Source organism: Sinomonas cellulolyticus (assembly GCF_014656475.1).
GTDB classification, from domain to species: domain Bacteria; phylum Actinomycetota; class Actinomycetes; order Actinomycetales; family Micrococcaceae; genus Sinomonas; species Sinomonas cellulolyticus.
Map to the genome: position 1 here is coordinate 112,113 of NZ_BNCM01000006.1, position 112,542 is coordinate 224,654.

General features: G+C 71.2%; 108 protein-coding genes and 1 tRNA gene (2 of these 109 running past the window's edge). 60 read left to right on the forward strand and 49 right to left on the reverse strand.

Annotated elements, in window-relative coordinates; all coding sequences use genetic code 11:
• Both IE231_RS09435 and IE231_RS09440 read left to right on the forward strand, forming a co-directional pair.
• Positions 1–526 carry the 3' portion of a TetR/AcrR family transcriptional regulator gene (locus IE231_RS09435; protein WP_189693705.1) on the forward strand. Its footprint begins 167 nt before the window's first position, so the window shows 526 of its 693 coding nt (coding positions 168–693); its start codon lies off the left edge, out of view; the stop codon is at positions 524–526.
• Positions 527–674: 148 nt separating this feature from the next.
• A complete protein-coding gene (locus tag IE231_RS09440; protein WP_189693706.1) occupies positions 675–2,072 on the forward strand; it encodes a flavin monoamine oxidase family protein in 1,398 nt (465 codons plus the stop codon).
• 131 nt (positions 2,073–2,203) lie between these two features.
• Here IE231_RS09440 and IE231_RS09445 read toward each other — a convergent pair whose 3' ends face one another.
• Both IE231_RS09445 and IE231_RS09450 read right to left on the reverse strand, forming a co-directional pair.
• The gene (locus tag IE231_RS09445) at positions 2,204–2,536 is read right to left on the reverse strand and encodes a DUF2853 family protein (protein WP_189693707.1); all 333 of its coding nucleotides are present in this window, start codon (positions 2,534–2,536) and stop codon (positions 2,204–2,206) included.
• 55 nt (positions 2,537–2,591) lie between these two features.
• Positions 2,592–3,359 (reverse strand): methyltransferase domain-containing protein, encoded by a 768-nt coding sequence (locus IE231_RS09450; RefSeq protein WP_189693708.1) that lies wholly within the window; start codon positions 3,357–3,359, stop codon positions 2,592–2,594.
• Between the two features lie 71 nt (positions 3,360–3,430).
• Here IE231_RS09450 and IE231_RS09455 point away from each other — a divergent pair, with 71 nt between their 5' ends.
• On the forward strand, positions 3,431–5,098 hold the full coding sequence (locus IE231_RS09455; protein WP_201896969.1) for an FAD-binding dehydrogenase: 1,668 nt from the start codon (positions 3,431–3,433) through the stop codon (positions 5,096–5,098).
• Positions 5,099–5,156: 58 nt separating this feature from the next.
• Here IE231_RS09455 and IE231_RS09460 read toward each other — a convergent pair.
• Positions 5,157–5,233 (reverse strand) — tRNA-Met (locus IE231_RS09460).
• A 120-nt stretch (positions 5,234–5,353) separates the two neighbouring features.
• Between IE231_RS09460 and IE231_RS09465 the strand changes: the two genes are divergently transcribed.
• Entirely contained in the window at positions 5,354–6,412 is a 1,059-nt protein-coding gene (locus IE231_RS09465) for a YihY/virulence factor BrkB family protein (RefSeq protein WP_189693709.1), read from the forward strand.
• 58 nt (positions 6,413–6,470) lie between these two features.
• Here IE231_RS09465 and purB read toward each other — a convergent pair whose 3' ends face one another.
• Complete coding sequence (gene purB / locus IE231_RS09470) at positions 6,471–7,904, reverse strand: adenylosuccinate lyase (protein WP_189693710.1); 1,434 nt, start codon at positions 7,902–7,904, stop codon at positions 6,471–6,473.
• Between the two features lie 197 nt (positions 7,905–8,101).
• Between purB and IE231_RS09475 the strand changes: the two genes are divergently transcribed.
• Positions 8,102–8,599 (forward strand): hypothetical protein, encoded by a 498-nt coding sequence (locus IE231_RS09475; RefSeq protein ID WP_189693711.1) that lies wholly within the window; start codon positions 8,102–8,104, stop codon positions 8,597–8,599.
• The gene (locus IE231_RS09480) at positions 8,596–9,981 is read left to right on the forward strand and encodes an acetate and sugar kinases/Hsc70/actin family protein (protein ID WP_189693712.1); all 1,386 of its coding nucleotides are present in this window, start codon (positions 8,596–8,598) and stop codon (positions 9,979–9,981) included. The genes IE231_RS09475 and IE231_RS09480 overlap by 4 nt, the downstream gene beginning before the upstream one ends.
• On the opposite strand, the gene IE231_RS09485 is transcribed toward IE231_RS09480, so the two are convergent.
• Positions 9,947–10,372 carry a phage holin family protein gene (locus IE231_RS09485; RefSeq protein WP_189693713.1) on the reverse strand — a complete coding sequence of 142 codons (426 nt, stop codon included), beginning with the start codon at positions 10,370–10,372 and terminating at the stop codon, positions 9,947–9,949. The genes IE231_RS09480 and IE231_RS09485 overlap by 35 nt on opposite strands.
• Positions 10,373–10,404: 32 nt before the next feature.
• On the opposite strand from IE231_RS09485, the gene IE231_RS09490 reads away from it, so the two are divergent.
• The 6 genes from IE231_RS09490 to IE231_RS09515 all read left to right on the forward strand — a co-directional run bounded on the left by IE231_RS09490 (position 10,405) and on the right by IE231_RS09515 (position 17,609).
• Positions 10,405–11,568 carry a histidinol-phosphate transaminase gene (locus IE231_RS09490; protein ID WP_511090702.1) on the forward strand — a complete coding sequence of 388 codons (1,164 nt, stop codon included), beginning with the start codon at positions 10,405–10,407 and terminating at the stop codon, positions 11,566–11,568.
• Between the two features lie 168 nt (positions 11,569–11,736).
• The gene (gene pdhA / locus IE231_RS09495; RefSeq protein WP_189693714.1) at positions 11,737–13,026 is read left to right on the forward strand and encodes a pyruvate dehydrogenase (acetyl-transferring) E1 component subunit alpha; all 1,290 of its coding nucleotides are present in this window, start codon (positions 11,737–11,739) and stop codon (positions 13,024–13,026) included.
• A complete protein-coding gene (locus IE231_RS09500) occupies positions 13,026–14,006 on the forward strand; it encodes an alpha-ketoacid dehydrogenase subunit beta (RefSeq protein WP_189693715.1) in 981 nt (326 codons plus the stop codon). The genes pdhA and IE231_RS09500 overlap by 1 nt, the downstream gene beginning before the upstream one ends.
• Positions 14,007–14,015: 9 nt before the next feature.
• Positions 14,016–15,560, forward strand: coding sequence for a dihydrolipoamide acetyltransferase family protein (locus tag IE231_RS09505; protein WP_189693716.1), 1,545 nt, complete (start codon positions 14,016–14,018; stop codon positions 15,558–15,560).
• Positions 15,561–15,653: 93 nt separating this feature from the next.
• Complete coding sequence (locus tag IE231_RS09510; RefSeq protein ID WP_189693717.1) at positions 15,654–16,046, forward strand: VOC family protein; 393 nt, start codon at positions 15,654–15,656, stop codon at positions 16,044–16,046.
• A 108-nt stretch (positions 16,047–16,154) separates the two neighbouring features.
• Complete coding sequence (locus IE231_RS09515; protein WP_201896970.1) at positions 16,155–17,609, forward strand: MFS transporter; 1,455 nt, start codon at positions 16,155–16,157, stop codon at positions 17,607–17,609.
• Positions 17,610–17,702: 93 nt separating this feature from the next.
• Here the strand turns inward: IE231_RS09515 and IE231_RS09520 are convergent, their stop codons facing one another.
• The gene (locus IE231_RS09520) at positions 17,703–18,425 is read right to left on the reverse strand and encodes an ester cyclase (RefSeq protein ID WP_189693718.1); all 723 of its coding nucleotides are present in this window, start codon (positions 18,423–18,425) and stop codon (positions 17,703–17,705) included.
• Between IE231_RS09520 and IE231_RS09525 the strand changes: the two genes are divergently transcribed.
• The 4 genes from IE231_RS09525 (at position 18,397) to catC (ending at position 21,425) form a co-directional block, all read left to right on the forward strand.
• Positions 18,397–18,957 (forward strand): phosphatase PAP2 family protein, encoded by a 561-nt coding sequence (locus IE231_RS09525; RefSeq protein WP_189693861.1) that lies wholly within the window; start codon positions 18,397–18,399, stop codon positions 18,955–18,957. The two genes, IE231_RS09520 and IE231_RS09525, sit on opposite strands and share 29 nt — an antisense overlap.
• 75 nt (positions 18,958–19,032) lie before the next feature.
• Positions 19,033–19,959 carry a LysR substrate-binding domain-containing protein gene (locus IE231_RS09530; RefSeq protein WP_189693719.1) on the forward strand — a complete coding sequence of 309 codons (927 nt, stop codon included), beginning with the start codon at positions 19,033–19,035 and terminating at the stop codon, positions 19,957–19,959.
• Between the two features lie 39 nt (positions 19,960–19,998).
• The gene (locus tag IE231_RS09535) at positions 19,999–21,102 is read left to right on the forward strand and encodes a mandelate racemase/muconate lactonizing enzyme family protein (RefSeq protein WP_189693720.1); all 1,104 of its coding nucleotides are present in this window, start codon (positions 19,999–20,001) and stop codon (positions 21,100–21,102) included.
• A 44-nt stretch (positions 21,103–21,146) separates the two neighbouring features.
• Positions 21,147–21,425 (forward strand): muconolactone Delta-isomerase, encoded by a 279-nt coding sequence (catC, locus tag IE231_RS09540; protein ID WP_189693721.1) that lies wholly within the window; start codon positions 21,147–21,149, stop codon positions 21,423–21,425.
• Between the two features lie 33 nt (positions 21,426–21,458).
• Here catC and IE231_RS09545 read toward each other — a convergent pair whose 3' ends face one another.
• Both IE231_RS09545 and IE231_RS09550 read right to left on the reverse strand, forming a co-directional pair.
• Entirely contained in the window at positions 21,459–22,598 is a 1,140-nt protein-coding gene (locus tag IE231_RS09545) for an AI-2E family transporter (RefSeq protein ID WP_189693722.1), read from the reverse strand.
• A gap of 59 nt (positions 22,599–22,657) precedes the next feature.
• A complete protein-coding gene (locus IE231_RS09550; protein WP_189693723.1) occupies positions 22,658–23,278 on the reverse strand; it encodes a TetR/AcrR family transcriptional regulator in 621 nt (206 codons plus the stop codon).
• 82 nt (positions 23,279–23,360) lie between these two features.
• On the opposite strand from IE231_RS09550, the gene IE231_RS09555 reads away from it, so the two are divergent.
• Entirely contained in the window at positions 23,361–24,584 is a 1,224-nt protein-coding gene (locus IE231_RS09555; protein ID WP_229866612.1) for a beta-ketoacyl-[acyl-carrier-protein] synthase family protein, read from the forward strand.
• A 54-nt stretch (positions 24,585–24,638) separates the two neighbouring features.
• On the opposite strand, the gene IE231_RS09560 is transcribed toward IE231_RS09555, so the two are convergent.
• A complete protein-coding gene (locus tag IE231_RS09560) occupies positions 24,639–24,941 on the reverse strand; it encodes a hypothetical protein (RefSeq protein ID WP_189693724.1) in 303 nt (100 codons plus the stop codon).
• Between the two features lie 95 nt (positions 24,942–25,036).
• Here IE231_RS09560 and IE231_RS09565 point away from each other — a divergent pair, with 95 nt between their 5' ends.
• From IE231_RS09565 to IE231_RS09575, 3 genes are all read left to right on the forward strand, one after another.
• Entirely contained in the window at positions 25,037–25,993 is a 957-nt protein-coding gene (locus IE231_RS09565) for a helix-turn-helix transcriptional regulator (protein WP_189693725.1), read from the forward strand.
• Between the two features lie 140 nt (positions 25,994–26,133).
• Positions 26,134–27,756, forward strand: a complete 1,623-nt coding sequence (locus IE231_RS09570) for an AMP-binding protein (protein ID WP_189693726.1) — start codon at positions 26,134–26,136, stop codon at positions 27,754–27,756.
• 96 nt (positions 27,757–27,852) lie between these two features.
• Positions 27,853–28,893: an NAD(P)-dependent alcohol dehydrogenase gene (locus tag IE231_RS09575; protein WP_189693727.1), complete on the forward strand. Its 1,041-nt coding sequence runs from the start codon at positions 27,853–27,855 to the stop codon at positions 28,891–28,893.
• Between the two features lie 51 nt (positions 28,894–28,944).
• On the opposite strand, the gene IE231_RS09580 is transcribed toward IE231_RS09575, so the two are convergent.
• Positions 28,945–29,220 (reverse strand): YciI family protein, encoded by a 276-nt coding sequence (locus tag IE231_RS09580; protein WP_189693728.1) that lies wholly within the window; start codon positions 29,218–29,220, stop codon positions 28,945–28,947.
• Between the two features lie 82 nt (positions 29,221–29,302).
• Complete coding sequence (locus IE231_RS09585) at positions 29,303–29,440, reverse strand: hypothetical protein (RefSeq protein WP_189693729.1); 138 nt, start codon at positions 29,438–29,440, stop codon at positions 29,303–29,305.
• Between the two features lie 300 nt (positions 29,441–29,740).
• Between IE231_RS09585 and IE231_RS09590 the strand changes: the two genes are divergently transcribed.
• Positions 29,741–30,475 carry an NADPH-dependent F420 reductase gene (locus IE231_RS09590; RefSeq protein ID WP_255430043.1) on the forward strand — a complete coding sequence of 245 codons (735 nt, stop codon included), beginning with the start codon at positions 29,741–29,743 and terminating at the stop codon, positions 30,473–30,475.
• Positions 30,476–30,497: 22 nt separating this feature from the next.
• On the opposite strand, the gene IE231_RS09595 is transcribed toward IE231_RS09590, so the two are convergent.
• Both IE231_RS09595 and IE231_RS09600 read right to left on the reverse strand, forming a co-directional pair.
• Positions 30,498–31,436, reverse strand: coding sequence for an alpha/beta hydrolase (locus IE231_RS09595; RefSeq protein ID WP_189693731.1), 939 nt, complete (start codon positions 31,434–31,436; stop codon positions 30,498–30,500).
• A 122-nt stretch (positions 31,437–31,558) separates the two neighbouring features.
• Positions 31,559–32,089 (reverse strand): 2'-5' RNA ligase family protein, encoded by a 531-nt coding sequence (locus tag IE231_RS09600; RefSeq protein ID WP_189693732.1) that lies wholly within the window; start codon positions 32,087–32,089, stop codon positions 31,559–31,561.
• Positions 32,090–32,165: 76 nt separating this feature from the next.
• Here IE231_RS09600 and IE231_RS09605 point away from each other — a divergent pair, with 76 nt between their 5' ends.
• The 3 genes from IE231_RS09605 to IE231_RS09615 all read left to right on the forward strand — a co-directional run bounded on the left by IE231_RS09605 (position 32,166) and on the right by IE231_RS09615 (position 35,895).
• Positions 32,166–33,134, forward strand: coding sequence for a ribokinase (locus IE231_RS09605; RefSeq protein ID WP_189693733.1), 969 nt, complete (start codon positions 32,166–32,168; stop codon positions 33,132–33,134).
• Entirely contained in the window at positions 33,131–34,075 is a 945-nt protein-coding gene (locus tag IE231_RS09610; RefSeq protein ID WP_189693734.1) for an NAD(P)-dependent oxidoreductase, read from the forward strand. The genes IE231_RS09605 and IE231_RS09610 overlap by 4 nt, the downstream gene beginning before the upstream one ends.
• A 104-nt stretch (positions 34,076–34,179) precedes the next feature.
• Positions 34,180–35,895: an APC family permease gene (locus IE231_RS09615; protein WP_201896973.1), complete on the forward strand. Its 1,716-nt coding sequence runs from the start codon at positions 34,180–34,182 to the stop codon at positions 35,893–35,895.
• A gap of 76 nt (positions 35,896–35,971) precedes the next feature.
• On the opposite strand, the gene IE231_RS09620 is transcribed toward IE231_RS09615, so the two are convergent.
• Positions 35,972–37,474: a multicopper oxidase family protein gene (locus IE231_RS09620; protein WP_189693735.1), complete on the reverse strand. Its 1,503-nt coding sequence runs from the start codon at positions 37,472–37,474 to the stop codon at positions 35,972–35,974.
• Positions 37,475–37,531: 57 nt separating this feature from the next.
• Between IE231_RS09620 and IE231_RS09625 the strand changes: the two genes are divergently transcribed.
• Positions 37,532–38,275 carry an NUDIX hydrolase gene (locus tag IE231_RS09625; RefSeq protein ID WP_189693736.1) on the forward strand — a complete coding sequence of 248 codons (744 nt, stop codon included), beginning with the start codon at positions 37,532–37,534 and terminating at the stop codon, positions 38,273–38,275.
• Between the two features lie 169 nt (positions 38,276–38,444).
• Positions 38,445–39,968, forward strand: coding sequence for a S8 family serine peptidase (locus IE231_RS09630; RefSeq protein ID WP_189693737.1), 1,524 nt, complete (start codon positions 38,445–38,447; stop codon positions 39,966–39,968).
• Between the two features lie 110 nt (positions 39,969–40,078).
• On the opposite strand, the gene IE231_RS09635 is transcribed toward IE231_RS09630, so the two are convergent.
• Positions 40,079–41,401 (reverse strand): aminotransferase-like domain-containing protein, encoded by a 1,323-nt coding sequence (locus IE231_RS09635; protein ID WP_189693738.1) that lies wholly within the window; start codon positions 41,399–41,401, stop codon positions 40,079–40,081.
• 152 nt (positions 41,402–41,553) lie between these two features.
• Complete coding sequence (locus IE231_RS09640) at positions 41,554–41,739, reverse strand: CsbD family protein (RefSeq protein WP_189693739.1); 186 nt, start codon at positions 41,737–41,739, stop codon at positions 41,554–41,556.
• 971 nt (positions 41,740–42,710) lie between these two features.
• Between IE231_RS09640 and IE231_RS09645 the strand changes: the two genes are divergently transcribed.
• Positions 42,711–42,869: a hypothetical protein gene (locus tag IE231_RS09645; RefSeq protein ID WP_189693740.1), complete on the forward strand. Its 159-nt coding sequence runs from the start codon at positions 42,711–42,713 to the stop codon at positions 42,867–42,869.
• 94 nt (positions 42,870–42,963) lie between these two features.
• Positions 42,964–43,437, forward strand: coding sequence for an SRPBCC family protein (locus IE231_RS09650; RefSeq protein WP_189693741.1), 474 nt, complete (start codon positions 42,964–42,966; stop codon positions 43,435–43,437).
• Between the two features lie 68 nt (positions 43,438–43,505).
• Here IE231_RS09650 and IE231_RS18435 read toward each other — a convergent pair whose 3' ends face one another.
• The 4 genes from IE231_RS18435 to ald all read right to left on the reverse strand — a co-directional run bounded on the left by IE231_RS18435 (position 43,506) and on the right by ald (position 47,062).
• Positions 43,506–43,637 carry a hypothetical protein gene (locus IE231_RS18435; protein WP_255430046.1) on the reverse strand — a complete coding sequence of 44 codons (132 nt, stop codon included), beginning with the start codon at positions 43,635–43,637 and terminating at the stop codon, positions 43,506–43,508.
• Positions 43,638–43,686: 49 nt separating this feature from the next.
• The gene (locus tag IE231_RS18235) at positions 43,687–44,427 is read right to left on the reverse strand and encodes a hypothetical protein (RefSeq protein ID WP_229866613.1); all 741 of its coding nucleotides are present in this window, start codon (positions 44,425–44,427) and stop codon (positions 43,687–43,689) included.
• 23 nt (positions 44,428–44,450) lie between these two features.
• Positions 44,451–45,854, reverse strand: coding sequence for an MBL fold metallo-hydrolase RNA specificity domain-containing protein (locus IE231_RS09660; RefSeq protein WP_189693742.1), 1,404 nt, complete (start codon positions 45,852–45,854; stop codon positions 44,451–44,453).
• A gap of 89 nt (positions 45,855–45,943) precedes the next feature.
• Positions 45,944–47,062: an alanine dehydrogenase gene (gene ald, locus IE231_RS09665; protein WP_189693743.1), complete on the reverse strand. Its 1,119-nt coding sequence runs from the start codon at positions 47,060–47,062 to the stop codon at positions 45,944–45,946.
• Positions 47,063–47,285: 223 nt separating this feature from the next.
• On the opposite strand from ald, the gene IE231_RS09670 reads away from it, so the two are divergent.
• Positions 47,286–48,482, forward strand: a complete 1,197-nt coding sequence (locus IE231_RS09670; protein WP_189693744.1) for a PucR family transcriptional regulator — start codon at positions 47,286–47,288, stop codon at positions 48,480–48,482.
• Here the strand turns inward: IE231_RS09670 and IE231_RS09675 are convergent.
• The gene (locus IE231_RS09675; protein ID WP_189693745.1) at positions 48,479–48,877 is read right to left on the reverse strand and encodes an excisionase family DNA-binding protein; all 399 of its coding nucleotides are present in this window, start codon (positions 48,875–48,877) and stop codon (positions 48,479–48,481) included. The two genes, IE231_RS09670 and IE231_RS09675, sit on opposite strands and share 4 nt — an antisense overlap.
• A gap of 89 nt (positions 48,878–48,966) precedes the next feature.
• Positions 48,967–50,433, reverse strand: coding sequence for an amino acid permease (locus tag IE231_RS09680; RefSeq protein WP_189693746.1), 1,467 nt, complete (start codon positions 50,431–50,433; stop codon positions 48,967–48,969).
• A gap of 241 nt (positions 50,434–50,674) precedes the next feature.
• Between IE231_RS09680 and IE231_RS09685 the strand changes: the two genes are divergently transcribed.
• The gene (locus IE231_RS09685) at positions 50,675–50,893 is read left to right on the forward strand and encodes a hypothetical protein (RefSeq protein WP_189693747.1); all 219 of its coding nucleotides are present in this window, start codon (positions 50,675–50,677) and stop codon (positions 50,891–50,893) included.
• Between the two features lie 58 nt (positions 50,894–50,951).
• Here IE231_RS09685 and IE231_RS09690 read toward each other — a convergent pair whose 3' ends face one another.
• The 5 genes from IE231_RS09690 to IE231_RS09710 all read right to left on the reverse strand — a co-directional run bounded on the left by IE231_RS09690 (position 50,952) and on the right by IE231_RS09710 (position 58,125).
• A complete protein-coding gene (locus tag IE231_RS09690) occupies positions 50,952–52,427 on the reverse strand; it encodes a sugar porter family MFS transporter (protein ID WP_229866614.1) in 1,476 nt (491 codons plus the stop codon).
• Complete coding sequence (locus tag IE231_RS09695) at positions 52,420–54,507, reverse strand: 4-alpha-glucanotransferase (protein ID WP_189693748.1); 2,088 nt, start codon at positions 54,505–54,507, stop codon at positions 52,420–52,422. Before IE231_RS09695 ends, IE231_RS09690 begins: the two co-directional genes overlap by 8 nt.
• A gap of 61 nt (positions 54,508–54,568) precedes the next feature.
• On the reverse strand, positions 54,569–55,033 hold the full coding sequence (locus IE231_RS09700; protein ID WP_189693749.1) for a DUF3237 domain-containing protein: 465 nt from the start codon (positions 55,031–55,033) through the stop codon (positions 54,569–54,571).
• Positions 55,034–55,035: 2 nt separating this feature from the next.
• Positions 55,036–56,778 carry a CocE/NonD family hydrolase gene (locus IE231_RS09705; protein WP_189693750.1) on the reverse strand — a complete coding sequence of 581 codons (1,743 nt, stop codon included), beginning with the start codon at positions 56,776–56,778 and terminating at the stop codon, positions 55,036–55,038.
• Positions 56,779–56,781: 3 nt separating this feature from the next.
• Positions 56,782–58,125, reverse strand: a complete 1,344-nt coding sequence (locus IE231_RS09710) for an MFS transporter (RefSeq protein ID WP_189693751.1) — start codon at positions 58,123–58,125, stop codon at positions 56,782–56,784.
• 126 nt (positions 58,126–58,251) lie between these two features.
• Here IE231_RS09710 and IE231_RS09715 point away from each other — a divergent pair, with 126 nt between their 5' ends.
• The 10 genes from IE231_RS09715 to IE231_RS09760 all read left to right on the forward strand — a co-directional run bounded on the left by IE231_RS09715 (position 58,252) and on the right by IE231_RS09760 (position 67,396).
• The gene (locus IE231_RS09715; protein ID WP_189693752.1) at positions 58,252–59,157 is read left to right on the forward strand and encodes a PaaX family transcriptional regulator; all 906 of its coding nucleotides are present in this window, start codon (positions 58,252–58,254) and stop codon (positions 59,155–59,157) included.
• A gap of 28 nt (positions 59,158–59,185) precedes the next feature.
• Positions 59,186–61,432 (forward strand): heavy metal translocating P-type ATPase, encoded by a 2,247-nt coding sequence (locus IE231_RS09720; RefSeq protein ID WP_374189432.1) that lies wholly within the window; start codon positions 59,186–59,188, stop codon positions 61,430–61,432.
• Positions 61,433–61,444: 12 nt separating this feature from the next.
• Positions 61,445–61,996, forward strand: a complete 552-nt coding sequence (locus IE231_RS09725; protein ID WP_189693753.1) for a hypothetical protein — start codon at positions 61,445–61,447, stop codon at positions 61,994–61,996.
• A gap of 49 nt (positions 61,997–62,045) precedes the next feature.
• The gene (locus tag IE231_RS09730; RefSeq protein ID WP_189693754.1) at positions 62,046–62,936 is read left to right on the forward strand and encodes a F510_1955 family glycosylhydrolase; all 891 of its coding nucleotides are present in this window, start codon (positions 62,046–62,048) and stop codon (positions 62,934–62,936) included.
• Positions 62,933–64,471 carry a multicopper oxidase family protein gene (locus IE231_RS09735; RefSeq protein WP_189693755.1) on the forward strand — a complete coding sequence of 513 codons (1,539 nt, stop codon included), beginning with the start codon at positions 62,933–62,935 and terminating at the stop codon, positions 64,469–64,471. Before IE231_RS09730 ends, IE231_RS09735 begins: the two co-directional genes overlap by 4 nt.
• A 70-nt stretch (positions 64,472–64,541) precedes the next feature.
• Positions 64,542–64,952: a DUF302 domain-containing protein gene (locus tag IE231_RS09740; protein WP_189693756.1), complete on the forward strand. Its 411-nt coding sequence runs from the start codon at positions 64,542–64,544 to the stop codon at positions 64,950–64,952.
• A gap of 85 nt (positions 64,953–65,037) precedes the next feature.
• Entirely contained in the window at positions 65,038–65,406 is a 369-nt protein-coding gene (locus IE231_RS09745) for an ArsR/SmtB family transcription factor (RefSeq protein ID WP_189693843.1), read from the forward strand.
• Positions 65,403–66,497: a cation diffusion facilitator family transporter gene (locus tag IE231_RS09750; RefSeq protein WP_189693757.1), complete on the forward strand. Its 1,095-nt coding sequence runs from the start codon at positions 65,403–65,405 to the stop codon at positions 66,495–66,497. Before IE231_RS09745 ends, IE231_RS09750 begins: the two co-directional genes overlap by 4 nt.
• A gap of 66 nt (positions 66,498–66,563) precedes the next feature.
• On the forward strand, positions 66,564–66,845 hold the full coding sequence (locus tag IE231_RS09755; RefSeq protein ID WP_229866615.1) for an SHOCT domain-containing protein: 282 nt from the start codon (positions 66,564–66,566) through the stop codon (positions 66,843–66,845).
• Positions 66,842–67,396 (forward strand): sulfocyanin-like copper-binding protein, encoded by a 555-nt coding sequence (locus IE231_RS09760; RefSeq protein WP_229866616.1) that lies wholly within the window; start codon positions 66,842–66,844, stop codon positions 67,394–67,396. Before IE231_RS09755 ends, IE231_RS09760 begins: the two co-directional genes overlap by 4 nt.
• 9 nt (positions 67,397–67,405) lie before the next feature.
• Here the strand turns inward: IE231_RS09760 and IE231_RS09765 are convergent, their stop codons facing one another.
• Complete coding sequence (locus tag IE231_RS09765; RefSeq protein ID WP_189693758.1) at positions 67,406–69,097, reverse strand: ABC1 kinase family protein; 1,692 nt, start codon at positions 69,095–69,097, stop codon at positions 67,406–67,408.
• 21 nt (positions 69,098–69,118) lie between these two features.
• Complete coding sequence (locus IE231_RS09770) at positions 69,119–69,775, reverse strand: GntR family transcriptional regulator (protein WP_189693759.1); 657 nt, start codon at positions 69,773–69,775, stop codon at positions 69,119–69,121.
• Between the two features lie 132 nt (positions 69,776–69,907).
• Here IE231_RS09770 and IE231_RS09775 point away from each other — a divergent pair, with 132 nt between their 5' ends.
• Entirely contained in the window at positions 69,908–71,200 is a 1,293-nt protein-coding gene (locus IE231_RS09775) for an MFS transporter (protein ID WP_189693846.1), read from the forward strand.
• Between the two features lie 65 nt (positions 71,201–71,265).
• On the opposite strand, the gene IE231_RS09780 is transcribed toward IE231_RS09775, so the two are convergent.
• Positions 71,266–71,847 (reverse strand): TetR/AcrR family transcriptional regulator, encoded by a 582-nt coding sequence (locus IE231_RS09780; protein ID WP_189693760.1) that lies wholly within the window; start codon positions 71,845–71,847, stop codon positions 71,266–71,268.
• A gap of 173 nt (positions 71,848–72,020) precedes the next feature.
• On the opposite strand from IE231_RS09780, the gene ggh reads away from it, so the two are divergent.
• From ggh to IE231_RS09800, 4 genes are all read left to right on the forward strand, one after another.
• Entirely contained in the window at positions 72,021–73,340 is a 1,320-nt protein-coding gene (ggh, locus tag IE231_RS09785) for a glucosylglycerate hydrolase (protein ID WP_189693761.1), read from the forward strand.
• 278 nt (positions 73,341–73,618) lie between these two features.
• The gene (locus tag IE231_RS09790) at positions 73,619–74,809 is read left to right on the forward strand and encodes an NAD(P)-dependent malic enzyme (protein WP_229866617.1); all 1,191 of its coding nucleotides are present in this window, start codon (positions 73,619–73,621) and stop codon (positions 74,807–74,809) included.
• A gap of 57 nt (positions 74,810–74,866) precedes the next feature.
• On the forward strand, positions 74,867–75,370 hold the full coding sequence (locus tag IE231_RS09795) for a DUF456 domain-containing protein (RefSeq protein WP_189693763.1): 504 nt from the start codon (positions 74,867–74,869) through the stop codon (positions 75,368–75,370).
• Positions 75,371–75,420: 50 nt separating this feature from the next.
• Entirely contained in the window at positions 75,421–76,392 is a 972-nt protein-coding gene (locus IE231_RS09800; RefSeq protein WP_189693764.1) for a hypothetical protein, read from the forward strand.
• A 50-nt stretch (positions 76,393–76,442) separates the two neighbouring features.
• Here the strand turns inward: IE231_RS09800 and IE231_RS09805 are convergent, their stop codons facing one another.
• Positions 76,443–76,946 carry an Lrp/AsnC family transcriptional regulator gene (locus tag IE231_RS09805; protein ID WP_229866618.1) on the reverse strand — a complete coding sequence of 168 codons (504 nt, stop codon included), beginning with the start codon at positions 76,944–76,946 and terminating at the stop codon, positions 76,443–76,445.
• Between the two features lie 294 nt (positions 76,947–77,240).
• Complete coding sequence (locus IE231_RS09810) at positions 77,241–77,762, reverse strand: hypothetical protein (protein ID WP_189693862.1); 522 nt, start codon at positions 77,760–77,762, stop codon at positions 77,241–77,243.
• Positions 77,763–77,961: 199 nt separating this feature from the next.
• Between IE231_RS09810 and IE231_RS09815 the strand changes: the two genes are divergently transcribed.
• Entirely contained in the window at positions 77,962–79,041 is a 1,080-nt protein-coding gene (locus IE231_RS09815; protein WP_229866619.1) for an LLM class flavin-dependent oxidoreductase, read from the forward strand.
• Between the two features lie 16 nt (positions 79,042–79,057).
• Here IE231_RS09815 and IE231_RS09820 read toward each other — a convergent pair whose 3' ends face one another.
• The 6 genes from IE231_RS09820 to IE231_RS09845 all read right to left on the reverse strand — a co-directional run bounded on the left by IE231_RS09820 (position 79,058) and on the right by IE231_RS09845 (position 85,954).
• Positions 79,058–79,954 carry an HAD family hydrolase gene (locus IE231_RS09820; RefSeq protein ID WP_201896976.1) on the reverse strand — a complete coding sequence of 299 codons (897 nt, stop codon included), beginning with the start codon at positions 79,952–79,954 and terminating at the stop codon, positions 79,058–79,060.
• Positions 79,947–82,757 carry a phosphoribosyltransferase domain-containing protein gene (locus tag IE231_RS09825; protein WP_229866627.1) on the reverse strand — a complete coding sequence of 937 codons (2,811 nt, stop codon included), beginning with the start codon at positions 82,755–82,757 and terminating at the stop codon, positions 79,947–79,949. The genes IE231_RS09820 and IE231_RS09825 overlap by 8 nt, the downstream gene beginning before the upstream one ends.
• Complete coding sequence (locus tag IE231_RS09830) at positions 82,754–83,962, reverse strand: HpcH/HpaI aldolase/citrate lyase family protein (protein WP_189693767.1); 1,209 nt, start codon at positions 83,960–83,962, stop codon at positions 82,754–82,756. Before IE231_RS09830 ends, IE231_RS09825 begins: the two co-directional genes overlap by 4 nt.
• Positions 83,963–84,048: 86 nt before the next feature.
• The gene (locus IE231_RS09835) at positions 84,049–84,711 is read right to left on the reverse strand and encodes a hypothetical protein (protein ID WP_189693768.1); all 663 of its coding nucleotides are present in this window, start codon (positions 84,709–84,711) and stop codon (positions 84,049–84,051) included.
• A 125-nt stretch (positions 84,712–84,836) separates the two neighbouring features.
• The gene (locus tag IE231_RS09840) at positions 84,837–85,424 is read right to left on the reverse strand and encodes a TerD family protein (RefSeq protein WP_189693769.1); all 588 of its coding nucleotides are present in this window, start codon (positions 85,422–85,424) and stop codon (positions 84,837–84,839) included.
• Positions 85,424–85,954 (reverse strand): hypothetical protein, encoded by a 531-nt coding sequence (locus IE231_RS09845; protein ID WP_189693770.1) that lies wholly within the window; start codon positions 85,952–85,954, stop codon positions 85,424–85,426. Before IE231_RS09845 ends, IE231_RS09840 begins: the two co-directional genes overlap by 1 nt.
• A 91-nt stretch (positions 85,955–86,045) precedes the next feature.
• Here IE231_RS09845 and IE231_RS09850 point away from each other — a divergent pair, with 91 nt between their 5' ends.
• Positions 86,046–87,308 (forward strand): hypothetical protein, encoded by a 1,263-nt coding sequence (locus IE231_RS09850; RefSeq protein WP_189693771.1) that lies wholly within the window; start codon positions 86,046–86,048, stop codon positions 87,306–87,308.
• A gap of 15 nt (positions 87,309–87,323) precedes the next feature.
• Here IE231_RS09850 and IE231_RS09855 read toward each other — a convergent pair whose 3' ends face one another.
• The 5 genes from IE231_RS09855 to IE231_RS09875 form a co-directional block, all read right to left on the reverse strand.
• Positions 87,324–88,520, reverse strand: a complete 1,197-nt coding sequence (locus tag IE231_RS09855) for a toxic anion resistance protein (protein WP_189693772.1) — start codon at positions 88,518–88,520, stop codon at positions 87,324–87,326.
• Between the two features lie 69 nt (positions 88,521–88,589).
• Complete coding sequence (locus IE231_RS09860) at positions 88,590–89,171, reverse strand: TerD family protein (protein ID WP_189693773.1); 582 nt, start codon at positions 89,169–89,171, stop codon at positions 88,590–88,592.
• Positions 89,172–89,204: 33 nt separating this feature from the next.
• The gene (locus IE231_RS09865; protein ID WP_189693774.1) at positions 89,205–89,786 is read right to left on the reverse strand and encodes a TerD family protein; all 582 of its coding nucleotides are present in this window, start codon (positions 89,784–89,786) and stop codon (positions 89,205–89,207) included.
• A 24-nt stretch (positions 89,787–89,810) separates the two neighbouring features.
• Positions 89,811–90,410, reverse strand: coding sequence for a TerD family protein (locus IE231_RS09870; RefSeq protein WP_189693775.1), 600 nt, complete (start codon positions 90,408–90,410; stop codon positions 89,811–89,813).
• A 61-nt stretch (positions 90,411–90,471) separates the two neighbouring features.
• The gene (locus tag IE231_RS09875) at positions 90,472–91,653 is read right to left on the reverse strand and encodes a DUF475 domain-containing protein (RefSeq protein ID WP_306341564.1); all 1,182 of its coding nucleotides are present in this window, start codon (positions 91,651–91,653) and stop codon (positions 90,472–90,474) included.
• 188 nt (positions 91,654–91,841) lie between these two features.
• On the opposite strand from IE231_RS09875, the gene IE231_RS09880 reads away from it, so the two are divergent.
• The 7 genes from IE231_RS09880 (at position 91,842) to IE231_RS09910 (ending at position 101,699) form a co-directional block, all read left to right on the forward strand.
• Positions 91,842–92,027 carry a DUF8730 family Cys-rich protein gene (locus IE231_RS09880; RefSeq protein WP_189693777.1) on the forward strand — a complete coding sequence of 62 codons (186 nt, stop codon included), beginning with the start codon at positions 91,842–91,844 and terminating at the stop codon, positions 92,025–92,027.
• Positions 92,028–92,198: 171 nt separating this feature from the next.
• Complete coding sequence (locus tag IE231_RS09885; RefSeq protein ID WP_374189433.1) at positions 92,199–93,716, forward strand: DUF3375 family protein; 1,518 nt, start codon at positions 92,199–92,201, stop codon at positions 93,714–93,716.
• Positions 93,716–94,519, forward strand: a complete 804-nt coding sequence (locus tag IE231_RS09890) for a DUF4194 domain-containing protein (RefSeq protein ID WP_374189434.1) — start codon at positions 93,716–93,718, stop codon at positions 94,517–94,519. The genes IE231_RS09885 and IE231_RS09890 overlap by 1 nt, the downstream gene beginning before the upstream one ends.
• Positions 94,516–97,998: an ATP-binding protein gene (locus tag IE231_RS09895; RefSeq protein WP_189693778.1), complete on the forward strand. Its 3,483-nt coding sequence runs from the start codon at positions 94,516–94,518 to the stop codon at positions 97,996–97,998. Before IE231_RS09890 ends, IE231_RS09895 begins: the two co-directional genes overlap by 4 nt.
• A gap of 139 nt (positions 97,999–98,137) precedes the next feature.
• On the forward strand, positions 98,138–99,478 hold the full coding sequence (locus IE231_RS09900) for an LCP family protein (RefSeq protein ID WP_189693779.1): 1,341 nt from the start codon (positions 98,138–98,140) through the stop codon (positions 99,476–99,478).
• Positions 99,479–99,552: 74 nt separating this feature from the next.
• Entirely contained in the window at positions 99,553–100,419 is an 867-nt protein-coding gene (locus IE231_RS09905; protein ID WP_229866642.1) for an SGNH/GDSL hydrolase family protein, read from the forward strand.
• A gap of 80 nt (positions 100,420–100,499) precedes the next feature.
• Positions 100,500–101,699, forward strand: coding sequence for a multidrug effflux MFS transporter (locus IE231_RS09910; protein WP_189693780.1), 1,200 nt, complete (start codon positions 100,500–100,502; stop codon positions 101,697–101,699).
• Between the two features lie 210 nt (positions 101,700–101,909).
• Here IE231_RS09910 and IE231_RS09915 read toward each other — a convergent pair whose 3' ends face one another.
• Together IE231_RS09915 and IE231_RS09920 are read right to left on the reverse strand one after the other, a co-directional pair.
• Positions 101,910–102,299: a DUF1304 family protein gene (locus IE231_RS09915; protein ID WP_189693781.1), complete on the reverse strand. Its 390-nt coding sequence runs from the start codon at positions 102,297–102,299 to the stop codon at positions 101,910–101,912.
• Between the two features lie 26 nt (positions 102,300–102,325).
• A complete protein-coding gene (locus tag IE231_RS09920) occupies positions 102,326–102,943 on the reverse strand; it encodes a maleylpyruvate isomerase family mycothiol-dependent enzyme (protein ID WP_189693782.1) in 618 nt (205 codons plus the stop codon).
• A 68-nt stretch (positions 102,944–103,011) separates the two neighbouring features.
• On the opposite strand from IE231_RS09920, the gene IE231_RS09925 reads away from it, so the two are divergent.
• Positions 103,012–103,434 (forward strand): MarR family winged helix-turn-helix transcriptional regulator, encoded by a 423-nt coding sequence (locus IE231_RS09925; RefSeq protein ID WP_229866650.1) that lies wholly within the window; start codon positions 103,012–103,014, stop codon positions 103,432–103,434.
• A gap of 214 nt (positions 103,435–103,648) precedes the next feature.
• On the opposite strand, the gene IE231_RS18500 is transcribed toward IE231_RS09925, so the two are convergent.
• On the reverse strand, positions 103,649–104,065 hold the full coding sequence (locus IE231_RS18500; protein ID WP_189693783.1) for an antibiotic biosynthesis monooxygenase family protein: 417 nt from the start codon (positions 104,063–104,065) through the stop codon (positions 103,649–103,651).
• 136 nt (positions 104,066–104,201) lie between these two features.
• Between IE231_RS18500 and IE231_RS09935 the strand changes: the two genes are divergently transcribed.
• The 5 genes from IE231_RS09935 (at position 104,202) to IE231_RS09955 (ending at position 110,063) form a co-directional block, all read left to right on the forward strand.
• On the forward strand, positions 104,202–104,972 hold the full coding sequence (locus IE231_RS09935; RefSeq protein ID WP_229866684.1) for a nuclease-related domain-containing protein: 771 nt from the start codon (positions 104,202–104,204) through the stop codon (positions 104,970–104,972).
• A gap of 85 nt (positions 104,973–105,057) precedes the next feature.
• The gene (locus IE231_RS09940; protein WP_189693785.1) at positions 105,058–106,389 is read left to right on the forward strand and encodes an ATP-binding protein; all 1,332 of its coding nucleotides are present in this window, start codon (positions 105,058–105,060) and stop codon (positions 106,387–106,389) included.
• Between the two features lie 53 nt (positions 106,390–106,442).
• Entirely contained in the window at positions 106,443–107,558 is a 1,116-nt protein-coding gene (locus IE231_RS09945) for an App1 family protein phosphatidate phosphatase (protein WP_189693786.1), read from the forward strand.
• 89 nt (positions 107,559–107,647) lie between these two features.
• Positions 107,648–108,865, forward strand: coding sequence for a type III polyketide synthase (locus tag IE231_RS09950; RefSeq protein WP_189693787.1), 1,218 nt, complete (start codon positions 107,648–107,650; stop codon positions 108,863–108,865).
• A gap of 7 nt (positions 108,866–108,872) precedes the next feature.
• Positions 108,873–110,063, forward strand: coding sequence for an FAD-dependent oxidoreductase (locus IE231_RS09955; protein WP_189693788.1), 1,191 nt, complete (start codon positions 108,873–108,875; stop codon positions 110,061–110,063).
• Here IE231_RS09955 and gluQRS read toward each other — a convergent pair.
• The 3 genes from gluQRS to IE231_RS09970 all read right to left on the reverse strand — a co-directional run.
• The gene (gluQRS, locus tag IE231_RS09960) at positions 110,047–111,072 is read right to left on the reverse strand and encodes a tRNA glutamyl-Q(34) synthetase GluQRS (RefSeq protein ID WP_189693789.1); all 1,026 of its coding nucleotides are present in this window, start codon (positions 111,070–111,072) and stop codon (positions 110,047–110,049) included. The two genes, IE231_RS09955 and gluQRS, sit on opposite strands and share 17 nt — an antisense overlap.
• Positions 111,073–111,091: 19 nt before the next feature.
• Entirely contained in the window at positions 111,092–112,132 is a 1,041-nt protein-coding gene (locus IE231_RS09965) for an LLM class flavin-dependent oxidoreductase (RefSeq protein WP_189693790.1), read from the reverse strand.
• Positions 112,133–112,229: 97 nt separating this feature from the next.
• Positions 112,230–112,542, reverse strand: the 3' portion of a protein-coding gene (locus IE231_RS09970) for a hypothetical protein (protein WP_189693791.1). Its footprint extends 191 nt past the window's final position; the window shows 313 of its 504 coding nt (coding positions 192–504); its start codon lies beyond the right edge, outside the window — the gene reads right to left on this strand; the stop codon is at positions 112,230–112,232.

Here is a 112,542-nt window from a genome sequence, read left to right on the forward strand (position 1 = left end):
GACCGCGCCGTCAGCCCTCTACAACCACGTCGAATCGAAGGACGAGGTCCTGAACTGGGTCCAGGACGACGTCTGCGAGACCATCGACACGACCGGCTTCGGCGTCGATCCGTGGGACCTCGCGATCACCCGGTGGGCGCATTCGTACCGCGCGGCCTTCGCGCCGCACCTGCCGCTCATCCCCATCATCGCGGTGTTCCCCGTGGCCGGCGCCCCCCACACCCTGGCCATGTACGAGCGGGTCGCGGATGGACTCCGCGCCGGCGGATGGCCGGTGGACATGGTGGTGGACGTCATCGTGGCCGTGGAGTCGTTCGTTCTGGGCTCCGCCATGGACGTCTCGGCGCCGGAGGGGATCTTCGACGTCGGTGACCGCCACGACCTCGCGCCCACGTTCGCCGACGCCGTCGCCGCCCGGCCTGCGAGGGGCGCCGCCTCGGCCGACGCGGCGTTCGGTCTCGGGCTCAACGCCCTCGTCGCCGGGCTTCGGGGCACCCTTGCGGCCGTCCGCGCCACCCGCGGGTGAGCCTCAGTGCGGGGACATGACCCCTCAACGGGGACCTGACCCCTCAATGTGGCGGGGGGGGAATTGGGGAAGAGGGCTTGCCGAGCCCTCGATAATGAATTAGATTCATTTAGAGACCTCCCCCACATCCCTTCCTGAAGGAGCCATCATGTCCCACACCCCCACCCGCGATGCCGATGTCGTCGTCGTCGGTGCCGGTCCCGCCGGCCTCATGGCCGCCCGCACGCTGAGCAAGGCGGGCCAGCGCGTCGTCGTGCTCGAGGCCCGCGACCGCGTTGGCGGCCGCACATGGAGCGACACGATCGACGGCGCGTTCCTCGAGATCGGCGGCCAGTGGATCAGCCCGGACCAGACCGAACTGCTGGGCCTCGTCGACGAGCTCGGCAAGCAGACGTTCGAGAGGTACCGCGAGGGCGCCAGTGTCTACATCGCGCCCGACGGCGCGCGCACCGTCTACTCGGGCGACGACTTCCCCGTCAGCCCGGGCACCCTGGCCGAATTCGAGCGCCTCACCGCGCTCCTCGACCAGCTCGCCGCCGACCTCGGCGCCGAGGAGCCGTGGGCGCACCCGAAGGCCCGCGAGCTGGACACCGTGAGCTTCCACCACTGGCTCCGCGCGCAGTCGGCAGACGAGGAGGCGTGCAACCTGATCGGCCTGTTCATAGCCGGCGGCATGCTGACCAAGCCGACCCACGCCTTCTCAGCCCTTCAGGCTGTGCTCATGGCCGCCTCGGCGGGCTCGTTCAGCAACCTCCTCGACGAGGACTTCATCCTGGACAAGCGCGTGGTGGGCGGCATGCAGTCAGTGAGCGAGGCCATGGCCGCCGAGCTCGGCGACGCCGTGGTGCTCGGGGCGCCGGTGCGCACCATCGCCTGGGGCGAGGAGGGGAACGGTGGTGTGACCGTCACGGCCGACGGCGGCGCCTCGGGCCGCGTCACGGTCACCGGCCGCCGGGCGATCCTCGCAGTCCCCCCGACCCTCTACTCCCGCATCTCCTACGTCCCGGCCCTGCCGAGGCGCCAGCACCAGCTGCACCAGCACCTCTCGATGGGCCTCGTCATCAAGGTCCACGCCGTCTACGGGCGCCCGTTCTGGCGCGAGGTGGGCCTCTCGGGCACCTGCTTCGGCGCGGGCCAGCTCGTCCAGGAAATCTACGACAACACCAACCATGGCGACTCCCGCGGCACCCTCGTCGGGTTCGTCTCCGACGAGAAGGCCGACCGCCTGTTCGCGCTCAGTGCCGAGGAGCGCAAGGCCGCGATCCTGGCCTCCATGGCCGAGTACCTCGGCGATGAGGCGCTCATGCCGGAGGTCTACTACGAGTCCGACTGGGGCTCGGAGGAGTGGACCCGCGGGGCGTACGCCGCGAGCTTCGACCTGGGCGGCCTGTCGCGGTACGGCGCGGACCAGCGCACGCCGGTCGGGCCGATCCACTTCGCCTGCTCGGACATCGCGGGCGAGGGCTACCAGCACGTGGACGGGGCCCTTCGGATGGGGCGCCGGGCCGCGGAGGAGACGATCGCGGCGCTCGCCCCGGCGCTCTGAACGCGCGCCGCCGCACGCCCTTCCCCGGCACTTGGCGCAAATGGTGGGTTGAGCAGGGTCAGCGGGCTTCGCACCCTGCTCAACCCACCATTTCGCGGGGGTGATGAGACGCGCGACGGTCGGCGCGGCGGCTACTTGCTCTTCTTGCGGAAGTCGTCGAGCTGGTCGAAGTGTTCGGCGAGCAGGTAGTAGACCGTGGGACGCTGCCGGCGGTTGATGCCCTTGAACTTCTGCCCCACGGACTGGATCGCGGCGTCGAGGGTGGCGTCGTCCTCGGTGCGGCCCAGCTTCTTCTTGAGGAAGCCGTCGCGGACGCGGTCCGTCTCGGTCTTGTCGCCGAACGAGACGAGCGAGGCGTCAGCGCTCTGCAGCGCAATGCCGCAGTGGCGGATGACGCCCGCGACGACCTCGTCGTCCGCGTTCGGTGCCAGCTTCTTGATCTGCTCTGCCCAATCGACAGCCATGACAGCTCCTTCAGGTCCCCGGATGCGAGCCCAGCGTGGTCTCGTGGGCGCCAGATTACCCACGAGGCGCGCACTCCGGTAGGTGTGGCGTGCGACATATCTCGACTCTCGTGGCGCTTCCCCCGGCTAGATCTGGCGAGACGGCCCGAACCGCCCCCGTGACGGTCCACACACCGCTCCTCTTCCGGTACACCGGCTCGAGCCCGTGCCGGCGAACGACCTCCACCATCGCGGCCGGATCGTGTGCGAACCCCCGGAAGGATCGGCCGGTGAGCCGCAGCATGGCGTTGCCGAAGCGCAGACCCAGCCGCGCGAGCGGCCCCGCTGGTGGGTAGCTGAACGCGATGGCCTTCCGCGCGTGGTCGGCCGCCGCGCCCAGGAGCTTCTCGTAGTCCGGGTAGCAGCAGACCACGCGGTGGAGGACGACGACGTCCGCCGGCTCCACGGCGTCGGGCGTCACGGCGAGGTCCACGCCGAGGCGACGCTCCACGCGGCCGGCCATCCCGGCGCGGGCGATCAGCCGTGCCGAATCGGCCTCGTACGCGTCGGAGAGCTCGAGGTTGGTGGAGCGCGCGGCCCCGCGGGCGAGGAGCTCGAGCTGGATCTCGCCGGCCCCGCCGCCCACCTCCAGCACGGTCGCTCCCTCAAGCCCGCGCGCGGCAAGGAAGTCCACGATCCGTTGCTCGGCGGACCGCAGCCCTTTCCTCTCGTATCGCCGGGCGATGCTCCGCGAGAACTGTGCGTTGAAGACGGAGCGGTAGCGTTCCGGGTCGCCGCCGTCCTGCCCGCGCTCAGGGGGCAGGGGTCCGCAGCAGGCAGCCATGGCACCAGTATGGGCCACCCGTCCGCCGGCCGCCCGTTGACGCCCGCGTGCCCGACCGGAAGGGTGGGGGCATGGCTGATGCTGTGACGACGGACGTGTGCGTGGTCGGTGCGGGCCTCGCGGGCCTTGTCGCGGCGGTCGAGGCCGCCGATGCCGGCCGCGACGTGGTGGTCCTCGACCAGGAGCCACCGCAGTCGCTCGGCGGGCAGGCACACTGGTCCCTCGGCGGCCTGTTCCTCGTGGGCTCGCCCGAGCAGCGGCGCATGGGCGTGCGGGACTCCCTCGCGCTCGCGCGGCAGGACTGGTTCGGCTCCGCGCAGTTCGACCGAGCCGAGGACTTCTGGCCGCGACAGTGGGCCGAGGCCTACCTGGACTTCGCGGCCGGCGAGAAGCGCGCGTGGCTCCACGGGATGGGGGTGCGGTTCTTTCCGGTGGTCGGGTGGGCCGAGCGGGGGGACGGCCGCGCCGACGGGCACGGCAACTCCGTCCCGCGCTTCCACCTTGTGTGGGGGACCGGGCCCGGCGTCCTCGCGCCGTTTATCCGCCGCGCCCGCGCGCACGCCGACGCCGCGCGGATCCGCTTCCTGTTCCGGCACCGCGTCGACGAGGTCCTCACGCACGACGGCGCCGCGACCGGCGTGCGCGGAAGCCTCCTCGCGCCGTCGCCGGCACCGCGGGGGAAGGCGACAAGCCGCGAGGCGGTGGGGGAGTTCGCCGTGGAGGCGGGCGCCGTCGTGATCGCCTCCGGCGGGATCGGCGGGAACTCGGAGCTCGTGCGGCGGATGTGGCCCGCGCGGCTCGGCTCCGCGCCGGCAACGATGGTGGCCGGCGTGCCCGCGCACGTGGACGGGAGGATGCTCGGCATCGCGGAGGCGGCGGGGGCGCGGGTGATCAACGGCGACCGGATGTGGCACTACACGGAGGGCCTCCGGAACTGGGACCCGATCTGGGAGGACCACGGGATCCGGATCCTGCCGGGGCCGTCGTCCGTGTGGCTCGACGCGCTCGGCCGTCGGCTGCCTGCGCCCCTCTTCCCCGGGTTCGACACCCTCGGGGCGCTCAGGTACCTGCGCGGAACGGGCTACGACTACTCGTGGTTCGTGCTGACGCAGTCGATCATCGAGAAGGAGTTCGCGCTCTCCGGCTCCGAGCAGAACCCGGACCTCACAGGGAAGGACCTGCGGCTGCTGGCTTCGAGGGTGCGGGGCGGCGCGCCGGGCCCGGTCGAGGCGTTCAAGGAGCACGGCGCGGACTTCGTGGTGGCGGACTCGCTGGGCGAGCTCGTGGACGGGATGAATCGGGTGGGGGAGCCGGGGCTCCTGTCCGAGGCTGCCGTCCGGTCCGTGCTCGAGGCGCGGGACGCCGAGATCGAGAACGCGTTCGGCAAGGACGCGCAGATCACGTTCCTCCGCGCGCACCGGCGCTACCTCGGGGACCGGCTCATCCGCACTGCTGCGCCGCACCGGATCCTCGACCCGAAGCACGGCCCGCTCATCGCCGTACGCTTGAACATTCTTACGCGCAAGACGCTCGGGGGCCTCGAGACGGACCTGTCCGGGCGCTGCCTGTCCTCCGCGGACCCTGCCCGCGGCGCGGTCATTCCCGGGCTGTTCGCCGCCGGCGAGGCCGCGGGGTTCGGAGGCGGCGGCATGATGGGCTACAACGCGCTCGAGGGGACGTTCCTGGGCGGGTGCCTGTTCTCGGGCCGCGTCGCCGGGAGAGCCGCAGCCAGCCGCTGAGCCTGAGCCACGGCGGAACAGCAGAAGGCCCCGATCCGTCTGGATCGGGGCCTTCACGTGGTTGCGGGGGCAGGATTTGAACCTACGACCTCTGGGTTATGAGCCCAGCGAGCTACCGAACTGCTCCACCCCGCGGCGCTTGATCAACTGTACACGATTCCCGCCGCGCCGCCGAATCGGAGCCCGCGGACCGCGGCCCTGCGCGGTGGGGGACTGTTCGATTGCCGCGGCGTGGTCTGGGGTAACAGTGGGCGCATGAGCCAGCAACGAGGTGAGTCAGCAACCGAACGCAAGGTCGAGGCCCCTGCGCCGGACGACCCGCAGAAGCCGGACCGGATCCGTGACCTCAAGAAGCCGTCCTGGATGTACGTGGGGCGCAAGGCGGTCCGCGAGTTCGGGAACGACGCCTGTACGGACCTCGCTGCGGCCCTGACCTACTATTCGGTCCTCTCGCTCTTCCCGGCGCTGCTGGCCCTCGTGTCCCTGCTCGGGCTCTTCGGCCAGGCTGACAAGACCGCCAGCGGCATGTTGGACATCGTGCAGTCCGTCGCCCCCGGCTCCTCTGTCGATGCAGTGCGCGGGGTGGTCGAGGAACTCGTGAACAGTCCGGCCGCCGGCCTCGCTCTCGTCGGTGGCGTCGTCGGTGCTCTCTGGACCGCCTCGGGATATGTCGGCGCGTTCGGCCGCGCGATGAACCGGATCTACGAGGTCGAGGAGGGGCGCGGATTCGTCAAGCTGCGGGGCACCATGCTGGCCTTGACCGTCGCTGCCGTCATCATCGTCGCCATCATCTCGGCCATGCTGGTCCTGAGCGGGCCGGTGGCGTCGGCGGTGGGTTCGGTGATCGGTCTGGGCCCGACCGCCGTCATCGCGTGGGACATCGCGAAGTGGCCCGTCGCACTGATCCTCGTGATCGTCCTCATCGCGCTCCTGTACTACTTCACCCCCAATGTGAAGCAGCCCAAGTTCCGGTGGATAACGCTCGGATCGTTCATCGCGCTCCTGGTGCTCGCCGTCACCACCCTCGGCTTCGGCTTCTACGTGGCCAACTTCGGCCACTACAACAAGACCTACGGCACGCTCGGCGGCGTGGTGATCCTGCTCCTGTGGCTGTGGCTCGTGAACATCTCGCTCCTGTTCGGCGCCGAGTTCGACGCGGAGATGGAGCGGGCCCGCGAGCTCCAGGCCGGGATCGGGGCCGAAGAGACGATCCAGCTCCCGCCGCGCGCCACCGAGAAGGTCGAGAAGAAGCGCAAGACCGAGGAGGAGGACCTGCGCCGCGCCCGGGAGCTGCGGCACGGCGCCAGCCGCTGAGAGCACTCCGCCGCCCGGCGCCGTCGTACTCCGGCGGTGCCGGGCACAGCCGAGCGGCTCAGCCGAGGTGGTCGACCAGCTTGCCCGCGATCCCGTTGTACGTCGCGGGCGTGAGGGCGAGAAGGCGCGCCTCGGCGTCGGCGGAGAGGCCCAGACCGGAGACGAACTCCTTCATGCGGTCCGCGTCGACGCGGTGGCCGCGGGTCAGCTCCTTGAGCCGCTCGTACGGGTTGTCCATCCCCGGGACGCCGGCGACGGCTTCGGCGCGCATGACCATCTGGATCGCCTCGGCGAGGACCTCCCAGTTCGCGTCGAGGTCCTCGGCGAGCACATCGCTGGCCACGTCGAGCCGCTCGAGGCCCTTCGCCACGTTCGAGATGGCGAGGAGGGAGTGGCCGAACGCGACGCCGATGTTGCGCTGCGACGACGAATCGGTCAGGTCGCGCTGCCACCGGGAGGTCACGAGGGTTGCGCCCAGTGTGTCGAGGAGGGCCGATGAGATCTCGAGGTTGGCCTCGGCATTCTCGAAGCGGATCGGGTTGACCTTGTGGGGCATCGTCGAGGAGCCGGTGGCCCCGGCGACGGGCACCTGCTTGAAGTAGCCGATCGAGATGTAGCTCCAGATGTCCGTGCACACGTTGTGCAGGATCCGGTTGAACCGCGCCATGTCCGCGTAGAGCTCGGCCTGCCAGTCGTGGCTCTCGATCTGCGTGGTGAGAGGGTTCCACGTGAGGCCGAGGCCCTCGACGAAGGACTCCGACACCTTCTCCCAGTCAGCGCTGGGAACGGAGGCGACGTGCGCCGCGTAGTCGCCTGTGGCGCCGTTGATCTTCCCGAGGTACTCGGTCTTCGCGATGCGGTCGAGCTGCCGGCCGAGGCGGTGCGCCATGACGGCCAGCTCCTTGCCCAGGCTCGTGGGAGTCGCCGGCTGGCCGTGCGTGCGGGAGAGCATCGGCTCGTCGCGGTTGGCGCGCGCCATCTCGGCGATCTGCTCCACGAGGGCCCGGGCGTCGGGCAGCCAGACGTTCTCGACGGCACCCTTGATGCCGAGCGCGTAGGAGAGGTTGTTGATGTCCTCGGAGGTGCAGCCGAAGTGGACGAGTGCCGTGAGGCGCGTCAGGCCGAGGCCCTCGAGCCGACGCCCGATGTAGTACTCCACGGCCTTGACGTCGTGGACGGTGACGGCCTCGATCTCGGCGAGCTCGGCCACGGAGTCGGCGTCGAATTCGGTCACGATGCGCCGCAGGCCGGCCGCCTGCGACTCGGTGAGTGAGCCGACGTCCGGCAGGACGGAGTTCTTGACGAGGTGGATGAACCACTCGACCTCCACGGCGACCCGGTCGCGGTTCAGCGCTGCCTCGGACAGGTAGTCGACGAGGGGTGCGACCGTGGGCCGGTAGCGGCCGTCGAGCGGTCCGAGCGCGATGGGCCTGCCCTCGCTGGCGGCAAGGGAGAGTCGACCGGAGGGGATGCGCGAGGGGGAGTCAGCCATGGCCTCCATTCTTCCATGACCTCCGCCGCGCCCGGCTGGCCCGGGAATGGGGAGCCGACGCGGGCGACCTTTGTCCTCCACAGGCAGCCGCAGGGCGTGTCCTCCACATACGACGGCGCCCTCCCCCGTGCGCCCGCGGGCGCCCCTAGCGTCGGGGGAGAGGCCGTGCCGGAGGGCGCGGGGGAAGGCGGGAGACGATGACCGGGACGGATGCACTGGGAGCCGGTGCCCTCATGGGGGCGGGGACTTCCTCCCAATCCGGGGTCTACTGCGGTCACGACGAAGCCGAGCTCCGGCGCGCCGCGGGAGAGCTCGAGGGAGCCCGGACGGACGTGCAGCATGCGATGGCGGCCATCGCCCGGGCCGAAGCGGCGGCATGGGTCGGGCCGGCAGCCGAGGGGTTCAGGCGGTCCACTGCAGGACTCGGGGCGAGGCTCGCTGCCCTCGCGGCGGCGCTGGGAGCCCTGGCCCTCGTCGTGGCAGCGCTGCAGTCCGAGGCGGCGGCCTGCCCCGGCGTGCCGGCAGGTCCCAGCTCTCCTGCCTCCGCAGCTGGCCCCGGTCTCGTGGTGGAGGGCAGGTCGGGGCCGCTCCTGCCCGTTGCCTCCCGCCAGCCGCCCCTCCACCTCGCTGCTCCCTCTGCCCCGGTCTTTGCCCGCGGGTACGGGAGTGCGGCCCCCGGGGAAGTGTGCCGGTGAGTGCCGATCTGGGGGCTGGCCCGGGGGACCGCGACGCCTCGGCGTTTGTCGTGACCGGCGGGGAGGCATTCCGTGTGGACACAGAGGCGCTGCAGGGCGCGGCCGTGGCGCTGGCCTCGGCTGGCGAGACGGCTGACGCCGTGGCTGGCCGTCTCGAAGCCGCGCGCGCAGCGGTGTGGCGGGGAGCCTGCGCGGGCAGCGACGCTGCAGCCTCCTTCGAGGCCGCGGCTTCCCGGCTTGTGACTGAGTCCGCGCAGCTTGCGGCAGATGTCCGCGCGGACGCCCGGTCGGCACTGCGCGCGGCCGGGGCCTACGCGGACACGGAGGCACGGACCGCGGCTGCCGCGGGGGCGCGCCAGAGAGCCCTGCGGAATGCCGTGTGGGGCGCTGTGCCAGCCTTCCTCGGATGGTCAGTTGCGTGGCCCGGCGGCGACGGCCGGGGCCCTGTCCGGCTGGCGGCTGGCGGCCTTCGCGCCCTCACAGGCGCGGCCGGCGCCGTCGCGCCGCTCACACCGTGGGTCCCGGCCGGCGGCCCGGGGGATCCGATCAGCGTGGTCCGTACCCGGACCGCTCCCGGCCTCGAGGACGCCTCGACCTTCGGCTATGCCGCGAGGAGCCTGCAGCAGGCACAGGGCATCTCCGCGCTCGACGACGGGTCCGCCGTGCCGCCGTCCTCGATCCTCGTCGAACGGCTCGAGCGCCCTGACGGGAGTACGGCCGTGATGCTCACTGTGCCGGGCACCCAGACCTGGTCGCTCGACGACCCGGGAGGAGGAGTGTTCGATGCGGAGGGCAATCTGGACGCGATGGCAGGCCGGGAGAGCCATGCCCGCCAGCTCATCGAGCGGGCGCTGGCGGACCAGCAGCTGGCTGCGGGAGACGAGGTGGTGTTCAACGTGCACAGCCAAGGGTCCCTGCACGTGTTCGGCCTGCTGGAGGACGAGGCGTTCCGCTCCCGCTATCCCGTGGCTGCCGTGACGGTGCTCGGCGGGGTGCCGACGGCCTTCCGGGTCCCTGACGATGTCGCGGTGCTCAGCATCGCGAACTGCGACGACGCAGTCCCGGGACTCTCGGGCCTTCCTCCCCTCCCTCGGCCCAATGTGGTGGACGTCCGGACGCCGTCCCATCCCGGCGTCGGTGGGCAGGGACTCGTGAAGGACCTCGTCGCGGCCCACGACCTCGACCGGTACGCCGCCGACGCCCGGGCCCTCGACCTCTCGGGCGATCCTTCCGTCCGGGGCTACGCGGCGGTCCTCGGCGCCGTCGTCGGGACCGGGATTGCCGGCGCCGCCGTGCTGCCGCGCCGCGAGCGGTTCGTGTACACGGGCCGGGATACGGTGACGCCCCTCAGCGCCTCCGGATCCCGAGCGCCCAGCCGGTGACAGCGGAGACGATCGCGATGATGATCGCGCCGATGAATGCCGTCAGGAAGGAATCGAGGGTCAGATGGACCGGCGTGTACCCGGAGATCCACGCGGTGAGGCCGAGCATCGCCGCGTTGATGACGAGGGCGAAGAGGCCGAGCGTGAGGCACGTGATGGGAATGGACAGGAAGCTCACGATGGGCCGCACGACGGCGTTGACGAGGCCGAAGATGAGCCCGATGAACAGGTACGCCAGGACGATGCCGACTCCGGCGCTTGCATCGCCGGCCCCGGCCTTCGCGGCGACGCCGGCCGTCGGGGACGTCGTGATGTCCATCCCCGGGAGTACCCATGCAGCCACCCACAGAGCGAGGGCGCTGACGATGACCTGCAGCACGAAGCGCATCATGGCCCTATGCTCGCACGGCTACGCTGTATGGCATGACTTCACCGCTGAATGATCACGACGGGGGCGCACACGCCAGCGCCGACGCCGTCCCAGCCGCCACCGCGGGCGTCACCCCTCGTCCCGTGATGAACAGGCTCCCCAAGTACGCCGCGGGCCGACCCCCGGCGCCCGTGGAAGGCCTCACGAGCTACAAGCTGTCCTCGAACGAGAACCCGCTGGCACCGCTGCCTGCCGTCACCGAGGCAATCGTCCGGGAATCAGGCATCAACCGCTACCCGGACGCAGTCGCCACGCGGCTGCGCACCGCCCTCGGCACGTTCCTCGATGTTCCCGCCGACGACATCGTCACGGGCGGGGGCAGCCTCGGCGCGCTCAACCAGATCCTCGCGGCGTTCGCCGGCCAGCAGGACGACGGCACCCAGGACGAGGTCGTCTACGCGTGGCGCTCCTTCGAGGCGTACCCGATCTCGGTGGGCCTCTCCGGCGCTAGGAGTGTCCAGATCCCGGTCCTCGCGGATGGACGCCACGACCTCGACGCCATGGCCGCCGCCGTCAACGAGCGCACCAGGGTCGTGCTGCTCTGCACCCCGAACAACCCCACGGGCCCCGCGCTGCGCCGCGAGGAGACCGAGCGCTTCATCCAGTCGGTTCCGGGCCATGTGCTCGTGGTCATCGACGAGGCCTACCAGGAGTTCGTCCGGAACCCCGAGGCCGTGGACGGCATCGAGATGTACCGGAAGTACCCCAACGTCGCGGTGCTGCGGACATTCTCGAAGGCCCACGGCCTTGCCAACCTCCGCGTCGGCTACTCCATCTCGCATCCTGACGTGACCCAGTACTTGCGCATCGCCGCCGTGCCCTTTGCCGTCTCCACGGTTGCGGAAAGCGCGGCCATCGCCTCTCTCGAGAACTTCCATCAGGTTGTAGGAAGGGTACAAACGCTCGTCGATGAGCGCGATCGCGTCGTGGCGGGACTGCGGGAGCTCGGCTGGGAGATTCCCGACGCGCAGGGCAACTTCGTCTGGCTCGCCCTGGGCGACTCGACACCGGAGTTTGCCGCCGAAGCGGCGGCAAGGGCCCTGTCCGTGCGGGCCTTCGGGACGGAGGGCGTGCGGGTCAGCATCGGCGAAGCAGAGGCGAACTCCCGGTTCCTGGAACTCTGTAGGTCCTTCACAAAGGTCCCGCAGGCTTCCTAGCAGGATCCGACTTCGCGGCGGCTCAGCTTCACTCTGTAGAGTGACAGCTGGGCCGCCGAGTCTATTCCACAGACGGAATGTGATCCTCCCGGGGAATACTCACGGAGACGCGGCGGGCCCCGCCCGGCGCCCCCGGGTTGGTCATCCGACGGCAGGCGAGGAGGCGGTATGGGAGTCGAACTGCCCACGACCGAGTTCAGCGACATCCCCGACGAGCTCTGGCTTGAGCTCGAGGCCGATGCCCATGAGGACCCTGAGCGGCCCGGGGCAATGGTCCAGCTCCTCGACGAGGAAGGGCGCTTCAGGTCCGACTCCCGGCTCGCCGAGTCGATTGCCAGCCTGAGCAAAGATTCCCTTCGCGGCATGTACCGCGACATGGCGATGATCCGCCGCTTCGACGCTGAAGCGACCGCCCTCCAGCGCCAGGGCCAGCTTGCCCTGTGGGTCCCCCTGCGGGGCCAGGAGGCCGCCCAGATCGGATCCGCCCACGCCACCCGCCCCGAGGACTACGTCTTCCCCACCTACCGCGAGCACGGTGTGGCCCTCGTCCGCGGTGTTGACCTCGCAGAGCTCCTGCGCCTGTTCCGCGGCATCTCGAACGGGGGCTGGGACCCCCGGGGCACGGGCTTCCACCTCTACACGATGGTCCTCGCGGCCCAGGTCCCGCACGCCGTCGGCTACGCGATGGGCATGCAGCGTGATGCGGCCCGCGCCGCCTCAGGGGCTGCCGCGTCCACAGCGCCCGCGGCAGGCGCGTCGGCCCCCGGAACGGCGGGAGCCCCGGCGGGCGCCGAGACGGGCGCGGTCGTGGCCTACTTCGGGGACGGGGCAAGCTCGGAGGGCGACGTCCACGAGTCCATGGTCTTCGCCTCGAGCTTCAAGGCCCCGGTGGTCTTCTTCTGCCAGAACAACCAGTGGGCCATTTCCGTCCCCACCAAGGTCCAGTCCAGGATCCCCCTGTTCAACCGCGCCCGGGGCTACGGCTTCCCCGGTGTCCGCGTGGACGGCAATGACGTCCTCGCGGTCCACGCCGTGACCCAGTGGGCGCTCGCCCGAGCTCGCAGCGGCAAGGGCCCCGTGCTCATCGAGGCCTACACCTACCGCCTCGGCGCCCACACGACCGCGGACGATCCGACCAAGTACCGCCTCAGCGACGAGGAGAAGGCCTGGGCGGCGCGGGATCCCCTCGCCCGCTTCGAGAAGTACCTCCGCGCCGAGGGCATCGCGGACGACGCGTTCTTCCACCAGGTCGCCTCTGCAGGCGACGAGCTCGCCACCAAGGCCCGCGCCGACGTCCTCGAGTTCGCATCCCCGACCATCGAGGACGCGTTCGCGCACGTCTACGCCGAGCCCCATCCGCTCGTCGCGGAGGAGCTCGAGTGGCAGCGCCAGTACGAGGCGGGCTTCACGGACCAGGACCAGGACCCGGACGGCACCACCCAGGAAGGCGCGCGCTGATGCCCACGATGACGATCGCGAAGGCGATCAACGCCGGCCTCCGGGCCGCCCTCGGCCAGGACGAGTCCGTGATGCTCATGGGCGAGGACATCGGCACGCTCGGCGGCGTCTACCGCGTGACCGAGGGCCTCAAGGCCGACTTCGGCGGCGACCGCGTCATCGACAGCCCCCTCGCAGAGGCAGGAATCATCGGCACGAGCATCGGCCTCGCACTGCGCGGCTACCGGCCCGTCGCCGAGATCCAGTTCGACGGCTTCGTCTTCCCCGGCTTCAACCAGATCACCACGCAGCTGGCCAAGCTGCACGCCCGCAGCAGCGGCCAGCTCACGGTCCCCGTGACCATCCGCATCCCGTACGGCGGGGGCATCGGCTCGGTGGAGCACCACTCCGAATCGCCCGAGGCCCTCTTCGCGCACACCGCCGGCCTGCGCATCATCACCCCGTCCAACGCCCACGACGCGTACTGGATGACCCAGCAGGCCATCGCCTCGGAGGATCCGGTCATCGTCTTCGAGCCGAAGCGCCGCTACTGGCTCAAGGGCGACGTCGACACTGAAGACCCCGGGGCGAGCGCCGACCCCTTCCGCGCCCATATAGTCCGCGAGGGCACTGACGCGACCGTGGTCGCCTACGGGCCCCTCGTGCCCGTCGCCCTCGCAGCGGCGGAGGCGTCCGCTGAGGACGGACGCAGCATCGAGGTCATCGACCTCCGCTCGATCTCGCCGATCGACTTCGACGCCGTCACCGCCTCCGTCACGAAGACCGGCCGCCTCATCGTCGCCCACGAGGCCCCCACCTTCGGCGGAATCGGCGGCGAGATCGCCTCCCGGGTCTCCGAGCGCGCGTTCCTGGCCCTCGAGGCGCCCGTGATCCGCGTGGGGGGCTTCCACATGCCCTACCCGGTGGCCAAGGTCGAGGAGCACTACCTCCCCGACATCGACCGGATCCTCGAAGCCCTCGACCGCGCCTTCGCGTACTAGGAGCAGCCCGTGACGCAGCAGATCTTCAGCCTTCCCGACGTCGGCGAGGGCCTCACCGAGGCCGAGATCGTCTCGTGGAAGGTCAAGCCCGGCGACGCCGTGGCCATCAACGACGTCCTGTGCGAGATCGAGACGGCCAAGAGCCTCGTCGAGCTCCCCAGCCCGTACGCTGGCACGGTCGTGGACCTGCTCGCCCCGGAGCACCAGACCATTGAGGTGGGGACTCCGATCATCGCCATCGGTGACAGCGCCGAGCAGACGGTGGCGAACGACGGCGGGGGCGCGCCTTCGGGCGCTTCCGGCGGGGGCGGATTCCCGCCCCAGGATGCCCACGGATCCCCGGAGTCCGCCCCCGAGTCCAGTGCCGGGCGTTCCGCCTCCACGGCCGTTTCCTCGCCTTCTGCCCCCGTCGCCGCAGATGCTGCCTCACCGGTGCCGGTGATCCAGGAGCCCGGTGTCGAGAGTGGGCCGCTCGTCGGGTCTGGTCCGAAGGCCGACGCCGTCAAGCGCCGCCCCCGGAAGGCGGTCTCCGCCACGGTGCCACCGGTGTCCCCGTCCACCCAGAAGGCGACCCCGGCGCCCCAGCCGGCCACCCATCCTGAGGCAACAGCGGAGACGGCCCGAACAGCGCAGCCGGGGAACGGCGTCGTCGGGCTTCTGGCACGCGTCCTCGCCAAGCCGCCGGTGCGGCGGATTGCGAAGGAACTCGGCATCAACCTTGCCGACGTCCCCGCGACCGGTGCACGCGGCGAGGTGACGCGCGCGGACCTCGAGTCGTACCAGGCCCAGCGCGAGCGCGAGCACGACGCCGCGCCGACCTTCTGGGACCACCACCGCACCGCCCAGGACCACCGGGTCGAGGTCATCCCGGTCCGCGGCGTGCGGAAGGCGACCGCGAAGGCCATGGTCGACTCGGCCTTCAGCGCCCCCCACGTGAGCATCTTCGTGGACGTCGATGCCTCGCGGACGATGGAGTTCGTGCAGCGGCTCAAGAAGTCGCGCGACTTCGAGGGCGTGAAGGTCTCGCCTCTGCTCATCCTGGCCAAGGCCGTGATCTGGGCTGCCGCGCGGAATCCGAGCGTGAACTCGGAGTGGGTCACCACGGAGTCGGGGGCGGATGAGATCCACATCAAGCACTACATGAATCTCGGCATCGCCGCCGCGACACCGCGTGGCCTCCTGGTGCCGAACATCAAGGACGCGCAGGACCTCTCCCTCAAGGAACTCGCCGTCGCGCTCAACGACCTCGCCACGACGGCCCGGGCCGGGAAGAGCAAGCCCGCGGACATGACGGGCGGCACCATGACGATCACGAACATCGGTGCCCTCGGCATCGACATCGGGACCCCGATCATCAATCCGGGCGAGGTGGCGATCGTGGCGTTCGGCACGATCAAGCAGAAGCCCTGGGTCGTCTCCGGAGAGGTCATCCCGCGGTGGATCACCACGCTCGGCGGCTCGTTCGACCACCGAGTGGTGGACGGCGACCTGTCGGCCCGCTTCATGGCCGACGTCGCGGCGATCATGGAGGAGCCGGCCCTCCTTCTCGACTGACGGGTGCGGCCGGTCGTGTCCGATTCCGTAGGTACGGCCGGCCGGGACTGCCGCGCTGTTCCGGGACGCCTCCACCGCGTACCGTGGGGCATCATGGAGATGCGCCTTGAGGTCGTCCAGGTACCCGTCGCCGATGTCGACCGGTCGAAGTCGTTCTACACCGAGAAGCTCGGCTTTGCCCTCGATCACGACGTGGAGCACATCCCCGGAATGAGGGTGGTCCAGATGACGCCGCCGGGATCTGCCACATCGATCGTCATCGGCACAGGGATGACCTCCATGCTGCCGGGCAGCCTCGAGGGCCTGCAGCTCGTGGTGCCTGATCTGGCGGACGTCCGCTCGGAGCTCCAGGGCCGCGGCGCCGAGATCAGCGAGATCCAGGACATGGGCGGTGTCCTCTTCGCCTTCTTCGACGACCCAGACGGCAACCGCTGGACGCTCCAGGGCGAGACTCCTCCCGACGTCAGGACCGCACACCTTTCGTGATCGCGAGGGAGTGACAGCACGTCTGCCCAAGGCGCACCATGGGAGGCGGCAGTCAGGGCAGGTTCTGGCGCAGAGGCACCACCCCGTGGCTGCGGGAGGCTGATCGACGTGGCTGCATCCATGGACTCGGGGTCCGTGAGCGCCGCTCCCACCGGTGCCGCGATCATCGCGAGGCTCGAACGACTGGAGGTCTGGAGCCTGTCCTATCTCTTCATCGGGATCATCGGGCTCGGGTTCCTGTTCACGTTCTACGACATCTTCGACATCAACGTCTCCTTCATCCAGACGTGCATCGAACTGAACAAGGGCTGCACCCCGGAGACGGCGCTCGAGGCGCTGCCGCTGCCGGTGCTGCTCAATCTGGCCGGCTATGTGCTCGGCACCCTGATCCTGAGCCCGATTGCCGACCGGATCGGCCGGCGGAACATGCTGATGATCACCATGCTCCTCACGGGCCTGGGCTCGCTGTACAACGCGTTCGTGGGCGACTACGCGAACTTCAACATCGCGCGCACCGTCACCGGTATCGGGATCGGTGCCGACCTCGCGATCGTGAACACGTACATCAACGAGATGGCGCCGCGCCACGCACGCGCACGCTTCACCACCATCATCTTCATCATGTCCGCGCTCGGCGCGTTCGTGGGCATCTGGCTCGGCCTCATCCTCACGACGCCGGCCACCCCTTGGCCGCTCGGCCTGCCGTTCGCGATGGCGGGGCCCGGGTTCGAGAGCGGGTGGCGGTGGATGTATGGGGTCGGGGCCATCCTGGCTGCGGTAGCGGTGCTGCTGAGGTTCGAGCTCCCGGAGTCGCCGCGGTGGCTCATCGGCCAGGGCCGGTTCGCGGAGGCGGACCTCGTGGTGCGCGAGATGGAGGTCCGCGCGGCGAAGCACGGCCCGCTTTCCGAGCCGGTGGTGACTCCCGTGCAGGGGGCGACCGTCCCGCCGTCGCCTGTGCCCTACCGCGATCTGTTCGGCAATCCGCTGTACGTCAAGCGCATGATCCTGCTGTTCTTCGTGTGGTTCATCGGCTACATCACCGTGTACTCATTCGCTGCGGGCTTCACCGTGGTGCTCGCGGCCCTGCACTACCCGCCGCCCGAGGCCGGCGTGATCGCCGCCGTGGGGACCATCGGGTTCGTCGCGGAGGCCGCGATCATGAGCGCGATCGTCGAGAAGCTCGAACGGCGCTACTGGCTGCCCGTCGGCGCGGCCGTGACCATCATCGGCTCGCTCGTGGTCGCGGCGGCCGGGACCAACGTGGGCATCGCGTTCATCGGCTCGATCCTTATCTTCGCCGGCTTCAACCTCTGGGTGTCCCCGACCTATGCGCTCACGGCGGAGTCGTTCCCCACACGCGCGAGGACCACGGGCTTCGCGATCGTGGACGGCGCCGGGCACATCGGCGGCGGCATCGGCGTCATGGTGATCACCCCGCTCCTGCCGGTGCTTCCGGTCATCGGCGCGCTGGGCCTCATCTCGGTGTTCCTGGTGATCGCCGCGATCCTCGTGCAGTTCACCCCGCACACCCGCAACCGGCACCTGGACCACATCTCGCCGTAGGGCCTCCTCGGAGAGCGGTGAGGCACGACGACGGCGACGCCCCCCGCGCGGGGGCCTCGCCGCCGTCGTGCTCGTCTCAGCGGCTGCGGAGGCTCACATCAGCCCGATCTGCTGGTAGAAGGTGAGGTTGTCCCAGAACAGGAACTCCTCGTTCATGGTGCCCTGCCGGTTCCAGATGCCCACGGTGGCCATGTTGATCGCGTAGGCCTTGCCCGTCGGCGCGATGAAGCCGCCTTGGCCGTTGGGCATGGGCTTGGTGAAGGTCCCGCGCATCACGCCGGTGACCGAAGTGAAGAAGTCCTGCGCAATCCGGATGGGGTGGACTTCGATCCGGGTGTCCGGCGCCCACACGAATAGGTTCGCGAGGTCCTCGATGTGCTTCTGGATGCCGTCTGTGTGGTGGCCGTCGGGCCAGTGCACTCGGACGTTGTCCGCGTGGCTCTCGTGCAGGCGGGCCCAGTCGGCGTGCGAGAAGACCTGGAAGTCGAGGGTGTCGAACGTGGTGAGGTGGTCGCGCTCCATGTCGGTCAGGTGCATGGGGAACGGCGGGGTGGTGACGCCGCCGGCGGCCGGGTCGCCCATGAGCGGGCCGGGCCCGGGCTGGGCGGCCTGCGCGGCGCCGGAGGAGACGGCGGTGAGCGCGAGGGCGCCGAAGGCTGCGGCGCTGCCCGTGGTGAGGAGCTCGGCGTTCCGGGGACCACCGTGGAAGACTGGAACGGTGCTGAGCAGGCCCCACTCCGCCGCCGCGGCCGCGCCACTCGAGGGGCGCGCCGTCGCCGTGGCGCGCGTGCTCAGCGAGGTCTTCCAACCGCCCATCACTGTCGGCGCCGCACTGCTCCTGAGCCCCGCAGGGAGCCCGGGCTGGCCCCATACGTGGTGGTACGGTGCGATCGCCGCCCTGTTCACGTGCGTGCTGCCGTTCGCCATCCTCATCGCCCTCGTGCGCTCCGGCAGGGTCGTGGACCACCATGTGAGCGAGCGGTCGCAGCGCACGCCCGTGCTCGCGATGTCGGTCGTCTGCGTGCTCGCGGGGTTCGCGCTGCTGTGGTTCCTCCGTGCGCCGGCGTCGGTGCTGGCGATGGTGGCTGCGTTCATCGCCGGGATCGCGGTGCTCGCCGTCGTGAGCCTGGGGTGGAAGATCAGCGGGCATGCCTCGGCTGCATCCTCGGCCGCGGTGGCGGTCCCGCTGCTCTTCGGCCCGCCATGGTGGCCGCTGCTGCTCGTGGTCCCGGCCGTGTGCTGGGCGCGGGTGGTGCTCAGGGCGCACACGCTCGCACAGGTGGTCGCGGGCGCCGTCTTCGGCCCCGTGGTGATCGTGGGACTCTGGCAGGCCTTCCTCGCGCTCTGATAAAGATGCAGAAGATCCGAATAGGCCTCGAATAGATATTTCCGCAACCTAATCGCCCGGCTTACGCTGGTCAGCATGGAGACACGGCACCTGCGATACTTCGTCGCGGTCGCGGAGGAGCGGCACTTCGGCCGCGCCGCCCAGCGCCTCCACATGGCCCAGCCCCCGCTCTCACAGCAGATCAAGCAGCTCGAGGAGCAGCTCGGCACCCCCCTCTTCGAGCGCACCACCCGCAAGGTCGAGCTCACGCCCGCGGGGGAGCTCCTCCTCGAGCGCGGCCGCCGCATCCTCGCCGACCTCGAGGAACTCGAGTCCGACGTGGTCCAGGTGGGCAGAGGAGCCGCGGGCGTGCTCCGCGTGGGCCTCGCGGGCTCCGCCACCTACCGCCTCCTGCCCCCGCTGGTCCAGCGGGCCCGCACCGAGATGCCCGGCCTCAGGCTCACCGTCCGCGGCGAGATGCTGACTCCCCAGATGGTCGGCGATCTCGAGGAGGGCAGGCTCGACGTCGCCGTCCTCCGCCCGCCGGTCGACTCGCCGGAGGTGGAGCTCCACTACCTCGAGCACGACGAACTCGTCGCCGCGCTCCCGGCCGACTCGCCCTGGGCGCAGCGCGACGCCTTGGAGCTCGCCGAACTCGCGGGAGAGCCGTTCGTTGGCTACCCGGCCCCCTCGGTGGTCACCAGGATCTTCCGCGAGGCCTGCCGCCGCGAGGGCTTCATCCCCCGCGTGGTCCAGGAGGCCGCGGAGACCTCGACCCTCCTGGCCCTCGTCGCCGCGGGCATGGGAATCGCCCTCGTGCCCATCACCACGAGCGGCTTCGCGCTCCAGGGCATCGTCTTCCGCCCTGTGCGCGAGGCACCCTCGGTGGACCTCGCCGTCGCCTGGCGCCGCGGCGGCAAGACCCCCTTGGTCCAGCGCTTCGTCAGGCTCGTGGACACGGTTCCGCTGCCCCCGGAGGCGACTCCCGCCGTCGTCCCTTCCCCGCCCTCCCCGCACCCCTGAACCCGCATCCCTGAACCAGCACCCTGAAGGAGCCCGCCCATGAAGATCGAGCGCATCGAGGCGATCCCCTACTCCATCCCCTACACGCACCCGCTCCGCTTCGCCAGCGGCGAGGTCCATGCCGCCGAGCACGTGCTCATCCGCATCACCACCGATGACGGGCTCGTGGGCATCGCGGACACTCCGCCGCGGCCGTACACCTACGGCGAGACCCAGGCATCGATCATGGCCGTGGTGCGGGACATCTTCGCGCCGGCGCTGACGGGGCTGGATCCGCTCGACCGCGAGAAGGCCCAGCGGATCATGGCGCGCACCGTCCACAACGACACGGCCAAGGGCGCAGTGGACATCGCGCTGTGGGACCTCATCGGCAAGTCCCTCGGCACCCCGGTGCACAAGCTGCTCGGCGGCTATGCGGACAGCATGCGGGTCTCGCACATGCTCGGCTTCAAGCCTGCCCAGGAACTGCTCGAGGAGGCGCAGCGCTTCGGCGAGGAGTACGGGATCACCACGTTCAAGCTCAAGACCGGGCGCCGGCCCCTCAGCCTCGACGTCGAGGCTGTGCACGTCCTGCGCGAGGGGCTGGGCGACGGCGTGGAGATCTACCTCGACGCCAACCGCGGCTGGACCGCGAACGAGGCCATGGAGGTGCTGCGGCGGACGGACGGCCTCGGCCTCACGGCCCTCGAGGAGCCGTGCGACGCCTCCGAGGCCATGGGCCGGCGGCGGCTCGTGCAGCACTCGGCCATCCCGATCACGGGCGATGAGTCCGTCCCCACCCCGGGGGACGTCTCGCGCGAGCTCCTCTCCGGCGGCTGCAACGCGATCTGCATCAAGACCGCGCGGAGCGGCTTCACGCAGGCCACCGAGATCCTGGGCCTGTGCACCGGGCTCGGCGTGGACGTGACCATGGGCAACCAGATCGACACGCAGATAGGCTCCCTCGCAACCGTCACATTCGGCGCCGCCCACGAGGCGAGCCAGCGGCGTGCCGGCGAGCTCTCCAACTTCCTCGACATGGCCGACGACCTGCTCGCCGAGCCCCTCGAGATCCACGACGGCGCGATCCGCGTCCGCGAGGTCCCCGGCGTGGGTGCCGAGATCGACGAGGACAAGCTCGCCCGCTACCGTCAAGACGCGTGACACCGCCGAAAGACGCCTGACCCCGCTGACCCGAGGAGACCCGCATGCTGTTCATGACGCGCATGGACGTGACCTTCCCGCCGCACCTGACCCCCGAGCAGGTTGCCGACTTCCAGGCCCGTGAGAAGGAGTACTCGGGGTCTCTCCAGCGCTCCGGCAAGATGGCGGGGATCTGGCGGATCGTGGGGGAGTACGCCAACCACTCGCTCTTCGACGTGGACTCCAACGACGAGCTGCACGAGATCCTCTCCGGCTTCCCCATGTACCCCTACATGAAGATCAAGGTCACCCCCCTCGCGAAGCACCCCAACTCGATCCGCTGAGGCCGCAGGCGGGTCCGCGCGCAGGCGGGTCGGTCAGTCGTTCGGCGGAGGGGCCACCGTCAGCTCGGTGGCCGCTGTCTCGTGGGTCCCGGGCTCCCCGGCCGCTGCGCCCCGGCCCGTCCAGGTCTTGACCACGGACCAGCCCACGGCGGTGATCGGCACGGCAAGCAGCGCACCGATGATGCCCGCGAGCACCGTCCCGGTCGCGAGCGCGAGCAGGATCGCGAGACCGTGGATCGAGAGCACGCGGCCCATGAGGAGGGGCTGGAGGAGGTGGTGCTCGATCTGGTTCGCGACGAGCACGAGGATCAGCACGATGAGCGCCTCCACGGGGCCGTTGGAGAGCAGGGCGATGCCCACGGCCAGCAGGCCCGCGAGGGTTGCGCCGAGGATCGGGATGAACCCGCCGATGAACACGAACACGGCCAGCGGCAGCGCGAGGGGCACGCGCAGCACGGCCAGCCCCACGCCCACGATCACGGCGTCTGCCATGGCGACGAGCAGGGTGCCGCGCACGTAGCCGCCCAGCACGAGCGCGCTGCGCTCCGCGGAAAGGCGCGCCTTCCCCCGCAGCGACTCCGGGACGAACCACAGGAGGAACTCCAGGATCTGCCGGCCGTCCTTGAGGAAGAAGAACAGGATCACGGCCATGAGGATCATCGAGGTAATGATCTCGCCCGCCGTCCTGGCGCCGGTGAGCGCCTCGGCGCCGATGCTGCCCGAGGTGAAGAAGCGCTGGAGGGATTCCTGCGCCTGGGTGATCTGCTGGTCGGTGATGCGCGCGGGGCCGTTGTTGAGGAACGTGTGCAGCTGCTCGATGCCGGCCGTGAACCGGTCCGCCAGCTCGTGGGCCTGGGCCCTGATGAGGAAGACGATTCCTGTGATGATCCCGCCGAAGACTGCGAGGATCGCCACGAACGAGGCCAGCACGGCGAGGGCGCGCGGCCACTTGTGGGCGTAGAGCCAGCGCACGAGGGGCGCGATGGCGCACGCGAGGATGGCGGCGATGACGAGGGGGATGACCACGAGCGGGATCCTCAGCAGCACCCACACTGCGGCCCACACGAGGGCTCCCACTGCGAGGGTCTGGACCGCGCGGATGCTGGCCCGGCCGAGGCCGTCGGTGAACAGGCCGGCGAGCTGTCGGCGGGAATCTGCGGGATCTTCGGACATGGAGTCCTCGTTTCCGAGTCGGTGGGCAGAGCCTGCTCAGGCTATCGCTGAACTCCCGGTCATGCGGGCTCACGGATGGTGAGTGTCCCGGCGAGGTCCAGGTCCGCCTGGGTGCCGGGGTAGCCGGATTCGGCGATGAGGATGGCCCCGAAGGCTGCGGCCCAGAAGGTCTTGACTTCCTGGCGGGGGCTGCGGTCGATGACCCAGCCGCGCCCGCTGAGGATGTTCTCGAGGTGGTGCTCGGAGATGCGGAACAGCAGGCTCAGGTGTCCCTTGACGACGGGACTCAGCTTGGGCTTGGCCCGGGCGAGGGCCAGCGCGCTGATCACCACGGGCAGGGACGGGGTGACGAGCACGGTCCGGGAGACCGCGCGCCGGAAGGCCTCTGCCGTGGAAAGCCTGGCGCCCACGCCCTCGATGCGGCCGGCGTCGCGCAGGAGCAGGGCGAACGCCGCATGGACGAACAGGGAGTCCTTCGAGCCGAAGTGGTAGGTGATCTGGTTCGGGAAGACCCGCGCGGCGGCGGCGATCTGGCTCACGGTGACGGAATCGGCTGGACGGGACGCAAACAGGGCGGCCGCCGCGTCGATGATGCGGTGCCGCGTCGCTACCCCGCGGCCCTTCCGTGGGGCAAGGAGGCGCCGGGCGGTGGCGGCGGCGCGTGTCTCGACTGGGCCCATACCTGAATTGTATGCTGTACAAGAAATTTGGCTTTTTGTATCGCATACAAGCGAGCCTCAGGGCTGCGACCTAAGGACTGACGTGGGGAAGACCCAGATCGTGATCACCGGGATGGGTGCGACGACGCCCCTCGGCGGCACCGTGCCCGAGCTCTGGGACGGCATGCTCTCAATGCGCTCGGGGGTGCGCGCGCTCGAGGGCGAGGGCTTCGACGCCACCCTGCCGGTCCGCATCGCCGGCACGCTCGCCGTCGAGCCCGAGCAGGCCATGCCCCCGGTCCAGGCCCGGCGCCTCGACCGCTCCCAGCAGGCCGCCGTGATCGCGGCACGCGAGGCTTGGGCCGACGCGGGTGCGCCGGACGTCGACGGCGACCGGCTCGCCGTCGTGATCGGCACCGGCATCGGCGGGGTGCAGACGCTCCTGGCCCAGGACGACATCCTCGAGTCCGCCGGCTCCCGCCGGGTGTCCCCGCGCACCGTGCCGATGCTCATGGCCAACGCCGCCGCGGCCCAGCTGAGCATCGAATTCGGCGCCCGGGCCGGCGCAATGGCGCCCGCCTCCGCCTGCGCCTCCGGGGCGGAGGCGATCGTCCACGCCGCGCGGCTCATCGAGTGCGACGAGGCGGACATCGTGATCGCGGGCGGCGCCGAGGCCGCCATCACGCCCCTCACGATTGCCGGCTTCGCCCAGATCGGCGCCCTCTCGAAGGACCAGGGCGACCCCCAGTGCGCCTCACGCCCCTTCGACGTCAACCGCACGGGCTTTGTGCTCGGGGAGGGGGCCGGCGTCGTGATCCTCGAGCGCGCCGACCACGCCCGCGCCCGCGCAGCGCGCGCCCGTGCCGCCCTCTCCGGCTACGGCATCACCGCGGACGCCTTCCACATCACCGGCACCGACCCCGAGGGCGTGGGCCAGATCAAGGCCATCCGCAAGGCCCTGCGCAGGGCCGACCTCGCCCCCGCAGACGTCCAGCACGTCAACGCGCACGCGACCGCGACGAGCGTCGGCGATGTGAGCGAGGCGTTCGCCGTCCGCGAGGCACTCGGCGGCCACGTGGCCGTGACGGCGCCGAAGGGCGCCCTCGGCCATCTTGTCGGGGCGGCCGGAGCGGTGGAGGCCATCATCACCGCGCTCACAATCGAGTCCGGCCTCATCCCGCCGACCCGAAACCTCGACCAGCTGGACCCCGAGATCGACCTCGACGTCGTCACGCACGCGCCCCGCGAGGCCGACGTCAGCGCCGCCGTCTCGAACTCGTTCGGGTTCGGCGGCCACAACGTGAGCCTGCTGCTCACCCGGGCGTAGGCGGGAGAGTCCCGCCGGCGGGAGGCCCACGCAGTGCGGCGATCAGCGCAGCGGTCACCAGAGCCGCGGCTGGTCCGCCAGGAGCTGGCGGCGCACCTCGTCGCGCTCGGCGTCGAGGCCTGCCTCGCGGTCGGCGGCCTCGCGCCACCAGCGCACGACGGCGTCCACCGCCCGCCGCGCCCAGCCCGCCGCGGCCTCGGGCCGGGAGGGAGAGGCCGGAGCGTCGGGGCGAGGGCGGAGGGTCCCGCCGAACCCGGCGATTCTGCGCTCGACCGCCTCCTCGAGGGAGTCGAGCTGGGCGCCCGTCAGCCGGGGCGTGTGGAGGCCTGTTCCCGCAGGCCGTGTTGCCGTGCTCATGGTGTGCCGTCCTGTCTTCCGTTCCGCTGTCCCACCTCCAGTGTCCCGACCGATCAGGACAGCTCCTGTCCGCTGTTTGCGGTCATGATGGAGGCATGAACGACACCACCCAGCGGGTCCTCAGCCTCCTGAGCCTGCTGCAGTCGCGCCCGGTGTGGACCGGGGCGGAGCTGGCCGAGCGGCTCGGCGTGACGACGCGCAGCATCAGGCGGGATGTGGACCGCCTGCGGGAGCTGGGGTACCCGGTGCGTGCCGAGCACGGTACCGGCGGCGGGTACCAGCTCGGCGCGGGGAAGGCCCTCCCGCCGCTCCTGCTGGACGACGAGGAAGCCGTCGCCGTGGCGGTGAGCCTGCGGCTCGCGGCGGGCGGCACGGTCGCCGGCCTCGGGGAGGCGGCCGTGCGCTCCCTCGCCAAGCTCGACCAGGTGCTCCCCGCGCGCCTGCGCGCCGAGGTGAAGGGGGTCATCGACGCGACCGTGAGCCTGGACGGGCCCGTGACCTCGGTGGATGCCGACGTCCTCGTGGCCCTCGCCCGTGCGATCCGCACGCCCGAGCGGGCCACGTTCGACTACACGAAGCCCGGCGGCGAGCGCTCGGAGCGCCGGGTGGAGCCGTACCGCCTCGTCGCCGCGGCGCGCCGCTGGTACCTCATGGCGTGGGACCTCGACCGGGAGGACTGGCGCACGTTCCGCCTCGACCGCATGGCCGCGGCCCGCGGGACCGGCTGGCGGTTCAAGCCGCGGGAGGCGCCGGACGCCGTCGAGTACGTCCAGGCATCCATCACCCAGGCGCCCTACCAGTTCGTCGCGAAGATCCGTGTCCACGCGCCCGCGAGCGAGGTCGCGCAGCGCGTCCCTACGACCATGGCCGTTGTGGAGCCAGATCCCGCCCACGGCGGCGAGGCCTCGATCCTCACCGCCGGCGCCGACGACCTCGACTACGTGGCGTACCACGTGGTCCGGCTCGGGTGGCCCGTGACGGTCCTCGAGCCGCCGGAGCTGCGGGATGCGATGCGGGAGCTGGCCGGGAGGCTGGCCGCCGCGGGAGAGTAACCCTGCGGACGCCCAGCCGTCCGTTACCCATCGGTAACATTTTCCCTTTCCCTCTTGCCCCGGGCCCGCGCGGACCGTGACGATGGGCACACACGCGGTGAGCACCCGCCGTCGTGCGCTGCTGCCACCAAAGGAGAGCCATGTTCACGAGCCCCTACCCCGATGTCGAGATCCCGGAGACGTCCCTGTACGAGTACCTCTTCGGCGGGATCGCCGAGGAGGACCTGGACCGTGTGGCGATCGTGGACGGCACGAGCGGGGCGACCACCACCTACCGCGAGCTCGTGGGCCGGATCGACGCGCTCGCCGGCTGGCTGGCGGGGCAGGGCGTCGGCCCCGGCACCGTGGTCGGCATCCTGTGCCCGAACGTCCCCGCGTTCCCGGTCGTGTTCCACGGGATCCTGCGCGCGGGCGCAGTCGCGACCACGGTCAACTCGCTCTATACGGCGGAGGAGGTCTCGAGGCAGCTCACCGATGCGGGCGCCACGTGGCTGTTCACCATCTCGCCGTTCCTGGACCGGGCCGAGCCGGCTGCGGCTGAAGCAGGCATCGCGGCGGAGCACCTCGTAGTGCTCGACGGCGGCCCATCGCCCTCCGGCGCGGCGCACCCCTCGCTGGGCGAGGCGCTCGCGGCGGGGCTGCCGGCCCCGGACGTGAGGGTGGACCCGCACGCGGTGGCGGTGCTGCCCTACTCCTCCGGGACGTCCGGCACGCCCAAGGGCGTCATGCTCAGCCAGTACAACCTCGTGGCCAACGTGGCCCAGGGGAAGCCCCTGCTCGAGGTGACCGACCAGGACGTCCTCCTGGCCGTCCTGCCGTTCTTCCACATCTACGGCCTCACGATGCTCGTCAACGGCGCGTTCCTGTCACGGGCCCGGCTTGTGACCATGCCCAAGTTCGATCTGGCGGAGTTCCTCCGCATCGTCCAGGACGAGCGCTGCACGTACCTGTTCGTGGCCCCGCCCATCGCCGTCGCACTCGCGAAGCACCCGCTCGTCGACCAGTTCGACCTCTCGAGCGTGCGCGTCGTGTTCTCCGGCGCCGCCCCGCTGGACGAGGGGCTCGGCCAGGCCGTGGCCGCCCGCCTGGGCTGCATCATGACGCAGGGCTATGGCATGACCGAGATGAGCCCCGCCTCCCACATCATGCCCCCGGCCCTGGCCGGGCAGCTGCCCACGAGCTCGGTGGGATTCACCGTTCCGAACACGGAGTGCAAGCTCCTCGATCCCGCCACGGACGAGGAGATCCCCGTGCCGGCCCCGGGCGAGGGTACCGGCGTGAGCGCCCCGGGCCAGCTCCTCGTGCGCGGCCCGCAGAACATGATCGGCTACCTCAATCGGCCGGACGCGACGGCCGCGACCGTGGACCCCGACGGCTTCCTCCGCACCGGGGACATCGCCACGGTGACCTCCGAGGGCGTCGTCACGGTTGTGGACCGGCTCAAGGAGCTCATCAAGTACAAGGGCTACCAGATCGCCCCCGCCGAGCTCGAGGCCGTGCTCCTCGCGCACCCGCAGATCGCGGACGCGGCGGTGATCGGCGTCCGTGCGGACGACGGCGAGGAGGTCCCCAAGGCGTTCGTCGTGCCGCAGCCGGGCGTCGTCGTGGGCGAAGGGCTCAGCGCGGAGGACGTCATGGAGTTCGTCGCCGAGCACGTGGCGCCCTTCAAGAAGGTCCGCGTGGTGGAGTTCGTCGAGGCCATCCCCAAGTCCTCCTCCGGGAAGATCCTGCGGCGGGAGCTCCGAGCGGCGGAGCGGGCCTGAGGGCTGGAGGAGGCGAACGTACTGCTCGGTAGCGTAGGATGCAGGGCGATGTTTGCCGCATCAAGCAGACTCACCACCCAACGGATTGGAGTCACCATGCCCACCGTCAACGCTTACGCAGCACCGGGCGCCGCTGAGCCGCTCGTCAAGACCACGATCGAGCGCCGCGAGGTCGGCCCGCACGACGTCCTCATCGAGATCAAGTACGCCGGCATCTGCCACTCTGACATCCACACGGTCCGCGGGGACTGGGGCCCCCAGCAGTACCCGCTCACCCCCGGGCATGAGATTGCGGGCATCGTGGCCGAGGTCGGCAGCGAGGTGACCAAGCACTCCGTCGGCGACCGCGTCGGCGTGGGCTGCATGGTCAACTCGTGCGGCCACTGTGAGAACTGCGAGAAGGGCAACGAGCAGTACTGCCTCGAGGGCAACGTCGGCACCTACGGCGCCGTGGACCGCGACGGCACCATCACCCAGGGCGGCTACTCGACCCACGTGGTGGTGACCGAGGACTTCGTGCTGCGGATCCCGGACGGCCTCGAGCTCGACGTCGCGACCCCGCTCCTGTGCGCGGGCATCACCACCTACTCGCCGCTGAAGCGCTGGGGCGCGGGCCCGGGCAAGAAGGTGGCCGTGGTGGGTCTGGGCGGCCTCGGCCACATGGGCGTCAAGATCGCGCACGCCATGGGCGCCGAGGTCACCGTGCTCTCGCAGTCGCTGAGGAAGAAGGAGGACGGGCAGCGGCTCGGCGCCGACCACTACCACGCGACGTCCGATCCCGAGACGTTTGAGAAGCTCGCGGGCACCTTCGACGTCATCCTCAACACGGTGAGCGCGCCAATCGACCTCAACGCCTACCTCGGCCTCCTCGCAGCGGGCGGCGCCATGGTCAGCGTCGGCGCCCCGCCGGAGTCCCTCGCGGTCAACGCCTTCAGCCTGATCGGCGGCGGCAAGACCCTCGCCGGGTCGATGATCGGCGGCATCCGCGAGACCCAGGAGATGCTGGACTTCTGCGCCGAGCACGGCTTCGGCGCGGACATCGAGCTGATCCCCGCGGACCAGATCAACCAGGCCTACGAGCGCGTGCTCGCCTCGGACGTCCGCTACCGGTTCGTCATCGACGCCGCGACGTTCTGACGCCCACGTCCAGGACGGGCTGACGCCCGGGTCCTGGACGGGCGAGGGCCGCTAGCCGAACCGCACGGGGTCCCAGTCGAGCACGTGCGGTTCGGCGAGGCCTTCGACCACGAACGGGTCGGAGGCCACGAAGCGCTCCGCGTCCTCGCGGCTCGCGAAGAGGCCCATCGACCCGGCGACCGGGTTCGGCGGGAACGGTCCGAGCGCGAGGAGGCCGCCGCCGTCGGCCTTGAACTGCTCGTAGTACGCCTTGTGGCGCGGGTAGACGGCCATGACCTGGGCGCGGTCCACGCCCTCGCGCATGCGGTACAGGACAACGGACTCCATGCCGGGATCGTAGCCCTGCAGGGAGTCCGTGGGGACTATGCGTCCCTCATGTGCCTATGCGTCCCTCATGTGCGCCGAGGTGTCATGCGGCGCTGCGGCGCGATTCCTGCTTCCCGCTCCCGTTGTCGGTCGCTTCCTCGTCCTGGTCCGAGGGCTCCTCGTCCTCGTGCCTGCGGATCCATTCCAGCCGGTGCTCGTGCACGGCGGTTCGCCGCTTCACTGTCCTGTCCTTCCTCAGACTGCGGTTTCGATACGTACTCCTCTACCCGCGCGGTGCTGTGCCAATCGCCGGTCAGTGCGGAAGGGGCGGCGCGGAGGAGGCACTGCGGACGAGAGCCGTCATGGCGGCAGTCGGCCAGCTCGCCCAGCATGTGGCTGAGGCGCCCCACCGGGCCGGCGATCTGGGAGACGGCGTTCCGGGCCTCCTCGGGGAGGTCCTCGCGGGTGTGCTCTGGAATGCGCGCCATGTCGCCAGCATTCCACGCCTCGCCTCCGGCCAGCAGGGACCTAGGACCCGCCGATGCAGGGGGCCGGGAATGCTGCGGCGGCAGTGCACGTTGAACCCTCCGGTATAGTTGACGAATCAACTGAAAGGTCAGGCATGGAGGAGCGCATCAGGACCGTCGGGATCCTCGGGGCGGGACGTGTGGGCACCGCGGTGGCCCGAGAGGCGATCAAGGCTGGGTACGAGGTCCGCATCGCCACGTCCAAGCCGGTCGAGGACATTGCTCTCATTGTCGAGATCATCACTCCCGGCGCCGTTGCCGTCACCGCCGCGCAGGCTGCGCAGTCCGACCTCGTGGTCCTCGCCCTCCCGCTGCACAAGTTCCGCACGGTCGACCCGGCCGCGCTCGCCGGGCGTGTGGTCATCGACGCGATGAACTACTGGGAGCCCACGGACGGCGCGATGCCCGAGATGCATGCCGGGCGCGGCACCTCCGAGGTGGTCCAGGACTTCCTCGCCGCCTCCCGCGTGGTCAAGACCCTGAACCACATCGGCTACCACGAGCTCGAGACGGACGGGCGCCCCGCCGGTGCTCAGGACCGCCGCGCGCTCGCCGCAGCCGGCGATGATGAGGCCGCGCGCGCCGTCGTGCTCGCCTTCATCGCCTCGCTCGGCTACGACGCCGTGGACGCCGGTCCCCTCGCCGCCGGCCGCGCCCTCGAGCCCGGCACCGAGGTCTTCGCGGGAGCGCACGACGCCGCCGGGCTGGGCGAGGCGCTCGAGCGCGCGTGCGCCGGGGCGTACGCGTGAGCGTCTCCGGCCCCGAAGCGCTTTAGGCTGTCCGGGCCGCGAGGAACCCGAGCAGCCGGTCGCGGAAGACCTGCGCCGGCTCGGTGTCGAGGTCGAACTGGTACTCGTGGTCCAGGGCGGGGACGTAGTCCGGCCAGAACACCGCCTCCGCCTCAAGGCCTGCGGCCCGCATCGCCTCGTAGAGACGCTCGGTGTGCGCCCGCAGGAGATCCGCGTTGCCCGTGGTCAGGAGCGTGGGCGGGAACGCCGGGGTCAGGTAGTCCGGGACCGAGAGGGAGGCGAAGGTGCCGTCCCGGGCGAAGTTCCGGCGACCGGAGTAGGACCACCCCGCCGCCCGCACGAGGATGGCCTCGGCGACGCCGCTGACCCCCTGCGTCAGCGCGAGGTCGAATGCCCCGCAGGCCAGCACGAGCCCCCGGACCTGTCCGGCCGTGACAGTGGGACGGATCCCCACGAGGCCCGCATACCCGGGAGTCGTGGCGAGGGCGCTGACCTGTGCGGCGATATGGGCGCCCGCGGAGTTGCCGGCCAGGACGATCCTCTCGGGATCGAGCCGGAAGGCAGCGCGCTGGGCCTGCAGGAACTCGAGGGCCTGCATGACCTGCCGCAGCGGCATCGGGTAGCGGTGCCGCGGGGCGAGCGAATACTGCGGCGCGGCGACAGTGTAGCCGTGCGCCGCGATCATCTGGAGGTAGCCCGCGATCTCCTCCTTCGAGCCGCCCACGAACCCGCCGCCGTGCACCCAGACCAGCAGCGGGTAGGGGCCGCTGCCCGCGGTGTCCGCGCCGTCGGCCGGACGGAAGAGGTCGAGCAGCATGTCCGGACCAGGCCCGTAGCGGAGGTCCCTGTGGACCTCGACGCCGGCCGGGGCGTGCCGCATCAGCGAGGCGGCCATCTGCAGGCCGGACCGACGGAAGGTCTCCCGGATCAGGAACGCCGCGAGGCGGGGAGTGACCAGCATGCTGGCCCGGACTCCGGCGCCCGCCGCCCCCAGGGCCCCCCTCCTGACAGCGGCTCTGACCGCCGCCCCGAGGGCGGGGTTGAGCGTGGGTCTGTGCGCCGGAACGGTCGCCATGGCATACCCTACCGCCGGAGATCAGGAGCCGACCATGGGCCGTTCGGCTCAACCTCGCGCGCGCCCTCGCCGAGTGCCGCGACCGCCACCACCATCGGCCGGCCCTGGCCCGGCTCAGGCTGCATGTCGACGAGCGCGAGCTGGGTGAGTTCCAGCGATTGACCCTCCTCGGCAGCGCCGCGCTTCGTGGCCGTGACGTGCGCCCGGAACCCCTCGCCGGCGAAGTCGGGGCGGCGGAAGGTGGGGACGTGGATGTCGAGTTCCTCGACGAACGCCTTGTGCAGGGCGCGGATCTCGTCGGAGTCCACGAGGGCGACGGGAGTATCGTGCTTGGGCCCGAACAGCTCGCCGGGGCCGGCCACGGCGGAGATCGGGGCGGTGCGGGAGGCGACCTCGCCCATGCTCGCCGCGAGCTGTGCCGCGTTGGACCAGGTCGCGAAAACCGGCATCACGGTGATGTGCAGCGGCCAGTCCCGCACGGCGTAGCGCTCGCCCACGGCCATGGGCTGGAGGGGCAGGACGATCGCGTAGCGGTGCACGTGTCGATCCTAGGCGTGAAGGGGCTGGCCGCCGCTGTGCGGTGGGCGCCCGGGCCCGTGGGGCAGAATCAGGACCGTGACCACCCAGCAGCCGCAGCGAGCGGCGGGGCGCGTCGTCGTCCTCGGCTCAGCGAACGTCGACACGACCTTCCGCGTGCAGTCCCTCCCCGCTCCGGGCGAGACCGTCCTCGCCACCGCCGAGGAGTCGGGCCTCGGGGGCAAAGGCGCGAACCAGGCGGTTGCGGCGGCCCTCCTCGGCGCCCGCGTGGACTTCATCGGGGCCGTCGGAGGCGGCGGCCACGGCCGGCTGGTGCAGGATGAGCTCACGGCGTCCGGCGTGGACACCTCAGGCGTCCTGGTCATCGAGTCTGCCCCGACGGGCACCGCGTACATCACGGTGGACAGGTCCGGGGAGAACACCATTGTGGTCGTGCCCGGGGCGAACGCGCTGCTCACGCCCGAGATCCTCGCGAGGACGGGGGTGCGCGAGAGGCTGGGCGGCTCGGCCTCCGGGCGGTCCGTGGGGCTCTCGCAGGGCGAGGTGCCGCCGGGCACCACCGACGCGTTCGCGGCCCTCTGCCACGACGTCGGAGCCGGGTTCGTGCTCAACCTCGCTCCGGCCGTGCCGGTCTCCGCGCGGACGCTCGAGCTGGCCGACCCGCTGGTCGTCAACGAGGGCGAGGCCGCGCAGCTCCTGGGGATCTCTGGGGCCGGTCCCGGGGAGCCTCTCGCCGTCGCCGCCCGGCTCGCGCGGGACGTGGCCCGCAGCGCCGTCGTCACCCTCGGGGCGGGCGGTGCCGTGGCCTCGGACGGCCGGAGCGCGTGGTACGCGAAGGCCCCGCGCGTCGTCGACGTCGTGGACACCACAGGTGCGGGTGATGCGTTCGTCGGCGCGCTTGCCGCGGTGCTCGCGCGAGGAGCGGGCCTTGCGGAGGCGGTGCGCGTGGGCGTCGAGGCAGGCTCGGCCGCCGTGCGTCACCGAGGCACGACGGCGGCCTACCGCGCCGTCCTGCCGCACCTCACCGCCGCTAGGCTGGCTCCATGACCACCTCGCCGCTGCACTCCGGCACCCCTGTCCGCGTCGCCATCCACGGCGAGCCGCTCCCCTTCCTGACCGGTGCGATCGCGGCCGGAGGGGGCGCCGTCGTGGGCCTCGGCGAACAGCCCGAAGTGCTCGTCCTCGACCACGGCAACCCCAAGCCCGAGCTGAGGGCCGTCCTCGACTCCACCCCGTCGATCCGCTGGGTCCAACTCCCCAGCGCGGGAATTGAGGCGTACGCGGGCGCGCTCGCCGCTCACCCGGAGAAGGTGTGGACCAGTGCCAAGGGCGCATACGCGAAGCCCGTCGCCGAGCACGCGCTCACCCTCTCACTCGCGCTCCTGAGGCATCTGCCCGAGCGCGCCCGCGCCCGCTCGTGGGGCGCCCCGAGCGGCACGTCGCTGCACGGCCTGCGCGGCCTCGTGATCGGCGCCGGCGGCGTGGGGCTGGAGATCCTGCGGCTGTTCCGCTGCTTCGACATGGAGGTCGACGTGGTGCGCCGCACCCCTGCCGCGGTTCCCGGCGCGAGGCGCACGACGACGCCGGCGCACCTCGCCGAGCTGCTGCCGGAGGCGGACGTCGTGGTCGTCGCCGCGGCGCTCACGCCTGACACGTCCAAGCTCATCGGAGCCCCCGAGCTCGCGCTCATGAAGCCATCCGCGATCCTGGTCAACATCGCCCGCGGCGGCCTCGTGGACACCGACGCCGTCGTGCAGGCCCTCAGGGCCGGGACGATCGCCGGCGCCGCCCTCGATGTGACGGATCCCGAGCCGCTCCCCGACGGGCATCCCCTGTGGGACGAGCCGCACGCCCTCATCACCCCGCATACGGCGGACACGCTCGAGATGATCCGCCCGCTCCTCGGCGAACGGGTGACCGAGAACCTCAGGCGCTTCGCCGCCGGGAAGGACCTCGAGGGCCTCGTGGACGCCGCTGCGGGGTACTGACCCTCCGGGCCCTTCCGCTCCCGTGGCCCACACGCTATCTTCGAGAGGTCATCGGGGGCGGGCCTTCGGCCCGGGAGATGAGCACCCATTAGGGAGCAGTCGCGATGGCCCACGACCTGGCAACCCCGACCCATGGCGGGCGACCCCTCAAGCGCGTAGTCGGCTTCTGGGGCCTCATGTTCGTCTCTCTCGGCTCGATCATCGGCTCGGGCTGGCTCCTCGGCGCCCTCGGCGCGGCCAAGTCCGCCGGCCCGGCGTCGATCGTCTCGTGGATCCTCGCGGCGATCATGCTGATCGTGCTCGCGCTCGTCCACGCGGACCTCGGCGCAGCCTACCCGGTGGCCGGCGGCACCGCGAGGTACCCGCACTACGCCTTCGGCGCGCTCGCCGGCTTCACCGCGGGCTGGGTCGGCTACCTGCAGGCCGTGACCATCGCGCCGATCGAGGTCGAGGGCGCCATCACGTACCTCGAGTCCGCGCCGTGGGCCAAGGGCATCGACCTCGTCAACCCCGACTCGACCCTGACCCCGATCGGCCTCGTCATCGCCGCCTTCGCCCTCGCGCTGTTCACGGTGATCAACCTCCTGGGTGCGAAGTGGCTCTCGGACAGCAACATCGCCGTGGTGGTCTGGAAGACGCTGGTCCCGCTGCTCACCATCGTCGTGATCATCGCGCTTACCTTCCACCCGGGGAACTTCACCCAGGCCGGGGGCGGATTCGCCCCCAACGGGTTCCACGGGATCTTCGCTGCACTGCCGCTCGGCGTCGTGTTCGCACTCCAGGGCTTCGAGCAGGCCGCGCAGATGGCCGGCGAGGCGCGGAACCCGAAGAGGGACGTCTCCCGCGCCATCATCACCGCCATGCTCATCGGCGCGGTGATCTACATCCTGCTCGAGGTCACGTTCATCGGCGCTATCGACCCGGCCAACATCGTCAAGAACTGGGAGAACCCGCTCGGCGCCGGGGCGTACGGCCCGTACTACGATCTCGCCCTCGCGGCCGGGGTGGGCTGGCTCGCCACGGTGCTTCTCATCGACGCTGTGATCTCGCCGATGGGCACCGGCCTGGTCTACATCGGAACGTCGGCGCGCATCTCGTATGCCCTCGGTGAGGACGACGCCCTCCCGCCGTGGCTCACCACTGTCAGCAAGCGCGGCGTGCCGTTCGGCTCAATCCTCCTCGCGTTCGTCGTGGGCCTCATCGCCCTCCTGCCGTTCCCGAGCTGGCAGTCCCTCGTGGGCCTCGTGACTGACGCGACGGCGATCATGTATGCGTTCGCACCCGTCTCCCTCGAGGCACTCATCCGCCAGCACGCCGGCCGCCGGCACCCGTACCGGGTGCCGTGGCCCCAGGTCCTCACTCCCGCCGGGTTCGTCTTCGCGAACCTCATCATCTACTGGTCCGGGTTCGAGGCGATCTGGAAGATCCTCACCGCGATCCTCATCGGCCGGGTGATCTTCGAGATCGCACTCCACCGCTCCAAGTCCCTGCGGTTCCGCCGCGACCTCGACTGGCGCGCGGCCTCCTGGATCTGGCCCTGGCTGATCGGGCTTGTGGTGCTGGGCCTTCTCGGACGGTACGGCAACGGCTCGCTGAGCATCCTGCCGGAATGGGTCGACATCCTGTTCGTCGTCGCGTTCGCGCTCGTGATCTTCTACTACGCTGTGAGCCTGGCGATGACGCCCGAGGACATCGCGCTCGCCGTCGGCGAGGACGAGTTCGAGTTCGAGGCCGTCGATGCGCCCGAGGCCGACGCCGTCGCCGGTCCCGCGGCCCACACCCGGCCGGAGCGGGCGGCGGGGGATCAACCGAACGGCTGACGCCGCCGTCGTGCATCATCCGCAGCTGAGACCGGCCCCGTAGGGGCCACATCGGCTCTGTGCAGTTCCGAACGCCTCAGCCGTGCTGGTGCGGGCTCGGCGTCCCTGACCCCGCCGGCCCGGCCGCTCCCGCCTCCGCAACCAGGAACTGCCCCATCATGCCCTCGTCCTCGTGCGTGAGGAGGTGGCAGTGGTACATGTACGGGTGCTCGGAGTCCGCGTACTTCGGCATGCGGAACGCGATCCGGTTCTGCTCCCGCGGCAGGAGCGGGATCGTGTCCTTCCACCCTGCCCGCTCGGGCGGCGGCTGCTTTCCGTCGATGTCCACGAGCCTGAACTGGACTCCGTGGACATGCACGTTGTGCTGGTACGCGCTGACGTTGTCCACGAACCACACCTCCGCCTCGCCCGGCGCTGCGGTGAAGTCGATCCGGTTCATGTCCATGGTCTTGTTGTTGATGCTGCGGCCGTTGAACGTGAACGAGCGCGAGACCGCCGTCGTGGTCCCCTCGGGTGCTGGCAGCGCGGCGAACGCTGCCGGGAGGGCGGCCGACGGCGCGAGGCTGGCCGCGGCGTCGAGCCTCACCACGTCGAACTCCTTGCCGCCTCCGAACGCATCGGGCGGGTTGACCCGGCCGAGGTCCGGGGCGAACGAGCGCAGCATCACGGACTCGCCGGGCTTCAGCTCCACGACGATCTCGGCCCGCTCGGCAGGGGAGAGCTGCACCGACGTGAGCTCGAGGGGGGCGGCGAGCAGGCCGCCGTCGGACGCGACCATGTGGAAGGGGCGGTGGTCGGCGAGGCCGAACTTGAACCAGCGGCCGTTGCTCGCGTTGAGGATGCGGAGGCGAACGCGCTGGGTGGTGACGGACAGGACCGCGCCGAGCGTGCCGTTGGCCGCGATCGAGTTGCCGAGGGTGCCGAGGGAGTTGCCGGCCGGGTCGAACGTGATCTTTCCGTCGGCATCGAGGCGGCGGTCCTGGACGATGAGGGGGATGTCGTCCACGCCGTAGGTGTGGGGGAGCGCGGCCGCCTCGTTGGTCCCGGGCTCGTCCAGGATGAACAGCCCCGCGAGGCCGTACCCCACCTGCTTCTCGGTGCTGCCATGCGGGTGCGGGTGGTACCAGAGGGTCGCGGCGGGCTGGTCGATGGTCCATTCGGGGTTCGTCGAGGCGCCCGGGTTGATCATGGCGTGCGGGCCGCCGTCCGCCGCGGCCGGCAGCACCATGCCGTGGAAGTGGACCGTGGTGGCCTCAGTGAGCCGGTTCTCGACAGCCACCCGGACGCGCTCTCCCCGCGCGGCACGCAGGGTGGGCCCGAGGTAGGCGCCGTTGTAGCCCATGGTCTGCGCCGGCTTGCCGGGCACGAACTCGTGCGTCCCGGCCTGCGGCGCGAGGCGGAAGGTGCGGGTCCCGCCGTCCAGCGTGCCCTCGTCGAGCGGGGGGATGGGGAGCCGCGCGCCGAACTGCGTCTCAGGGACCACCTCGCCGGGCGCACAGCCCGTCACGGCAGGCACGAGGGGAGCGAGGACTGCGGCCGCTGCGGTGGCGCGGAGGAGCTGTCGGCGGGTCAGGGACACGCTTCCAAGGGTAGGCCGGGCGGCACCCCTGCCGGGCACCCGGCTACATTGGGCGGTATGGCAGCGCATGTGAATCCGGCTTCTACGCCGCCCGTGGACGGGGAGGCCGCGACGGTGGTGGTGCTCCGGGACGGCGCCGCGGGGCTCGAGGTCCTGCTCCTCGAGCGCCTCTCGACGGGCTCGTTCGGCGGTGCGTGGGCGTTCCCCGGGGGCCGCGTGGACCCCGAGGACTCGCTGCCGGGCGATCCCGAGGACGGGGCGAACGACGGCGGCTCCTCCACGGGTGCGGCGGTCTCCGCTCCTGCGCGCGTGCGGCGTGCGGCCGTCCGCGAGACGCGCGAGGAGACCGGGCTTGTGCTGAACGACTCCGGACTCGTGGCGTTCTCGCGGTGGGTCCCGCCGGCACAGGTGCCCAAGCGGCTCGTGACGTGGTTCTTCCTCGCGGCGGATCCCGGCGGAGAGCTCCTCATCAGCGCGCACGAGCATGTCGACTCCGTCTGGATGGAGCCCGCAGCTGCGCTCGACCGCCACGCCACCGGCACACTCACCCTGTTCCCGCCGACGTGGATCACACTGAACGCGCTGCGGGGCGCCTCCTCGGTGGGCGCCGCGCTCGCCTCGGCGCCGCAGCCGCCGGCCCTCTTCTCGAGCGTCCAGCTGCGCGATGAGGGCGGCAGGATGACGGCCGTCCTCTGGGAGGGCGACGCCCAGTACGGCGATCCGGAGGCGCCCGGAACGGCGCGCCATCGCCTGACGACGGCGCGCCTGCCGTGGGTGTACGAGCAGCCGAAACGTGAGTGACAAGTCCTGAAAGGCCTCTTCCATCGTGTGACATGGGCCACTAACCTCTTGACTCGTCGGAGGACCGCGCAGCCCAGTCTGTGCGCACCTCGACCCGCCACGGCGACCGCCTCGGTGGAGTTCAGGCCGGGGGCCGCCGCCCGGATCCCGGCGGGATGGAAGGCGCACGATGCGATCACGCTCACTTGCCAGACCCCTGCTCTGCGCTGGCCTCGCCGTAGGGATTGCCGCGGCCAGCGCCGTACCCGCGGCGATCGCGGAGACACCGACCGGCGCAGCCCCGACCGTCCAGGGGCAGCAGGCCCAGAACTACCTCGTGCTCTACAGGTCCGGGGGGAAGGCCGCGGGTGCGTCCCTCTCGGCGATCCAGGCCTCGGGGGGATCGGTGGTCGCTGACTACAGCGCCATCGGCGTCGCCGTGGTGAGCTCGTCGGCGTCAAACTTCCCCGCGAAGCTCCGCGCCGCAGACGCGAGCGTCGACGCGGCGTCCGCGACCGCATCATTCGGCGTGGCACTCAAGGACGATGCTGCTGACGGCCCCGCCGACCAGACCGTCCCCGCCTCGCTGGCTCCGGGCGACGACCCGCTCTCCGGCCTCCAGTGGGACATGACGCAGATCCACGCTCCCGAGGCGCGGGCGATCAGCGGCGGCAGCCCGTCTGTGGTGGTCGGCGACATCGACACGGGCCTCGACTGGAGCCACCCGGACCTCGCCCCGAACGTGGACTTCGCGAAGTCCGCCTCGTGCATCGGCGGGGTGCCGAATCAGGACCCCGCAGCGTGGATGGATGACTACGGGCACGGCACCCATACCGCGGGCACGATCGCTGCCGCGAAGAACGGCCTCGGGATCGTCGGCGTGGCCCCCAACGTGAAGCTCGCCGGGATCAAGGCCGGGGACGCCAGCGGCTTCTTCTTCCCCGAAGCCGTGGTGTGCGCCTTCATGTGGGCCGCCGATCACGGCATCGCGGTCACCAACAACTCGTACTTCGGCGACCCGTGGCTCTTCAACTGCAAGAACGATCCGCAGCAGAGGGCCATCTGGGAGGCCGAGCGCCGCGCCATCAGGTACGCGCAGTCGAAAGGCACGCTCGTGGTCGCGGCCGCCAACAACCAGGCCGACGATCTGGCGCATCCGACCCAGGACGCGACGAGCCCCGACACCACGGCCCCCGTTGTCCGCGACATCACCAACGCGTGCGCCGTGGTTCCCGCTGAGGTGCCCGGAGTCGTCACGGTCTCCGCCGTGGGCAACCTTGGCCTCAAGTCGTTCTTCTCGAGCTATGGAATCGGCGTCGTGGACGTCACGGCACCAGGCGGTGACTCAGTCCTCCAGCGCACGGCCGCCGCCCCGAATGGGCGCGTGCTCTCGACCTGGCCGGCGTCCATCGGCTGCAGCCGGGCGGTCTACGATTCCGGTGCCAAGTACTGCTACCTCCAGGGCACCTCGATGGCCACACCGCATGTGGCCGGCCTGGCAGCGCTCCTCGCAAGCACGGGGGCGAACTCGGGCCAGATCGCCTCACGGATCGCGAACACCGCGGACCCGATCGCCTGCCCGGCGGACGTCAGCATCTACAGCTTCTTCCCTGCCCTGGACGGCGGCACGCCGCAGGCCTGCACGGGCGGACGTGCCTACAACTCCTTCTACGGGCACGGCCAGATCAACGCCCTCCGCGCGATCGGCGGGTGAGTCGCCCCGGCGAGTCCCTCCCCACGCGCGAAATGGTGGGTTGAGCAGGGTCGGAGGCGTCCGCACCCTGCTCAACCCACCATTTGCGGTGTACTGGGGGAGGCCGCACCTCACCCCGCGTGCGCCTCCACCGCCGCCCGGATCACGGGGGCGAGCCGCCGCACCCCTTCGCGGATGCGTTCCGGCTCCACCCCCGAGAAGGCGAGGCGGAGGTGGCTGTTGGCCGTGTCCGACGGCGTGAACGCGGCACCCGGGATGAACACCACCCCCGCGTCGATCGCCTCGTGCAGGAGCGGGTACGTGTCGATCCCCGCGGGCAGGGTGACCCAGACGAAGAAGCCGCCCTCCGGCGTCGTCCACTCGATGCCCTTCCCCTCCTCGGCGGGGAATGCCTCGCGGGGGAACGCCTCTCCGAGCGCCGCGAGCATCGCCTTGCACCGCTCGGCGTAGACAGCGCGGGACTCGGCGAGGTAGCCGCGCCAGTCGAAGGCGCGGAAGAACTCGGTGACGATCAGCTGGTTGAGGGTGGACGGGCACAGCACCACGGCCTCGGCGGCGAGGTAGAAGCGGCGGTACAGGTGCTTGGGCACGAGCGCCCAGCCGAGACGGACGCCGGGGGAGAAGATCTTCGAGAACGAGCCGCAGTAGATGACGTCATCGGGGTTGTCGGCGCGCAGCGGGGTCAATGGGTGCCCGTCGAAGCGGAGCATGCCGTATGGGTTGTCCTCGAGGACGAGGATGTTGTGCTCGCGGCAGATGTCCACGATCCGCTGCCTGCGCCCGGCGGCCATGGTGATGCCGGAGGGATTGTTGAAGCTGGGGATCGTGTAGAGGAGCTTGATGGACTTCCCCTCGGCCTCGAGCGCCTCGATCCGGGCCTCGAGCTCGTCCGGAACGAGGCCGTCCTCGTCCATCCGGACCGGCTCGACCCTCACCTGGTAGGCCTCGAAGGTGTTGAGCGCTCCCACGTAGGTGGGGTCCTCGACGAGGACCACGTCGCCCGGGTTGCAGAACACCTTCGCAGCGATGTCCTGCGCGGACTGCGAGCCGGTGGTGACGACGACGTCTTCGGGCGAGGCGCCGAGGATGCCCTCTTCCGCCATGATCTCGCAGATCAGCGCGCGCAGCTCGGGGGTGCCCTTCCCGGTGCCGTAGTGCAGCGCCTCCATGCCGTGCTCCGTGATCACGCGGGACGCTGTCTCGGCAACGAGGCCCAGCGGGAGCTTGGCCAGGCTCGGCGAACCGCCAGCCAGCGAGACGAGCCCGGGGCGGACGGAGATGTCGAAGACGTCCCGGACGGCTGACTGCTTGATGTTGTGGGCGCGTTCGGAGAACAGGGCCTCGTGGCGGTGGCTTGCCTCAGCACGCTCGAGGGCTGTCTGGGTCTCCGCGGTGAGCTCGTCTCGCTGGAGTTCGATGTCCTGTGAAGTCACTCACACAGAGTAGCCCGAAGTTGTCCTTTATGCACCCTTTGTTGCTCTCGCAAGGGTTTCCCGGACGCACGATGGCGGCGACCCGCCCCGTGTGGGGTGGCTCGCCGCCATCGAAATCGGCTACCCCTAGAGGGGCATCCGGAGAAGGACGATCAGTGTCCCGTCACGTCGCGGGCAGCATCCTTGACGTGCTCGCCAGCCTGCTTGACGCCCGCCTTGGCCTGGTCCGCCTGGCCCTCGGCCTGAAGCTTCTCGTTGTCCGTGGCGTTGCCGACGCCCTCCTTGGCCTTGCCCTTGAGTTCCTCGGCCTTGTTCTCGAACTTGTCTCCGGCACCCATGGTCGGTCCTCCTGCGGAACACGGAAGGGCCGGTCATGCCCTTCCTCTCGCATCCCGCCATTGCCCCTCTGCGCCATTCTCTAAACCTGCCAATGTGTGGCGGATCCCCGAGGGGGAAACACTCCTCCATGAGACTCGAGATGGATACGACCGCCTCCACCACCGGTGCAAGCGCGCTCGCGGACAGCACGGCGCTCTCGACCACTGCCCTGTCCGGCAGTGCGGGCAGCGGGGAGCTCACGGTGACCGCGCTTCCTGTCAGGGCGACTCTCCCGCCCCAGCCCGGCGCTCCCGAGCCCGGTGTCCCACAGCCGGATCCGGGGACGATCCCGCCGATCGACCCGAGCCCGGATCCCTTCCCCGTCCCGGGCAGGCCGTCGCCCGGAGGCCCCGTACCCGGCGAGCCGCCGCCCACTCCGCCCACCCCGGGTGAACCGTCGCCGGGCCCCGGCGAACCGTCGCCGGGGCGGCCTCCGGGTGAACCTCAGCCTCCGGGCCGCGAACCGGAGCCCGGCGGCCCCTTCGATAGGCACTACGCTCCTGGCGGCCCGGAAAGCGATCCCCCGGACGGGCCTCGCAACGCGCCCGACGAGCGCTCGGACGGTGAGCGCTCGGGCGACGAGCGCTCGGGCGGCGAGCGCTCTGCCGGTGAGCCGGGGTCCGAAGAGCCGGACGAGGGCAGGCCAGAGGACCCCTACGCCCCGGTGTCGCTTCCCCCGGACGCGCATGATCCTCTGAGCCCTGAAAAGGATGAGTAGGGGCTAGGACTCCTGCCGCACCAAGGCCTCCAGCCGGCCGCCTGCGCGCCGCTCGGGGCCCTCAGTGCGGAGGAGGGATTTGCGCGCGCAGGCGTGTGCGAACAATGCGCGAACAAGTGGGAGCGGGCATCAACGCCTTCGCCCAGGCCTGCATCTTCACTTCCCGCACGTCGTTCTAGTTTGGAGAACGCCTGTGAGGGGAATGGTCATGGCATGAATACGCTCATCATCATCGCCGGCATCATTGCGATCATCCTGCTGCTTGTGGGTGGCTTTAACTCCGCACTGAACTTCCTCCTGTGGGTCGGAATCATCCTCCTGATCCTCGCCGTCCTGGGGTGGATCTTCGGCCGCAGCCGCAGCGGCGTCTGACCGCTTAGCCCCTCAGCGATACCCTTTCCATCCGTCGGGGGCACGCCCGCCCGACTCTGCCGTGTAAGCGGCCTGCACGCCTAGCATGGGCTGCATGGCCGCTTACACCATTTCGCGCAGCGCCTTCATTCCAGCCCCGCCGGAGGCGGTGTACCCCCACGTGGCGGACTTCCACCGGTGGGCCGAGTGGTCCCCATGGGAGGCCCTGGATCCGGCGATGCAACGCACCTACAGCGGGCCGGCTTCAGGAGTGGGCGCCCAGTACTCGTGGCGGGGCAACCGCAAGGCCGGCGCCGGCAGCATGCAGATCCTCGAGGCCGTCGAGCCGCAGAGCATCCGGATGCGCCTCGTCTTCGTCAAGCCGTTCAAGGCCGTGAATCCCACCGGGTTCACCTTCGAGCCCGACCACGGGGGCACCCGGGTCACCTGGGCCATGAAAGGCGAGAACCGGGGCGTCGCGGCCGTGTTCGCGAAGTTCATGGACATGGACAAGCTCGTGGGCAAGGACTTCGAGAAGGGCCTCGCCAACCTCGGCCGGGTAGTCGGCGGCACGGCGCAGGAAGCTTAGCCTGGCCCCAGCAACCGGGGCCAGGCCTTCATGGTGTCCGAGCCGGCTGCACCTGCTCGGCTCCCGACCTACTCGTCGTCGGCGCCCTCCGCCGGGTCCTCGGAGTGCACGCGGACCTCTGCCACGTCCTGATCGGGGTCGCCCTCGGCTGGTGCCTCGCTGTGCACGCGGTCGTCGCCGTCGGGCTCGAATCCTGACATCGTCTCTTCGCCTCGGTTCCTCGTCCCGTCCTTCAAGCGTAGGCCGGGCCTACTTGAGGCTCAACACCTCCGCCAGCGGGCGCCCGTTCACGAACACCGCGGCCCTCTGCGCTCCGGCAGCAGCCATGGCTGTGAAGCTGATCTGTGCCTCCGCACGCGGGATGTCGCACACTCCGCCCAGGAGGAACTGCCCGGTGAGGTACACCGTGATCGTGGTCCCGTCGAAGCTGCCGCCGGCGTACGCGAGGTTCGACTGGTACAGGACGTTGACGAGCCCCGACTGCCCGACGTCCCGGCTGTGGTTCGCGAACAGCCGGCTGAGGGCTGGCCCCACCTGGTCGCGGAACGTCACGGGCTCGGTGCTGGTGGCCACGGCGCTGTCACCGCAGCCGATCGCCGGCCCGGATACCCCGCCGTCTCCCACGGCGATGTAGAAGATCGCCAGCGGCGCCGTCTGCTCGGGCAGCTGGCCCGCAGCGGGTGCTGTGCTCGCCGGGGTTGTCGCCGTGGGCGCGGGGGCGGGCGCGGTGGAGGACGACGGCGCGGGGGCCGCGGGCGTCGCCGTGCTCGGGGCCGCTGTGGTGGGCGCGGAAGTGGTGGGCGCGGCGCTCGACGGCGCGGTGCTGGTCGGCGCGGCGGCCGTGGACTGCGCTGGGCTTGCGGAGGCGCTCGGCGTCGCGCTCCCAGAGGCGCTTGCAGAAGGTCCCGCCGAGGGCGACCCGAAGCATCCCGCGAGGGAAAGGGCCAGTGCGACCGAGCCCGTCACGGCGGCGAGCCGGATGCTCTTCATGACATCCTCCTGATGGTTCCGGTTCAGCGTGGCTCGTCCAGGTCCACGCGTTCGAGGTGCTCGGGGACGCGGGCGCGCCAGCCGAGCTCGTGCTGGATCCGCCGGCGCAGGGTATCCGAGGCGTTGACCTCTCCGTGGGTCACATAGACCATCTCCGGCCGGCGCGGACAGGCTCCCATCCAGTGCAGGATCGCGTCGGCGTCGGCGTGGGCGGAGAGGCTCTGGATGCTCACGACCTCGGCCCGGATCGGCACGTCCCTGCCGTAGATGCGCAGGCTCGTGGCGCCGCCGAGGAGCGACGCACCCCGTGTGCCTCCCGCCTGGTAGCCGGTGAGGATGATCGCGTTGCGCGGGTCGTCGCCGTAGGCCTCGAGGTGGTGCAGCACCCGCCCGCCAGTGAGCATGCCGGATGCCGAGATGATGACCATGGGGCCGCCGCGAAGGTTGAGCAGCCGCGAGTCGTCGGCTTCGCGCACCATGCAGGGCAGCGCGTACATCTCGCGGAACTCCCGCTCGCTGATCCGGTGCTCTTCCGGATACTTCTGGTACAGGTCCGTCGCGTCCACGGCCATGGGGCTGTTGAGGTAGACAGGGACATCCGGGATCCGGTTGCTCCGCCGCAGCCGCGCGAGGTGCAGCATGAGCGTCTCGGCCCGTCCCACGGCGAACGCCGCGATGACCACCACGCCGTTGCGCTTCGCGACCCGGCGGACCACCTCCCCGAGGGCCTCGGCTGGGTCCTCTTGAGGGTGCGCCCGGTCTCCGTAGGTGGACTCGGTGACGAGCACGCGGGCCGGTTCGAGGGGTGCCGGCGGGTTCATGAGCGGGTCGTCGTTGCGGCCGAGGTCGCCGGTGAAGTGCACGGTGAGGGGACGCTCGCCCGCGCCTGGGCGAATGGTCAGCCTGACCTGGGCGGCGCCGAGGATGTGGCCCGCGGGGACGAACTCCGCCTCGATGCCGCCTCCCAGATCCAGCGGCTCCCGGAAGGCGTGCGGGCGGAAGTGCGCGAGGGAGTCGACGGCATCCCTCGCCGTGTAGAGGGGCTGCGGGCTCGCATGGCGGGAAGAACCGCGCAGCCGTGACGTCTCGGCCTCCTCCTCCTGGAGGTGGCCGCTGTCCGGCAGGAGGAGTGAGCAGAGGTCCGCCGTGCCTGAGGTCGAGTGCACGGGGCCGCGGAAGCCCTGCTTGACCAGGGCCGGGATGTACCCCGAGTGGTCCAGGTGGGCGTGGGTGAGGACGACGGCGTCGACGGACGCGGGTGCCACCGGCAGCGGCGCCCGATTCCGCTCGCGCAGCTTCTTGTAGCCCTGGAAGAGGCCGCAGTCCACGAGGATGCGCCTGCCTTCGTGCTCGATCAGATACCTCGACCCGGTGACCGAGTCGGTGGCGCCGAGGAAGCCCAGGCGGGGCGCGCCGTCGTCCTTCATGGCCAAAGCGTAGGGGCACAAAGACCGTGCTGCCACGGTCTTTGTGCCCCTACGGGTACGCCGGATTCAGGCGGGCCGCGCCGTCAGCCTCAGGCGGCGACGACCTCGTGCCAGTCCGAGGTGAGCGGGAGGCCGAGCGCCTCGGAGACCGAGCGGTGGGTGACCTTCCCGGCCGCGACGTTGAGGCCGGCGGCAAGTGCGGCGTCCTTGTCGAGGGCGGCCTTGACGCCCATGTCGGCGAGCATGATCCCGTAGCGCAGGGTGACGTTCGTCAGCGCGTAGGTCGACGTGTTCGGCACGGCGCCGGGCATGTTGGCCACGCAGTAGAACGTCGAGTTGTGGACCTGGAAGGTGGGGTCCTGATGGGTGGTGGGGTGGGAGTCCTCGAAGCAGCCGCCCTGGTCGATCGCGATGTCCACGAGCACGCTGCCGGGCTTCATCCGGGCCACCAGCTCGTTGGTCACCAGCTTCGGCGCCTTGGCGCCGGGGATCAGGACGGAACCGATCACGAGGTCCGCCTCCACAAGGGACTTCTCGATCTCGTACTTGTTGGACGCGACGGTCTTGAGGCGCCCGCCGTACAGGGCATCCAGCTCGGTGAGCCGGGCGATGTTGATGTCGAGGATGGTGACCTCAGCACCGAGCCCCATGGCGACGACGGCAGCGTTGGTCCCCGCCACGCCGGCGCCGAGCACGGCGACCTTCGCCGGACGCACGCCCGGGACGCCGCCGAGGAGGATGCCCTTGCCGCCGTTCGGGGCGAGGAGCGACTGCGCGCCGACCTGCACCGAGAGGCGGCCGGCCACCTCGGACATCGGGGCGAGCAGCGGGAGGCGGCGACCCTCCTGGACCGTCTCGTAGGCGATCGCAGTGACGCCGGAGTCGAGCAGGGCGCGGGTGAGCTCCGGCTCGGCGGCGAGGTGGAGGTAGGTGAAGAGGATGAGGCCCTTGCGGAAGTAGCGGTACTCGGAGGCGATCGGCTCCTTGACCTTCATGACCATGTCCGCCCGGGCCCACACGTCCGCGGCGTCGGTGACCAGTTCGGCTCCGGCCACGTGGTACTCGTCATCGGTGATGCCGGAGGCCACACCAGCTCCGCGCTCGACCAGGACCGTGTGGCCGTGTGACGCGAACTCGTGCACGCCCGCGGCCGTCATGGCGACGCGGAACTCGTTGTTCTTGATTTCCTTGGGGACTCCGATGATCACTTTCGTCTCCGTTGCTTCGGTGGCTGTTCGAGGAGCGCTCGATGGCCTGTAGGCCTGTCTCCAGCGTAGGCCCGGCTGTGAGGCGCGTTACAGGAATCAGAGGAGGCCCGACGACGTAACCCCCGGAATTCCGGCGATCTCGCTGTTTTGGATTGAACACTTGTCGTAGGAGCGGGCGTCACTTGTCTCCTCGTGTGCTTTGGCGCCCCGTATGCTTGGAGCCATGCGGCACGGCGTCGAAGATCTGGTGGAAGCGGCGGCGGCCAAGCTCGGGCGCGGGCTGAGCGTCGAGGACCTCGACGGGGTGCTCATCGCCTACTCGTCCAATCAGGCCCAGGCCGACCCGGTCCGGGTGAACTTCCTGCTCTCCAAGCGCCTCCCGCCCGGGGTGCAGGCGTGGCAGCTCTCGCACGGCATCGCCACCGCCGTCCGCCCCGTGACCGTCCCCGCCAATCCGGAGCTCGGCATGTACGGGCGCGTCTGCGTGCCGCTGCTCGTGCGCGGATTCCGGGTCGGGTACCTGTGGGTCCAGCAGGGAGCCGACGAGCCGACGTCAGCGGAGATCCTCGCCGCGCTGCCGAGCATCCGCCTCGAGCTGGACCTCATCGGCCAGCTCCTGCTCGAGTCCAACACCGCCGAGTCCGAGCACCGTCGCCGCCGAGAGGCGGAGTTCCTCGCCGCCGCCGGCGGGGACCGCTCCGCGCTCGCCGCCATCGCCGGCTGGCGCGAGGTGCACGGCCACGCACCCTGGCAGATGGTGGTGCTCCTGGATCCGGACGGCGTCACGCCCCAGGACCCGCAGGCCGCCGTCGTGGCGAACAGCTCCGCCGCCATGCAGGCCACCGCGGGCATCGATCCCGCACTGTTCACCGCCGGGACGGAGACGCACGCGGTCGTCCTCTTCACCGGCACCACGGCCCGGGCCGCCCACGCTGCCGTCCTCACGCACTACGAGCGCGAGCTCGCCAAGCGGTCCGGCCGCCCGGCGGGGCGCGTTCTCGTGGGGATCAGCGAGCCGTTCTCCGCGCTGCGGGCGCTCGGGGAGGCGTACACGCAGGCCAAGACCGCCGCTCAGGCCGCCGCGGTGGACCCCGAGCTCGGTGAGCTCGTGGACGTGCGCAGCGTCGGCGCCTACCAGCTCATGGGCGCCCTCGCTGCCGAGCCGACGAGCGTCTATTTCTCCCTGCTCGAGGCCGAGGACCGCAACGACGAGCTCCTGCCCGTGCTCGAGACGCTCTACGACTCCGACGGCGCCGTCCAGACCGTTGCCGACCGCCTCCACGTTCACCGCTCCACCGTCTACCACCGGCTTGCCCGGGTGCGGAAGATCATCCGTGCGGAGCCGCTCTCGGGCCGCGTGCGGCAGGAACTGCACCTCGCGCTCAAGGCCCGCCGCTGGGCGGCCCGGCCGAGGATCTAGCCCTCTGTCTGCCCTTCAGCGCTGCGCTGCCGGGACGTCCCCTGGGCGGCCACCCACGCGAGCACGTCCTCGCGCTTGATCCGCCGGTGCGTCCCACGGTACTCAACCGGCCACGTGCCGTTCGTCGTCAGCTTGCGGACGTAGGAGTGGCTGATCCCCGCCAGCTCGGCCGCCTGCGCGACCGTCAGCACATCCTCGGCACTGCTCACCGTCACGGCCTCGCCGCGGGCGAGCCGCGCGAGCAGGTCCCGCACCGCCGCGTCGGCCGGCCCCGCCAGCCGGTGCGCCGTCCCGTCCACGAACAGCGAGACGTCCAGTGCGGAAAGTGCCTCGGCGAGGCGCGCGGCGTCCTCCGGCTCGAGTGCCGGCGTGGTGTGCGGGGCGTAGCGGCTCATGCGCCCAGCTTAAGCACGACGGCGGGTGCCCGGCTCGTGTGAGCCGAACACCCGCCGTCGTGCGTGGCCCAGGAGGCCAGAGGCTGGGATCAGGCGTTGACCTTGGCCTCTTCCGCGAGAGTCTCGCGGTGGTTGACGATGCGCGCCTGGTGCACCGGGGACTTCTTGACGACCTGCCAGGCGGCGAACAGGATCAGGAACCAGACCGGCGTCACGAGGAGTGCCATGAGCGTGTCAGGCTGCGTGGTCAGGGCCCAGACGAGGAACGCGAAGAACGCGAACACGACCCACACCATCGCCCGGCCGCCGGGCATCTTGTACTTCGAGGCCGCATGCAGCTCGGGGCGGCGCTTGAGGAACACGAGGTAGCTGGCGAGGATGATCGACCAGACGAACATGAAGCAGACCGCGGAGACCGTGGTGACCATGTCGAACGCGTCACCGATGCTCTTGCCCGAGTAGAGAAGGACGACACCCGAGAGCAGCAGCACGCAGGAGAGGAACAGCGCGTTCTGCGGCACCTTGCGGGAGGACAGCTTGCCGAACGCCGCCGGGGCGTCGCCCTCCATGGCGAGGCCGAACACCATGCGTGAGGTCGAGTAGATGCCGGAGTTGGCGCTCGACATCGCGGAGGTGAGGACCACGAGGTTGACGATCGTCGCGGCCGCGCCGAGCCCGGCGAGGGAGAACATGCCGATGAACGGCGAGTGCCCTGCCTTGAACTCCATCCACGGCGTGACGGACATGAGGATCACGAGGGCGCCCACGTAGAACAGGCCGACGCGGACGGGGATCGCATTGATGGCGCGGGGGAGGTTGTGCTCCGGATTCTTCGTCTCGGCGGCGGCGGTGCCCACGAGCTCGATGCCCACGAATGCGAAGACCGCGATCTGGAAGCCGGCCACGAAGCCCATGAACTCCTTCGGGAAGAACCCGCCGTGCTGCCAGAGGTTCGCGAAGGACGCGGTGCCGGCGCTGGAGGTGAAGCCGCCGAAGATCATCCACAGGCCGGTGACGATGAGCGCCAGGATCGCGACGATCTTGATGAGGGCGAACCAGAACTCGACCTCGCCGAACGCCTTGACGGTGGGCAGGTTGAGGGCGAGGAGGATCAGGATGGTCGCCACGCCGGGGATCCACAGCGGGATGCCGGGCCACAGCTCGTTGGCGTAGCCGGCGATCGCGACGACGTCCGCCACTCCGGTGACGACCCAGCAGAACCAGTACGTCCAGCCGGTGAAGAAGCCGGCCCAGGGACCGAGCAGGTCGCCGGCGAAGTCCGAGAAGGACTTGTAGTTGAGGTTGCTCAGCAGGAGCTCGCCCATGGCGCGCATCACGAAGAAGAGCATGAAGCCGATGAGCATGTAGACGAAGATCACGGACGGGCCGGCCACCGAGATGGTCTTGCCGGAGCCCATGAAGAGGCCGGTGCCGATGGCTCCGCCGATCGCCAGCAGCTGGATGTGGCGGTTGGACAGGCCGCGGGAGAGGTGCGGTTCCTCGTGGTGGCTCGACGGTGAGCCCGACGGGACCCGGGAGGGGTTTGGCGTTGTCATTATGCGCAGACCTTCGCAGTAAACCGGAAAATGTGACCCCTCTTACAGGGCTTTCCTAGCCTACCGCGCTGTAGATGTGGTCTTGACCATACAGAGTGTCTTGATGATCACAGCTTCCCTGCGACAGATGTCGCATGCCAAGATGTGCAGGAGTTCTTGCAGTTGTTGGACGAGCTCGTCCCGACCTACCCTCGACTGTCGCATTTTTATGGCGCGACGCGTGTCAGTACAAGGAGATTCCATGTCCCATCATGCGCACTCGCACGAGAGCCTGACGGTGATTGTCCGCTCTGCCCACGAGCTCGACTCGGCGCTCGGAAGCGCGATCGGCTCCCTCCAGGAGCGTGCAGCGGCTGCCCCGTGCTGCGGCATCCTCGTCACCCGTGAAGCCGCCGGGAAGTACACCGTGGTCCGCGACCAGAGCGTGCCCTACGGCCTCACGCAGCAGCGCTGCGCCTGATCGAGCAGTTCCCGCTGGTCCCCCGGCCGTTCTCGCCGTAGGGCGGCCGGGGCCGGCCCTAGCTTCCGCGCTTCTTTGGGGGGCGCACGAACAGGGTCTCGGCCTGCTCGAGCGACATGCCGTTGGTCTCCGGCACCTTCGCGAGGACGAACACGAAGGAGAGCACGGCGAACAGCGTGTACATGCCGTAGGTGAGCGGCAGCGACCACGCCGCCATCGGCGGGAATGAGACCGTGATGAGGAAGTTCGCGACCCACTGCGCCGCTGCTGCGATGCCGAGGCCCCTCGCCCGGATCGCGGGCGGGAAGATCTCGCCGAGCAGGACCCACACGACCGGTCCCCACGACGCGCCGAAGCAGACCACGAACAGGTTGGCTGCGACGAGGGCCACCGGACCCCACGGCCCGCTCAGGCTCGGCTCCCCGTTGGTGACCGTGGCCGTCGAGAAGGCGAGCGCCATAGTACCCAGCGCGACCGCCATCCCGGCCGAGCCCACGAGGAGGATCGGCTTGCGGCCGACGCGGTCCACGAGCGCGATCGCGACGAGCGTGACGAGGATGTTCGTCACCGAGGTCAGCACGGAGATCAGGAGTGAGGAGCCCTCGCCGAAGCCCACGGACTTCCACAGCGACGTCGAGTAGTAGAAGATCACGTTGATCCCCACGAACTGCTGGAACACGGAGAGGGCGATCCCGACCCACAGGACCGGCTTGAGGCCCAGTGCACTGCCGCGCAGGGCGCCCTTGCGCTCAGAGAGCCTGTCCTGCTCGATTGCCTCCCGGATGTCCCTGATGGCCCGGTCCGTGTCCTCGTCCGGCGCCGTGTCGTCGAAGATCCGGCGCGCTGCATCCTCCTTGCCCTTGAGGATGAGGAACCTCGGCGACTCAGGGAGCACGAAGGCGATCCAGCCGTAGACGATGGCGGGCACCGCCCCCATGATGAACATCCACCGCCAGGCCCCCAGCCCGAGCCAGAAGGCGTGGTCTGCGCCGCCCGCACTCGTGCCGAGGAGGGCATCGCTGAGCAGGGCCGCAAAGATGCCGACCGTGATCGCGAGCTGCTGGAGCGACGCGAGGCGCCCGCGCATGTGGCGCGGCGAGATCTCGGCGATGTAGGCCGGCGCGATCACCGATGCAAGCCCGATCCCGAGGCCGCCCACGAGGCGCCAGAGGACGAGGTCCCAGACGCCGACCGCGAGCCCCGAGCCGATCGCGCTCACGAGGAAGAGGAGGGCGCCCAGCTTCATGGCGGGGATGCGGCCGTAGCGGTCTGCGATTGACCCGGCGAGCCACGCGCCGACCGCGCATCCGATGAGCGCGATCGCCACCGCGAAGCCGGTCACCGCCTGGGAGAGGGCGAAAGCCGAGCGGATGGAATCGACCGCGCCGTTGACCACGGAGGAGTCGAACCCGAAGAGGAAGCCGCCCACGGCGCCGGCGGTCGCGAGGCCCACGACCTTGGCATGCGAGACGCGCTTGCCGTCGCCTGCCGCGCGGCCGTCCTGGCCGCCCGGCCTTCGCATCTTCTCACTCATCCGTCGACCCTCCCTGGCGTCCGGCCGCCCGCTGCGCCAGCGACTCGCGGACAGCCGCGAGGAGCGAGGCGAAGCGCTCGTGGTCGGGAAGCTCCTCGATGAGCACGGCCGCACCCTCCGCGTCCGTGAGCGGGATCCGCCAGTTGGGATGCTCGCGATAGGTCCCCGGCTGGTTCTGGGTGCGGCGTTCGCCCACCGCGTCCACGAGGGCGACGCCGAGGAGGCAGGACGGCGTGAAGGTGATCAGGCGGTAGAGGGCCTCGATGACGCGCTGTTCGTCGGCGAGGTCTGCGCCCTCCGGGAGAAGGCCGCGTTCCCGCAGGAGCCCGACCACGCCGTCGATCTCGGCGCGGGCTGCCTCGAGCTCTTCGGAGACAGGCCTTTCGAGCAGGCCCAGCGACTCCCTGAGCCGCACGTGTTCTCCGGCGAGGTAGCCGGCCGTCGGCGGGAGGTCGTGGGTGTTCACGCTCGTGAGGCACGCGCGCCGGTACGCCTCCGGCGCGAGGGGGCGGTCGCCGTCGTACTCGAACCAGAGGATCGAGGTGCCCAGGATTCCCCGCTCGGCCAGGTAGTCGCGCACCCACGGTTCGAAGACGCCCAGGTCCTCGCCGATCACGACGGCGCCGGCCCGCTGCGCCTCGAGCGCGAGGATCCCGACGAGGGCCTCATGGTCATAGTGCACGTAGGTGCCCTCGCCCGGGGCGTGCCCCTCGGGAATCCACCAGAGCCGGAAGAGGCCGAGGATGTGGTCCACCCGGATCCCGCCCGCATGGCGCAGGATCGTGCGGAGCATGTCCCTGTAGGCCGCGTAGCCGGACTCCGCGAGCCTCTGGGGGTGCCAGGGCGGCTGGCTCCAGTTCTGGCCCTGCTGGTTGAACATGTCCGGCGGGGCGCCCACGGTCACGCCCGCCGCCAGCACGTCGGAGAGGGCCCACCCGTCCGCACCGTCGGGGCGCACCCCCACGGCGAGGTCATGGATGAGGCCGATCTGCATCCCGGCGCCGAGGGCCGTGCGGTGGGCCGAGGCGAGCTGCTCGTCGCACACCCACTGGAGCCATCGGTAGAAGTCCGCGCCATCCTCCCGTCCGGCCGCCAGCACGCACCACCGTGCGAAGTCCTCAAGGCCCCGCCCCGCCTCCGCCCGGAACCGGGCGTAGGCGTGCTCGCGGGCAGGGCTGCGCGGCACCCGCCACACGAGGTCGAGGGCCTCGAGCTTCGCCGCGTAGGCGGCGTCGCGGTCGAGGAGCTCCGAGGAGGAGTTGGCGGGCTGGAGGGCCCGGCCGAGTTCCTCCACCCGTGAACGCTCCGCGGGCGGCAGGTACGCGAACTCGGCGATGTCCTCGACGCGCAGGTACAGGGGGTTGACGAAGCGGCGCGTGGTCGGGAGGTAGGGGGAATCCTCGAGGGGAGGCTTCGGTTCCGCCGCGTGCAGCGGGTTGACGAGGACGAAGTCTGCCCCTTGCTCCGCTCCCACGGCGGCGAGGTCCGCGAGGTCGCCCAGGTCGCCGACCCCCCAGGACCTCTGCGAGCGCACCGAGTAGAGCTGGGCCATGAGCCCCCACCGCTGGCTGTCCTCGAGGCGCCCCGTAGTGCTGAGTGCCTGCGGGGTGACCACGAGCGGTGCCTCTGCCGCAAGCCCGTCGCCCCGGGCGTGCAGCGTATGCCAGCCCAGAGGGAGGTCCTGCGGGAGGAGGAAGGCCGCGCGGCCGGTGAGCACGCCGTCGACCGTCCGGGCCTCATCGTGGTTCTCCACCTGCCGCGCCGGGTGCTCCCTCCCGTCCTCGGCGACGACCCACACGCTGACCCTGCTGCCGTGCGGCACGTGGGCGAGCACCTGCGCGTCGGCGCCCTCCCGCACCACGGTGACCGCCGGGAGGAGCCGGCGCCAGGGCGCGAGCTCGCTGTCCTGAAGGGCCTGCCGCATCGCCTCGGGGGTGTCGGTGGGCACCCCCAGCGCGCCCAGCACGGACCGCAGCGTGCCGGCCCCCACCTCCTGACGTGACCCGCCCCAGCCCCAGAACCAGGTCGCCACACCGTGCCGCCTTGCCAGCTCGCGCAGGAGCTCCTCTGCATCCGCCATGAGCTCCACCCTATGCGCCGCCCCCCGCGCGGCGCGCCGAGGCTCGCGGGCCGGCCGGACCTCAGGCCACGGTGAAGAGATGCACGACGACGCTGTCCGGGTACCGCTCGCCCGTCCCCACGAACAGGGTCCGGTTGACCCAGTCCCACTGCGGGTCGGAGGCCCTCAGCCGGGGCGCGCAGCGGAAGTAGATCTCGGCAGGGTCCACCGGCTCCCCGCGCGCGATCCGGCCGAGGGCCTCGGCGGACCCGGCCCGGATGGCGGCGTTGTCCACCGAGACGATGGCCCCGTCCTCGGTCTCGACCGCATAGCGCGCGTCGAGCTGGGAGAGCTCGGGCGTGTGCAGGATCTGGAAGTCGGCGCCGCCCGGCAGCACCCGCCCGTTGAGGCGCGGACCCGAGACAGTCCCACCGGTGATCGGGACGATCCTCCGGTGGCCCTCGGGCGTGGGCCCCACGTCGATCGGATCGGCGATGAGGACGGACAGGGTTCCGGCGTACTCGAGGGCGGGCGGCGTCTGCTCCATGGCTAGGACAGTACTCCCACCGTGATCCGGTTCGGGGTCGCTGCGCCGAGGTGGATGCGCTGGTGGGCCACCACGGTGTCCGACGAGTCGAGCGCCTTCGCGCCGGTGTTGAGGTTCCGGTCCCAGCGGGGGTGGCAGCTCGAGGTGATCTGGACCCGCAGCCGGTCCCCGGCGGAGAAGGTGCAGGCGGTGCTCCACAGGCTCACCGTGTACTCCTCGACGGCGCCAGGCGTGAGGGGGCGTCGGGGCACGCCGGCGCGGAAGACGCCGTCGTGCGCGGACGCGTCCCGCCACGAGGCGCGGACGATCCCGTCGGTGAGCGACATCGAGCGCCCGTCGGGGGTGACCCGGCAGAGCCGCACGACGAAGTCGGTGTCGACGGCCGACGACGAGGCGTACAGGTGCGCCGTGACCTCGCCGAAGAGGGTGAGCGGCTCGGCGAGGGGCTCGGTGGTGAAGGTGAGGACGTCGTCGCGGGCCTCGACGGCGGACTGCTCCGCCGGTCCCGGGAAGTCGGCGCCGAGGTGCATCGTGGCACCCCCCGTGGACGGGACGGGATCGAGGGGGTCGTAGTCGTACTGCTCGGACGCGTCCTCGCCGGGCGCGTCGCCCAGAGTGCCGCCGGGGCCGAGGAAGAGCTCGCGGTGCCCGGTGGGCTCCGGCAGCTCCTCGAAGCCCCGCCACCGGTTCTCGCCCAGGACGTAGACGAGCACCGGCGGCACGGCGGGTTCGGGACCGCCCGCGAGCGTGTGCCGGAACCACTGCGCGTGGATCGAGGACAGGTCCCCGTAGGGGCCGAGGGCGGCCGCGGAGCCGCCGGGGAACGCGGCGTCCGGGAACAGGCCGGTGAAGCTCGCGTGGCTCCAGGGGCCCAGGATCAGGCGGGGCCGCGGCACCGACGGGTCGTGCCGGGCGGCGTCGAGCTGGAGCCGGTACTGCCCGAGGGTGTTGGGCAGGAAGATGTCGAACCATCCGCCGATGTGCAGGGTGGCCAGGGGCACCGGTGCGGACGCCGGCCAGTCCCACGCCTCGGACGCGTCCCCGCCCGGCTCGCCGCCGGCGGAGGGGATGATGAGGGACTCCATGAAGGTGCTCGCCCGGGACTTGAGGTCGTTCAGGGGCAGCGTGTCGTAGGCCGAGCCGTCTGCGAAGGATGCGTCCAGCTCGCGCCACGCCTCGCTCTCGCGGCCCAGCCGGTCGGGATCGTCGGCGAACTCGCGGCGCAGCGCCTCGAGGGAGATGGAGCCGTGGCCCCAGCTCAGCCGGGAGCCGAGCTCGGACGCGCCGCCACGGAACAGGGCGCCGTTGTCCGCGCTGCCGGCGGCGCAGACCCCGGGGGCAAGCGCCGCGAGGCCGCGGGGAGCACGGCGCGCTGCGCGCCACTGCGACTCGGCGAAGTAGGAGCGGCCCCACATGCCCACCGTCCCCGAGGAGTACGGAAGGCGGGCGGCCCACTCGACGGTCTCGGCGCCGTCGTCCGCCTCCTGGGCGCTCGGCGTGAACTCGCCGTCCGAGCCGAACCGGCCGCGGACGTCCTGGAGGATCACCGCGAAGCCCTCGGCGGCCACGGTGGCGGGGTTGAAGTAGGCCGAGTTGACGGACAGGTCGCGCCCATAGGGGGTGCGGGTCAGCAGGACGGGGAAGCGCTCGCCTTCAGCCAGCGGGCGGTAGACGGTGGAGCGGAGCACCGTCCCGTCGCTGAGCCGCGTCTCGACGCCGTTCTCGATGAGGACGCTGTAGGCCACCGCTCAGGCTCCCTTCCGGGTGCCGAGCTCATGGGTGTCGACCCGGTAGGTCTCGCGGACCCACAGAAGGGTCACGAGCGCCGAGAGGCAGCAGCAGACCGCGGTGAACACCGCGACCGGCACCCAGCCGTCCGGGCCGGGGCGCACGACGGCGGCGGCGATCGTGGGCGCGAAGCCGGTGACGATGAGCCCGAGCTGCGAGGAGATGGCCGCGCCCGAGTACCGGATCCGGGTGGGGAACATCTCGGCGACGATCGCGGGGCCGAGGGGGTTCACCATGCCGTAGCCCACGACCATGACCAGGATCGACGTGGCGAAGACGAGGGGCACGTCCTTCTGGGAGATCGACCAGAAGTAGGCGAAGATCGAGGCCGCGCAGATCAGGTTGCCCGCGATGAACACGGGCTTGCGGCCGATCCTGTCCGCGAGGATGCCGAACAGCGGCTGGGCGACGATGCCGAGGGCCGCGGTCACGATGGTGGTGGTGAGCATGACGCTGCTCGAGACGAGGTGGCCGTTGGTGGCGTAGGAGAGGCTGAAGGCCGAGACGATCGTGGACACGACCGCCCAGACGCCGAAGACGATGACTTTGATGACGGTGGGCCAGTAGTCGCGCAGCACGACCTTGAGGGGGAGCTCCTGCCGGGTCTCGCCGGCGTCCCGGGCTTCCTCGAACACCTCGGGCTCGGGCAGGCGGCGGCGGATCACGAAGCCGGCCACTGCGACCACGATGCTCGCGAGGAAGGGGATGCGCCACCCCCAGGCGATGAGGTCGGCCTGCGGCATGAAGGACACGAACAGGAAGGCGAGCGAGGCGAGCATGATGCCCGCCGCGGCGCCGGTGTTGACCCAGCTCGCGAAGAAGGCGCGCCGGCCCGCGGGGGCGTGCTCGAGGGAGAGCGTGACCGCTCCAACCGACTCGCCCGCGGCCGAGATGCCCTGGACCACGCGCAGCAGCACGAGCAGTATCGGGGCCGCCGCGCCGATCGCGGCGGTGGGCGGAAGGCAGCCGATGAGGAAGGTGGCGAGCCCCATGGAGACGAGGGTGAAGACGAGCATCTGCTTGCGGCCGATGCGGTCGCCGAAGTGGCCGATGAAGCCGGCGGCGAGCGGGCGGACCACGTAGCCGATGCCGAGGGTGGCCATCGAGAGGAACTGGCCGAGGAGCGGATCGATGCCCGGGAAGAAGATCTTGTTGAAGATCAGCGCGGAGGCCGAGCCGTAGATGAAGAAGTCGTAGTACTCGAGCGTGCTTCCGGCGAAGCTCGCCACGGCGGCCTTGCGGGCGTGCCTGCCCGGAACGGGGGCAGTCACCGTGCTGGCGGCTGAGGTGGGACCGGCGGTCATGCGGATCTCCTGGGAGGACGACGTTGTCAGGGTATGTGGTGCGCGTCACCTGCATCTATCGTTGCGTTAAAACCTGCGGTCGTCAATAAAAGTGCAAAGTTTCTTCCTGCCTGAAAGGATGTGGGGGTGCGCTACGACGGACAGGGGCGGCCCGGTGCCGCGATAGTTGACTTCCCCCGGCCCCAGCGGGGAGGGGCGAGCCAGCACCTGCTCGTGAGCATGCTCGGCGAGTTCTGGCGCAGCACCGACCTGTGGCTCCCCGCGCGCGCGATCACCCGCCTCGCGGAGGACGTGGGGCTGAGCCGTCCCGCCGTGGCGACCGCGCTGAGCCGCCTCGCCGCCCGGGGGGTTCTCGAGAACGACGGCGCCGGGCGCGCCTCGCGCTACCGGTTCACGGCGGCCGCCCGGGCCAGGCTCGTGATCGGGACCCAGGAGGTGGGCCGGTTCGGCGATCCCGCGGTCGCCTGGGACAGGCGGTGGACCGCCGTGGCGTTCTCTGTGCCCGAGTCGGAGCGCGAGGTGCGCGAGGCCTTCCGCGCCCGCCTCAAGTGGCTCGGGTTCGCGCCCGTCTACGGCGCCCTCTGGTTCTCGCCGCGCGACAGGACCGAGCAGGTGCGTGAGATCGCCGAGGCCTACGGAGTCGAGGACTACATGGTGTTCCGGGTGGACGACGGCGGATTCGACGGCCGCCGTCCGGCCATCGTCGACACGGCCGAGCCCCCGCGGCGCTACGCCGAGTTCGCCGATGCCAACGAGGCACGGCTTGCGCGGCTGCGCGTTGGGAAGGTGGAGCCCGCCGAAGGATTCCGGATGCGCGTGGAGGTGCTCGACGCGTGGCGCGCCTTCCCCTGGGACGATCCGGGCATGCCGTACGAGCTGCTCCCGGACGACTGGCCGCTCCTGCGCGCCCGGGAGTCCTTCGTGGGGGTGTTCACCGCGACCGCCCCCCTCGCGGAACGCCACGTCCGCGCGGTGCTCCGCGCCCTCGCGCCCGAGGCGGAGGCCGGCGTCGTGGTCCCCGCGAGGCCCTGAGCGCTTGACCTTTATACCCTAGGGGGGTATGTTCGAAGTGCGCTGTCAGCGATGTACACGGTCCGGGGGCGCCCCCGCTACCGCCGATCGCCCCACAGCCCGAACTGACCCTCCTGAGGAAAGAACGGGTAGAACGGTGAACCAGCACACGCACGAGCACCACCACGAGGCAGGCTCAACCCTGCAGCACGAGCACGGCCCCCACGGGGAGCATCCCGAGGACATGACGGCCCAGCTCCATGCAGGCCACGGCGACCCCCATGCGATGCACACCCACGGGGAGCACGCCGGCCATTCGGTGGCCATGTTCCGGGACAGGTTCTGGCTGACGCTGGCGCTCTCGGTCGTCGTCGTGATCTTCAGCCCCATGTTCTGGCACCTCTTCGGCGGCATGCCGCCCGCCTTCCCGGGCAGCGCGTGGATCGGTCCCGTCCTCGGCACCGTCATCTTCGTCTACGGCGGCATGCCGTTCTTGAAGGGCGGCGCCAGCGAGCTCCGGTCACGCACGCCCGGCATGATGCTGCTGATCGCCATGGCCATCACGGTCGCGTTCCTCGCCTCGTGGGCCACGAGCCTGAAGATCGGCGGATTCGACCTCGATTTCTGGTGGGAGCTCGCGCTCCTCGTGACCATCATGCTGCTCGGCCACTGGCTCGAGATGCGCGCCCTCGGCGCCTCCCGGGGCGCCCTCGAGGCCCTCGCCGCGCTCCTGCCCGATGAGGCGGAGCGCGTCCTGCCCGACGGCGGGACGGAGACCGTCCCGGCGGCGCAGCTTGCCCCCGGAGACCTCGTCCTCGTCCGCGCCGGCGGCCGGCTCCCTGCCGATGGCCGGATCGAGGCCGGCACCGCCGAGCTCGACGAGTCGATGATCACCGGCGAGTCCCGGACCGTCTCGCGGGGCCCGGGCGAGGCCGTCGTGGCCGGCACCGTCGCCACCGACACGAGCGTGCGCGTCCGCGTTGAGGCCGTGGGGGAGTCGACGGCGCTCGCGGGCATCCAGCGCATGGTCGCCGATGCGCAGGCCTCCTCCTCGCGCGCTCAGGCCCTCGCGGACAGGGCCGCCGCCTTCCTCTTCTACTTCGCCTCCGGCGCCGGCATCCTGACCTTCATCGCGTGGACCCTCCTCGGGCAGCTGCCGACGGCCGTGACCGCCACCGTGACCGTCCTTGTCATCGCCTGCCCGCACGCGCTCGGCCTGGCCATCCCGCTCGTCATCGCCATCTCGACGGAACGCGCGGCCAAGGGCGGCGTCCTCGTCAAGGACCGCCTGGCGCTCGAGCGCATGCGCACCGTGACCGCCGTCCTCTTCGACAAGACCGGCACCCTGACCAAGGGCGAGCCCGAGCTCGTGGGCCTCGCCGCCGTCGGGCCGGACGAGGACCGCATGCTCGCGCTCGCTGCGGCCGCCGAGTCCGAGAGCGAGCATCCCCTCGCCCGCGCCATCGTGCGGGCTGCCGCCGAGCGCGGCGTGAGCGTGCCCGCCGCGCATGAGAGCCAGATGCAGCCCGGGCGCGGCGTCCGTGCCCGGGTCCAGGACTCCACCGGCGAGGCCCTGGTCCAGATCGGCGGCCCGGCCCTGCTGGCCGAGCAGGGCGTGGAAAGCCCGGGAGAGCTCCGGGACGCGGTGGGCCGTTGGACGGCCCGCGGCGCCTCGATCCTCCATGTCCTCCGCGACGGAGAGGTGATCGGCGCCCTCGCCCTCGAGGACTCGGTGCGCCAGGAGTCCCGCACCGCGGTCGCGGCCCTGCGCGAGCGGGGCATCCGCGTCGCGATGATCACCGGCGACGCCCAGCAGGTCGCCGACGCCGTGGCGGAGGACCTCGGCATCGACGAGGTGTTCGCGCAGGTCCTCCCGCAGGACAAGGACCAGAAGGTCGCCGAGCTCCAGGCGCGCGGGCTGAAGGTCGCGATGGTCGGCGACGGCGTCAACGACGCCCCCGCCCTTGCCCGCGCCGATGTGGGCATCGCCATCGGTGCCGGCACCGACGTCGCCATCGAGTCGGCAGGTGTGGTCCTGGCCGGCAACGATCCCCGCTCGGTGGTCTCCGTCGTCGAACTCTCCCGCGCCAGCTACCGCAAGATGTGGCAGAACCTCGTGTGGGCCACGGGATACAACGTCATCACCGTGCCCCTTGCAGCCGGTGTCCTCGCGTTCGCCGGAGTCATGCTCTCGCCCGCCGTCGGAGCCGTGCTCATGTCCCTCTCCACGATCGTCGTGGCGCTCAACGCGCAGCTGCTGCGGCGGCTCGACCTTGACCCCCGGAAGATCGCGTAGAGCGGGGGATTCGTGACGCTGAAACCGCTCCACCCCCGAGTGCGGGCCCTCAGCCCCTGGTGGGCGCACGGCCTGTGGCGAGCCACGCGGCTCGTGCTGCTCGTGGGCGCAGTCACGGCCGGGCTCCTGGGGATGCATGTGCTGGCCCCCGGCTCCATGGCAGCCGCGCTCGCCAGCCCTGTCACGATCACGGCTGAGGAACCGCCCGCGTCCCTTCACGGCTCTGCCGCTGTGCAGGGGCCGGCGACGAACACGGCGATCATCCCGACCTCCCATGCGGCTCACGCCAAGGGTGGCGCGCACCGCGTTGGTGCGGTCCAGAGCGTCGGTGCTACTCCCGCCGTCCCGCCCGCCAGCGTCTGCTCCCACGGGAAGCACGCACCTGTCGGCGCTGCAGCACACTGCACTCCGGCGCTCGGGGCCCTGCCCCCGGGACCGCCGTCCGCCGTCGTCCTCGAGCGCTCGGATGCGCTGCAGAGCGCACTTCCCACAGCTGTGCCGGGTGCTGTGCGGGCACGTGCCCCCGTCCCGGACCTCGCAGAACTCTCCGTCAGCAGGACGTGAGTCGGGCCCACTGCCCAACCTGCCGTCTCCACTGATCGGAAAGACTTCCATGAACGCCAAGACCTCAGCCCTGCCTGCCGCTGCCCTCCTCGCCCTGGCACTGACCGGGTGCAGCGCCGCTCCCTCCACCACCGCCTCCCTCACGAGCCCGGAAGGCCACACCTCGCCCAAATCCCTGCCGGGAGGGCACGTCCACGGCCTCGCCGCCACTGCGGACGGCTCCACACTGCTCATCGGGACCCACCACGGAGTGTTCGACATGTCCGGCGCGTCAGCCGCAGGCACCGCCGCCCTGCAGCCCTTGGGGGCGCCCGACGACTTCATGGGCTTCGTGGGCGATCCCGCCGGCACGCTCTGGGCCTCCGGCCACCCCGGTCCCGGATCGGCCAAGAAGAATCCGCTCGGCCTCATGCGCTCGGTGGACGGCGGCAGGACGTGGACCACCGTGTCCAACGAGGGAGCCTCGGACTTCCACGCGCTGACCGTCACGAAGTCCGGCCTCGTCGGGTTCGACGGAACCCTCAAGCGCACGGCGGACGGGACCTCCTGGAGCAATAGCGCCGCGAGCATCCATCCCGCGGCGCTCGCCGGCCACGCCGCGACGGACACCGTTCTGGCGACCACCGAGGAGGGCCTCTTCGCCTCGCCGGACGGCGGAGCAACATGGGGCGCCGTGCCCAATGCTCCGCTGCTGCAGTTCGCGGCCTTCGCCGACGCCCGGCGCGCCGTCGGGGTGGCCCCCGACGGCGCGGTCTACTCGAGCGGGGACGCCGGCACTACATGGGCGCCGACCGGCCGCGTGGAGAGTGCCGTCGAGGCCATCACCGCTGTTGCCTCCGGGGGGCCTGTGCGGATGTGGGCCGCTACCGACAAGGGGCTCCTCGAGTCCCGCGACGGCGGTGCGACCTTCTCCGCCTACGCGGCCGGGAGTGCCTCATGAACTCGCTGACAGCACAGGGGCTGCCCCGCCGGACCTTCCTGGGAGTGACGCTGGGCGCTGCATCGGCCGCGCTGCTCGCCGCTTGCAGCACGCCGTCGGACGGTTCAGCACCGTCCGCGGTCCGCCGCGTCATGTCCACGGATGAGGCGGTCCGGGCCGCGGAAGCAGCCCGGCCCTCGTCCGGGCGCACTGTCTCGGCGAGCCTGCGGGCCGCCCCGCTCACCGCCAACCTGGCCGGCAAGCCTGTGCAGACCTGGGGCTACAACGACGCGATCAACGGGTCGCTGCTGCGCGGATCCGTGGGCGACAGGCTCGAGGTGGCCCTCGAGAACGCGCTTCCGGAGCCGACCGTGGTCCACTGGCACGGACTCGCCCTCGCCAACGACCAGGACGGGGTCGAGATGCTCACGCAGAAGGACGTCGCGGCCGGGGGATCCTTCAGCTACGGATTCCGCCTCGCGCACCCGGGCACGTACTGGTACCACTCCCACGTGGAGCTCCAGCGCGAGCGCGGCCTCTACGGCCCGCTCGTCGTCGACGACCCCTCCGAGACGAAGGATTGGGACCACGAGTGGGTCATCGTGCTCGACGACTGGATGGACGGTGTGACCGGCACCCCGGAGGACGTCCTCAAGGAGCTCTCCGGCGGGATGGGCGGTGGCATGTCCGGCGGCATGGGCGGGATGCAGCACAGCGGCACGTACATGGCCATGGGCTCGATGAGCGACTTCCTCGGCGGCGACGCCGGAGACGTCCGCTACCCGCTGCACCTCTTCAATGGCCGTACCCCCGAGGATCCGGACACCGTCACGGCCAAGCCGGGTGACCGCGTCCGCCTGCGGCTCATCAACGCCGGGGGCGACACCGCCTACCGTGTCGGCGCCCCGGGGCTGAAGCTCACGGTGACCCACACCGACGGGTACCCCGTCGAGCGCAAGGACGTCGACGCCGTCGTGCTCGGCATGGGGGAGCGGATCGACGCCCTCCTCACCGTCCCCGCCGGATGGACGCCCCTCATGGCGCGCCCCGAGGGCAAGGCCGGGCTCGCCCTCGGCCGGATCAGCACCGGGAGCGGGAAAGAGCCCGACCCCGCCGCGCTGCCGGCACGCCTCGGCGGCATGGTGGTCGACGGCGGCCAGCTCAGCTCCGCCTCGACCGTGCGCCTGGCTTCCCGCTCGGTCGACGTCAAGCACACGGTCCGGCTTACGGGTTCGATGATGGCGTACGACTGGGGCCTCAATGGCCGGCGTTTCGACATGGCAAACCCCTACGAGGGTGCGCTCGAGGTCCGGCAGGGGCAGAGGGTCCAGATCGACTTCGTCAACGAGGGCATGATGTGGCACCCCATGCACGTGCACGGGCACACGTTCCAGGTCGGTGATGCGGGCGCCCGGAAGGACACCGTGATCGTGCGCCCGGGCCGGACCGTGAGCGTGTTCCTCGACGCCGACAATCCGGGCCAGTGGCTGTACCACTGCCACAACGCGTACCACGCGGCGCGGGGGATGATGGGAGTGCTGAGCTACGTGGCGTAGCGCACACGGAGGCCATGCGCCCTCCAGGCGCGCCCTTGCCCATCCCTTCCCGGAATGGCACCGTGGGCGCATGGCCTACACCCTGACCACCAACGTCCAGCTCCCCTACGCCGAGGCTGTCGAGGCCGTCCGCGCGGCCCTCAAGGACCAGGGCTTCGGCATCCTCACGGAGATCGACATCCGCACCACGTTTGCGGCCAAGCTCGGCGCCGACGCCGCGAACGCCGTCGGCGACTACGTGATCCTCGGCGCCTGCAACCCGAACCTCGCAAGCCGTGCCCTGGCCGCGGAGCCCGAGATGGGCGCGCTCCTGCCGTGCAACGTCGTGGTGCGCCGCGGCCCCGGCGCGGACGAGACGACCGTCGAGGCCATCGACCCGCAGACGATGGTGCAGGTCAGCTCGAGCGAGCAGGTGCGCGAGGTCGCGGACGACGCCGGCACTCGCCTGCGAGCGGCCCTCGCCGCGGTGCGGGGGGAGTAGGCGGCGCGGGCGTAGGGCGGAGGAGCCTGCGTTGCCGCGCTCCGCCTGAACGTGCCATTATCTGCGTGTGAACGCAGATACGAAGATGTGCGGACTCGATCCGGACTCGCAGTACGTCGACCTCGCCGTCGAGGTGTTCTCGATGCTCGCCGATGCGACCCGTGTCCGGATCGTCCTCGCGCTGCGGGGCAACGGCGAACTGTCCGTGAACCACCTGTCCGAGATCGTGGGCAAAGCGCCGGCGGCCGTCTCCCAGCACTTGGCCAAACTCCGTCTGGCCCGCATCGTCGTGGCCCGCCACGAGGGCACGAGGGCGTTCTACAGTCTGGCCAACGAGCACGTCCCGCAGATGGTCTCCGACGCCATCTTCCAGGCCGAGCACTCGCTCGGCGGCGTCCCGCGCCACCACCACCGCGACGCGGACGCCGAGGCGTCCCGGAAGGAGAGCGCATGAGCGCCGAGCACGCCCCCCATCGCGCGGGAGAGCACCACGATCACGACCATGACCATGACCATGACCACGGTCATGAGCACGCGCACGACCACGGGCATGAGCACGGCCACGGGCACGAGCACGACCACGGCCACGGGCATGATCACCATCACGGGTTCCTCGGAGCCCTCCAGGAATTCTTCGTCCCGCACACCCACGATTCCTCGGACTCGATCGACGACGCCCTGGAGGCGAGCACGGAGGGCGTGCGCGCCCTGAAGATCAGCCTCTTCGCCCTGCTGGGCACCACGGTCCTGCAGTTCCTCGTGGTCCTGATCAGCGGCTCGGTGGCGCTTCTGGCCGACACCGTCCACAACTTCTCCGACGCGCTCACCGCCGTCCCGCTGTGGGTGGCCTTCCTGCTGGCGCGCCGTCCGGCCACCCGCCGCTACACCTACGGCTTGGGCAAGGCAGAGGACCTCTCCGGACTCTTCATCATCGCCGTGGTGGCCCTTTCCGCCATCGTGGCCGGCTGGCAGTCGGTCGACCGCCTCTTCCACCCGCAGCCGCTCGAGAACCTGTGGTGGGTCGCGGCTGCGGGCGTCATCGGATTCGCCGGCAACGAGGCCGTGGCGGTGTACCGCATCCGCGTTGGCCGGAAGATCGGCTCGGCGGCCCTCGTGGCGGACGGCATCCACGCCCGTACCGACGGCTTCACCTCCCTGGCCGTCGTCGTCGGCGCCATCGGCGTCATGCTCGGCTTCCCGCTGGCCGACCCGATCGTCGGGCTGCTCATCAGCATCGCGATCTTCGTGCTCCTGTGGGGCACGGTCCGCAGCCTCGGCCGGCGCCTGCTCGACGGGGTCGAGCCCGACCTCGTGGACCGTGCAGAGCACGCCCTGTCCCATACGCCGGGAGTGCTGGGAGTCGAGCGCCTCCAGCTCCGGTGGATCGGCCACCGCCTCCACGGCTCGGCCCTGGTCCGGGTCGATCCGATGTCCACTGCCGCCGAGGCCGACGAGCTGAGGGCCGCCGGGGCGCACCGCCTCGGCCACGCCCTGCCCAACGTCGAGGAGATCACGATCGCCGTCACGGCCCGCGCCCACCACTAGCACCGAGGGCGGCAGCGCGGGACGAACGGCCCTGTCCCTCCCGCCGTGCGGCGAGGAAACTCAGCCGTGACGGAGGAGGACACCATGATGTACGGCTGGTATGGAGGCGCAGGAGTCTGGGGCTGGGTGGTGATGGGCATCGTCATGCTCCTCTTCTGGGGAGGAGTCGCAGCGGTCGTCGTCCTGCTGGTCCGCGGTTCCCGCGGCGGCTGGGGCGGACGCGGGACCTACCCGCCGGGCCCTCAGCAGGAGGACCCCGAGCACATCCTGGCCCAGCGGTTCGCCCGCGGTGAGATCGACGAGACGGAGTACAGGGCCCGCCTCGACGCCCTCAGGCGCAGGCCGTGAGGAGGAGCGCCCTTCCCGCGATCCTGGTGGCCGCTCTGGCCGCAGTCCTTCTGACGGCGGCGTCCCTGGCGGCCCTTGCCCTCATCGCGCCGCGGGCGGGAGCCCCGGCCGGGGCAGCCCGGGCCTGCAGCGCCCCGGCCCTCCCCGGAACCACGGTCAGGGTCACGGAGGCGGACAGGGGCGGGGGAATGATGGGCTCGCCGAGGATGCGCCACGCCATGCGGCTCTCGCCGGACAGGACGTCGGTCCCGCACGGCACGGTCTCGTTCGTGGTGACGAACCTGGGCTCGGTCCCGCACGAGCTCGTCGTCCTTCCGCTGCCGGAGGGCCAGGCGGTGGGTGCCAGGGCACTGAACGCCGACGGGACGGCGGACGAGACGGGCAGCCTCGGGGAGGCGTCGGCGTCGTGTGAGGCGGGGCCAGGCGAGGGAATCGCCCCGGGCGCGGTCTCCTGGGCCACCCTCGACCTTCCCGCGGGGCACTACGAGCTGGTCTGCAACTTCCCGGGCCACTACCTGTCCGGGATGTTCGCGGAGCTCACGGTCACCTGAGCGGCGCCCCTACCGCCGCCTGCGGCGCCCGAGGGTGGTCACGGCCAGATAGCCAGTGAGGCCGCTGAGCCCCGCCAAACCGGTGCGCACGAGGGGCTCGCGCCAGCCGCGCCAGCGCTTGTCCGAGGAGACCACCTCGCCCACGCCCCGGATGAACGCCGCGGCGATGACCCCGGCCAGGACCTTGTTGCCGATCCGCTCCGCGCGGGCCACGAGCGGCTCGAGCTCGGCGGCGCGGAGGTGGACCTCGAAGCCGCCCGCGTCGAGCATGCGGCTGAGGTTGTCGATGAGGTCGGGGACGTCCGTGGCGAGGTCGAGGGCCGTGAGGCCGGCGGCCTTGAGCCCGCGAACGATGGCCGCCGGGGAGTACTGCTCGAGCAGGAGGCGCCGCACGTACGGCTCGAGGACCCGCGAGAGCCGGAATCCGGGGTCGAGGACCCGGCCCAGACCCTCGGCCATGACCAGCATCTTGATGATGATCGCGGCCTCGGCGGGCATGAGGAGCCGGTGGTTCCGCACCACGCCGAGGAGCCTCTGGGCGAGCCGCGCCACGTTGACATCGGAGAGGTCCACGCCGTCGTACAGCTGGATGAACTCCGCGACGTCCGCCGCGAGCCGCGCGCGGTCCGCCACCGCGCCTCCGAGGGACATCGTCTCGAGCGCCCGGGCGAGCCGGCGGGGGTCCTTGCGCGCGAGGGCGATGAGCAGGTGCCCGAGGTCGCCGCGCAGTCTGTCGTCGATCTCGCCCACCATGCCGAAGTCGATGACGGAGATGCGCCCGCTCGGCTCGACGAACATGTTGCCGGGATGGGGGTCGGCGTGGAAGAAGCCGTCATCGAAGATCATCTGCGCGAGCGCGGCCGCAGCGCGGTCCGCGAGGGCACGCCGGTCCAGCCCCGCGGCGTCGAGGGCGGCCACGTCGTTGATCTTCAGGCCCTCCATGTACTCGAGCGTGAGCACGCGGGAGGTCGTGGTGTGCCAGAAGACCCTCGGGAAGCGGTACCGCTCATCCCCGGCGAAGTTGGCGGCGAACCGCTCGGCGTTGCGGCCCTCCTCGAGGTAGTCGAGCTCCTTCGTGAGGGTCCGGGAGAACTCCTCGACGAGCCCCACGACGTTGTAGTCGTCCAGGACGCTCCAGGCCCGGCTCGCGCTCGCGGCCACGTTGCGGAGGATCTCGAGGTCCTCCCGGATCCGCTCGACGGCCCCGGGCTTGCGGACCTTCACCACCACGCGCGTTCCCGCGCCATCCTCGTCGCCGTCCGCGAGCCGCGCGAGGTGGACCTGGCCGATCGACGCGCTGGCGAGCGGGACGTCGTCGAACTCCGCGAACGCGCTGAAGGCGTCCTCACCGAGCTCCTCGCGCACGACGGCGCGGATCGCCTCGGCGGCCACCGGCGGCGCCGCGTCCTGCAGCTTCGCCAGCTCGAGCTGGTACGCCTCGGGAACGAGGTCGGGGCGCGTGGACAGGATCTGGCCCAGCTTCATGAACGTGGGGCCGAGCTCCTCGAGCGCGAGGCGCACATGGACGGGGCCGCCCACTGGTGCGCCCGGGACGGGGCCGCCGCCCACGCCGGCACGGCCACGGGGGAGCAGGCGCGCGAATCCGGCGGCTGCCAGCACCTGGCTCAGGCCGTGGCGGGCAAGGACGTCCGCGATCTCGCGGTACCGCCGTGCGTGGGCGGTCCAGGGACTCGGGGCCATGGGATGAGCCTACCTGCGCTGCTACTCCATGAGGATGCGGGCGAGCCCTTCGGTGACGGGCATGCGGCCCGCCTCCACGTGCGCTGCCGAGAGGGATTCGGCCAGCTGCGCCCGGCCGGTGAGGATCGCGTCGGCGAGATCGTCGTGCTCGTGGGCGCTGAGTTCGAGAGGGCGGTTCACGGACAGGCCGAAGATCCAGCGGTTGAGGCCGCGCAGCGGGCGCATGGAGCGTTCCAGCAGGGCGTTGCCCGTGAGCGCCACGATCTGGTCGTGGAACGCGGAGTTCAGCTCCGAGGTGCGGGCCGCGTCACCCGCCTCGAGCGCCGCGCGGGACTGGGCGAGCGTCTCGGTCAGCACCGAGCCGTCAGCCCCCGCCGCGACCCGCTCTGCTGCCCGCGCCGCCGCAAAGGACTCCAGGAGCACCCGAAGGTCGAACAGCTCGTCCACGTCCTTGAGGGTCAGCCGGCGCACCACCGCCCCGCGCCGGGGTGCGGTGACGAGGAAGCCGTCCTGCTCGAGCCGATGGATGGCCTCGCGGACCGGTATCCGGGACACGCCGTACTGCTCGGAGAGCTCGCGCTCGCGCAGGCGCTGGCCGGGGCGCAGCTGTCCCGAGAAGATCGTGTTGCTGATCTGCTGGTAGACCTGCGCGGCCATCGCCGTATCGGACTCTGTCACGTCGGAAGCCGACACCTTGCTTTCCACGCTGCGACAATACCCGTACTCACGCGGACTTCATCTGTCGGCCCCGCGCGTTCCCAGGGGTAATCTGAGGGCACCTGTTCGCCCCAGCCGGAGGTCGCCGTGACCGTGCCCCATCGGTCAGACGCGCAACGGCCCACGCCGCGTCCCGACGCGCAGGCACCGCTCGCCGAGCCTGCGGCGCGAGTCCGCGCGCCGTGGATCCTCGGCGTGGTGCTGGTCAACATCGGCATCAACGTCGCCTTCTTCGCCCCGATCCAAGTGCTCCTGGCGCAGCAGGCCGCCCACTTCGAGCCGGGCCAAAAGGAGGCAGTGTTCGCGCTGGTGAACGGTGCAGGCGCCGCCGTCTCGGTCTTCGGCAACCCCCTCGCGGGCGCACTCTCCGACCGGACGGCCGGGCGGTTCGGGCGGCGTCGGCCCTGGGTATTCTGGGGCGCGGTCGTCGGGGCGATCGGCCTCGTGGGCCTTGCCGGGGCGCCGAACGTGGCGGTCATGACGGCGCTGTGGTGCCTCGTCCAGGCCGGCTGCAACGCCGCCTACGCCGCCATCACGGCGGCCATTCCAGACAAGGTGCCGGTGACCCAGCGCGGTTCCCTCGGCGGCTTCGGTGCCATGGGCATCACCGTCGGCATCCTGCTCGGCGCCGTCGTGGCCGCTGCCGTCGCCGGGAACTTCTCCCTGGGCTACCTCATCTGCGCTGTGGTGCTCCTGGCGTGCGTGGTGGTGTACCTCCTCCGCGCCGACGACATCCCGCTCCCGCGGTCCGCGCTGGCCCCGTTCGCCCTGCGCAGGTTCCTCGCCTCGTTCTGGGTCAGCCCCCGCCGCTACCCCGACTTCGGCTGGGCCTGGACCACCAAGCTGCTTGTGAACATCGGCAACCACATGGTGCTGCTGTACCTCGTGTACTTCCTCGCCGACGAGGTGCACCTCGAGCAGACCACAGGCATCCCCCCGGCTACCGGGGTGCTCATCCTGACGGGCATCTACACGTGCCTGGTCATCATCACGAGCGTGCTCGGCGGCAAGCTCAGCGACAGGATGGGGAAGCGCAAGCCGCTCGTCGTCATCTCGTCCGCGGTCATCGCCGCGGCCTCCCTCACCATCGCGCTCATCCCCACGTGGCCGGGCGCGATCATCGGCGCGAGCGTGCTCGGCATCGGTTTCGGCGCCTATCAGGCAGTCGACTTCGCCCTCGTCACCCAGGTGCTCCCGCGCGCCGAGGACCGCGGCAAGGACATGGGGGTCATCAACATCGCGAACTCCCTTCCGCAGGTGATCGCCCCCGCCCTCGCGTACCCGTTCGTCGTGTTCCTGGGCGGCTACGTATCGCTCTACGTCGCCGCTGCCGTCATCGGCCTCTTCGGTGCCGTCTTCGTCACGAGGATCCGCGGGGTCGCCTGAGGCTGCGGCCTGAGCGCGGGTGCCTGAGGGCCTGCGGGCAGGAGGCGCTCCCTGGCGTCAGCGGATCAGTGGCGCACGGCCCGGCGTCGGGCGACGATCTCGCACGCAGCTTTGAGCTGCTGCTCCGCCTCGTAGGGCATGAGCCGCCCGGTCCGCACAGCGGAGACGAGCCCGGAGATGATGTGCAGGATGCTCTTGCCGCGCCCGGAACCGCCGGCCAGCTGGCCCAGCGTGGACCACGCGAGCTCGTCGACCTCGCCGATGAGGCCCGCGAGCTCGTGGTCCACCGGGACGACGAGCTCGTCGAGGCAGGAGTTCACGGCGGGCTGCGAGATCCGCATCGCGAACATCTCCACCGCCGCACCGACCAGCTGGCGGGAGCGCTGCTCATCGGTGCGCACGCTGTTGGCGCGCCCCTCGACCCGGGCGCGCAGCTCGAGCAGCTGGCGCCGGTGGAGGGCGAGGAGGAGGTGCGCGGCGGACGGGAAGTACCGGTAGGCGGTGCTCGAGGAGACCCCGGCCTCGCTGGCCACGTCGGTGACGTCGACGTCGGCGTACTCCCGCGTGGCGAAGCGGGCTGCCGTGTCCAGGAGCTGGTTGTACCGGGCGGCCAGCCGGGGCGTGGCCGGCGGCGGGGCTGGAGTCACCAGATCCTGGGGCAGTTCAAGCACAGCGCAGCAACCTCTTTCCGGACGCTTCTGCACGCATCCGGCACGGCTCAAGGGGGGCGTGCCGGGGGACTGTTCAACTATACGCCAGAGGGGGTGGGCCCCGGCTGAGGCGTTGACGCGTCTGCAGGAACCCGAGCATCCTCGGATCCATGGACGCGACGCAGCTGCGCGACAGGGCGCGGGAGGTGCTCGCCGCGAACGACACGGGCACGATCGTGACCGCGGCACCCCGGCTCTATCCCCACCAGTGGAGCTGGGACGCCGCCTTCGTGGCTGCGGGGCTCTCGACCGTGAGCGTCCCGCGTGCGCTCGCGGAGCTGGCGCACCTGCTCGAGGCGCAGTGGGATTCGGGCATGATCCCGCACATTGTCTTCGCCGACGTGGAGGGCTACTTCCCCGGTGCGGACCGCTGGCGCACGGCCGGGATCTCGCCCGCGGGCGTGCGCTCGAGCGGCATCTGCCAGCCGCCGGTGCATGCGACGATGCTGAGGCGGATCGTGGAACGGGCGACGGCGAACGGCGGCGAGGACGCACGGCTCGCCGAGGAGTTCGCGCGCCACACGCTGCCGCGGTGGGCCCTGTGGCACGAGTGGCTGCGCCGGGCCCGCGCGGCGGACGGTTCCGGGCTCGTGACGACCTACCACGGCTGGGAGTCCGGCATGGACAACTCGCCGCGGTTCGATGGGCCCTACGCCCGCGTCCACCCCGGGGAGGTCGAGCCGTTCGTGCGAACGGACACCCGGATCGTCCAGGACGCGAGCCAGCGCCCGAGCGACGACGAGTACGCGCGCTACCTGTGGCTCGTGCAGCAGATGGCGGACGTGGCGTACGACGACGAGCGGCTCCCGGGTGCGGTGGACTTCCAGGTCAAGGACGTGTTCGCCTCCGCCGCGCTCGCAGCCGCGAACGAGGACCTGGCCGTCCTCGCAGAACGACTGGGCCACGCCGGGGACCCGGCGTCCGATCCTGGACGCCTGCGAGACTGGGCCGCCGAGTTCCGCGAGGGGGTGGACGCCACCGTCGACCCGGAGACGGGGCTCGCGAGGGACCGAGACGTCCTCACGGGCGAGTGGATTGCCAAGCCCACGATCGCCGGATTTGCCCCCCTCGTCTCGAGCACCGACACAGCAGTCCGCGAGGCCCAGCTGGCGCTCCTTGACGGGCCGGCGTGGGCGGGGGACCCGAGGCTCGCCTTCGCCCTGCCGCCCTCGACCTCGCCCGTGTCCGCCGAATTCCGCCCCCGGGAGTACTGGCGGGGCCCGGTCTGGCCGGTCATGACGTGGTACCTCGCCCAGTCCGTCCGGGGGAACGGCGACGAAGCCGCGTACACGCGGTGGCGCGAGGCCTCCCTCGACCAGCTCGCGGAGGGCCATTTCGGCGAGTACTACGAGCCGTTCACCGGGGAGCCGCTCGGCAGCCCAGACCAGTCCTGGACCGCCGCCGTGGCCCTCGAGTGGCTCGACGACTGAGCCTTCCCTCGTGGTCTCCGCCTTGCGGAAGGACACTGCTTCCCGCGTATGATGTCCCTACCTCTTTCCCCGAGGCCGGTGCGCGGCGGACATCCTCGCCCATCAGCCGGCCCCCGGAAGCGCCGAACCCGGCAATGACCCCGGATCCTCCCCTAGCGGCTGTGCCCTGCATGCCTGTGCCCGACGAAGCGGTCGGCGCGGCGTCCAGCGTGCGGCCCGCCCCGCCGTCGTGCACCGGGTCCGCCGGGCAGGACGGCCCAGACCCAGGAGACAATGCCGTGTCGACGTCCCTTGATGCACCCAGCCAGAACCAGTCCGCGATCACCGACGAGGAGATCTTCGCCGCCCACGAGGGCGGGAAGCTCTCGGTCGCGGTCGAGCGCCCGCTCGCCACGAAGCGGGACCTCTCCATCGCGTACACGCCCGGCGTGGCGCAGGTGTCCCGTGCCATCGCCGCCGATCCCACCCTGGCCCGCACGCACACCTGGGCCTCGCGCCTCGTGGCCGTCGTCTCCGACGGAACCGCCGTGCTGGGCCTGGGCGACATCGGGCCCTCCGCGTCGCTGCCCGTGATGGAGGGCAAGAGCGCCCTGTTCAAGACCTTCGGCGGCCTGGACTCGATCCCGATCGTGCTGGACACCACCGACGTGGACGAGATCGTCGAGACCATCGTCCGCATCGCTCCGAGCTTCGGCGCCGTGAACCTCGAGGACGTCTCCGCGCCGCGCTGCTTCGAGCTCGAGGCCAAGCTCATCGAGGCCCTCGACATGCCCGTGATGCACGATGACCAGCACGGGACCGCCGTCGTGGTCCTCGCCGCGCTCACCAACGCCGCCAAGGTGGTGGGCAAGGAGCTCGCCGGGCTCAAGGCCGTCATTGCCGGCGCGGGCGCGGCGGGCATCGCCATCGCCGAGATCCTCCTCGCCACCGGACTCACGGACGTGGTCCTGCTGGACTCCAAGGGCGCCATCCACGCCGGCCGACCGGATCTGGACAAGCCGCGCAACGCCATGAAGGCCGAGTACGCGGCCCGCACCAACCCGCGGGGCGTCACCGGCGGGACGGCGGAGGCCCTCGCGGGGGCGGACGTCTTCATCGGCGTCTCCTCCTCCACGGTGCCCGAGGAGCACCTCGCCGGGATGGCCGACGGCGCGATCGTCTTCGCGCTGTCGAATCCGGATCCGGAGGTGGCGCCCGACGTCGCGCGCCGGCACGCTGCCGTCGTCGCCACCGGGCGCAGCGACTTCCCGAACCAGATCAACAACGTCCTCGCGTTCCCCGGCATCTTCCGCGGCGCCCTGGACGCGGGCGCGCGCCGCATCACCCCGGCGATGAAGATCGCGGCCGCTGGGGCGATCGCCGAGCTGGCCGAGGACAAGCTCTCCGCGGCCTACATCGTGCCCAGCCCCCTCGACCCGCGGGTAGCGCCCGCTGTCACCGCCGCGGTGATTCGGGCGGCGGGCTCCTAGACCGGTCCCGGCGTCCGGCTCCGGGCCTCTGCTCGTGACCTCTGGCAGGATGGCCGCGTGGACACCAGCATCCTCGCGGCCCTCCTGTGCGGCCTGGCCCTCGCCGTCTCTCTCACGGGCATCATCGTCCCGGTGCTGCCCGGCAGCATCCTCGGCCTGCTGGCGCTGCTCGAGTGGGCCCTGTTCGGCGGGGCCGGCTGGGGAGGCTGGCTCGTGTTCGCGGTGGGCGGGGTCCTGTTCGCCTGCGGCATGGCCTCCTCGGCCGTCCTCACCGGGCGCCGGCTCAGGCAGCGTGCCATCCCGAGTCGATCTGTCGTGGTCGGCGCGGCGCTGGCGATCGTGGGCATGTTCATCATCCCCGTGGTCGGGCTCGTGGCCGGCTTCGCGCTCGGGCTCCTGCTGAGCGAATGGCAGCGGACGGGGCACCTGCGCGGCGCCGCCTCATCGTCGTGGGCGGCGCTCAAGGCCACCGGCCTCGGCATCCTCGTCGAGTTCGGGTTCGCCTGCGCCGCGGCCACCGTGTGGGTGATCGGCATGTGGGTCCACTTCGCGACCCGATGAGGACGGCAGGGGAAGGGAGGGTCCCAGCGGAGATGGTTAGCATGGTGGGCATGGCTTCCGGCGAGCTGGGCCGCCAGCCCTCGTTCCACGACACCCGCGACCTCACGCCCTTCCGCAGCGCGCAGGTCTATGCCCCCGTGCGCGGCATGGGCCGCAGGCTCGCCCAGAGGATGGCCGTCCGGGTGCGGGCGCCGCGCCTGAGGCCGTTCGCCTCCAAGGTAGAGAAGCAGGTCCACGCGGCCGTGTTCGTCCACGGCGAGCCCGAGCGGCTCGTCCTCCTGGCCCGCGCCCACCCCGGCTGGTCAGGGCTCTGCTACGTGATGGCCGGCATGCATGCGTACCGGTCCCACCACCACGCCCAGGCGGCCGAACTCCTGGCGCGGGGAATCGCCAGCGCGAGCGACCGGGCAGCCACGGCGTTCGCCACCGAATACCTCGGCGGCATCCGGCACTGGATCGAGGTCTCCGAGGGGGTCGAGGTGGAGACGGTCTTCAGCGAGGAGGCGGTGTGCCTCGCGCTGGCCCACAGTCTGCGGGAGATCGGCCGTCCCGAGGAGGCAGTCTCGGTGCTCGCCCCGCTGCCGCCCTCGCTCCCCGCAGCCCTGGCGGCCTGCCGGCTGGCCGAGGTGCTCGGACGGCCCCTCGAGATCGTCGCCCGCACCGAGGGCCTCACGAACGCGAGCGACCTCGCCGCCGCGCTGCTCGTGCTGCGGGCCCGGGCCTTGCGCGAACTGGGCCGCCGCGACGACGCCCAGGCCGCCGTGCGTGAGGCGCTGCGACGCCGCCGCACCTCGTTCGCAGTGAAGAATGCCGCTGCGACCGAGCGCGCCCTGCTCATGCTCGGCATGGGGCGCCGGGGCCGGGGAGGCGCTTCCGGGGCACGCGGCCGCGCCGCTGCCTCGCCGTCGTCGGCCTTCGAGGAGCTGCGTGAGGCCGGCAAGGCGAGGCGCGCCCTCGACGCCCGAGCGCGCGAACGCTGGCTGCGCGACTTCGAGGACCTCGATCGCGAGGCGGACGACTAGTCACCCTCGCAGGGAGGCCAGACTCGGGGCGGCTCAGTGGTGAGGGCTCCCTACGCCCCTGGCCCCGTCCCCTCCCGGCCCTCGGCGAGAAGCGGACCGGTGCGGTACGGGATGACGGTGCGCAGGATCATCCGGGTCGACGTGCGTCTGATCCCCGGGCACAGGCGGATCTCCTCCGAGACCCGGTAGAGGTCGTCGGGGCTCGTGGCCACGACGCGGATGAGCAGGTCCGTATCGCCTGCCGGGGCGAGGCATTCGAGGACCTCGGGGATGCCGCCCAGAGCGGCGATCGCCTCGTCGATGTGGCTCTGGTCGAGCTCGGCGCTGACCTCGGCGAGGACTCCCCGGCCCAATGACTCGGGGTGCACCCGAGTGCTGTTCGCCCGGAGGACGCCGCTCGCCGTCATGCGTTCGAGCCGGGACTGCACCGTGCCGCGGGCGAGCCCGAGGCGCTGGGCGAGCACCATGACGGGTGCCCTCGGATCATCGTCCAAGGCGAGCAGGATCCGCCGGTCTGTCGGGTCAAGCTGCTGCGATCTGACCACTCCTTCCATCTGCCGTGCCAATCGATTGATCAGATTGACCATCCTACTGGGCGTCGGTTGCCAATCCCCCCGGCTTGTTGGTCTGATGATGGCAGACAGCCCAGCGGCCCACCGGCCGGGACGGCGCGGCGACGGCCCGCACGGAACATCCACCGGACGGGACCCGAGAGGGCATCAAGCCCCGGCCGCATAGGCAATGCCTGCGGAAGCACCGCGGATGCAGCAGACGAGGAAGGCCCGGAGCACGTGCTCCGGGCCTTCTCGCTGGTGGACAGTGGACGCTGGTGGAGTGGATCGGTGCTGTCAGCTCGCGCGCCCGACGACGAGCACCGGCTGGGTGCCTGTGTGCGGGCCCGGGCGGTGGGCGGTGGTGGCCGGCAGTGCGCGGACGACGACTACCGTGGGCTTGGATGCGGGCGCCTTCGCGGGCTGATCGGCGGCGGGCTTCTCCGCGGCGGCAGGCTGCTCGGCGGCGGCGGGCTGCTCCGGGCGGGCGGGTTTCGCCGCGGGGGCGGGCTGGACCGCCGGGGTGGGCCGGGCCGCGGCCGCCTCTGCAGCGGCGCGCTGGGCCGCGAGGATGGCATCAGCCTTCGCGACGATGGCCTGACGTGCGTGCTCGGCGCGTGCGTCGGCGACGGCATCTGCCGGTCGCTGCTCCCTCTTGAGGAGGCGGACGACGCGGGTCACGAGGGACGCGACCCCCTGCCCGGCCCCGGCGATGATGAGCGTGATGAACGTGGCCACAGCCAGGAAGGCCACGAGGAGACCCCCGATCACAACGGTGCCGACATACACCAGATTGGTCACTGCCAACGCGTCATCCACTGCAACTCCTCCCCAGGATTGGCTGGCCCTGCAGATCAGCTGGCAACAGCCGCGACCACCATTCTCTCCAGAGGCCCTCGGCGCGCCACAAGCTGGATCGCCAGACGTTGTCGAAAAGCAATGCAGCCGTTATCGAACGCTACCGCAGCCCCCAGCAGGTCTCGGGAACATCTCGGCGCGGCGCCCGGTTGGCGCCTATGTGACTTCCTCGGCTGCCTCGTCCCCGTCCGCCCCGTCTGCCGCCCTGCCGGCCCTCTCCATCCTGGACCTCGTCCCGGTGGTGCAGGGCGGCACCGTCGCGAGCGCTCTGGAGGACGCGACGCGGCTGGCCCGTCTCGCGGAAGACAGTGGCTACCGCCGTCTCTGGTATGCCGAGCACCACAACACCGATGCGCTCGCCTCGAGCTCCACCGCGCTGCTGATCGCCAACGCGGCGGCCGCGACGTCCACGTTGCGGGTCGGCTCAGGCGGGATCATGCTGCCCAACCACGCGCCGCTCGCCGTTGCCGAGGCCTTCGGCACGCTCGCGAACCTGTACGGGGACCGCATTGATCTCGGCCTCGGCCGGGCCCCCGGCACGGACCCCCGCACTGCCGCGCTCCTGCGCCGTGGCGCCCGTGAGGACGGCGAGGCGGTCTTCGCCTCGAACATCCGGCTCCTCGCGTGGTTCTTCGGAGACCAGGAGGACGACGCCGAATCGGTACAGCTCTCAGGGGGCGTCCACGCCGCCGTCGCGCGCGGGACAGGGGTGCCGCTGTGGGTCCTGGGGAGTTCGACGGCGGGTGCGGCCATCGCGGGCCAGCTGGGCCTGCCGTTCGCGGCCGCAAGCCATTTCGCACCGTTCCAGCTGAGCGAGGCGATCTGGACCTACCGGCAGATGTTCAACCCGTCGGCGCCGACGGCCCAGATCGCCGAGCCGTACGTCATGGCCGGCGCGAACCTCATGGTCGCCCCTACCCGTGAGGAGGCCGAGTTCCTCTTCACGACCCACCAGCAGATGTTCGTCGCAATCCGCCGCGGCACCCGGGGCCCGCTCCTGCCGCCCGTGCGCGAGATGGACTGGGCTCCGCACGAAGAGCAGATGGCCACGTCCGCCTTGCGCTTCTCGGCGGTGGGCACGCCGGCCGAGGCGGCAGAGTTCCTGCGGGGCTTCGCCGCCTCCTACGGGGTCGACGAGGTCATCCTCACGGGCTACGCGCACGATCCCGCCGCTCGGGAACGCTCCTACCGGCTGCTGGCCGAGGAATGGGCGGCTTCCCCCTCGCACCTGCTCAGCTGAGCAGGGCCGGGCGCCCTCACACCCTGTTCAGCTCACCGCTCCCGGGGCGGGGGAGGGCCGCTCCGACGGCCGCCTCGAGCGCCGCCGCCAGGATCTCCTGGCCTGCCCGCACGCCTCGCGACGGCGTGACGCGCACGTGCGGACGCTCGTAGCCGGCGGCCTCGAGCTCGCCGTGGCGGGGCCGCAGCGCGACATCTGCCATCTCGAGCAGCCCCTGGTCCAGGAGGGAGTCGCCCGCGGTGATGAGGGTGTCCGTGCCGGCCCGGCGCATGACCTCCGCGACCGCCGCCTCCTTGGTCACGGCCGCGGGGACGCAGTACAGCTTGCGGCCCTGCAGCGAGACGACCCAGCCTCGCTCCGCGCACCAGTCCGTGAGCTGCTCGACGAACCCTTCGGGCAGCTCGGTGCGCTCCACGATCGCGTACGCGAACAGGTCCTCGGCCGTGCGGACGCGCAGTACCCCGGGAGCGGGCCCCGCGGCCAGTCGGTCGAGGATCTCGCCCAGCGGTGCGGAGCCGCGCACGACGGCGCCGCGAACCCGGGCGGCCCACCGGGCGTCGGGCTTCCCCTCGGTCAGGAGCACGCCGCCGTTCGTGGTGATGGCATAGCGGGTTCGCGGGAGGTGGATGCGGCGGAACTGCGCCTCGGTGCGTGTGGTGACGGGCACGAAGACCGCATGGGAGAGGAGCTCGTGCAGCAGCTCCTCGGCCTCCCGCGTCATGTAGCTCAGGGGTTGGCCCTCGTAGAGCTCGCTCACCACGAGCCGCGGGGCCTCGTCCCGGGAGGCCTCGGGGTCGAGCCAGAGGGCCTTCGCCGAGTAGACCAGGGTCCGGTCGAGGTCGCAGGCGACGACCGGCCGCGCCGTGCGCGTGCCGTCAGGCCGCGCGCCCTCAGACCGCATGCCCTCAGACATCGAGCACCGTCCGCCCGTCGGCTCCGGTAGCGCCGGCAGTGTGCACGGGGTGGATGAGGCCGACGCAGCTGTACGGGAGGCCCTCGACCGGTTCCACCGGCACGCCCCGCTGGGCTGCCAGAAGCAGCACATGGGCGAGGTCGCCGCTGCGGAGGCGCCCGGCGTCGTCCCTCGCAAGCAGCTCCGGACGCGCCAGCACCTTCCACGGCACGCGCCGCAGCAGCACGCGCGTGGTCTCGCCGACGCCGGGCTTGACCAGGTTCACGGCGTTCTGGACCGGGCCGAGGCCGTGCTCGCGTGCGATCGCCTCCACGGCGCGCCAGCCCGCCCAGGCCGGCTCGCCGGGCGGGGCCGGGGGCGCCGGCCGGACCTCAGGGAAGCAGGCCGCCACGGTGTCCACGAACTCGTTCGAGACGTCCCGGCCCGCGAGCTCCCGGTAGAACTTCGCGCCGTGGAGATCGTGCGGCCCAATCAGGTGACGGTTGAACACCGTGCGGGAGACGAGCCCTGAGACCGTCGAGTTCAGGCACGCCGACGGGATGAGGAAATCGTCCCGCGTGCCGAAGACCCGCACGCAGTGGCCCGGGTCGGCGAGCACGGCCAGCTCGGGGGAGATGCCTGCGGAGCCGGTGGGCTCCGCTGCGTTGAGCTCCGCTGCGTTGAATTCCGCTGCGTTGAATTCCGCTGTGTTGAATTCCGCTATCGCGGAGGCGAGCTCCCTCGCGATCGCTCCCTTGCCCGTCCAGCCGTCCACGAACATGATCTGCTCCGGACGGTGCCGCGTCAGCAGCCACCGCAGCGCGTTCCGGTCGATCCCGAGCCCGCGCACAATGCTCATGGTGTAGTGCGGCACGTCGAGCCCGTGCGCGTGCTGGGCCCAGCGGCGCATGAGCACGCCGACCGGTGTGCCAGCCCGTGCGAGCGAGACCAGCACGGGCTCGCCGCTCCGGAGGGCGAGGACCTGCTCGGTGACGTCCGCGACCGCGGCGGCGATGCGGTGCTTCGACTCGTCCAGCGCCGCGTGGAAGAGGGCCTGGTACTCCTCGCTCGGCTCGTACTCCTGGGGAAGCGACTCGGCGTAGCTCGCGCGCCCCGACTGGATCGCCGCCTCCCGCTCGTGCGCCGGGGCCTCGAGCCGCGCCCCCGAGAGGTCCTTGAGGAGCCACCCGACGTCCTGCGGCGGATAGGAGCCGAAGCTGCCGGGCCCGGTGCCGCCGCGCAGCGGTTCCGGGTAGGGCGGCGCCGCCTCGAGCCGGAGCACGACGACGGCGCGCGCCACGCGTGCGAGCGCCTCGGTGACGCTCGGCTCGCCGGCGCCCCCCTGCGTGGCGAGCCGCGCTCCCTGGGTCCCCGGCTCGGGCACGTAGACGATGGCATCGAAGGGCTCATCGCCTGCAACGTTGTAGGCATAGCGGATTCCCGTCCCCGGGCCCCCGTCGATCGCGTCGTCATGGGAGGCGAAGGAGGCGGCCGAGCGGATCGCGTAGCCGGGCTCGTCATGGACGTGCACGGGGGAGCGGGTGGTCGAGGAGAAGAGGGTCCTGGGGTAGTCGGCCCTGAGCCTGTCCGCGATCGCCAGAGGCAGCGCGAGGTGCTCCTCGGCGCCGAGGACGAGGACGCGGGCAGCCCTGGGGATGCCGGCCTCCGCGAGCCCGGCAGCCGCCGCGCGGGCGGCGGGTGCGGCGCGCTCCGAGAGCCGCGTGCCGTGCTGCCCCGAGGTGTCGACGCCGAACCGGGCGCTCCGGATGGCGACCCCGTCCCCGATGCCGCGCTGGGCCAGGTGGCCGCCGTGGCCGGGAGGCGCGGCGCCGGCCCGGGGGCGGCGCGCCGCGCCCGGCGCAGCGCCTGACCCCTCCGCGAGCCACGCGGCGGCCCGTTCGAGGGCCTCGGGCGGCACCTCGATGCACCCCTCGCCCAGAGCCACAACGTCCAGGCCGCATCCCAGCTCCTCGGCGAGCCGGCGGAACGCGGTACGGTCCTCGTCAGAACGCAGGTCCACGAGTGCGGCGACCACGTACCGCCGGTGTCCTCGCGCACCGCCGGAGGGGGCGCCGTCGTGCGCCCCGGCAGGACCGGCCGCGCCCTGGCGGACGAGCCATGCCGCGTGCAGGGCGCGCACCGTGTTCAGCACGGTGCGGCCCGTGGAGAGCTCGTCGTCGACGAGGACCACGGTGCCCGCCCGCGCGAGCCGCTCCGGATCGCTCGGGACGAGCGCGTGGCCCGTGGCGTGCGAGTGCTCCTCCTCGAACCCGCCGAGGGGCCGCACCGGCGTCGCGATCCGCGTCGAGTGGACGTAGTACGAGCCCAGGTACTCCGCGACGAGGTGCCCCAGACCCGTGGCGGTCTCGGCGTAGCCGAGGGTCGCGACGTCGAGGCCCGCTGCCGGCGGCACCTCCGGCAGCGGCAGGATCTCGGGCCGATCAGGTGACCCGCCGGCGGCCGCATCGCACGCCAGCCAGCGGCGGACCCTCTCGGCCGCCTCCTCCAGGCCTGCCGCCCCGCCCGGCTGCGGCAGTCCCAGCCGGTGCGCCACGGCCGCCCCCAGAAGCCTGCCTGCGCCGATCGCGAGGCCGGGAGCAGTCGGGAGGTGCTTGGCGAGCACGCGCGAGACGAGCAGCTGGGCGCGCTTGGGGTTGCGCCGCACGGCGAGGCCCACGAGGGCGTCCACGGACAGGAGGCTGCCGGGCGCCGTCGTGATCCGGATGCCCAGGCGTTCGCGCACGACGGCGCCGGGCCACCCGGGCGTGCCGGCCCTGCGCTCCTCGTCCTCGGGCTCCCGCACACGGGAGTCGGTCTGCGTCACTTCATGCTCGCTTCCAGGAGGTCGGCAAAGGTCACGTCGGGCCGGGCGACCCCGAAGGCATCAGCCCGCGCGAGCGTCCGCTGTGCCCAGGCGCGGTGGGGCTTGGCCTCATTCATGCGGGCGCCCGAGCGGGACGCCACCGCCCCGCCGCCCTCGGCGGCGACGATGTCCAGCGCGTCGAGGTACTCCTCATGCCCCACCACGTGCAGCGCGTGGACCACGGGCACGTGCGAGGGATGGATCACGGTCTTGCCCACGAGCCCGTTCGCGAGGTCCAGCTCGATCTCACGGATGAGCCCGTCGAGGTTCGCCCCGAGCAGCCGATCGCGCAGCGCCGCCGAGTTGGCGGCGTCGAACGGGGTGGAGCGCAGCTGGGGGCGGAGGATCCGCTCCGTGCCCGAGTAGTGCTCCCAGACGGGTCCGGAGATGACCCAGCCCTCGTCCGCGCGCCCGAGGAGGCCGACGACGTCGGCGATCACCTCGGCCACGACGGCCACGTCGTAGATCGTCAGGTCCCGGGTGCGGCGCAGGCCGTAGGCGGCGGACATGTCCGTGGTCCCCAGCCGGACGGACAGGATCAGCTCCTGCCGCGCGCGCAGGAGGTCCCGGACCCCCAGGAGCGCTCCGGCGCGGGTCTCGCGGTGGGTGGTCACTGGGTGCTCGATGATCGGCATGGCCAGCAGGGCAGGCCGGGCGGGCGGTGCGCCGTCGGGTGTCCTCGCGCACGCGCCGACCTCGCGGTTGAGCAGGTCCAGAGCGTCGAGGAACCGCTCGGCGCGCCCCGAGGCATTCTCGAACTTGGGCAGGACGAACCCCGTGAGCAGGCCGGCAGCGGCCCCGAGCCGGCGGCCCACGTCGAGGAGCTGCTCGGGCGTGCGCGGGCGGATGAACAGGAGCGGGAGCGCCTCCAGGGCTGACGCGTCCCGCCGCGCGAGGTCCTTCACGGCGGCCACCACGTTGTCCTCGGCGAGGCCCACGTCGGCGTCCGCCACGGCGTCCTCGAGGCACAGCACCATGCTCGCGCAGCCCGAACGGCCCCGCTTGAGGACGGTCTCCGCGAGGTCCGGACGGATCCCGGGCGTGTACAGCGTGGCGCCGAGGCCCACGGCGAGGGCCTGCGGGGACGACGACGGGCCGAGACGCCTCGGCAGCCTCGCGAAGAGCCGCCCCCGGGCGCTGTCGGTCAGATACGAGTAGTGCAGCACGGGTCCCCCCACTGTCGGTGCGTGCCGGTGTCGGTGCTATTGGTGATGTCGGTGCGTAGCGGTGCTCGGGCGGCGGGTCGCCGCGGCTAGCGCCGCGGGCCCCCCAGCCCTACGGTCATCGTGAACGCGAACTCCCGCCAGATCTCTCCGTCGTCCCACTCTTCCGGGACGGACTCGGCGCGCAGCTCGAGGAGCGCACCGATGCGGGTCGCCGTCAGGACCGTTCGCTGCCCCGCACCGAGGGTGCCTTGGACGGCGATGGCCGAGCCGTCGAACGTCTGCACCGTCATCGTCCCCCCGGCCCCGATGAACAGGGCGCGGCGGAGCGAGCGCACGTGGCGCAGCACAACAACGGCGTCCCGATTAACGAAGCTCACCAGGGGCCGGTTCCCCGGGGTCGGAATGGGCGTGCCGATCTGCTCGCGGTGGACGCTCTGGGCGCCCGTGGTGCGGTCGACGCCCTCCCATGCCGTGCCCCGGGCACCCGTGACGAACAGGGACCCGATGCCGGACTGCCGCGGATTCAGGCGCACGACGGCGTCGCTCGCCGAGAGCTGGTGGAGCGTCCCGAACGCCGGGGCCGGGTACAGGCGCGACTCGATCGTCTGGGCGGCGGGCGGCCGGGCGACCGGCGTGTGGGCCGCCGCGGGCGGTGCGGGGGACGGTGCGGGACGCGCGAGGTCCAGCCCGGCGCTCACGGGCGTTGCCGTGGGCGCGAGGTCCAGCCCGGCGCCCCCCGGCTTGGGCATGCTCGGGGGTGGCGAGACCTGTGGTGCAGAGAGTCCCAGGGCGTCAGAGCTGCCTGCACCCACAGGGTCGGGCTGCCTGACCCGGCGGGTCATGAACGGCACCTGCGAGCCGGTCAGGCCCCTCATCACAGGTCGAGCCCGAAGTCGCGGGCCACCCCGGCCAGTCCGTTCTCGTACCCCTGCCCGAGGGCGCGGAACTTCCAGTGCTCCCCGTGCCGGTAGAGCTCGCCGAACATCATGGCCTTGATCTTCTCGCCGTGGATCTCCGGCAGGTCGAAGCGCAGGAGCTCGGAGCCGTCCGGCCGGGCGATCCTGATGTAGGCGCTGCGCACGGCCCCGAACGTCCCCGGGCCCCGGACCTCCGGGTCCACGTAGGCCAGGAACGCGATCTTGGCGACCTCGGCCGGCACGAGTCCGAACTCGACGTCGACCTGCTCCGCGTCGTGGGCCGCGCCTTGCCCTGTGCCCCGACCCCCGTCCTGGCTGCCGGCGAAGCTCACGCCGCCGCCCGCCGTCGTGAGCTGGTTGAAGAACACGAGGTGCTCCGGCGAGAGGGCACGCCCGTCCTCGCCGCAGACGATCGCGAGCGAGGTCAGCTCGGACTGTGGCCCATTGCTCGGCACGATCTGCCAGCCCATGGCAACCATCACCCCGGCCAGTCCCGGGTTCTCCGCCGTGAGGGGGGCGTTGCTGCCCGCGACCATCGTGGCCATCAGTGGGTTTCTCCTTCTCGGGGGCCGGGGTTGAGGCGGATGCCGTCGACGTCGAACTTGTCGGCCAGGAAGCGTCCGTGGATGCTCAGCTCAGCAATCGCGCCCGTGCGGACCTGGTGGTCAAGGTCCAACGCGGTCGAGTGCAGGATGTCGAGCTGTTCGAGCAGCTTCTCCGACTCGGGGCTCGTCTCCGTGTGCGTCTCGGGCGGGAGCGCCCGGTAGACGCGGAGCGAGGTCGGAAGGTAGTCCGTGATGATGGCGTTGAGCAGCACTCGCTGCTCGGTCGAGGCGCCGTGCTCGGCCACGTAGTCGATGAGGTTCGCGAGCAGGTCGTCCGTCTGGCGCATGCGCGAGGACGCGAGCACGGGCACGACGGCGCCCGCCTTCCGGATCGCGGTGCGCAGCTCACCGAGCGCCGCCCGGGTCTGCTCGAGCTCCTGCGCCTGGGTGAGGGGCAGCTGATCGTCGAGGATGGGTTCGGGATCGCGTCCGGCGCCCCCGAACAGCGACCCGAAGAACTTCGAGGCCATGCCCTCCAGCCTAATCGCTGGTGCCGCTCGGAGGGGTCCCTTATGCCAGCGGCTGAGGGCCTCGCGGGAGCCGGGAGCGTAGGCTCGTGCTATGCCTAAGAGCCGCACGCGCAAGCCGAAGAACACCCGACCGCGCACCGCGACCTCCCCGGGGGAGTACGAGCGGCGGCGCCGCACCGTGGACCTCATGATCGACGGGCTCACGCCCGACTACATCGCGTGGGCCTCGCGGGGGGAGGACGACCTCTCGGCGTTCGCCACCGGACAGCTGCTCGTGGTGAAGATGTTCGTCACGATCGTCTCGAGCCTGGGCCGGGGAGCCCCGTCCCTGAGACTCGATCCCGACCACGTTGCCGGGTTCCTGCCGCCGTTCCTCGAGGACGTCGCCGCGGCCGCGGCCAACGATGACGACGCGGTGGACGACCAGCGCTACGTGGTCGGCACGCTCGTGGACTGGCTCAGCTTCCTCGAGGAGACAGGCCGCTGGGAGGGCACCCAGGAGGAACTCGAGGCCGTTGCGGAGGTGCTCGACTCCGAAGCCGAGTCCCTCGGCGGGATCGTCGACTCGAGCCCGCTCGATGGAGCCCCCGAGCCCACCGAGGAGGAGGCCGCGGAGTTCGCCGCGCACGCGCCGTTCGTGCGGCACGCGCTCGCACTCCTCGAGTGGCTGGGCGAGGGCCGCGAGGTGATGCCCGACGGCGGTCTGGACGCCGACGCGCTCGCCTCCGCTGGCGCTGTGGTCGGCTCCCAGGAGCGGGCGCGCCGCCTCTGGGAGGCCATGGTCAACGCCGAGGTCGTCGAGCTCGACGGCTCCGTGGCGCGTGCCGGCGAGGGCAGGGTCGACCTCGGGGGGACGGACGGGCTCGGTCGCCTCGAGGCCCAGTTCCTCGGCACCGAGATTGTTGCCGCCGCGTGCACGGACGGCACCCCCGGCACCCTCGAGGGTGAGACGGCGGCGGTGCTCACCGCGGTACTCAACGCGGCCGTCCGCCAGGAGCCCTTCACGCTCGAGGATGTTGCCTCCCTCGGCGACACGGGCGGGGCCGGGGCGGACGACGAGGCGGTCGCGGATGGGGCGGACACCGCCGCCGCGGCCGATGCTGGCGGCTCTGGCCTGGAGGAGGAGCTCAAGGGCCTCGCCGAGCAGCTCCTGGCCGAGATCCGAGAGCTCGAGGCGCTCGGGCTCGTCGACACCTCCGACGGCATGGTCGCCGTGCCCGTCGCGGCCCTCGACACGGTGTTCGAGGGCATCCGCGACTACGACGACGAGGACGTCGAGGGCGGGGAGGCGGACGCCGATGCCAGCAGGGAGGATCGTGAGGAGGCCTCGGTCCTCGAGGAGCCCGAGGCCTGAGCCTCCCGCCCCGCGCTAGTTCCCTTCCTGACGGCGCACGCGCTCGATGTACGGGCGCGACTTCTCGAGCCCAGTCTCGAGCGCCTGCACGGTGCTCTCCATGTTCTTGGCCGCCTGGGAGCGGAAGGTGTCGATCGCGTCCATGGTCTGGTAGATGTTCGCGAACGCCTTCTCGAGCGTCTGCACGGAGACCCCGGAGCTGGAGGCCTGCTGGTGGATGCGGCCGGTCTGGTCCTTCAGCATCTCCGAAGTGCGCAGGATCATGTTGTTCGTCGTGGTGTTGATCGCGTCGATCTGGTCCAGCACGAGCTTCTGGTTGGCGAGCGCCTGCGCCACGATGACGGCCGTGCGGAGGGCGCTGATCGTCGTCGTGCGCGCGCGGTCCACACCCTTGATGAGCTCGGTGTTGTTCTTGCGGATCAGGTCGATCGCGAGGTAGCCCTGCACGGAGACGGCGAGCTGGGTGAGGATGTCCTGGCGGCGCTGGCGCACGGGGAACAGCACGTCGGATTCGAGCTGCTGCGCGTGCTCCGTCTGGCCCGAGCGGCGCACCTCGTCGATCTTCTCGACCGTCGCCTTGTCGAGCTCCTGGGCGAAGACCGCGTACTCGGAGAGCTGCTTCATCGTCTCCCAGAGGTTCGTCTTCTCCTCGGCGAGGGATGCGTTGTCCTTCATGAGCGCATCCTGACCGGCCATGAGGGACTTGATGATCTTGTCCAGCTGGGTCTGGGCCGACTCGTAGCGCTGGAAGTAGCGCGCGAGCTTGTTGCCCCCCGGCACGAAGCCGAGGATCTTCTTCCCGACCGTGAGCTCCTGGTTCGGTGTGAGGTCCTCGACCGTGGTGCGGAGCTCGCCAAGCGTGGACGCCACGTACATCTGGGCGCTGTTGCCGGACTTCTTGGCGCTCGCCATGGAGGTGCTCGAGCGGTCGAGCATGCGGCTCGACGCGTCCGAGGAGGCCACCATCTCGCGTCCGGCGAACCGGTTCAGGCCCTCCACCTTCTGCTGGAACTCGGGGCTCCGCGAGTCCATCGCGGCGATCTCGGACACGAAGGCGCGCGCCTGGCCGGCGATCTCGCGCTGGCGATCGTCGCCGACGGGCACCATTCCCGGGGCCTGTTCCTCCTTGATGACGGGCGCCGGGTCAGGCGCCTGGAGGGTGAGCGCGTTCTCGGTCTCGGTGGGATCGGGAGGGGTCAGGGAGATGGACATCGCGAAAGCTCCTACGGGCGGGTGGGTGGGCCGGATGGAAGGTGGGCCGGAGAGGGGTGCGCGGGCTGCTCAGCCGAGGTTCACGCCGAAGTCGGTGGCCACGCCGGCCAGCCCGCTCGCGTAGCCCTGGCCGACGGCCTTGAACTTCCATTCGCCCGCGTTCCGGTACAGCTCGGCGAAGATCATGCACGTCTCGGCGGCGGCGTCCTCGGACAGGTCATAGCGGACCACCTCGGCGTTCGTGCCCTCGTTCACGATCCGGCAGTACGCGGAGCGGACCATGCCGAAGTTCTGGCGGCGCGTCTCGGCCTGGTCGATGCTCACCACCACGACGATCCGCTCGACGTCGGCGGGGACCTTCGCGAGGTCGACGGCGATCTGCTCGTCGTCGCCCTCGCCCTCACCGGTGCGGTTGTCACCCTGGTGCACCACCGAGCCGTCGGGCGTCTGCTTCTGGTTGTAGAAGATGAAGTCGGCGTCCGAGCGCACCTTCCCGTTGGCGGCCACGAGCAGGGCCGAGGCGTCGAGGTCGAAGGCGTCGCCGGTCGTCGTACGCGGGTCCCAGCCCAGGCCCACGATCGCCTTGGTCAGCCCCGGGTCGGTCTTGGTGAGGGAGAGGTTGCCGCCCTTGGAGAGGGTCAGTCCTGCCATGTCAGTGCTCCTTCTGGTGTGCGGTCGGGGGCGTCAGTCGAGGACGATGCCGAAGTCGGTTGCCACGCCGTGCAGGCCGGACGCGTAGCCCTGCCCGACGGCGCGGAACTTCCACTCGTTCCCGTGGCGGTAGATCTCGGCGAAGATCATGCACGTCTCGCTCGCGGCGTCCTCCGTGAGGTCGTAGCGGACGACCTCCTGGCCTGTCGTGTCGTTGACGACCCGGCAGAATGCCCCGCGGACCATGCCGAAGTTCTGCCGGCGCGCCTCGGCCTGGTCGATCGAGACGACGATGACCACCTTCGCGACGTCCGGGGCCACCTTCGTGAGGTCGATGAGGATCTGCTCGTCGTCGCCTTCGCCCTCGCCGGTGCGATTGTCGCCCTGGTGGATGACAGAGCCGTCCTTGGCCTCGAGCTGGTTGTAGAAGATGAAGTCGTCGTTGCTGCGGACCTTGCCGCGAGCCGAGATGAGCAGGGCGCTCGCATCGAGGTCGAACATCTCCCCCGCGGTGGTGCGCGGGTCCCAACCGAGGCCGATCATGGCCCGGGTCAGGCCAGGGTCCGCCTTGGTGAGGGAGAGGTTGCTGCCCTTGCTGAGGGTGAGGCTTGCCACGATGCTCCTTTGTCTTCTCGTGTACTACAGGACGGCGGCCGAGGCCCCGACGAGGTCGCCGACCGTCCGGCCGTTCGCCGGCTGTCCGATGGCCGTGAACTTCCAGCCTGCACCCTCGCGGGACAGCTTGGCCATGATCATCCCCGTGTAAGGGCCCTGCTCGGTGAGGGTGTACCGCGCGACCTCAGGACTGCCGGCCACCGAATCGTCCACCACGCGGCAGAACGCGTTCTGGACCTGGTTGAAGGTCTGCTGCGAGTAGCTCGTGATGACGAAGACGATGTGCTGGACTGCACCGTTGACGCCGGGCAGGTTGACCATGATCGTCTCGTCGTCGCCCTCGCCGGCCCCCGTGAGGTTGTCGCCGGTGTGGCGCACCGAGCCGTCCTTGCTCGCGAGCTGGTTGAAGAACACGGTGTCGAGCGGCTGGCCGCCCGCGTTGTAGAGGATGGCCGAGGCGTCGAGGTCGATCTCGGCGGCGCCGCCGCCGAACAGGCTCCCGAGGAAGCCCTTGCGCGGCTGCTCGACGGCGTCCCAGCCCAGGCCGAGGCGGACCTGGGTCATGCCCGAGCCATCCTGCTTGGTCAGCGAGAGGCCCTGGCCCTTCTGCAAGCTCAGTCCCACTGTGTGCTCCTAACGTTGTCTCTCTACAGGTGTGCGGTGCGGTTGGTGCGGTTCGGTCTGGTCACGCGGTGTGCGCGGGCTCGGGCTCCAAGGCCTTGCGCTTGTTCCGCTGGATCGAGGCGAGGAACGCCGCGCCGATGAAGAACACGCCGATGAGGCCCGTGATCACCTCGCTGACCTCGATGCCGATGGTGATGAGGAGGATGACGGCGAGGGCGCCGATGGCCCAGTGCGCGCCGTGGTCGAGGTACTCGAACTCGTCCAGGGTTCCCTGGCGGACCAGGTAGACCGTGAGCGAGCGGACGAACATCGCGCCGATGAGGCCGAGGCCCAGGGCGATGATGATGGGGTCGGACGTGATCGCGAAGGCGCCGATGACGCCGTCGAACGAGAAGGACGCGTCGATGACCTCGAGGTAGAGGAACAGCATGAAGGCGGCCTTGCCTGCCACCGCGACGGCCTTGTTGGGGCCCTTTGCCTGTGTCCCGGGCGCGGCGTGCTGCTTCAGGGCAGTGATGTCCTCCTCGTCGAGCTCACCGTCCCCGTCGGTGTCGAAGAGCTCCCCGAGCCCCTGGACGAGGAAGTAGGTGACCATGCCGAAGATGCCGGCCATGAGCACCCCGCCCTGCAGCTCGGGGCCCGCGAGCTGGCCGATGATGCCGAGCGCGAAGAGGCCGACGACGAGCGAGGCCCCGTTCATCCTGCCGACCTTCGCCAGCGGCGTCTCGAGCCAGTGGAGCCACTTGATCTCGCGGTCCTCGAACATGAAGTCGAGGAAGATCATGAGCAGGAAGATGCCGCCGAAGGCCGCGATCTGCGGGTGGGCGTGGTGGAGGATGTACGCGTAGGTCCCCGGCTCGTCGATGGGGCCCTTCGCGAGGGCCAGCTGGACGGCATCGACGGGGTTGAGCCGGGCGGTGACGCCCACGATCAGCAGCGGGAACAGCACTCGCATGCCGAAGACGGCGATGACGATGCCGACCGTGAGGAACATCTTCTGCCAGAACGGGTTCATCCGTTCGAGGATGCGGGCGTTGACCACCGCATTGTCGAAGCTCAGGCTGACCTCGAGGATGCCGAGCACAAGGGCGAGGAAGAGGGCCTGCGGGCCCCCGTAGAGGAAGGCCACGACGAGGGCGACAGCACTCACGCCGAATGACCATCCGAAGGTTCTCAGAAACACGTGGGGCGCAGAGCTCCTGGTTCGGGCCCGGGGTGCCGGGCGGCAATCACATGGCTGCACGGCCTTCAGGAGCGGTTCCCCCGAGACCAGCCACGGCCATTATGTCGCGGCCCCCCGACAGTTCCGAACCGCCGCAGCCTCTGGGGCCTTCAACGCGCAGTGCCGCGTGGCGGTTCCCGGTTTGACCAGCGGAATACCCATGGGGGTATTATTGATGCATCCCGAGAACTTCGATGAAGGAGACCGATATGTGCCGAGCGGTTCGATGCCAGGTGTGCGGCAAGACGACGTGGGCCGGCTGCGGCCAGCACGTCAAGGCCGTCAAGGCCACCGTTCCAGCCTCCAACTGGTGCAACGGCCAGCACAGCCAGGCCGAGATCGCCGCGAGCAAGGCCGCACGCCCGGGCTTCCTGGCGCGGCTCCTCGGACGCTGACCCGAGCAGACGCCGTCGTGCCCCGCTGAGGAGGGCAGCTGCCCTGCCAGCGCAGCGCACGACGGCGTGCTGCCCACATGGGCCGCCCGCGACTCACAGACTCTGGGTGCAGCATCTCGCCCTTCCCGAGCCCGCCCGTCGGCCAGAGAGACGTCGGTAGACTGGGCTGCCGTGCCAGAACCGCAGCCCACACCCCGCCAGCAGGCTGCGGTCGTGGCCGCCTCGCCAGCCCTGGGCCGGCTTGCCGAGCTCGAGTCCCTCCACCGGGGGCCGGCGTGGGCCCTGACCCGCTCCGCGCCGTGGACCATCGCCGCGCTGCAGACCGCCTTCACGCGCAACCGTCCGCAGGTGGAGCTCGACCAGTTCCATGAGGAGCTCGACGCCTTCCTGGAGGATCTGCGTGCCCACGACGCCGCGCTGGGCACCTCCCCGACGGCCGGCACCGCCACCGGCCGCGCCGTGGCGGACGACTGGACGAGGCGCCGCTTCCTGACGCGGCGCGCACAGGGCGGCCGCATCGTGTACGAGCTGACCGAGGCCAGCACCCGCGTGCTCGCGTTCCTCGAATCGCTCTCCTCGGACCGCTCTTCCCTGACCGGCTCGCGGCTCGGCACCCTCTTGGGCGACGTCGAGAGGCTCGCGCGTGAGACCAACCCGGACACGAGCGCGCGGATCGAGGCCCTCGAGGGGGAGATCGAAGAGCGGCTGGAGCTCGTGCGGGCACTGCGCGCGGGCGAGGAGGGAGCTGGCCTCGACGACGAGACCGCCCTCGAAGCCGCCGGGAACATCCTCGACCTCGCCGCAGGGGTGCCAGCTGACTTCAAGCGCATGCGCGCGGCCATCGAGGACTCGGTAGGCCAACTGCGCAACCAGATCATCGAGGAGTCCCTGACCAAGGGCGCCACCATGGCTCAGGTGCTGGAGGCCGACCGGCGCCTGCGCGCCTCAAGCGAGGGGCGCACCTTCCGCTCCTTCACCGCGTTCCTCGACGATCCCGACCAGCAGCTCCGTTTCCGGGCGGCCATCAGCGAGGTGCTCTCGCGCGACTTCGCCGACGGCCTCGGCCAGGAGGAACGCGAGACGCTGCGCAACCTCGTCGCGGAGCTCCGCGAGGCCAACGCCCAGATCCAGCGCATCTACGGCAAGCTCTCCGAGAGCCTCAATACCTACGTCCAGAGCGACGACTACCGCCAGTCCGTGCGCCTCCGCGATGCCATCCGCCGCGCGGAGCAGGCCCTTCGGCGCCTGCCCTACGTGCGGGAGGAGTCCGGCTTCGCGCCTGCCCCTGAGCTGTTCGGTGCGGAGTTCGAGTCGCTGTCCATGGTCAAGCTGTTCGACCCGGACGAGCTCGCGCCGCCGCCCAGGCTCGCGGAACCGATCAGCTTCGGCACCGAGGACCGGGTCCGGTCGGCGCGGACGGCGAAGGCCAGGCCCGCGACGCTGCGGGAGGCCGTGGCTGTGGCACTGGAGGCGGGCGGGGGCCGGGCCCAGCTGGGCGAGATCTGGTCGGAGCTGCCGCCGGAAGAGCAGCACATCAACTCGGTCCGCGCGCTGCTCGGCCACCTCCTGCAGGAGGGGGTGCGGCTCGACCGCGAGGCCTGGGCGCCGCTGGACTTCGCGCAGATCGACGGGACGCGCCGCACCGCCTACGTGCCCAACGCGACCGTCACCCGCAGGGAGGAGAAGTAGTGGAGATCACCGCCGAGGACGCATCCCCCGACATCGAGGACGCATCCCCCGACGTCGAGGACGCGGCGGAAGGCCCGTTCCCGCCGGGGATGGCCCTGTTCGACGGCGACACCGGCGTTCTTCCCCTCCGTGTCCGCCACGTCCTGGTACGCCTGCTGAAGGGCCCGTACCTCGACGGGGGACGCGACGAGAAGGCGTGGACCACGTTGCTGGACCACCAGGAGGTCCTGCGGTCGCGGCTCTCCGAGCTCTTCCTCGACCTCCAGGTGGACCACGGCCGCAAGATCGCCGTGCTGCGCCCAGTCGATCCGGAGCTTCTCGGCACGGCGTCACGGGCCACGATCCTGCGCCAGCAGCGCACGCTGAGCCGGGTCGAGACGATCCTCCTTCTCCGTCTCCGCCTCCTGCTCGACCGGCACGCCACGGCCCAGACGGAGCCGACCGTCACGCTCGAGGAGCTTGCCGACGTCGTGGCCCACTACCAGCCCGCGGAGGAGCAGGACGCCCTCCGCGACGCGGACACCCTGGGCCGCGCCGTCGCCAAGCTCCAGGCACGCCGGCTCCTGATCCCGACGGCTCTCGACGACGTGTACCTCATTTCCAACGCCCTCCCGCTCGCGCTGCCCTTCGAGAACATCGGCGACGTGACCCGTCACCTCGAGGCGGTGGCCGCCGCCGGCCCCGCGCACGACGGCGGTCTGCCGCAGGACAGCCTCCCACTCGCCGAGGACGAGGCAGACGCCGAGGCCGCCGGCACCGGCCCGGGAGCAGCCGCGCAGACCGACCAGGAGGGCCTGCTGTGAGCGTTGCGACGATGCTTCCCCTGGGCACTGCCACGAACCCGGGCCAGTACCGGCTCAGCCTCGTCCAGGTGGTCAACTGGGGCACGTTCCACGGGTCGCACACCATGCATGTGGACCGGGCCGGAACGATGCTCACGGGCAACTCGGGGGTGGGCAAGTCGACGCTGTTCGACGCGATCGCCCGCGTGTTCGACGCCCGCCCGCGCTCGAACGAGGCTGCTGCCGCCCGCACCGGGCACAGCGAGGACCGCCGCACCACCTACACCTACATGCGCGGCAAGGTAGGCGACGTGGCCACCGGGGAGGGTCAGGCCAGTGCCTTCCAGCGGCCGGGCGCCACGTGGAGCGCGGTGGCGCTCACCTTCGACAACGCCGCCGGGACGGCGCACACGCTCACCGCCCTCTTCGACCTGCCCAAGAACGGCACCGAGTCCAGTCTGGGCCGCTTCTACCTCATCGACTCGGTGCCGCTGGACGTCGCCGCGGTCGAGGGCCTGGCCGCGCAGGGGGAGAGCCGGCGCTTCACGAAGTCGGCGCTCGAGGCGCTGTTCCCGGCCGCCCAGGTGTTCGACGTCCACAAGAACTTCGCCGAGCGCTTCCGCCGCCTGCTCGGCATCAGCTCGGACCAGGCGCTCCCGCTCCTGCGCGTCATCCAGGCCGGGAAGGGTCTGGGCGGCAGCGTCAACAGCTTCTTCCGCGACCAGGTGCTCGACCCGCCGGCCACGCTCGCCGCTGCCGACGACGTGGTCGAGGAGTTCTCGAACCTCATGGCCATCCGCGGCCGGCTCGAGGACGTGCGCCTCCAGCGGGACCAGCTCGCGCCGGTTCCGGCCCTGAACCAGGAGTACGAGGCCGCCCAGGCCGAGGCGGCGCGGCTGCGCGAGCTCGCGGACGAGCCGTTCGACGCCGTGCGCCAGGCCCACAGCGTCTCGGTCCAGGAGAGGCTCATCGCCGGCCTCCGCACCCGCGCGCAGGCCAAGGCCAAGGAGCTCTCCGCCGAGCGGCACCGCCGCGATGCCCTCGCCGGCGAGCTGCGCTCCCTCGAGGCGGAGTACAACACCTCGGGCGGCAACCAGATCTCGACCCTCGAGCAGGCCCGGGACAACGCGGCCGTGGCGCTTCGCCTCCGCCGGGAGGCCGCGGCGGCGGTGCAGGCCGGGATGCACGACGCCGGTCTCGGCCTTCCGCTCTCGGCCGACGGCTGGGCGGCTGCTCGCCAGCAGGCCGCCGAGGTGCTGGCCGGCCTGGAGGGGGACGCCGAGACGCTCCGGGAGGCCCGGTTCGGGGCCTTCGAGGCGCAGGCGACCGCCAAACGCGAGCTGGCCGAGGCCCGGGCAGAGCTCGCCTCTCTCGGAGCGAGCAAGAGCCTCCTCCCGCAGCACGCCCTGGCCAACCGAGCGGCACTTGCCGAGGCCCTGGAGGTCGGTGAGGACGAGCTGCCGTATGCCGGCGAGCTGATCGACCTCGCGGAGGGGCACGAGGCCTGGCGCCCAGCGGCCGAGCGCGGCCTGCGCTCGCTCGCCACGACGCTCCTCGTCCCCGGCCGCCACTTCGCGGCGGTGACCCGGTGGCTCGACGAGCATCCCGTGCGCGGGGCGCTGCGCGCCGTCGACCTCTCCGCCCGCGTGCCAGGCGCGGAGCTCGCCCTCGAGTCGGTGGGGGAGCGGGACCTGCTTGCCAAGCTGGACATCCTCGACTCGGGCCCCTACGCGGAGGCCGGCGCCTACGTGAGGGCCAGGATCGCCGTGGACTTCGCGTACACGTGCGTCGAGGACCCGGACGAGCTCGCGGGCCTCGAGCGGGGCCTGAGCCTCGGCGGCGTGGTGAAGCGTGGCCGGGGCACGGTCGAGAAGGACGACCGCTTCGCCGCCCGCGCCGACTACGTGCTCGGCTTCGACAACGCCTCCAAGGTCGAGCTGCTCGCGGCCCGCGTGCTCGAGCTGGAGGCGGCCCTGGCCCGCGCCGCCGAGGCGGCACAGGCCAGCGAGGACTCGCACCAGGGCCACGCCCGCCGGGTCGAGGCCCTCCGCCGCGTCGCCGCTGACGAGCGCCCGTGGGACGAGGTCTCCACAGAGTCCGCGGCACAGGAGCTCACCCGCATCGAGAAGCGCCTCGAGGACGCCCTCGCAGCGCAAACCGACCTCGAGCCGCTGCGGGCCAAGGTCGAGGCCGTCCGGGCCGACCATCAGGCGTCGACCGAGGCCGCGGCCGTGCTGCAGAGCGAGTACCGGCAGCTCGACTCCCAGCTCGCCAGTGCCGACCGGCTCCTCGAGGCGGCACGGGAACGCCTGGCCGATGCGCCGCCGTCGGCCGCCGCGACCGGCACCCTGAGCCCCCTGTTCGCCGAGTTCGGCGAGGCCGAGGACCAGCACGACCTCGAGCGCATCGCCGCCGAGGTCCACGCGCGACTCGCCGCCGGCGTGCACGCGGCCGAGAGCCGAGGGCAGGCCGCTGCCGAGCGGCTCACCCGCATCTTCGAGCAGTTCCAGCGCGACTGGGGGCCCGCCGTCTCGGCCGACCATGGCACCTCCATCGGCGCCGCGGCGGCCTTCGAGGCCCGCTACCGCCAGATCGTCTCCGAGGGCCTGCCCGCGCAGGAGGCGCAGTTCCGGGAGTTCTTCGCCCAGCGCACGCACGAGTCGTTCTCGACCCTCCTGCACCTGCTCGACGAGGAGCGCCGCGGCATCGCCGCCCGCATCCTGCCGCTGAACTCGATCCTCGCCGGCGTGGACTTCCACGACGGCTCGTACCTCGAGCTGGACATCAGGCAGACCGTCCCGGCCTCCGCGAAGCAGTTCAAGGAGGCGATCGTCTCCGCGCTCAAGGCGCGCCACACGCCGTCGTCCGTGAAGGCCGCGGGCTCCGCAGACCCCGCCGGCACGTCGACGCACGACGACGACGCGCTCACCATCCGCTACAAGACCCTCGAGGCGCTCGTGAAGCGGCTCGCGTCGCAGACGCCCGAGGACCGGCGGTGGCGCTCCGAGGTGCTGGACACGCGCACGCACGTGTTCATCTCCTGCAAGGAGCACCGGGTCTCCCGCGATCCCGGCACCGGCGAGGCCCGCGACGAGGTGTTCGTGCACGCCGACACCGGGTCGATGTCCGGCGGCGAGCGGCAGCGGTTCACGGCGTTCATCATGGCCGCTGCCCTCAGCTACCAGCTGGGCATCGCCGAGCAGGGCTTCACGAGCTACGGGACCGTGATGATGGACGAGGCGTTTGTGCTCGCCTCGGAGGAGTTCGCGGGCCAGGGGATCGCGGCGCTGCACGAGTTCGGGTTCCAGCTGCTGCTCGCCGCGCCGGAGAACGTCATCGACCTCTCCCGGCACCTCGGGTCCGTCACGGAGATCCTGCGGGACAAGCGGACCAACCGGTCGGGGTTGATCGAGGCTCCGGCTGGCGGCACGGGCGAGGGCCTGAGCACCGCGGGTGCGCCGCGGTCCCAGGCCAACCCCGTGGACATCGTGCTGCGCTGAGGCCGGCTCGCCCGGGTTCGCCGGGGTTGGCCCGGGTTTGTCGGGCTCCCCGGGTTTGTCCGGCTCCCCGGGTTTGTCCGGCTAGGACCCAGAATCCCGGCAGGTGCGGCGGATACCGTGGCGCGCTGGAGGTATCCGCATGACCAAGAGGGACGATCCGCCCTACCGCAATCTCTACCAGCAGTCCCTCAAGTACGACCGGCGCTGGGTCTACCGCCGACGCCGCGTGGCGGTGCTCGTCGGCGTCCTCGCCGTCGCGATGGTCCTCGGCGCGGGCATCTGGATCGCGGCGACGTACTTCGGCTTCGAGAACGGCATCCGGCGCTCGCAGGCCCTCAGCGGTGGGGCCGGCCTGGACCAGGACGTCAACGTGCTGCTCATGGGCCTGGACTCCCGGCTGGACGAGAACGGCAAGCCCCTGAGCCAGGAGGAATACGACGCCCTGCACTCGGGGTCAGCAGAGGACGGCGGGTACAACAGCAATGTCCTGATGGTCCTGCACGTGCCGAAGGACGGCAGCCAGGCCACGATCATCTCGATCCCGCGCGACGACTACGTGGACCTCGCAGGAGCCCCGGACGGGGTGAAGCAGGGCAAGGTCAAGCAGGCCTACGGCTACGCGATGGACCAGTCGATGCGGGACCTCTCGGCCAATCCCGGCGGCAAGAGCCAGGACGAGATCTACCAGCAGGCCCGGGACGCGGGCCGCGCGGCGGAGATCAAGACGGTCGAGAACTTCCTCAACATCAAGATCGACCATTTCGTCGAGGTCACCATGGCCGCGTTCCTCTCGGTCGCCAAGGCCGTCGCCCCCATCACGGTGTGCCTCCAGGAAGCCACGAAGGACAGCTACTCGGGCGCCGACTTCAAGGCGGGGGTGCAGCAGATCGACGCGCAGCAGGCCGTCGCGTTCGTGCGCCAGCGCCGCGACACATCCGGGTCCGGCGTGGACCTGACTGACCTCGACCGGGCACGGCGCCAGCAGGCGTTCATCTCGTCGCTGGCCACCCAGCTCAAACAGCGCGGCACGATCACGGACGTCGGGAAGATCACCGGCATCCTCGACGCCCTCAAGGGCAAGATGGCCGTGGACCAAGGGCTGAACCTCATCGACTTCGGGTTCAAGGCCAAGCAGCTCAGCGAGAACAAGACGAAGTTCGTGACCCTGCCCATCGTCAAGTTCGGCTGGTCCGATACCGGCGAGTCGGTGAACATCGTGGACAAATCCGCGATCCAGGCGCAGGTCGCGGACCTGCTGAACCCCAAGCCGGTGCCCCCGTCCACCGCAGCGCCCGCGCCGCAGTCCTCCGACGCCGCGCCCCCGCCGTCGGACCAGGCGCAGCCGGCACCGCAGCAGGCAGGGCCTGCCTCGGCCGGACCGGCGGCGCCGCTGTCCGCCTCACCGGCACCGTCGGCGACCTTCAACGCTGGCGACTGGTCCGACGCCCTCCTCGGCGGCGGCATCCCCTGCGTGAAGTGACCGCCAGCGTCCGCGTTGCCTTCCGTTCACCCGGGCGTCGGCTGATCGTGTCCTCCCGTCCCTAGGCTTCCGGCGTGGCCGCTAGCGTTCGATCGCCGCGGAGGCGGTTCGTCGCCCTGGGCGACTCGTTCACCGAGGGCGTCGGAGACCGGAACCCGACGCTCCCCAACGGCGTGCGCGGATGGGCGGACCGGGTGGCTGAGAAGCTCGCCAAGGTGGAGAAGGGCTGGGAGTACGCGAACCTCGCCGTGCGGTCCAAGCGCCTGCGCCAGATCGTCGCGGACCAGCTCGAGCCGGCGCTCGCCATGGAGCCAACCCTCGTGACCCTCTACGCCGGGGGCAACGACATCCTCGACCTCGGCACCGACATGGACCAGCTCCTCGACGAGTACGAGCGGCTCGTCCGCGCGCTCGCCGGGACCGGCGCCACCCTCGTGCTGTTCACCGGCTACGACGTCAAGGTCAATCCCCTCCTGGAACCCCTCAAGCACCGCAACTGGCAGTACAACGAACGCGTGCGCCTCCTGGCCCGCGAGCTCGACGCCGTCCTCGTGGACTACTGGTGCTTCGACGAGTACGCCGACCGCCGCATGTGGGACTCCGACCGCCTCCACATGTCCAAGTCCGGCCACAAGTTCCTCGCCCGCCGGGTCCTCGACCAGCTCGGCTACTCGCACGCCCTCAAGTCCCAGAGCCTCGCACCGCGGGAACGCGAGCCGTCGGTACGGCGTCAACCCCGCGAGTGGATCGCGGCCCAGCGGACCTGGCTCGGCGACTGGGTCGTGCCGCTGATCGGCCGCAAGATCCGCGGGGTGACGCTCGGCGACCGCCTCCTCCCACGGTGGCCCAAACTCGTGAAGGTCCCGCGCAAGGGCGGCCTGCGCCGGTACGTCGAGGACCACCCGGAGGCCCTTACCAACACCCCCGACTGGGCGAGGTAACGCGGGAGCCGCCACGCGGCGTCGTGCGTCACCACCCCGTAGGCTTGGCGGGTGCCTGACGTCTCAACCACCGCTCTGCCATGCCGCCTCACGCACTGAACAGCCGCGGGGCGGTCAGGGGACCGTGGCTCCTGGTGCTCGCCTTCCTGTCGATGACTGCGCCGCTCTCCACCGATCTGTACCTGCCGAGCTTCCCGCGCGTGCAGCAGGAGTTCGCGGCCACCGCGTCCGGCGTCCAGCTCACCCTCACCGCCTTCCTCCTGGGCATGGCGGCAGGGCAGCTCGCGTTCGGCTCGATCTCGGACAAGTTCGGACGCCTCAAGCCGCTCCTGGCGGGCAACGTGGGGGCGATCCTCGCCTCCGTGGTGGCGGCCCTCGCGCCGAACCTCGAGGTGCTCATCGGTGCCCGGCTCGTCCAGGGGATCTGCGGGGCGGCGGGGATTGTGATCGCACGGGCCATCATCGTGGACCTCACCCACGGCTCCGAGACGCCGCGCACGCTCAGCCTCCTCATGACCGTCAACGGCGTGGCGCCCGCGATCGCCCCCTCGATCGGCGCCCTGCTCGAGGACCCCATCGGCTGGCGCGGCATCATGTGGACTCTCTCGGGGCTGTTCACGCTCATGATGCTCAGCGTCTCCACCGTGCTGCGGGAGACCCTGCCGCCCCAGAAGCGCGGCGAGCACGGGATCGCCGGGGGGTTCGCGCAGTTGTTCAAGCAGCCCCGCTACCTGGGGTACGCGGCGCTCTTCGCCACGTCCTTCGCCGCGATGATGGCCTATATCCCTGCGTCCCCGTTCGTGTACCAGGTGGTGATGGGCCTGCCGCCCGTCGCCTACGGCGTGCTCTTCGGACTCAACGCCGCCGGGCTCATCCTTGCCGGCTACGTCTCCTCGCATCTGGTCCGCAGGATTCCGGCCGAGCGGATCGTGGGGACGGCCGCCCCGATGCTGCTGGTGTTCTGCCTGCTCATCCTCGTCGTGGCGCTCCTGCCGGCCCCGCGCTGGATCCTCGCCCTTCCGATCTGGTGCGCGGTCACGAGTGTGGGCTTCATCATGGGCAATTCGTCGGCCCTCGCGCTCGACGCCGTGCGGCACGTGTCCGGGAGCGGTTCCGCGCTGCTCGGCGCAGTGCAGTTCGTGTTCGGCGCCATCGTCTCCCCGCTGACGGGGCTCGGGGGCGAGGATGCCGCCGTGCCGATGGGCGTGGTCATGACGGCGGCCGCCGCCATCGCCGCCACGCTGGCCCTCGTGCTGCGCCGCCGGGCTCGCCGAGCCTGAGGGAGCGGGCCGGGCCCGGCGCGGCGCGGCCGGGGCTGGTGCGGATACGACCGTCGGTCGTGGGCATGACCGTTGCTGCTGCGCGACGGTCATGCCGCTAAGGGACGGTCGTGCCGCTAAGGGACGGTCGTGTCGTCGAGGGACGGTTGTGCTAGCGGAGAACGTTGCGGGCGGCGTGCCTTGCTTCCGGCGCGTTCCGCTGCTGGCGGTCTATGCCGCGACCATGAAGGCGATCAGCCCCACGAGCGGGAGGGACGCTTGGCCGATCGCGCTGCGCCACAGGCGGTGCTCGGTGACCCACAGCCAGGGGCCGAGCAGGAGGTGCGCGGCGAGCGCGGAGAGCACGATTCCGATCCCGGCTCCGTGGGCGAGCGTTCCCCCGGTGTTGACCAGCCATAGCCCCGTGCCGAGGGCAGCGGCCGTGAGGAGGTTGTAGGCTCCGACGTTCATGGCCCACATCCGCACGGCGCCTTCGGTTCCCGGGTCGACGTAGAAGATGGGGCGGAAGCGCTGGTCGCCGTGGAAGAAGATCTCGAGGATTCCTACGACGAGGACGGTGGCGGCATAGAGGGCCGCCGCGATCTGGGTGATGAGGTTCATGGCAGCCTCCTTGGGCGGCCGGAGGATTACAGCAGTGCCACCCCTGGGCCGGCGAGCCGGTCCAGCCGTGCGCGCCGGCCCGTGAGCAGCATGAGGAGGGCCTCAATGGAGCCCTCGACGGCGGGGCCGCTACCGGCCTGCCAGTCTACGTCGGTGGCCCGGAGGCCAAAGCCCGCCAGCCGCCGTCGTGCGTTGAAGGGGAAGGCGACGCGCCAGACGTGCTCTGCGCACGCTGCTGCCGCATCTGCTGGCATGCGGTGGGCGATCCCGAGTGGGATCGCGATGTCCTGCGTGTGGACCAGGACATCGAGCAGTGGGATGGGCCCGACGGTTCCGGGTGCACGACGGCGCGAGCTCGCCAGGCGCCGGTAGTCGCCGAGGATGCGGTCCACGGGGGCGGCTCCGCGGCGTCGGCCCTCGAGGAGGTTCATGCGGTCGAAGTTCCAGCCGCCGCGGGCGAACGCTGCGGCCAGGCCCCAGGGAGTTGTCTGAGGGGCGGAGATGACGTGGGCCGCGACGTCGCGGATCCGCCAGCCGGGGCACAGGCTCGGTGAGTCCCACTGCTCGGAGGCCAGCCCGGCGAGCATCTCCGCAAGGGCCGCGCGTTCACCGTGGATGTGGGCCCAGAGTTCGTTGCCTTCCATCTCTCGCCCCTGAAACTAGTATGGTTTCCTGACCAATTATGGTCAGGAGTTCTGACTAGAATCAAGGGGTGGCATTCAATATCGGCCTCCTGCTCTACATCCCCTACCGCGATCTCGAGGACAGGGTCTATGAGGCCGTGGTCGCAGCCGGATTCACGGACGTGACAATGGCGCAGTCGCGGGTCTTCCAGCGCATCTCGAGCGGCGGGTCACGGGTCACTGAGCTCGCAGACCAGGCAAAGGTGACCAAGCAGACCGCGAGCGCACTCGTCCAGGCCCTCGAGGATGGCGGATATGTGGAGCGTGCTCCAGACCCGACCGATGCCCGGGCTCAGCTCATCCGGGTGGCTCCGCGCGGTGCGGCCGCCATTGCCATCGCTGCCGCAGAGATCGCCCGGATCGAGGGCGAGTGGCGGCGGGCCCTCGGGTCTGCGCGCTTCGACCGGCTGACCCGCGACCTCGACGTTCTCCGCCGGCTCACCGACCACTGACGCGGTTGGAACACAACCGCCCCCGGCGTGGCCGTCTGATGCGGTCATGACCGTCGGTCGTGGGCATGACCGGCGCTGCTGCGCGACGGTCATGCCGCTAAGGAACGGTCATGCCGGTAAGGGACGGTTGTGCCACTGGGGAGCGGTTGTGTCCCTAAGGGACGGTTGTGTCGCCGAGGGACGGTTGTGCGGAGGTGCCGCCGCCAGCCGAGCCCTAACGCCCCAGGTCCGCCGGCGAGAAGCTCCACAGCTCCGCCGAGACGCCCACCGGGCGCTGCCGCTGCTCGCCTGAGGGGGCGTCACCGGACGCCGCGTCACTCCGGGCAGCGCCAGCGTGGGCAGCGCCACCCTCGGACCCGGCGCCGTGGGCGCCCTCGGCAGGCGCCCCCTCGGCAGGCCGCCCGTGGCCCTGCCCGAACGAGGCGGAGTTCTTCCAGGCCTCGAAGCTCTCCTCGTCTGCCCAGCGGGTCACCACGAGCCAGACGTTGCGCCCGTCGGTGGGCTGCAGCAGCTCGAAGCCCTCGAACCCGGGGACGCCGTCCACGGCTCCGGCCCTCGCGGCGAAGCGGCGGGCGAGCTCGTCGCCGGAGTCGGCGGGGACGGTGATGGCGTTGATCTTCACGATGCTCATGCGCCGATCCTCGCAGGCCACGCTGGCTGTCGCCTGAACATGACGGGCCCCGTGGCACCACGGCGAACGGCTACGCTTGGTCCGGACCGTGTCATGGGGGCGCGGCCGCACGGCGAAGGGGACCACCGTGGATTTCATGACCGGGCCGCTCAGATCACGCGTCGCAGGACAGGCCGTCATGGTCGAGACGCTCCGGCTCCAGTCCGGGACCCCGCGACGCCGCGGCCTCGCCCGGCTCTTCGGCGCGAACCCTCTCACCCCGGAGGCCCGCAGCTGGTACGCCGGCGCTGTGGGGGAGATGCGGGTGGCCCGCGCTCTGGCGAAGCTGGGACCCGAGTGGCACGTCCTGCACTCGATCCCCGTGGGCACGCGGGGCGCGGACATCGACCACGTCGTGATCGGCCCGGGCGGGGTCTTCACCCTGAACACCAAGAACCATGCAGGCAAGGACATCTGGGTGGCCGGCAGTGTGCTCATGGTCAACGGCCAGCACCAGCGCTACCTCCGCAATTCGGCCCATGAGGCGGCCAGAGCGGCGAAGCTCCTCAGCGCTGCGGCGGGACGGAACGTGCCGGTGCGCGGCGTCGTCGTGCTCGTGGCGCCGCGGAAGGTGACCGTCCGGCGCTTCGCGGAGGGCGCCGCCGTCGTGACCGACGCGCAGCTGCGCCGCTGGCTGGCCAAGCAGGCCAAGGCCCTTGAGGCGCACGACGCCGATGCGCTGGCCGCCGTCGCCGCGGAGCCTTCCACGTGGGGCCACGAGGCTCCGGCCGACGACCCTTCCGCCACGCGGATGTCCTTCGGCGCGCTGCACACCGAGGTGATGCGCGCGCAGGGGCGCCGGCTCGCGTGGGCTGCCGGCGCTGCGCTCACCCTGCTCGGGACCGCCGCCGGCGCATGGCTGCGATAGCCCAGCCCGCACCCCAGGGCAGCGCAGCGTCGCCGCAACGTCGCGTCGTTAGACTCGGCTCAGCACACGACGCGAAGGAGCATCGATGACCACGTGGCGGATCAGGGACTTCCACCCGTCGGACCTGGACGGGATCCTGCACCTGTGGACCGCCATGACGGACTCCGGGATCGAGCCGGTCTACTCGCTGTCCGAGGTCCTCGCCAGCTGCCAGAAGGACGTCGCGGTGGTTGCGCTGCACGGCGAGGACGTTGTGGGGGCCGCCGTGGGCCGGGCCGCACACGAGCAGGGCTGGATCGTGTTCCTGGCCACCCTGCCGGAGTGGCGCTCGAGGGGCATCGGCACCGCCCTGCTCGCGGCCCTCGAGAACCGCATGGCGCCGCTGGGCCTCACGAAGCTGTCCGCGCTCATGCCGGACACCGAGACCCGGCTCGAGGCGTTCCTCTCACGCGGCTTCAAGGACGTGCAGAACCTGCGGTTCTTCGAGCGCCAGATCCCGGTGCAGCGCACGGAGCTCGAGCCCCTCGCCCAGCTGGGCGGCCGGGTGCTCCCGCGTGACCTGTGGGACAGGGTCGCGGGCATGAAGCGGGAGAAGCAGCTGCTCGAGCGGCGGCTCGTGCTCCCACTGGCCCGGGCCGAGCTCGCGGACGAGTTCGGTGTGGTGCCGCCGCGCGCCGTCGTGCTCTTCGGGCCTCCCGGGACGGGCAAGACGACGTTCGCCAAGGCCATCGCGTCCCGGCTCGAGTGGCCCTTCGTGGAGGTGTTCCCCTCGCGGCTGGCCGGTGACGCGGAGGGCCTCGCGGGGGCGCTGCGCCGCACGTTCACCGAGATCGCGGAGCTCGAGCATGCGGTCGTCTTCCTGGACGAGGTCGAGGAGATCGCCTCGCACCGCGCCGGGGACCCGCCGAGTCCCAACCAGGGCGTCACGAACGAGCTGCTGAAGATCATCCCGGCCTTCCGCGAGCAGTCGGGCCGGCTCCTCGTGTGCGCGACCAACTTCATCCGTGCCCTCGACTCGGCGTTCCTGCGCCACGGCCGCTTCGACTACGTGATCCCCATCGGCCTGCCCGATGCGGAGGCCCGCCGGTCGATGTGGGAGCGCTTCATCCCCGAGGCGGTGCTGCCCGACGTGGACGTCGAGGCTCTCGTGGAGCGCACGGAGGGCTTCTCGCCGGCGGACATCGAGTTCGCCGCGCGTTCGGCGTCGCAGCGGGCGCTCGAGAAGGCCGTGTACGCGGTAGGCGCGGAGGGGGCCGCCGCGGCCGACGGCGCGTCCCCGGCCCCAGCGGGAGCCCTCGGCCGCCGCGGACCCACCACAGAGGACTACCTCGAGGCGATCGGGGAGACGAAGACGACCGTGAGCGAGGAGGTCGCCGCGGCGTTCCTCGAGGACATCGAGGAGCTGGCCCGGGCCTGACGCGACGGGTGCCCGATGTGATTTGCACCCCGCGCGCGTGGGAGAGTGGTCCCATGACCGCGCAGCACCACGCCGTCGAGAGCACCGCTGAGAGCACCGCCCCCGAGAATGCCCAGTCCGGGCCGTCCGCCACCTGCACCCCGGCGTCCCCGCGCCTCAAGCCCCTGTTCCATGTGGCGCAGCGCGTCGCCCAGGGGTGGAATGACCTGCGGACGCGGCAGGCGCGCCGGGGCGACTACGTGGCCCAGGTGGTCGCGTACCAGGGATACGGTTCCACGAGGCGCGTGCGGGTCCTGGGCCGGATCATGTACTCGCGCCCCGGCCTCCACGGCTCGGCGGACGCGTTCAACAACTTCCGCGGCTGGGTCTCCTTCACCTCGGTGCCGATCCAGCACGCCGAGGTGACGGTCGAGATCGGGGCGAGCCGCGCCGTCGTGCGTGCGGACGGTGGCGGCGTGGTGGACGCGCTGGTGGACGTGGAGCTCGAGCCGGGGTGGCACGAGGTGCGGATGAGCGCGGACGGCGCCGAACCTTCGACCGCCCACGTGCGGATCGTGGAGCCGGGGGCGCGGTTCGGGATCGTCTCCGACATCGACGACACCGTCATGGTCACCGCCCTGCCCCGCCCGTTCCTGGCGCTGTGGAACACGTTCGTGCTCAGCGAGCGGGCCCGCACCCCCACCGCGGGGATGGCGGTGCTGCTGGACCGGCTCGCGGCGGAACACCCGGAGGCGCCGGTCGTGTACCTCTCGACGGGTCCGTGGAACGCGGCGCCGACCCTGCAGCGCTTCCTGGGCCGCAACCTGTACCCGGCGGGCCCGCTGCTGCTCACCGACTGGGGCATGACGCCGGAGCGCTGGTTCCGCTCGGGCCGGCAGCACAAGCAGGAGAACCTCGCCCGGCTCGCGGCGGAGTTCCCGGGCATCCGCTGGCTCCTGATCGGCGACAACGGCCAGCACGACGAGTCGATCTACGCCGAGTTCGCTGCCGAGCACCCCGCCTCGGTGGCCGCGGTGGCCATCCGGCAGCTCTCGCCGGGGCAGGCGGTGTTCTCGGGCGGCACCACGCACGACGGCGCGTCGGCCGCCCCTCGCCCGGATGCCCCCTGGGCGTCGGCGCCGGACGGGGCAGGGCTGGCCGCGCAGCTCGAGAAGGCCGGGGTGCTGTAGGGGCGCTCTGGCGTCCACCCTGCCGTCGTGGGGCGAGGCGATCGCCCCACCCCTTGTTTTCCCACCCCGCCTCGGGGGAAGAATGGCCCATGGTCGTCCTCGTGAGGTCCCTCGAAACCGCTGTCCCCGGTACGGTGCTCAAGCAGCCCGAGGCGCGGGACGTGTTCGCCGCCCAGGAGGGGCTGACCCGGCTGGGACAGCGCCTCGTCAAGACGTGCTTCGACGCCGCGGCGATCGACACGCGCTACTCCGCCGTCGCCGAGTTCTCGTGGGACCGGCCCGACCATGACCCGGACTTCTTCGACTCGTCCACGGGCACGCTGCTGAATCCCAGCACGAAGACCCGCAATGACCTCTTTGTCCGGGAAGCCACGCCGCTCTTCACGGAGACGGCGCGGCGCGCCCTGGACGCCGCGGACGGCATCAACGCGGGAGACGTGACCCATGTGGTCACCGTCTCCTGCACAGGGTTCTTCAACCCGGGCCCGGACTACCGCGTGGTCAGGGACCTCGGCCTGAACCCCTCGGTGCAGCGGTTCCACCTCGGCTTCATGGGGTGCTACGCCGCGTTCCCCGCGCTCCGCATGGCCAAGGCGTTCTGCGACGCGGATCCGGACGCGGTGGTGCTCGTGGCGATCGTCGAGCTCTGCTCTCTCCACGTGCGCAGCTCCAATGACCCGGACACGATCCTCGGCGCCTCCCTGTTCGCCGACGGCGCCGCGGCCGCGGTCATCACCGCCCGGGACCTCCCGCTCACCCGTCCCGCGCTGAGCCTGGACGCGTTCGAGACGACCCTCACCCCGGTCGGCGAGGAGACCATGGCGTGGAACATCGGCGACCAGGGCTTCGAGATGGTCCTCGGCACCTACGTCCCGCACATCATCGATGACCACATCACCGGCGCCCTCGCACCCCTCCTCGCCCGGGAGCCCGCGCTCGCGGGCCGCCCGCACGCCGACATCGAGCACTGGGCCATCCACCCCGGCGGCCGCAGCATCGTGGACAAGGTCGCTGCGCGCCTCGGGCTCTCGGAGGCGCAGACCGCGCCCGCATACGACACGCTCCGGGAGTTCGGAAACATGTCCAGCGCCACGGTGATGTTCGTGCTCGAGCGGATTCTGGGGCTGGGCCAGACCGACGGGGCGGAGGCGCGCGACGGCGCCGGGCAGGCGCGCGACGGCGCCGGGCAGGCGCGCGACGGCGCCGGGCAGGAGCCGCCGCGAACCGGGGCCGAACGCGTGTGCGCGATGGCCTTCGGCCCGGGCCTGACGGTCGAGACAGCCCTCATGACGCGCCTGCTCCCCTGAGGCGGGCGTGGAACAGCCCGGAGGTTCCGCCGAGCACGACGCGGTGGTGGTGGGCGGCGGACCGGTCGGCCTGTGCTTCGGGGTGCTGCTCGCGCAGGCCGGGGCAAACGTCGTGGTCCTTGAGGCACGGCCTGAGCGGGCCAAGCACACGCGCGCCATCGGGATCCACCCGCCGGGCCTCCGCGTCCTCCGCCGTGCCGGGGTCGCGGACGTGCTGTTGGCGGAGGGTGTCCAGATTGCTGAAGGAGTCGCCAGATCTCATGGGGCGGGGCGCACACGGGAAGTAGCACGCCTGTGCTTCGATCCGCCGGTGCTGGCCGTGCCCCAGTGGCAGACGGAGGAGGCGCTCGAGGCCCGGCTGGCCGAGATCGCACCCGGCGCACTGCGCCGCGGTGTGCGCGCGGTGCGGGTGGAGCAAGCGGACGGCGGCGCCGTCGTGCACTGCGCGGACGGGGAGGGGACCAGCACTGGGTTCTCCGGGCGCTGGGTGGTCGCGGCCGACGGCGCGCGGTCCCCGATGCGCGGGGCCCTCGGTGCACAGCATCACGTGCCGACCCGCTCGCGTGCGCTCCCTGACGCGTACCTCATGGGCGACTTCGCGGACACGACGGGTGACGGCGCCCTGGCCGTCCTGCACCTCGAGGCGGCCGGGATCGTCGAGTCGTTCCCGCTGCCCGGCGGCGTGCGGCGATGGGTCGCTCACGTGGACGAGGCCGTCGTCGACCCGTCCGCCCGCGACCTCGCCCGGCTCCTCGGCGAGCGGTGCGGGGCGGAGGTGGACGCGGCGTCGTGCTCGATGCTCAGCGCGTTCACCGTGACCGAGCGGCTGGCGGCCGGGATGCTCGCGGGGCGAGTGGTCCTCGCGGGGGACGCGGCGCACGAGGTCAGCCCGATCGGTGGCCAGGGCATGACGCTCGGGTGGCTCGATGCCGAGGCCTTCGCCCCGCTCATCGCCGCCGACGCGCTGGGCGGCGCACCCGCCGGGAACGGACCCGCGTGGCCAGAGCTGTGGGCCGCGGCCGAGAGGGAACGGCTTGCCGCGGCGCGCCTCGCGGCACGGCAGGCCCGCCTCAACATGGCCCTCGGGAGGGCGCTCCCGCCCCGGCTGATGGCAGCGCGCAACGCGGCGTTCCGCGCCCTCTACCGCGCTCCCTGGGTGGGCGGCCGGACGGCGGCACGATTCACGATGCAGGCCTGATCCTCCGCCCCGCACCCCGGCACTCCGCCCGGCACCCCGTTCGCGAAATGTTGGGTTGAGCAGGGTCCGAGCTCATCGGACCCTGCTCAACCCAACATTTCCGGGAAGGCCCGGGGGAGGCCAGGAGTGAGTCGGGGTCAAGAACCCACGGCTCGCGTGGGAGCGCTTGCGGGCTGAACGCCGCGAGGGCCTCGCGGACCGACCCCGGCAGCCCCAGCGAGCCCAGCAGGAGCGCCGTCACGCGCTCGGCCGGCACCCCCGCCGCCGCGAGCCCGGCGAGCGTCACGGCGCCGTCGCGCTTCGCGAGCCGCCGCCCCGCCGGATTGAGCACGAGCGGCACGTGCGCGTACTCGGGCACCCGGGCGCCGAGCAGTCCCGCCAGGTACGCCTGGCGCGGAGCGGAGGGCAGGAGATCGTCGCCGCGGACCACTTGGTCGATGCCCTGCGCGGCGTCGTCCACCACCACCGCGAGGTTGTACGCGACGACCCCGTCGTTGCGGCGAAGCACGAAGTCGTCCACGAGCCCCGCATAGCGGCCGTGCAGAACGTCAGTGACCGTCCATTCGGTGACCCCGGCCCGGAGGCGGACCGCCGCCGGCCGCTCCGCGCGGCGTCGTGCGCGCTCCGCCGCGGTGAGGTCGCGGCACGTCCCCGGGTACGCCCCCTGCGGCGCGTGGGGAGCGCTCGGCGCCTCCTGGATCTCGCGGCGCGTGCAGTAGCACTCGTAGGTGAGCCCCGCCGCCGTGAGCCGCCCGATCGCCTCCTCGTAGAGGGCGGTGCGCTCGGTCTGGCGGACCACCTTGCCGTCCCAGTCGAGGCCGACGGCGGCGAGGTCCCTCAGCTGGACCTCCTCGGCGCCCGCCCGGGCCCGGTCCAGGTCCTCGACGCGCAGCAGGAAGCGGCGCCCGGTGGAGCGCGCGAAGAGCCACGCGAGGAGCGCCGTGCGCAGGTTGCCCACGTGCAGCTCGCCCGAGGGGCTCGGGGCGAAGCGGCCGACGCCAGAGGTCATGCGGACAAGGCTAACCGGGTCACGCTGCAGCCAGCGCCTTCTTCACCATCGGGACGACCTCTGCGGCGAACAGTTCGACCGACTCGGCCGTCTCGGCGAACGGCAGCGTCCCGAGTCCAACCTGCGCCATGAACCGGCTCGTGCCCAGGGCCTCGTGGGTGGCGATGATGCGCTCGGCGACCTCCGCAGGGCTGCCCACGAGCAGGCCGCCGCCGGGGCCGGCCCACGCATCGAAGTGCTCGCGAGGGAAGGTTCCGGCCGGGCGAGGCATGTTCTGTTCGATGTACGCCGCGTAGTGCGGGTAGAAGGTGTCCCGGGCCTCCTGCGAGGTGCGCGCAACGTAGAAGTGGCTCCCCGTTCCGACCGCGAGGGACGACGCCGGGTGGCCGGCCTGGGCGCCGGCCGTGCGGTAGAGCTCCACGAGCCGCAGGAAGTGCTGGTGCCCGGAGAGCAGGGCGAGGAAGAGCGGGACGCCGGCCTGCCCGGCCCGCACGAAGCTCGAGGGGGTGCCGCCCACGCCGCGCCAGATCGGCAGACGCTCCTGCACGGGGCGCGGGGCGATCGCGGCGTCGTGCAGCGCGTGGTGGCCGCGGCGGCGGCCGTCCGCGGGCCACGTCACGTTCGCCTGCTCGCGCATCTGCAGGAGCAGCTCGAGCTTGTCCTCGAACAGGGCATCGTACTCGGCGGGGTCATAGCCGAAGAGCGGGAAGGACTCGGGGAAGACTCCGCGGCCGGCGATGATCTCGGCGCGGCCGCCCGAGACGATGTCCAGCGTGGCGAACTGTTCGAACACCCGGGCGGGGTCTTGGGTGGACAGCACCGTCACGGCCGTGGTGAGGCGGATGCGCTGCGTCTCGCGGGCGATGGCCGCGAGGACGATCTCGGGTGCGGAGAACGCGAAGTCGTGCCGGTGGTGCTCGCCGAGGCCGATGACGTCCAGCCCCTCCTCGTCGGCGAGCTTGGCCAGCCGGATCGTCTCGTCGATGCGCTGGGCGGCTGGGCGCGGAGTGCCGGAGGGGTCCCGCGTGAGTTCGCCGAAGGTGAAGATGCCGAAGTCCATGACTAGTTGAACATTCAAGTATGCGTCGGCATTCCCCAATGATGAGAGTGAACGCAAGAGGGCCGGCCTCGCGGGAGGCCGGTCCTGGGGAGGAGAACTACATGACGCTCCAGGTGCCTGGGACGTCGATGGTGGTGTGGTTCGTCGAGTCAGTGATGCTGAGGTTGCTCCATCCGGCGCTGAACAGAGTTGTCGTCTGGCCTGGAGGGCAGACCAGATGGCTCAGGATGTCCTGCATCGATGGTGCTGGAATGGTCAGGCTCTCGACAACATTGCCGCCGGCATTTGCGGGGAAGACGCCGCTGGCGGAGCCGGTTTCCGAGAAGGCGGACTTGTTCGCGGCCTTCGGATGGTTCGAACCGCCGTTGACGCAGCCGAGGACGAAGGAGAACGTCGCCGAAGTGGAGACG

Bases quoted from the DNA above. Each gene is read 5' to 3' on its own strand.
- IE231_RS09440 (WP_189693706.1), top strand. From the start codon at position 675: ATGTCCCACACCCCCACCCGCGATGCCGATGTCGTCGTCGTCGGTGCC.
- IE231_RS09445 (WP_189693707.1), bottom strand. From the start codon at position 2,536: ATGGCTGTCGATTGGGCAGAGCAGATCAAGAAGCTGGCACCGAACGCG.
- IE231_RS09450 (WP_189693708.1), bottom strand. From the start codon at position 3,359: ATGGCTGCCTGCTGCGGACCCCTGCCCCCTGAGCGCGGGCAGGACGGC.
- IE231_RS09455 (WP_201896969.1), top strand. From the start codon at position 3,431: ATGGCTGATGCTGTGACGACGGACGTGTGCGTGGTCGGTGCGGGCCTC.
- IE231_RS09465 (WP_189693709.1), top strand. From the start codon at position 5,354: ATGAGCCAGCAACGAGGTGAGTCAGCAACCGAACGCAAGGTCGAGGCC.
- purB (WP_189693710.1), bottom strand. From the start codon at position 7,904: ATGGCTGACTCCCCCTCGCGCATCCCCTCCGGTCGACTCTCCCTTGCC.
- IE231_RS09475 (WP_189693711.1), top strand. From the start codon at position 8,102: ATGACCGGGACGGATGCACTGGGAGCCGGTGCCCTCATGGGGGCGGGG.
- IE231_RS09485 (WP_189693713.1), bottom strand. From the start codon at position 10,372: ATGATGCGCTTCGTGCTGCAGGTCATCGTCAGCGCCCTCGCTCTGTGG.
- IE231_RS09490 (WP_511090702.1), top strand. From the start codon at position 10,405: ATGACTTCACCGCTGAATGATCACGACGGGGGCGCACACGCCAGCGCC.
- pdhA (WP_189693714.1), top strand. From the start codon at position 11,737: ATGGGAGTCGAACTGCCCACGACCGAGTTCAGCGACATCCCCGACGAG.
- IE231_RS09500 (WP_189693715.1), top strand. From the start codon at position 13,026: ATGCCCACGATGACGATCGCGAAGGCGATCAACGCCGGCCTCCGGGCC.
- IE231_RS09510 (WP_189693717.1), top strand. From the start codon at position 15,654: ATGGAGATGCGCCTTGAGGTCGTCCAGGTACCCGTCGCCGATGTCGAC.
- IE231_RS09520 (WP_189693718.1), bottom strand. From the start codon at position 18,425: ATGGGCGGTTGGAAGACCTCGCTGAGCACGCGCGCCACGGCGACGGCG.
- IE231_RS09530 (WP_189693719.1), top strand. From the start codon at position 19,033: ATGGAGACACGGCACCTGCGATACTTCGTCGCGGTCGCGGAGGAGCGG.
- IE231_RS09535 (WP_189693720.1), top strand. From the start codon at position 19,999: ATGAAGATCGAGCGCATCGAGGCGATCCCCTACTCCATCCCCTACACG.
- catC (WP_189693721.1), top strand. From the start codon at position 21,147: ATGCTGTTCATGACGCGCATGGACGTGACCTTCCCGCCGCACCTGACC.
- IE231_RS09545 (WP_189693722.1), bottom strand. From the start codon at position 22,598: ATGTCCGAAGATCCCGCAGATTCCCGCCGACAGCTCGCCGGCCTGTTC.
- IE231_RS09550 (WP_189693723.1), bottom strand. From the start codon at position 23,278: ATGGGCCCAGTCGAGACACGCGCCGCCGCCACCGCCCGGCGCCTCCTT.
- IE231_RS09560 (WP_189693724.1), bottom strand. From the start codon at position 24,941: ATGAGCACGGCAACACGGCCTGCGGGAACAGGCCTCCACACGCCCCGG.
- IE231_RS09565 (WP_189693725.1), top strand. From the start codon at position 25,037: ATGAACGACACCACCCAGCGGGTCCTCAGCCTCCTGAGCCTGCTGCAG.
- IE231_RS09570 (WP_189693726.1), top strand. From the start codon at position 26,134: ATGTTCACGAGCCCCTACCCCGATGTCGAGATCCCGGAGACGTCCCTG.
- IE231_RS09575 (WP_189693727.1), top strand. From the start codon at position 27,853: ATGCCCACCGTCAACGCTTACGCAGCACCGGGCGCCGCTGAGCCGCTC.
- IE231_RS09580 (WP_189693728.1), bottom strand. From the start codon at position 29,220: ATGGAGTCCGTTGTCCTGTACCGCATGCGCGAGGGCGTGGACCGCGCC.
- IE231_RS09590 (WP_255430043.1), top strand. From the start codon at position 29,741: ATGCAGGGGGCCGGGAATGCTGCGGCGGCAGTGCACGTTGAACCCTCC.
- IE231_RS09595 (WP_189693731.1), bottom strand. From the start codon at position 31,436: ATGCTGGTCACTCCCCGCCTCGCGGCGTTCCTGATCCGGGAGACCTTC.
- IE231_RS09610 (WP_189693734.1), top strand. From the start codon at position 33,131: ATGACCACCTCGCCGCTGCACTCCGGCACCCCTGTCCGCGTCGCCATC.
- IE231_RS09615 (WP_201896973.1), top strand. From the start codon at position 34,180: ATGGCCCACGACCTGGCAACCCCGACCCATGGCGGGCGACCCCTCAAG.
- IE231_RS09625 (WP_189693736.1), top strand. From the start codon at position 37,532: ATGGCAGCGCATGTGAATCCGGCTTCTACGCCGCCCGTGGACGGGGAG.
- IE231_RS09630 (WP_189693737.1), top strand. From the start codon at position 38,445: ATGCGATCACGCTCACTTGCCAGACCCCTGCTCTGCGCTGGCCTCGCC.
- IE231_RS09640 (WP_189693739.1), bottom strand. From the start codon at position 41,739: ATGGGTGCCGGAGACAAGTTCGAGAACAAGGCCGAGGAACTCAAGGGC.
- IE231_RS09645 (WP_189693740.1), top strand. From the start codon at position 42,711: ATGAATACGCTCATCATCATCGCCGGCATCATTGCGATCATCCTGCTG.
- IE231_RS09650 (WP_189693741.1), top strand. From the start codon at position 42,964: ATGGCCGCTTACACCATTTCGCGCAGCGCCTTCATTCCAGCCCCGCCG.
- IE231_RS18435 (WP_255430046.1), bottom strand. From the start codon at position 43,637: ATGTCAGGATTCGAGCCCGACGGCGACGACCGCGTGCACAGCGAGGCA.
- IE231_RS18235 (WP_229866613.1), bottom strand. From the start codon at position 44,427: ATGAAGAGCATCCGGCTCGCCGCCGTGACGGGCTCGGTCGCACTGGCC.
- IE231_RS09660 (WP_189693742.1), bottom strand. From the start codon at position 45,854: ATGAAGGACGACGGCGCGCCCCGCCTGGGCTTCCTCGGCGCCACCGAC.
- IE231_RS09670 (WP_189693744.1), top strand. From the start codon at position 47,286: ATGCGGCACGGCGTCGAAGATCTGGTGGAAGCGGCGGCGGCCAAGCTC.
- IE231_RS09675 (WP_189693745.1), bottom strand. From the start codon at position 48,877: ATGAGCCGCTACGCCCCGCACACCACGCCGGCACTCGAGCCGGAGGAC.
- IE231_RS09680 (WP_189693746.1), bottom strand. From the start codon at position 50,433: ATGACAACGCCAAACCCCTCCCGGGTCCCGTCGGGCTCACCGTCGAGC.
- IE231_RS09685 (WP_189693747.1), top strand. From the start codon at position 50,675: ATGTCCCATCATGCGCACTCGCACGAGAGCCTGACGGTGATTGTCCGC.
- IE231_RS09690 (WP_229866614.1), bottom strand. From the start codon at position 52,427: ATGAGTGAGAAGATGCGAAGGCCGGGCGGCCAGGACGGCCGCGCGGCA.
- IE231_RS09695 (WP_189693748.1), bottom strand. From the start codon at position 54,507: ATGGCGGATGCAGAGGAGCTCCTGCGCGAGCTGGCAAGGCGGCACGGT.
- IE231_RS09700 (WP_189693749.1), bottom strand. From the start codon at position 55,033: ATGGAGCAGACGCCGCCCGCCCTCGAGTACGCCGGAACCCTGTCCGTC.
- IE231_RS09710 (WP_189693751.1), bottom strand. From the start codon at position 58,125: ATGACCGCCGGTCCCACCTCAGCCGCCAGCACGGTGACTGCCCCCGTT.
- IE231_RS09720 (WP_374189432.1), top strand. From the start codon at position 59,186: ATGTTCGAAGTGCGCTGTCAGCGATGTACACGGTCCGGGGGCGCCCCC.
- IE231_RS09730 (WP_189693754.1), top strand. From the start codon at position 62,046: ATGAACGCCAAGACCTCAGCCCTGCCTGCCGCTGCCCTCCTCGCCCTG.
- IE231_RS09735 (WP_189693755.1), top strand. From the start codon at position 62,933: ATGAACTCGCTGACAGCACAGGGGCTGCCCCGCCGGACCTTCCTGGGA.
- IE231_RS09740 (WP_189693756.1), top strand. From the start codon at position 64,542: ATGGCCTACACCCTGACCACCAACGTCCAGCTCCCCTACGCCGAGGCT.
- IE231_RS09745 (WP_189693843.1), top strand. From the start codon at position 65,038: ATGTGCGGACTCGATCCGGACTCGCAGTACGTCGACCTCGCCGTCGAG.
- IE231_RS09750 (WP_189693757.1), top strand. From the start codon at position 65,403: ATGAGCGCCGAGCACGCCCCCCATCGCGCGGGAGAGCACCACGATCAC.
- IE231_RS09765 (WP_189693758.1), bottom strand. From the start codon at position 69,097: ATGGCCCCGAGTCCCTGGACCGCCCACGCACGGCGGTACCGCGAGATC.
- ggh (WP_189693761.1), top strand. From the start codon at position 72,021: ATGGACGCGACGCAGCTGCGCGACAGGGCGCGGGAGGTGCTCGCCGCG.
- IE231_RS09800 (WP_189693764.1), top strand. From the start codon at position 75,421: ATGGCTTCCGGCGAGCTGGGCCGCCAGCCCTCGTTCCACGACACCCGC.
- IE231_RS09805 (WP_229866618.1), bottom strand. From the start codon at position 76,946: ATGGAAGGAGTGGTCAGATCGCAGCAGCTTGACCCGACAGACCGGCGG.
- IE231_RS09820 (WP_201896976.1), bottom strand. From the start codon at position 79,954: ATGTCTGAGGGCATGCGGTCTGAGGGCGCGCGGCCTGACGGCACGCGC.
- IE231_RS09835 (WP_189693768.1), bottom strand. From the start codon at position 84,711: ATGCCCAAGCCGGGGGGCGCCGGGCTGGACCTCGCGCCCACGGCAACG.
- IE231_RS09840 (WP_189693769.1), bottom strand. From the start codon at position 85,424: ATGGCCACGATGGTCGCGGGCAGCAACGCCCCCCTCACGGCGGAGAAC.
- IE231_RS09845 (WP_189693770.1), bottom strand. From the start codon at position 85,954: ATGGCCTCGAAGTTCTTCGGGTCGCTGTTCGGGGGCGCCGGACGCGAT.
- IE231_RS09850 (WP_189693771.1), top strand. From the start codon at position 86,046: ATGCCTAAGAGCCGCACGCGCAAGCCGAAGAACACCCGACCGCGCACC.
- IE231_RS09855 (WP_189693772.1), bottom strand. From the start codon at position 88,520: ATGTCCATCTCCCTGACCCCTCCCGATCCCACCGAGACCGAGAACGCG.
- IE231_RS09860 (WP_189693773.1), bottom strand. From the start codon at position 89,171: ATGGCAGGACTGACCCTCTCCAAGGGCGGCAACCTCTCCCTCACCAAG.
- IE231_RS09880 (WP_189693777.1), top strand. From the start codon at position 91,842: ATGTGCCGAGCGGTTCGATGCCAGGTGTGCGGCAAGACGACGTGGGCC.
- IE231_RS09900 (WP_189693779.1), top strand. From the start codon at position 98,138: ATGACCAAGAGGGACGATCCGCCCTACCGCAATCTCTACCAGCAGTCC.
- IE231_RS09910 (WP_189693780.1), top strand. From the start codon at position 100,500: ATGCCGCCTCACGCACTGAACAGCCGCGGGGCGGTCAGGGGACCGTGG.
- IE231_RS09915 (WP_189693781.1), bottom strand. From the start codon at position 102,299: ATGAACCTCATCACCCAGATCGCGGCGGCCCTCTATGCCGCCACCGTC.
- IE231_RS09920 (WP_189693782.1), bottom strand. From the start codon at position 102,943: ATGGAAGGCAACGAACTCTGGGCCCACATCCACGGTGAACGCGCGGCC.
- IE231_RS18500 (WP_189693783.1), bottom strand. From the start codon at position 104,065: ATGAGCATCGTGAAGATCAACGCCATCACCGTCCCCGCCGACTCCGGC.
- IE231_RS09935 (WP_229866684.1), top strand. From the start codon at position 104,202: ATGACCGGGCCGCTCAGATCACGCGTCGCAGGACAGGCCGTCATGGTC.
- IE231_RS09940 (WP_189693785.1), top strand. From the start codon at position 105,058: ATGACCACGTGGCGGATCAGGGACTTCCACCCGTCGGACCTGGACGGG.
- IE231_RS09945 (WP_189693786.1), top strand. From the start codon at position 106,443: ATGACCGCGCAGCACCACGCCGTCGAGAGCACCGCTGAGAGCACCGCC.
- IE231_RS09950 (WP_189693787.1), top strand. From the start codon at position 107,648: ATGGTCGTCCTCGTGAGGTCCCTCGAAACCGCTGTCCCCGGTACGGTG.
- gluQRS (WP_189693789.1), bottom strand. From the start codon at position 111,072: ATGACCTCTGGCGTCGGCCGCTTCGCCCCGAGCCCCTCGGGCGAGCTG.
- IE231_RS09965 (WP_189693790.1), bottom strand. From the start codon at position 112,132: ATGGACTTCGGCATCTTCACCTTCGGCGAACTCACGCGGGACCCCTCC.